Source organism: Amycolatopsis lexingtonensis (assembly GCF_014873755.1).
GTDB classification, from domain to species: domain Bacteria; phylum Actinomycetota; class Actinomycetes; order Mycobacteriales; family Pseudonocardiaceae; genus Amycolatopsis; species Amycolatopsis lexingtonensis.
Window position 1 is genome coordinate 2,671,793 of sequence record NZ_JADBEG010000001.1, and the last position, 115,343, is coordinate 2,787,135.

General features: G+C 72.8%; 73 protein-coding genes and 1 pseudogene (2 of these 74 running past the window's edge). 35 read left to right on the plus strand and 39 right to left on the minus strand.

The annotated features are described in order from the left end of the window. The 8 genes from H4696_RS12290 to H4696_RS12325 all read right to left on the minus strand — a co-directional run. On the minus strand, positions 1-165 hold the beginning of the coding sequence (locus tag H4696_RS12290; RefSeq protein WP_086857674.1) for a TIM barrel protein. 690 nt of this gene lie to the left of the window's left edge; the window shows 165 of its 855 coding nt (coding positions 1-165); its start codon is at positions 163-165; its stop codon lies off the left edge, out of view. A gap of 9 nt (positions 166-174) precedes the next feature. After that, a complete protein-coding gene (locus tag H4696_RS12295; RefSeq protein ID WP_086857673.1) occupies positions 175-1,179 on the minus strand; it encodes a sugar phosphate isomerase/epimerase family protein in 1,005 nt (334 codons plus the stop codon). Then, the gene (locus H4696_RS12300) at positions 1,176-2,324 is read right to left on the minus strand and encodes a Gfo/Idh/MocA family protein (protein WP_086857672.1); all 1,149 of its coding nucleotides are present in this window, start codon (positions 2,322-2,324) and stop codon (positions 1,176-1,178) included. Before H4696_RS12300 ends, H4696_RS12295 begins: the two co-directional genes overlap by 4 nt. 79 nt (positions 2,325-2,403) lie before the next feature. Then, positions 2,404-3,459 (minus strand): substrate-binding domain-containing protein, encoded by a 1,056-nt coding sequence (locus H4696_RS12305; RefSeq protein WP_169734889.1) that lies wholly within the window; start codon positions 3,457-3,459, stop codon positions 2,404-2,406. A 21-nt stretch (positions 3,460-3,480) separates the two neighbouring features. Next, positions 3,481-4,482 (minus strand): ABC transporter permease, encoded by a 1,002-nt coding sequence (locus H4696_RS12310; protein ID WP_086857670.1) that lies wholly within the window; start codon positions 4,480-4,482, stop codon positions 3,481-3,483. Further along, the gene (locus H4696_RS12315) at positions 4,479-5,978 is read right to left on the minus strand and encodes a sugar ABC transporter ATP-binding protein (RefSeq protein ID WP_192782265.1); all 1,500 of its coding nucleotides are present in this window, start codon (positions 5,976-5,978) and stop codon (positions 4,479-4,481) included. Before H4696_RS12315 ends, H4696_RS12310 begins: the two co-directional genes overlap by 4 nt. Next, positions 5,975-7,159: an ROK family protein gene (locus H4696_RS12320; protein ID WP_086862837.1), complete on the minus strand. Its 1,185-nt coding sequence runs from the start codon at positions 7,157-7,159 to the stop codon at positions 5,975-5,977. The genes H4696_RS12315 and H4696_RS12320 overlap by 4 nt, the downstream gene beginning before the upstream one ends. Positions 7,160-7,596: 437 nt before the next feature. Next, positions 7,597-8,769 carry an ROK family transcriptional regulator gene (locus H4696_RS12325; RefSeq protein ID WP_169735084.1) on the minus strand — a complete coding sequence of 391 codons (1,173 nt, stop codon included), beginning with the start codon at positions 8,767-8,769 and terminating at the stop codon, positions 7,597-7,599. Positions 8,770-9,081: 312 nt separating this feature from the next. Between H4696_RS12325 and H4696_RS12330 the strand changes: the two genes are divergently transcribed. Continuing rightward, the gene (locus tag H4696_RS12330; protein WP_192782266.1) at positions 9,082-9,231 is read left to right on the plus strand and encodes a hypothetical protein; all 150 of its coding nucleotides are present in this window, start codon (positions 9,082-9,084) and stop codon (positions 9,229-9,231) included. A 69-nt stretch (positions 9,232-9,300) separates the two neighbouring features. After that, entirely contained in the window at positions 9,301-11,502 is a 2,202-nt protein-coding gene (locus tag H4696_RS12335; protein WP_192782267.1) for a hypothetical protein, read from the plus strand. Positions 11,503-11,521: 19 nt separating this feature from the next. Here H4696_RS12335 and H4696_RS12340 read toward each other — a convergent pair whose 3' ends face one another. From H4696_RS12340 to H4696_RS12350, 3 genes are all read right to left on the minus strand, one after another. Then, a complete protein-coding gene (locus H4696_RS12340; protein WP_086862834.1) occupies positions 11,522-12,481 on the minus strand; it encodes a glycine betaine ABC transporter substrate-binding protein in 960 nt (319 codons plus the stop codon). A gap of 9 nt (positions 12,482-12,490) precedes the next feature. After that, positions 12,491-14,848 carry an ABC transporter permease subunit gene (locus tag H4696_RS51505; protein ID WP_420831497.1) on the minus strand — a complete coding sequence of 786 codons (2,358 nt, stop codon included), beginning with the start codon at positions 14,846-14,848 and terminating at the stop codon, positions 12,491-12,493. 169 nt (positions 14,849-15,017) lie between these two features. After that, positions 15,018-16,964, minus strand: a complete 1,947-nt coding sequence (locus tag H4696_RS12350; RefSeq protein ID WP_249027110.1) for a potassium transporter Kup — start codon at positions 16,962-16,964, stop codon at positions 15,018-15,020. Between the two features lie 206 nt (positions 16,965-17,170). Between H4696_RS12350 and H4696_RS12355 the strand changes: the two genes are divergently transcribed. From H4696_RS12355 to H4696_RS12375, 5 genes are all read left to right on the plus strand, one after another. Beyond that, positions 17,171-17,608: a hypothetical protein gene (locus H4696_RS12355; protein WP_086862831.1), complete on the plus strand. Its 438-nt coding sequence runs from the start codon at positions 17,171-17,173 to the stop codon at positions 17,606-17,608. A gap of 137 nt (positions 17,609-17,745) precedes the next feature. Then, positions 17,746-18,723 carry an esterase-like activity of phytase family protein gene (locus tag H4696_RS12360; protein ID WP_338064942.1) on the plus strand — a complete coding sequence of 326 codons (978 nt, stop codon included), beginning with the start codon at positions 17,746-17,748 and terminating at the stop codon, positions 18,721-18,723. Positions 18,724-18,782: 59 nt separating this feature from the next. After that, complete coding sequence (locus H4696_RS12365) at positions 18,783-19,376, plus strand: TetR/AcrR family transcriptional regulator (protein WP_086862829.1); 594 nt, start codon at positions 18,783-18,785, stop codon at positions 19,374-19,376. Next, a complete protein-coding gene (locus H4696_RS12370; protein WP_086862828.1) occupies positions 19,373-20,536 on the plus strand; it encodes an NADH:flavin oxidoreductase in 1,164 nt (387 codons plus the stop codon). Before H4696_RS12365 ends, H4696_RS12370 begins: the two co-directional genes overlap by 4 nt. Positions 20,537-20,635: 99 nt before the next feature. Continuing rightward, positions 20,636-24,388 carry a hypothetical protein gene (locus H4696_RS12375; RefSeq protein WP_225955661.1) on the plus strand — a complete coding sequence of 1,251 codons (3,753 nt, stop codon included), beginning with the start codon at positions 20,636-20,638 and terminating at the stop codon, positions 24,386-24,388. A gap of 12 nt (positions 24,389-24,400) precedes the next feature. On the opposite strand, the gene H4696_RS12380 is transcribed toward H4696_RS12375, so the two are convergent. Together H4696_RS12380 and H4696_RS12385 are read right to left on the minus strand one after the other, a co-directional pair. Continuing rightward, on the minus strand, positions 24,401-29,191 hold the full coding sequence (locus tag H4696_RS12380) for an RHS repeat-associated core domain-containing protein (RefSeq protein WP_420831560.1): 4,791 nt from the start codon (positions 29,189-29,191) through the stop codon (positions 24,401-24,403). A gap of 188 nt (positions 29,192-29,379) precedes the next feature. Further along, positions 29,380-29,517, minus strand: a complete 138-nt coding sequence (locus H4696_RS12385; protein ID WP_158104299.1) for a hypothetical protein — start codon at positions 29,515-29,517, stop codon at positions 29,380-29,382. Between the two features lie 341 nt (positions 29,518-29,858). Here H4696_RS12385 and H4696_RS51210 point away from each other — a divergent pair, with 341 nt between their 5' ends. Beyond that, on the plus strand, positions 29,859-31,313 hold the full coding sequence (locus H4696_RS51210; protein ID WP_086859398.1) for a PKD domain-containing protein: 1,455 nt from the start codon (positions 29,859-29,861) through the stop codon (positions 31,311-31,313). Between the two features lie 14 nt (positions 31,314-31,327). Further along, positions 31,328-32,785 carry a hypothetical protein gene (locus H4696_RS12395; RefSeq protein ID WP_086859396.1) on the plus strand — a complete coding sequence of 486 codons (1,458 nt, stop codon included), beginning with the start codon at positions 31,328-31,330 and terminating at the stop codon, positions 32,783-32,785. Position 32,786: 1 nt separating this feature from the next. Here H4696_RS12395 and H4696_RS12400 read toward each other — a convergent pair whose 3' ends face one another. Then, the gene (locus tag H4696_RS12400; RefSeq protein WP_086859393.1) at positions 32,787-34,232 is read right to left on the minus strand and encodes a carboxylesterase/lipase family protein; all 1,446 of its coding nucleotides are present in this window, start codon (positions 34,230-34,232) and stop codon (positions 32,787-32,789) included. Positions 34,233-34,299: 67 nt separating this feature from the next. Here H4696_RS12400 and H4696_RS12405 point away from each other — a divergent pair, with 67 nt between their 5' ends. After that, a complete protein-coding gene (locus H4696_RS12405) occupies positions 34,300-34,905 on the plus strand; it encodes a TetR/AcrR family transcriptional regulator (RefSeq protein WP_086859391.1) in 606 nt (201 codons plus the stop codon). Position 34,906: 1 nt separating this feature from the next. On the opposite strand, the pseudogene H4696_RS12410 reads toward H4696_RS12405, so the two are convergent. The 6 genes and pseudogenes from H4696_RS12410 to H4696_RS12435 form a co-directional block, all read right to left on the minus strand. Then, positions 34,907-35,026 (minus strand): annotated as a pseudogene (locus H4696_RS12410) (alcohol dehydrogenase); the annotation flags it as partial. Between the two features lie 43 nt (positions 35,027-35,069). Continuing rightward, positions 35,070-36,704 carry a sigma-54-dependent Fis family transcriptional regulator gene (locus tag H4696_RS12415; RefSeq protein WP_086859389.1) on the minus strand — a complete coding sequence of 545 codons (1,635 nt, stop codon included), beginning with the start codon at positions 36,702-36,704 and terminating at the stop codon, positions 35,070-35,072. 199 nt (positions 36,705-36,903) lie between these two features. After that, positions 36,904-37,380, minus strand: coding sequence for a DUF4231 domain-containing protein (locus H4696_RS12420; RefSeq protein WP_086859386.1), 477 nt, complete (start codon positions 37,378-37,380; stop codon positions 36,904-36,906). A 146-nt stretch (positions 37,381-37,526) separates the two neighbouring features. Then, positions 37,527-38,003 carry a (2Fe-2S)-binding protein gene (locus tag H4696_RS12425; RefSeq protein WP_086859384.1) on the minus strand — a complete coding sequence of 159 codons (477 nt, stop codon included), beginning with the start codon at positions 38,001-38,003 and terminating at the stop codon, positions 37,527-37,529. 10 nt (positions 38,004-38,013) lie between these two features. Continuing rightward, positions 38,014-40,350 carry a molybdopterin cofactor-binding domain-containing protein gene (locus H4696_RS12430; RefSeq protein ID WP_086859382.1) on the minus strand — a complete coding sequence of 779 codons (2,337 nt, stop codon included), beginning with the start codon at positions 40,348-40,350 and terminating at the stop codon, positions 38,014-38,016. 140 nt (positions 40,351-40,490) lie between these two features. Next, positions 40,491-42,176 (minus strand): AMP-binding protein, encoded by a 1,686-nt coding sequence (locus H4696_RS12435; RefSeq protein ID WP_086859380.1) that lies wholly within the window; start codon positions 42,174-42,176, stop codon positions 40,491-40,493. Positions 42,177-42,266: 90 nt separating this feature from the next. On the opposite strand from H4696_RS12435, the gene H4696_RS12440 reads away from it, so the two are divergent. Further along, positions 42,267-43,055 (plus strand): LuxR C-terminal-related transcriptional regulator, encoded by a 789-nt coding sequence (locus H4696_RS12440; RefSeq protein WP_249026977.1) that lies wholly within the window; start codon positions 42,267-42,269, stop codon positions 43,053-43,055. Between the two features lie 3 nt (positions 43,056-43,058). Here H4696_RS12440 and H4696_RS12445 read toward each other — a convergent pair whose 3' ends face one another. The 3 genes from H4696_RS12445 to H4696_RS12455 form a co-directional block, all read right to left on the minus strand. Further along, the gene (locus H4696_RS12445; RefSeq protein ID WP_086859378.1) at positions 43,059-44,000 is read right to left on the minus strand and encodes an amidohydrolase family protein; all 942 of its coding nucleotides are present in this window, start codon (positions 43,998-44,000) and stop codon (positions 43,059-43,061) included. Positions 44,001-44,073: 73 nt separating this feature from the next. Then, positions 44,074-45,117: an amidohydrolase family protein gene (locus H4696_RS12450; RefSeq protein WP_086859376.1), complete on the minus strand. Its 1,044-nt coding sequence runs from the start codon at positions 45,115-45,117 to the stop codon at positions 44,074-44,076. Beyond that, positions 45,114-45,806, minus strand: a complete 693-nt coding sequence (locus H4696_RS12455) for a GntR family transcriptional regulator (RefSeq protein ID WP_158104298.1) — start codon at positions 45,804-45,806, stop codon at positions 45,114-45,116. The genes H4696_RS12450 and H4696_RS12455 overlap by 4 nt, the downstream gene beginning before the upstream one ends. Before the next feature lie 101 nt (positions 45,807-45,907). Here H4696_RS12455 and H4696_RS12460 point away from each other — a divergent pair, with 101 nt between their 5' ends. From H4696_RS12460 to H4696_RS12475, 4 genes are read left to right on the plus strand one after another with little or no spacing between them, the layout of a single operon-like run. Then, positions 45,908-46,750, plus strand: a complete 843-nt coding sequence (locus tag H4696_RS12460; protein ID WP_086859371.1) for a fumarylacetoacetate hydrolase family protein — start codon at positions 45,908-45,910, stop codon at positions 46,748-46,750. Beyond that, a complete protein-coding gene (locus H4696_RS12465; protein ID WP_086859370.1) occupies positions 46,747-47,277 on the plus strand; it encodes a flavin reductase family protein in 531 nt (176 codons plus the stop codon). Before H4696_RS12460 ends, H4696_RS12465 begins: the two co-directional genes overlap by 4 nt. Before the next feature lie 25 nt (positions 47,278-47,302). After that, the gene (locus H4696_RS12470) at positions 47,303-48,499 is read left to right on the plus strand and encodes an acyl-CoA dehydrogenase family protein (protein WP_086859368.1); all 1,197 of its coding nucleotides are present in this window, start codon (positions 47,303-47,305) and stop codon (positions 48,497-48,499) included. Positions 48,500-48,515: 16 nt separating this feature from the next. Then, positions 48,516-49,436, plus strand: coding sequence for a VOC family protein (locus H4696_RS12475; protein WP_086859366.1), 921 nt, complete (start codon positions 48,516-48,518; stop codon positions 49,434-49,436). A gap of 12 nt (positions 49,437-49,448) precedes the next feature. Here H4696_RS12475 and H4696_RS12480 read toward each other — a convergent pair whose 3' ends face one another. Both H4696_RS12480 and H4696_RS12485 read right to left on the minus strand, forming a co-directional pair. Continuing rightward, positions 49,449-50,894, minus strand: a complete 1,446-nt coding sequence (locus H4696_RS12480) for an aldehyde dehydrogenase (protein ID WP_086859364.1) — start codon at positions 50,892-50,894, stop codon at positions 49,449-49,451. Positions 50,895-50,988: 94 nt separating this feature from the next. Further along, positions 50,989-51,366: a hypothetical protein gene (locus tag H4696_RS12485; protein ID WP_086859363.1), complete on the minus strand. Its 378-nt coding sequence runs from the start codon at positions 51,364-51,366 to the stop codon at positions 50,989-50,991. Positions 51,367-51,504: 138 nt separating this feature from the next. Here H4696_RS12485 and H4696_RS12490 point away from each other — a divergent pair, with 138 nt between their 5' ends. The 3 genes from H4696_RS12490 (at position 51,505) to H4696_RS12500 (ending at position 53,682) form a co-directional block, all read left to right on the plus strand. Continuing rightward, positions 51,505-51,783, plus strand: a complete 279-nt coding sequence (locus tag H4696_RS12490) for a hypothetical protein (RefSeq protein ID WP_086859361.1) — start codon at positions 51,505-51,507, stop codon at positions 51,781-51,783. Between the two features lie 72 nt (positions 51,784-51,855). Beyond that, complete coding sequence (locus H4696_RS12495; RefSeq protein ID WP_086859359.1) at positions 51,856-53,364, plus strand: phosphodiester glycosidase family protein; 1,509 nt, start codon at positions 51,856-51,858, stop codon at positions 53,362-53,364. 105 nt (positions 53,365-53,469) lie between these two features. After that, positions 53,470-53,682 (plus strand): three-helix bundle dimerization domain-containing protein, encoded by a 213-nt coding sequence (locus H4696_RS12500; RefSeq protein WP_086859357.1) that lies wholly within the window; start codon positions 53,470-53,472, stop codon positions 53,680-53,682. Positions 53,683-53,694: 12 nt separating this feature from the next. Here the strand turns inward: H4696_RS12500 and H4696_RS12505 are convergent, their stop codons facing one another. Next, positions 53,695-54,177 carry a TspO/MBR family protein gene (locus tag H4696_RS12505; RefSeq protein ID WP_086859355.1) on the minus strand — a complete coding sequence of 161 codons (483 nt, stop codon included), beginning with the start codon at positions 54,175-54,177 and terminating at the stop codon, positions 53,695-53,697. A 128-nt stretch (positions 54,178-54,305) separates the two neighbouring features. Between H4696_RS12505 and H4696_RS12510 the strand changes: the two genes are divergently transcribed. Next, positions 54,306-55,532 carry an NAD(P)/FAD-dependent oxidoreductase gene (locus tag H4696_RS12510; protein WP_086859353.1) on the plus strand — a complete coding sequence of 409 codons (1,227 nt, stop codon included), beginning with the start codon at positions 54,306-54,308 and terminating at the stop codon, positions 55,530-55,532. 3 nt (positions 55,533-55,535) lie between these two features. On the opposite strand, the gene H4696_RS12515 is transcribed toward H4696_RS12510, so the two are convergent. From H4696_RS12515 to H4696_RS12545, 7 genes are all read right to left on the minus strand, one after another. Continuing rightward, the gene (locus H4696_RS12515) at positions 55,536-56,690 is read right to left on the minus strand and encodes a toll/interleukin-1 receptor domain-containing protein (protein WP_086859351.1); all 1,155 of its coding nucleotides are present in this window, start codon (positions 56,688-56,690) and stop codon (positions 55,536-55,538) included. Positions 56,691-56,804: 114 nt separating this feature from the next. Beyond that, positions 56,805-57,002 carry an MbtH family protein gene (locus tag H4696_RS12520; protein ID WP_086859349.1) on the minus strand — a complete coding sequence of 66 codons (198 nt, stop codon included), beginning with the start codon at positions 57,000-57,002 and terminating at the stop codon, positions 56,805-56,807. Next, positions 57,002-58,309, minus strand: coding sequence for an MFS transporter (locus tag H4696_RS12525; RefSeq protein ID WP_338064912.1), 1,308 nt, complete (start codon positions 58,307-58,309; stop codon positions 57,002-57,004). The genes H4696_RS12520 and H4696_RS12525 overlap by 1 nt, the downstream gene beginning before the upstream one ends. Next, complete coding sequence (locus tag H4696_RS12530; protein ID WP_192782268.1) at positions 58,306-73,047, minus strand: non-ribosomal peptide synthetase; 14,742 nt, start codon at positions 73,045-73,047, stop codon at positions 58,306-58,308. Before H4696_RS12530 ends, H4696_RS12525 begins: the two co-directional genes overlap by 4 nt. A gap of 198 nt (positions 73,048-73,245) precedes the next feature. Further along, positions 73,246-90,852: a non-ribosomal peptide synthetase gene (locus H4696_RS12535; protein ID WP_420831561.1), complete on the minus strand. Its 17,607-nt coding sequence runs from the start codon at positions 90,850-90,852 to the stop codon at positions 73,246-73,248. Positions 90,853-90,930: 78 nt separating this feature from the next. After that, positions 90,931-92,229 (minus strand): serine hydrolase domain-containing protein, encoded by a 1,299-nt coding sequence (locus H4696_RS12540; RefSeq protein ID WP_086859917.1) that lies wholly within the window; start codon positions 92,227-92,229, stop codon positions 90,931-90,933. Between the two features lie 1,122 nt (positions 92,230-93,351). Next, the gene (locus tag H4696_RS12545) at positions 93,352-93,495 is read right to left on the minus strand and encodes a hypothetical protein (protein WP_169734977.1); all 144 of its coding nucleotides are present in this window, start codon (positions 93,493-93,495) and stop codon (positions 93,352-93,354) included. An 87-nt stretch (positions 93,496-93,582) separates the two neighbouring features. On the opposite strand from H4696_RS12545, the gene H4696_RS12550 reads away from it, so the two are divergent. After that, positions 93,583-94,236: a DUF4230 domain-containing protein gene (locus H4696_RS12550; protein WP_225955663.1), complete on the plus strand. Its 654-nt coding sequence runs from the start codon at positions 93,583-93,585 to the stop codon at positions 94,234-94,236. Positions 94,237-94,243: 7 nt separating this feature from the next. Here H4696_RS12550 and H4696_RS12555 read toward each other — a convergent pair whose 3' ends face one another. Next, positions 94,244-94,594, minus strand: coding sequence for a UBP-type zinc finger domain-containing protein (locus tag H4696_RS12555; protein WP_086859916.1), 351 nt, complete (start codon positions 94,592-94,594; stop codon positions 94,244-94,246). A 182-nt stretch (positions 94,595-94,776) separates the two neighbouring features. On the opposite strand from H4696_RS12555, the gene eno reads away from it, so the two are divergent. After that, entirely contained in the window at positions 94,777-96,060 is a 1,284-nt protein-coding gene (gene eno, locus H4696_RS12560) for a phosphopyruvate hydratase (RefSeq protein WP_086859914.1), read from the plus strand. Here eno and H4696_RS12565 read toward each other — a convergent pair. Beyond that, positions 96,044-96,352, minus strand: a complete 309-nt coding sequence (locus H4696_RS12565) for an EthD family reductase (RefSeq protein ID WP_086859912.1) — start codon at positions 96,350-96,352, stop codon at positions 96,044-96,046. The genes eno and H4696_RS12565 overlap by 17 nt on opposite strands. Positions 96,353-96,431: 79 nt before the next feature. Here H4696_RS12565 and H4696_RS12570 point away from each other — a divergent pair, with 79 nt between their 5' ends. Next, positions 96,432-98,657, plus strand: coding sequence for a molybdopterin-dependent oxidoreductase (locus H4696_RS12570; protein ID WP_086859910.1), 2,226 nt, complete (start codon positions 96,432-96,434; stop codon positions 98,655-98,657). A gap of 62 nt (positions 98,658-98,719) precedes the next feature. Continuing rightward, positions 98,720-99,349, plus strand: coding sequence for a membrane protein YczE (yczE, locus tag H4696_RS12575; RefSeq protein WP_420831562.1), 630 nt, complete (start codon positions 98,720-98,722; stop codon positions 99,347-99,349). On the opposite strand, the gene H4696_RS12580 is transcribed toward yczE, so the two are convergent. The 4 genes from H4696_RS12580 to H4696_RS12595 all read right to left on the minus strand — a co-directional run bounded on the left by H4696_RS12580 (position 99,298) and on the right by H4696_RS12595 (position 103,577). Next, positions 99,298-100,062 carry a gamma-glutamyl-gamma-aminobutyrate hydrolase family protein gene (locus H4696_RS12580; RefSeq protein WP_086859907.1) on the minus strand — a complete coding sequence of 255 codons (765 nt, stop codon included), beginning with the start codon at positions 100,060-100,062 and terminating at the stop codon, positions 99,298-99,300. The two genes, yczE and H4696_RS12580, sit on opposite strands and share 52 nt — an antisense overlap. A 118-nt stretch (positions 100,063-100,180) precedes the next feature. After that, entirely contained in the window at positions 100,181-101,518 is a 1,338-nt protein-coding gene (locus H4696_RS12585) for an O-acetylhomoserine aminocarboxypropyltransferase/cysteine synthase family protein (protein ID WP_086859904.1), read from the minus strand. Beyond that, positions 101,505-102,560, minus strand: a complete 1,056-nt coding sequence (locus tag H4696_RS12590; RefSeq protein WP_086859902.1) for a fatty acid desaturase family protein — start codon at positions 102,558-102,560, stop codon at positions 101,505-101,507. Before H4696_RS12590 ends, H4696_RS12585 begins: the two co-directional genes overlap by 14 nt. A 15-nt stretch (positions 102,561-102,575) precedes the next feature. Continuing rightward, positions 102,576-103,577, minus strand: a complete 1,002-nt coding sequence (locus tag H4696_RS12595; protein ID WP_086859900.1) for an aldo/keto reductase family protein — start codon at positions 103,575-103,577, stop codon at positions 102,576-102,578. A 185-nt stretch (positions 103,578-103,762) separates the two neighbouring features. Here H4696_RS12595 and H4696_RS12600 point away from each other — a divergent pair, with 185 nt between their 5' ends. The 12 genes in view from H4696_RS12600 to H4696_RS12655 are tightly spaced (at most 24 nt apart) and all read left to right on the plus strand, a layout consistent with a single transcriptional unit that may run on beyond the window. Continuing rightward, positions 103,763-105,028 (plus strand): glutamate-5-semialdehyde dehydrogenase, encoded by a 1,266-nt coding sequence (locus H4696_RS12600; RefSeq protein ID WP_192782269.1) that lies wholly within the window; start codon positions 103,763-103,765, stop codon positions 105,026-105,028. Continuing rightward, a complete protein-coding gene (locus H4696_RS12605) occupies positions 105,028-105,780 on the plus strand; it encodes an alpha/beta fold hydrolase (RefSeq protein ID WP_086860477.1) in 753 nt (250 codons plus the stop codon). Before H4696_RS12600 ends, H4696_RS12605 begins: the two co-directional genes overlap by 1 nt. Then, positions 105,777-106,064, plus strand: coding sequence for an acyl carrier protein (locus H4696_RS12610; protein ID WP_086860470.1), 288 nt, complete (start codon positions 105,777-105,779; stop codon positions 106,062-106,064). Before H4696_RS12605 ends, H4696_RS12610 begins: the two co-directional genes overlap by 4 nt. Continuing rightward, on the plus strand, positions 106,061-107,416 hold the full coding sequence (locus tag H4696_RS12615) for a TrpB-like pyridoxal phosphate-dependent enzyme (protein ID WP_086860468.1): 1,356 nt from the start codon (positions 106,061-106,063) through the stop codon (positions 107,414-107,416). The genes H4696_RS12610 and H4696_RS12615 overlap by 4 nt, the downstream gene beginning before the upstream one ends. Then, entirely contained in the window at positions 107,409-108,512 is a 1,104-nt protein-coding gene (locus H4696_RS12620) for an acyl carrier protein (protein WP_249027003.1), read from the plus strand. Before H4696_RS12615 ends, H4696_RS12620 begins: the two co-directional genes overlap by 8 nt. Next, positions 108,509-110,011, plus strand: a complete 1,503-nt coding sequence (locus tag H4696_RS12625; RefSeq protein ID WP_086860466.1) for a class I adenylate-forming enzyme family protein — start codon at positions 108,509-108,511, stop codon at positions 110,009-110,011. Before H4696_RS12620 ends, H4696_RS12625 begins: the two co-directional genes overlap by 4 nt. Further along, positions 109,995-111,272: a type III PLP-dependent enzyme domain-containing protein gene (locus H4696_RS12630; protein WP_086860464.1), complete on the plus strand. Its 1,278-nt coding sequence runs from the start codon at positions 109,995-109,997 to the stop codon at positions 111,270-111,272. Before H4696_RS12625 ends, H4696_RS12630 begins: the two co-directional genes overlap by 17 nt. Positions 111,273-111,276: 4 nt before the next feature. Further along, positions 111,277-111,528: a phosphopantetheine-binding protein gene (locus tag H4696_RS12635; protein ID WP_086860462.1), complete on the plus strand. Its 252-nt coding sequence runs from the start codon at positions 111,277-111,279 to the stop codon at positions 111,526-111,528. Further along, positions 111,525-112,676, plus strand: coding sequence for an acyl-CoA dehydrogenase family protein (locus tag H4696_RS12640; protein ID WP_086860460.1), 1,152 nt, complete (start codon positions 111,525-111,527; stop codon positions 112,674-112,676). Before H4696_RS12635 ends, H4696_RS12640 begins: the two co-directional genes overlap by 4 nt. Then, the gene (locus H4696_RS12645; RefSeq protein WP_225955664.1) at positions 112,669-113,763 is read left to right on the plus strand and encodes an acyl-CoA dehydrogenase family protein; all 1,095 of its coding nucleotides are present in this window, start codon (positions 112,669-112,671) and stop codon (positions 113,761-113,763) included. The genes H4696_RS12640 and H4696_RS12645 overlap by 8 nt, the downstream gene beginning before the upstream one ends. Beyond that, on the plus strand, positions 113,760-114,506 hold the full coding sequence (locus H4696_RS12650) for a 4'-phosphopantetheinyl transferase family protein (RefSeq protein ID WP_225955665.1): 747 nt from the start codon (positions 113,760-113,762) through the stop codon (positions 114,504-114,506). The genes H4696_RS12645 and H4696_RS12650 overlap by 4 nt, the downstream gene beginning before the upstream one ends. A 24-nt stretch (positions 114,507-114,530) precedes the next feature. Continuing rightward, positions 114,531-115,343, plus strand: the 5' portion of a protein-coding gene (locus H4696_RS12655) for a hypothetical protein (RefSeq protein WP_086865472.1). 132 nt of this gene lie beyond the right edge of the window; the window shows 813 of its 945 coding nt (coding positions 1-813); its start codon is at positions 114,531-114,533; its stop codon lies off the right edge, out of view.

Consider the following 115,343-nt stretch of genomic DNA (forward strand, 5'->3'; position numbering starts at 1 on the left):
GGAGTAGAGCTGGATGCTGATCTTGTCGAGCGGGATCCGCTGCCGGGCCGCCGACGCGCTCGCGGTACCGGGCAACGCGATGGCCGCCGCGCCCACCGTGAGGGCCGCTGTCGCCACGTTCAGGAACGTCCGTCGGGAGTGCTGCTCAGCTTCATGACCGCACATGGAACTCCCTCATCTCTGGTTGCTGAAAGCCGCGTCGAAAGCCGCCGACGGCTGGTCGAACAGGTGCTCGCGCAGGTACTTCACCGCCTCCGCCGCGCCACGGAGCCGGTCCATCCCGGCGTCTTCCCACTCCACCGAGATCGGGCCGGTGTAGCCGATCGAGTTCAGGGCCCGGAAGCAGTCCTCCCACGGGACGTCGCCGTGGCCGACGGACACGAAGTCCCAGCCCCGCCGCGGATCCGCCCAGGCCAGGTGCGAGCCGAGCCGCCCGTTCCGGCCGTCGAAGCGCTTGCGGGTGTCCTTGCAGTCGACGTGGTAGATCCGGTCGGCGAAGTCGAGGATGAACCCGACCGGGTCGAGGTCCTGCCAGACGAAGTGCGACGGGTCCCAGTTCAGCCCGAACGCCGGCCGGTGGTCCACGGCTTCGAGCGCGCGCTTGGTCGTCCAGTAGTCGTAGGCGATCTCCGACGGGTGGACCTCGTGCGCGAACCGGACGCCGACCTCGTCGAAGACGTCGAGGATCGGGTGCCAGCGCCGCGCGAAGTCCGCGTAACCGTCATCGATGTCATCGCGCGTGACCGGCGGAAACATCGCCACGTACTTCCAGATCTTCGACCCGGTGAAGCCGATGACGGTGTCGACGCCGAGCTTCGCCGCCGCCCGCGCGGTGTCGGCCATTTCGGCCGCCGCCCGCTGCCGGACGCCCTCCGGTTCGCCGTCGCCCCAGATGCGGGACGGGAGGATCGCGCGGTGCCGGGCGTCGATCGGGTCGTCGCAGACGGCCTGCCCGACGAGGTGGTTCGAAATCGCCCACACCTTGAGGCCGTGCTCGGCGAGCAGCGCCAGCCGCCCCGGCACGTAGTCCTCTTCGGACAGTGCGCGGTCGACCTCGAAGTGGTCGCCCGAGCAAGCGATTTCCAGGCCGTCGTAACCCCAGTCCGCGGCGAGCTTGCAGACCTCGGTGAACGGCAGATCGGCCCACTGGCCGGTGAACAACGTGACGGGTCGGCTCATTTCCCCTCCTCCACCGCGGTCCAGGTGGCCTCCGTGGCCGCGCTTTGCCAGACGGCGTGCAGGACCCGCTGGACGCGCAGGCCGTCGTCGAAGCTCGGCGCGGGGTCGGTGCCCGCGCCGATGGCGTCCAGGAAGTCGGAGACCTCGTGCGTGAACGTGTGCTCGTAGCCGAGCAGGTGCCCCGGCGGCCACCACGCGCCGACGTAAGGGTGCTCGGGCTCGGTGACGAGGATGCGGCGGAACCCGGCTTCGGTCCCGCTGCCCTCGTACCACTGCAGTTCGTTCATCGACTCGAAGTCGAACGCGAGACTCGCCTTCGAGCCGTTGATCTCCAGCCGCATCGCGTTCTTGCGGCCGAGCGCGAACCGCGTCGCCTCGAAGGTCGCCACCGCTCCCCCGGCCAGCCGCGCCAGGAACAACGCAGTGTCGTCGACCGTCACGTCGTCCGTCCCGCCGTCTTCGGACGGACGCTGCTTCACGAAGGTGTTCGTCAGCGCCGAGACGCCGGTGATCACATCGCCGGTGACGAACTGGGCGGCGTCGATGATGTGCGCGCCCAGGTCGCCGAGCGCACCCGAACCGGCGGATTCCTTGCGGAGCCGCCAGGTCATCGGCGCCTGGGGATCGGACAGCCAGTCCTGCAAGTACACCGATCGCACATGCCGGATTTCGCCGAGCGCCCCGCTCTCGACCAGTTTCCTGGCGTGCGCGAGCGCGGGCACCCGGCGGTAGTTGAACGCCACCATCGCCCGCACCCCGCGTTCACGGGCCTTCCGCGCCGCCTCCGCCATCGCTTCGGCTTCGGCGACCGAGTTGGCGAGGGGTTTCTCGCACAGCACGTGCTTCCCGGCCTCCAGCGCGGCGATCGCGATCTCCGCGTGGCTGTCCCCCGGCGTGCAGACGTCGACCAGGCCGACGTCGTCCCGGGCGACGAGCTTCCGCCAATCGGTCTCGACGTCGTCCCAGCCGAACTTCTCCGCGGCGGCCCTGGTCCGGGCCTCGTCCCGGCCGCCGAGAACGGCGAGTCGCGGCACCAGCGGCGGATCGAAGAACCGGTGGACGCTGCGCCAGGCGTGCGAATGCACCGCACCCATGAACGCGTGGCCCACCATCCCGATCCCGATCGTTTCCCGTGCCGGGCTCATACCCCTCCTTGGAAGTCCGTGAATGCCACATTGAGAGACCTAACGTCCGTGAATGTGGCATTCACGGACTTCGGCCGGCTCAGGAATCGAAGCCGACGTCGAGGTACTGGTCGACGTTCTCCTTCGTGACCACCGCCGAGTACGTCGTGATGTCGGCCGGGATGTCGTGCTCGGCCAGGTCGCCGATCCCCTTGGCCTGCGCGAGCAAGCGGGCGAGCGCCACCGCCGTCGAGGCCATCGAGGGGCTGTAGAGCACGGTCGCCTTGATCGGCGACGAGTCGGCCTTGATCAGGTTCATCATGTTCTTCGAGCCGGCCCCGCCGACCATGATGAACTCCTTGCGGCCCGCGGTGTCGATCGCCGCGTTGACCCCGATGCCCTGGTCGTCGTCGTGGTTCCACAGCGCGTCCAGCTTCGGCGCGCCCTGGAGCAGGTTCGCGGTCTGCTGCTCCCCCGACTCCGACGTGAACTGCGCCGACACCCGCGGGCCCACGCTGAACCCGGCGCGTCCCAGCGCGTCCTTGAAGCCCTTGCTGCGTTCCTGGGTCAGCGGCAGCGAGTCGATGCCGGCGACCTCGCCGATGATCGGGTTCGCGACGTTCTTCTTCTTGAGCTCCGCGGCGATGTAGTTGCCCGCGTTGACGCCCATCCGGTAGTTGTCGCCGCCGATCCACGTCCGGTACGCCAGCGGCGTGTCGAAGATGCGGTCGAGGTTGATCACCGGGATGCCGGCGTCCATCGCCTGCTGGCCGACCGAGGTCAGCGCCTTGCCGTCGAAGGGCAGGATCACCAGCACGTCGACCTTGGCGTTGATCAGCGTCTCCACCTGGGAGATCTGCTGGTTGACGTCGTTGGTGCCCTCGGTGGCGTTGAACTTCACCTCGCTGAACTTCTGCGCCTGCGCCTTGGCGTTCTTGGTGATCGCCGCGATCCAGCCGTGGTCGGCGGCCGGGGCGGAGAAGCCGATGGTGACCGGCTTGCCCGGCTGGGCGTTGTTGCCCGCGTTGGCGACCGGCGCGTTCGACTCCGAGTTCGCGGGCGTGTTCGACGTGCAGCCGGCCAGCAGCGCGCCGGCGCCGACGGCGGCCCCACCCAGCAGGAATCCCCGGCGGCCGAGGAAGGGTTGTTCGGTCATGCGGACCTCCATCGGTGGTGACTACGGACCGGTCCTGGCTTTCCTGGCCCGGAACTGCAAGAGCACGGCGAGCACGATGATCACGCCCTTGGCGATGTTCTGGATGTCGGTGTCCAGGTTGTTCAGCGTGAAGATGTTCGACAGCACCGTGAAGATCAGCACGCCGATGAGCGTGCCGATGAGGGAGCCGCGGCCGCCGGTCAGCAGCGTGCCACCGATGACCACCGCCGCGATCGCGTCGAGCTCGTAGAACATGCCGTTGGTCGACGCGCCCGCCGTGGTCCGCGCGACGACCATCAGCGCGGCGATCCCGCAGCACAGCCCGGCCACGCCGTAGACGAGCGCGAGGTGGCGCTTGACGTTGATCCCGGCCAGCCGCGACGCCTCGGCGTTGCCGCCGACCGCGTACGTCCGGCGGCCGAAGGTGGTGCGGTTGAGCACGACCCAGCCGACCGCGAAGACCAGCGCGAACAGCCAGATCAGCGTCGGGATGCCGAGAAAGCCGCCGCGGAAGAACGCGAGGAAGTCCTGGTCGGCGACGACCTGCGTGCGCCGGCCGCTGATCCGCTCGGCGAGCCCGCGTGCCGAGACGTACATCGCGAGCGTCGCGATGAACGGCACGACCTTGCCGTAGGCGACGAGCACACCGTTGATCAGCCCGCAGCCGAGGCCGACCGCGAGGCCGCAGACCACCATCACGAACGGCCCGTACGACTGTGTTGCCAGCGTCGTCAGCCAGACGCCGGCCAGGCCGACCATCGAGCCGACGGACAGGTCGATGCCGCCGCTGATGATCACGAACGTCATCCCGACGCTGACCACGCCGATCGCCGCGGCCAGCCGCAGGATCGTCGAGATGTTGCTTTCGGTGAAGAACAGTTCGGGCCGAGAGAACTGGCCCACCAGGCAGAGCACCACGAGCACGCCGGCCAGGCCGAGCAACCGCGGATCCGCCGAGAAGGCGAACTTCCGGCGCCGTGGCGCGGGAAGCGCTTCCTGTGGCGGTGCTTGGGTTTCGGTCATGCCGCGCTCCCCTCGAGAATCACGTCGAGCACTTCGGCCTCGGTCAGCCCGGAGGAGCGCCGGTCGGCGAGGACCCGGCCCTCGCGCAGCACCAGCACCCGGTCGGACAGCCCGAGCACCTCGGGGATTTCGCTGGACACCAGCACGATCGCGACGCCGGTCGCGGCCAGCTCGTCGATCAGCCGGTACAGCTCGGCGCGGGCGCCGACGTCGACGCCGCGCGTGGGTTCGTCGAGCAGCAGCACCCGGCACCCGCGGACCAGCCACCGCGCGAGCACGGCCTTCTGCTGGTTGCCGCCGGACAGCGTGCGGACGATCCGGCGTGGGTCGGCGGGCCGCAGGTCGAGCTGGCGCAGGCTCGCGCCGGCGTCGTCCAGTTCCTTGGCGCGCTCGGTGAAGCCGAGCTTCGCGTAGCGGCCGAGGCTGGCCAGGGTCACGTTGTGCACCACCGGGAGGTCCAGCAGCAGGCCCTGGCTCTTGCGTTCCTCGGGCGCGAGCCCGATCCCGGCCTTGACGGCGGCCCGGACGTTGCCGGTGCTCAGGGGTTTCCCCTGCACGGTGACGGTGCCGCGGTCGGCCTTGCGCGCGCCGAAGATCGTCTCGAGCAGCTCGCTGCGGCCGGAGCCGACCAGCCCGGCGATGCCGACGACTTCGCCCGCGTGGACGGTGAAGCTGACGTCCTCGAACTCGCCGTGCCGGGAGAGGTGCGCGACCTCGAGGGCCGTCTCCGGCCGGGCGTGGCCGTCGTGCCGCGGCCCGAAGACCGTCTCCACCTTGCGCCCGGCCATCAGCGCGACCAGGTCGGCGGTCGGCGTCGCGCGGGCGTCGAGTCCGGTGCCGACGGTCCGGCCGTCCTTGAGCACGGTCACCCGGTGCCCGATCCGGCGCAGCTCCTCGAGCCGGTGGGAGATGTAGACGACCGCGACGCCGTCCGCGGTCAGTTCGCCGACGATGCGGAAGAGATTGTCGACCTCTTCACCGGCGAGCGCGGCGGTCGGTTCGTCCATCACGAGCAGGCGGGCGTCGTGGGCCAGCGCACGGGCCATCGAGACGAGCTGCTGCCCGGCGGCGGAGAGCTTGCCGACTTCGGTCGACGGGCGGATGTCGGGGTGGCCGAGCCGGGCCATCAGGCGGGCGGCCTCGTCGCGGGCCTGCGAGATGCGCGTGAAGCCGAAGCGGGCGCGTTCGTGGCCGAGGAAGATGTTGTCCGCCACCGAAAGCCCGGGCACGAGGTCGAGTTCCTGGTACATGGTGGCGATGCCCAGGCGCAGGGCGTCGACCGGCGTGCCGAGCGTGACGGGTTCGCCCTGCCAGGTGATCTCGCCGGTGTCAGGCTGGTGCGCGCCGGCGAGGACCTTGATGAGCGTCGACTTGCCCGCGCCGTTCTGGCCGAGCAGGCAGTGCACCTCGCCCGGCTCGACGTCGAGGTCGACGCCGTCCAGCGCGCGGACGCCGGGGAAGGTCTTCACGATCCCGCGGACGGACAGCAGGGTCATACCGAGGCCTCCTCGACGAGCGTCGGGTTCTCGAACAGCCGCTCGGCGGCCAGGTGCGCGGCGCCCCGCAGCGGAGCCTTCAGGCCGAGCCGGGACGGCACGACCCGGGCGTGCCCGAGCGGCCGGGCGGCCAGCTCGACGCGGACCGGCTCGACGAGCCACTCGCCCAGCTCGGCGAAGTAGCCGCCCAGCACGACGACGTCCGGGTCGAGCACATCGACCACAGTGGACAGTGCGACGCCGAGCGCGACACCGAGTTCGTGCACCGCCGTGACCGCGCGCTGGTCGCCTCGCCGGACGCGCTCGGCGAGCAGGCCGACCCGCCCTTCGACGCCGAGCGCGGGATCGTGCAGCGGATCGCCCGGTGGCGCCGCGGCCCGCAGGACCGCGGCCAGGTTCGCCTTCGTCTCCAGGCAGCCGGTCCGGCCGCAAGCGCACCGTTCGCCGACCGGGTCGACGGCGATGTGCCCGACCTCGCCCGCGAACCCGCGCGCGCCCCGCAGGATCGCGCCGGCGGAGACGAGCCCGCCGCCGACGGTCGTCCCGCCGCTGAGGTAGAACAGGTCTTCGGCACCGTCGACGGATTCGGCGAGCGCCCCGAGGTTGGCGTCGTTGTCGACGGCGACGGCCTCGGCCGGGAGGTTCAGCCGCGCGGCCATCAGCCCGGCGATCTCGGCGTCCCGCCAGCGCAACGCCGGCGCGAGCCGCAGCACGGCGGCGGCCGAGTCGACCAGCCCCGGCACCGAAATCGCGACCCCGACCGGGGCGCCGGGCAGCACCTGACGGGCCAGGTGGGCGAGCTCGTCCATGCCTCTCAGCAGCCCGAGCGCGGCGACGTCGACGGTCTCGGCCCGCTCCGCGAGCACCCGCCCGGCCAGATCGGTGACCACGGCCGACAACCGGTCGGCTTCGATGCTCAAGGCGAGCGCGTACGCGCCTTCGCCGTGCAGCTCGACGAGCCGGCTCGGGCGCCCGTTGCCGGGAAGCACCCCGGCGGGCCGCACCAGCCCGCGCCCGGCGAGGTCGGTGAGCAGGCCAGGCACCGCCGACTTCGCGATCCCGCACCGGGCGGCCAGCTGCGTACGCGAGAGCGGCCCGCCCCGCAGCGCCCGCAGGACGGCGGCCAGGTTCGCGGTCCGCGGGCTCGCCGAATCGGCTCGCCTCGTCCCGGTGACGGCCACGGTGCCCCCAACTTGCGCTGCCTGCTGAACGGACTTTGTCGCTCAGGCAGCGAAAGTAGGGTGGCGCGCATCACTCGTCAAGGTGAGGGAGTCGCTTTATGCCCGGTTTTCACCCGGATAGACGTGCGAAACCGGACAGACTTTCGATCGCGGAGTGCAAAAGTGTGTGCGATCTTGACGTTACTACCCGGGGTTGCTCGGCGACCGACCGTGAGACTGCGAGCGTCGCGAATGACTAATTCGCGACCTCGAGGCGACACCGGCGCGCCACGCCGACTCCGCCGGACCTCCGGCTCAGCGACCGACCGCGAGCCGGACCGCTCGGCACCGGCCAGCTCGAACGTCTTGAATGAGTCATTCAAGACGCCCAGCGCCCTGAATGACTCATTCAAGACCTCGACCGCTGCGGCGACTCCGCCGGACCCGCCCAGCGCCGGTCAGCTGCTCAGCGTGAAGGCCCGGTCCGTCGCCGACCACGCGGCCCCGATGACCCCCGCCGTCTCGCCCAGCTCGGACAGCACGATCGGCAGGTTGCCCGTCGCCAGCGGCAGCGAGCGCCGGTACACCGCGCTGCGGACCTCCGCCAGCAGCTGGTGCCCGAGCTGGGCCACCCCGCCGCCGATCACGACCATGCCCGGGTTGATGAAGCAGACCAGCGAGGCGATGACCTGGCCGAGCCGGCGGCCGCCGTCGCGGATGAGGTTGACCGCGCCGAAGTCGCCCGCCGCCGCCGCGCGGCCGACGTCGCGGGCGGTGACCGCGCCGCCGTCCGCGGCCACCTCGGCCAGGTGCGCCGAGCGGCCGCTGCGGGCCAGCGCCAGGCCGTCGCGGGCCAGCGCGGCGCCGCCGAAGTAGGCCTCCAGGCAGCCGACCTCGCCGCACGCGCAGGTCGGGCCGAAGTCGTCGAGCCGGATGTGCCCGATGTCGCCCGCCGTACCCGCGACCCCGCGGTACACCTTGCCGCCGAGCACGATGCCGCAGCCGATCCCGGTGCCGATCTTGACGAACATCAGGTCGTCGGTCGAGCGCGCGACCCCCGCGTGCCGCTCGCCGAGCGCCATCGCGTTGACGTCGTTGTCCACCGCGACCGGGCAGCCCCACAGCCCGCCGAGGTGGTCCCGCACGTTGAACCGGTCCCACCCGGGCATGATCGGCGGCGCGACGGCCATGCCCTCGGCGAAGCTGACCGGCCCCGGCAACCCAATGCCGGCGGCGATGAGCCGTCCGGGCGCCTCCTCGCGCACCTTGTCCGCGAGCGCGGCGACCCGCCGCAGCACGGGGTGCGGCCCCTGCCGCACGTCGCAGTCCTCGACGGCGTGCGCGAGCACCTCGCATGAGGCGTCGGTGACCGCCACCCCGACCGACGTGGCACCGACGTCGACGGCGAGCACCCGCAGCTCACCGGACAGCCGCACCAGCGTCGAGCGCCGCCCACCCCGGCTGGCCGACGGCCCCGCGGCCTCGACGAGCCCGACCTCCGCGAGCCGGGCCACCTCGGCCCCCACCCGCGCCCGCGGCAGCTCGAGCCGCTCCCCCAGTTCGACCCGCGACATCGGGCCCTCGTCCCGCAGCAGGGTGAGCAACCGCGTCTGGTGCCGGGTTTCGACCATCGAGTGCTCCGTGCCGGATACCGCGCTCATTCGCCTCAGCGTACTGCGTCGGACCGCGAACCTCGCCACGTCCCGAGTGGACGGACGCCCCGGCCGCGGCCGTCAGGTGCTCGACCGCTTCCCGGACGCGACCCGCGTGGAGATCGACAGCCGACCTGATCGAGCTGTTCGCCGGGCAGCCCACCGCGAAGGCGTCGTTCGCCACGAAGTACGTCAACCTCAGCCCCGACGTCTACCCGGGTTGGCTCGAGGACTGGCCGAGCTGCTGACGCACGACCGCGAGCTGTGGCACCCGAAGGCCGAGCCGGTCCTGTGGCGCCCCGACTTGCAGGAGACGAAGCGCAGCGAGGGCGGTGGATCGACGTCCGTTACCGCGCGGGGCAGAAGCGGGCGCTGCTGGACGAGCTGCTCGACCTCGTCGCGGTCCACGCGCCCTACCTCCGGGTGCGCTACGCCTTCTGATCCGTCTGGCAGTTGCTGTCCAGTCTTTGACCTGTGCCGGCGTTGATCGCTGAACTAGCATGCCGACGTGTGATGGACGGGCCGCGTGGGGAAATCGACGAGCTTGACGAAATCGTCCGGTCGGCGGAGCGGTCGCTGAATCGGACGGAACACCTGCCGGACGACGGGCGAGTGTTCCTGGAGGAGATCGCCCACCGGTGCCGCGGCGACGCGGAAGTACTCGATGTCGCGTTGGCCTCGCCCCGTCTCCGATGGCCCAGCGAACCAGTGGACCGGCGAGAAGCCCTCACCGAGCTTCTGGTGAGCAGCGGTGCCTTCGCAGCCGAGAACGGGCGCTTGAGGTTCGCGAGCCCGGAGCTCAGGGACTACCTGGCCGCCTGCCGCGTGTTCCGCCGTCACCCGCGTGGCCCCCGGGTGATGGCACCGTCGACGTTGAAGTACTTCGTCCCGCGGAAGAACTGGCCTTGGCCCGATGCCGGAGTGCAGGCCTTCCTGGCCGCGCTCTGGTGGAAACCCGCGAGATCCGCGGTCGAACGACGGCTCGGGAACCTCCTGCACAAGCGGCACCGCGAGCCCAACATCCGGTTCGTCGTCGATCTGCTCCGCCGGGACCTGCTGCCGGGAAGCGATCTCCGGCAACTGACGATCGATGTTCTGCGCGAAGCGGTACACGACGACGAGCTGGACGACGAGCGCTGGACCGCGTCACTCGCGCACCTGCAATCGATCGATGCTGCCGTCGCCGCTGACGAGCTCGACGCGATGGTTTCGTTCGCCGCGCCGACCGCCAGTTCACGCCGCCGCTATCACGCCGTGGTCGCGCTGATCGGCTACGACCGGGCGCGGGGCGTGCAGGCACTGAAGATCCTCGCGAGGAACCCGACCGGCGCGGCTCAGGACCGGTTCGACACGGCGATCCTCATCGGCGAGCTGGACGCGGCCGAAGGCGAAGTGGCGTTGCTGCAGCTCACCGGCACCGACGACATGGGCGATCTGCGGGTGGACGCGGCGATCGCCCTGCGCCGCCCCGACCTGCTGAGCGACCTCGTCACGGCCGGACGTGACCTGTCCGACGACGCCTGCTCGAGAGCGATCGGCGAACTGCTGAGAGTAGCGCCGGAGACCGCGATCACGGCCGCCGAACGGCTCGCGGAGACCACAGCGAACGAGGAAACGCCGTTGCGGCTCGCCGAACTGATCCGGCCGTTCGACCGCGCGGCGGCGCTGCGGATCGCGGCCAGGTCGGCCGAGCGGGAAGACGGGCGAGCGGACAGTGAAGCGCGGTACCGGGCGGTTCTCCTGATCGGTGAAATCGACCCGGCGCAAGCCGTGCCCGCGTTGCACCGGCTCTCCGAAAGCGGGTTCGCGACCTTCCAGGTCCGGCTCCGGGCCGCTACGCGGATCGTGACCGAGCACGGCGGGCCGATCGACGCGGTGATCGCCCTGGCGAAAGCCCCGGGCGTCGTGTGGGCGGACCGCGCCGACGCGGCCGAAGCGCTCAAGGAGAGCCATCCCGAGACCAGTGCCCAGTTGCTGGTGACGATCGCGGGATCAGGACCGCCCACCGACGCGGGCCGGTTCGCCGTGCTGCAACGGGCCTACAAGATCGACCCACGGCAGGCCACCGGCGAAATAGTGGAACTGGTGAAGAACAAGCTGGTGGCGGGGCCGCTCCGGGTGCGCGCCGCGGAGTTCGTCGGCCCCTCTTTGGAGACGGCCGTCATCATCGGTCTCTACGCCGCGATCGTCGACACGGCCGACGGCGAAAGCGCGAGGAATGCCGCGCGCAAGGTCATCGCCATGCATCACCCCGAGGGCCCGCGACTGATGGGCAGGGTGGCCGACCGGACCAACGAAAAGCCCGAATTCCGGCTCAGCGCGGCCCTGGAAGCAGGCCCGCACGGGAAGGACACCTTGCTGAGCCTGGCACAGAAAGGGCGTCCCGACGCCCTGCGGCTGAAAGCGGCCAAGGCGCTGTTCGAGATCGACCGGACGAGCGGGCGGCGGGCCCTGGAAAAGCTGGTCAAGCGGGCGACGCCGGGCAAGGTCCGGATCGACGCGGCGCTCAGCCTCCCCGGACCGGCGGTGGTGGGGGCACTCGCCGTCATTGCGAGTGACCCCCACGCCGGGGAGAGCGTCCGGCTGGACGCCGCGTTCCGGGCCTTCGAGATCGATCCCAAACGCGGCCGAATCCTGCTGGAAGGATTGCTGAACGGCGCAGCGATCTCGGCCAAGGGCCGGGAAAAGATTCAGTACCTCCTGGGCAGGTGAGACGCCCGTTCACCGGAACTCAGCTGATGAAGCCCGCCGACTTCAGCCAGTCCCGCGCCACCTCCGCCGGCTTCTGACCGTCCACGCTCACCTTCTTGTTCAGCTCCGTCAACGTCGCCGTGTCCAGCTTCGCCGCGATCGGCGTGAACACCTGCTCCAGCTGCGGGTACTTCCGCGCCACCCCGGACGCGATCGAGATGGCCGGGTTGTACGTCGGGAAGAAGTGCTTGTCGTCTTCGAGCACCACGAGCTTCTGCCCCGCCACGCGGCCGTCCGTCGACGCGACCTCGCCGAAACCGCAGGTGTCGCCCTTGCCGACCGTCGGGTAGATGACCGCGTCGTTGAGCAGGTGCTCCTGCGGGGCGGGCAGGTCGAACCCGTAGGTCTTCTCCAGGCCCGGGAAGCCGTCGTCGCGGCTCTTGAACTCCGGGCCGATGCACGTCGACGCCGCCGCCGGGTCGCGCTTGGCCAGTGCCGCGTAGTCCGAGAGCGTCTTGACGCCGGTGCGGGCGATCGCCGCCGGGTTGCCGGCCAGTGCGTAGGTGTCGTTGGCCGGTGAGCGGGCCCACCAGGTCACGTTGTTGGCGGCGTCGGCCTGCTTGACCGCGTCGTACTGCGCCTGCGGGTCGGCGATCGGCTTGGTCTGCTTGAGGTAGCTGATCCAGGCGGTTCCGGTGTACTCCCAGTACAGGTCGACCGCGCCGCTGGTGAGCGCCTGGCGGACGTTGCTCGAGCCGGTGATGTTGGTCTTGTCCTGCGGGCTCGCCCCGGCCGCCTGGAGCGCGACGGCGGCGATCTGGCCCAGCAGCAGCTGTTCGTCGAACTCCTTGGAGCTGACCCGGATCTGCGCCCCGCTCAGCGCGTCGATCTTCTTGATGGATCCCTCGCCCACCTGGGCGCCGGACTGGTCCTTGCCGATCGTGCACCCGGCGGCGAGCAGCGCGACGAGTGCGGAAACGGCGGCGACCGTGCGTCGCATGGTGTCCTCCTAGGGTTGGGTTCCGCGCGGGTGCAGGACTTCCTCGGCGAGCAGGCCCAGCCAGTCGGCGAAGAGCGCCAGCGCGGCGACGACGATGCCGAAGGTCAGGCTCAGCACCGGGCGGTACAGCCCGATCCCGGCGACGAGCCCGCCGCCGAGACCACCGCCGTCGATGAACGTCGCCAGCGTCGCGCTCGCGACGGTGAGCACCAGCGCCGTCCGGATCCCGGCGAGGATCACCGGGACCGCCAACGGGAGTTCGATCCGCCACAGGATCGCCGTCTTCGTCATGCCCATGCCCCGCGCGGCGTCCACGAGCGTCGGGTCGACGCCGTCGAGGCCGACGATCGTGTTGCGCAGCACCGGCAACGTGGCGTAGACGACCAGCGCCGTCACCGCCGTCGTGGTGCCCGTGCCGATCCACAGCGCGAGCAGGACGACGAGCCCGATCGACGGGATCGCCTGGCCGAGGTTGCCCAGCCCGAGCCCGATCGGCCGGGCCCACCGGGCCCCGGCGCGGGTGAGCAGGATGCCCAGCGGGAGCGCGATCGCGATGGTGCACACCGTGGAGATCAGCGTCAGCCGCAGGTGCGCGCCGAGTTCGGCGAAGATCTCGTCCGCGTTGAGGTAGCGCTGCTCGATCGAGTCGATGTCGTGCGCGCGCACGATCAGGAACAGCGCCAGCAGCGCGAGGGCGAGCAGGACCGGGCGCACCAGCAGCCCGAGCCGGCGCCGCCGTGGCCGTTTCGACGCCGGAGAAGACGGCGCCGGCGCCGAAGCGACCGCCGGTGGTGGCGGCTCGACGGCGGGTTCGAGCGCCGCCACCAGGCGTGCGACGTCGCAGACACCCCGCGCGTGACCGTTGTCCGTCACCGAAACCGCGGTGCTGCCGGTGCGGACCATCGTGTCCAGCGCGTCCCGCAGCGTCGCCGTGGCGTCGATCGACGGCAGCCCGCCGTCCGCCGGCCCGAGTGGCACGTCCGCCACCGGGATCAGCCCCAGCCGCTTCAGGTTCCGCTGCGAGCCCACGAACGACGACACGTAGTCGTCGGCCGGCGCGGCCAGGATCGCCTGGGGCGTGTCGTACTGCGCGAGCACCGACCGCGGCCGCAGCACCGCGATCCGGTCGCCGAGCTTGAGGGCCTCGTCGAAGTCGTGCGTGACGAACACGATCGTCTTGCGCACCTGCCGCTGCAGCCGCAGCAGCTCGTCCTGCAGCCGGGCGCGCGTGATCGGGTCCGTGGAACCGAACGGCTCGTCCATCAGCAGGACCGGCGGGTCCGCCGCCATCGCCCGCGCCACGCCGACGCGCTGCTGCTGGCCGCCGGAGAGCTCACGCGGGTAGCGGAGGCCGTGCTCGCGGGTCAGCCCGACGACGTCGAGCAGCTCGCGCACGCGCCCGGCGATGCGGTGCCGCGTCCAGCCGAGCACCCGCGGCACCACGCCGATGTTGGCGTCCACCCGCAGGTGCGGGAAGAGCCCGACCTGCTGGATGACGTACCCGGTGTGGCGCCGGTGCTCGTCGAGGTCGAGCTCCGACACGTCGGTGCCGCCGAGGGTGACGACGCCCGAGGTGGGCTCGACGAGCCGGTTGATCATCCGCATGGTCGTCGTCTTGCCACAGCCCGACGGGCCGGTCAGCACGACGATCTCGCCCGCCGGGATCCGCAGCGAAAGGCCGTCGACGGCGGGCACCGCGTGGCCGGGGTAGAGCTTGCTGACTTCGCGCAGCTCGATCGTCTCGCCGCCGGTGCCGGTCGGCTCCCCCGGTGCCCCTTCGAGCCGGGTGCGCGGGCGCCGCCACGCCGTCAGCTTGCCGACGACCACGTAGGCCAGGTCGAACAGCAGGGCCAGCACCATGATCCCGACCGTCCCGGTCAGCACCTGGTTGAGGGAGTTGACCGAGCCGAACCGGCCGAGCCCGTCGAAGATCTCGTTGCCGAGACCGGGTCCCTTGACGTAGGCGCCGATGGCCGCGATCCCGATGGTGATCTGCGTCGACACCCGGATGCCGGACAGGATCACCGGCCACGCCAGCGGCAGCCGCACCCGCCACAGCACCCGCACCCGGCCGAGCCCCATCCCGTGCGCGGCGTCGACGACGGCCGGATCGACCCCGCGCAGCCCGACGATCGTGTTGCGCGTGATCGGCAGCAGCGCGTAGAGCACCAGCGCGAACAGGACGTTCGTCAGCCCGAGCCCGAACGGCCCGATCAGGATGCCGAGCAGCGCGATCGACGGGATGGTCAGGAAGGCCGCGGTGGTCGTGGTGGCGAGCGAGCCGAGCCAGCGCCGCCGGTAGGTGAGCACGCCGATCGTGGTGCCGATCAGCACCGCCAGCGCGACCGCCGCGAGGGTGAGGTCCACGTGCAGGATGGCGTCGTTGACGACGTCGATCCAGTTCTCGCGGAGGTACTCCCACCAGCTCAGGGCTTCGCTCCTCGACGTCGCGGTCGGTGATTCACCGGCCGCGTCCCCGGGCGGCCGGGGTCCAGCCCAGCACGCCGACGGGTGTCCTGTCCACCGCCCGGAACCCCTAAACGTCGATGTGCGAGCCGATGATCACCGTGCGGTCCCGGGGCAGGCCGAAGTACTCGGCGGCGTCCGCGGTGAGGTACGAAGTGGCGATGAACAGGCGTTTCCGCCACACCGCCATCGTCGGTTCCGGGCCGCGCCGCAGCTCGATCTTCGACAGGAAGTACGACGCTCCGTCGAGGTCCAGCCGTCCCTCGGTCTGCCTCGGGTCGAGCCGCGCCAGCGCGCTGGGCACGTCCGGCGTCTCCATGTAGCCGTAGCGCGCGGTCACGAAGACGATCTCGTCGTCGCGGTGCCCGAGGCCGGCGACCGTCACCCGCTCCTCGACCGGCACCCGCGGGACCGGCTCGGTCTCCAGCGACACGATCACCACGTGCTCGTGGCGCACGTGGTTGTGCTCGGCGTTCGCGCGCAGAGCCAGCGGGGCCGTCCGGCCGCCGCGGTTGAGGAACACCGCCGTGCCCGGGACGCGCCGCGTCGGGGTCTCGCGGTCGCGCAGCTGCTCGATGAACTCCGGCAGCGAGCCCTCCCGGCGTTCGCGCTCGGCGGTGACGATCTCGCGCCCGCGCTGCCAGGTGATCATCACGGTGAACGCCGTCAGGCCGATCAGCAGCGGCAGCCACGCGCCGTGCACGAGCTTGGTCAGGTTGGCGCCGACGAACAGCAGGTCGACGAGCAGCAGCAGGCTCCCGCCGGCGCCGATGACCCAGCGCGGGGTGCCCCACTTCGCGCGGGCCACGTAGCAGAACAGCAGCGTCGTGATGGTGATCGTCCCGGTCACCGCCATGCCGAACGCGAACGCCAGCGCGGCCGAGCTGCGGAACGCGAAGATCAGCGTGAGCACCGAGACCAGCAGCAGCCAGTTCACCCACGGCACGTAGATCTGCCCGCGCTCGGTCTCCGACGTGTGCGCGATCCGCAGCCGCGGCAGGTAACCGAGCTGCGCGGCCTGCGACGCCACCGAGTACGCCCCGGTGATCACCGCCTGGGACGCGATCACGGTGGCGGCCGTGGCCAGCAGCACCATCGGCAGCCGGGCCCAGCCGGGCAGGAGCAGGAAGAACGGGCTGGCGGTGTTGGCCGGATCCGCCAGGATCAGCGCGCCCTGCCCGAAGTAGCTGAGCACGCAGGCCGGGAAGACCAGCAGCAGCCAGCCGCGGGTGATCGCCTTGCGGCCGAAGTGACCCATGTCGGCGTACAGCGCTTCGGCGCCGGTGACCGCCAGGACCACGGCGGCGAGCGCGAAGAACGCGATGCCGAAATGACCGGCCATGAACCCCAGCGCGTACGTCGGCGAGAGCGCCTTGAGGATTTCCGGGTGCCCGGCGATGCCGGTGATCCCGACCGCGCCGATCACCGCGAACCAGGCGATCATCACCGGCCCGAACACCCGCCCGACCGCCGCCGTGCCGCGCCGCTGCACGAGGAACAGCACCACCACGATGACCGCGGTGATCGGCACGATCCAGCCTTCGAAGGACGGGTCGACGACCTTGAGGCCCTCGATCGCCGAGAGCACCGACATCGCCGGGGTGATCATGCTGTCGCCGAAGAACAGCGCCGCGCCGAAGATCCCCATCCCGGCCAGCACCACCGCGGCCCGCTTCCCGCGTTTCGCCATTCCCCGCCGCAGCAACGTGATGAGCGCCATGATGCCGCCCTCGCCGTCGTTGTCGGCGCGCATGGCCAGCAGGACGTAGGTGACGGTGACGATGACGGTCACCGACCAGAAGATCAGCGAGACGACGCCGTAGACGTTCTCCGTGCTGACCGGGACCGGGTGCGGGTCGGCCGGGTTGAAGACCGTCTGCAGGGTGTAGATCGGGCTGGTGCCGATGTCGCCGAACACCACGCCGAGCGCCCCGACGACGAGCCCGAGCCGTACGGTGTCGCGCACGGACGACGTCGTACCCGACGGCTCCTGCGCCGTGGTCGTTTCGTGCCGCACGTGCTCCCCCTCCAGCCGTGGTCGCGCCGGAGCGGACCCTGCCGGTCCATTGTGGCCGGACCCGGCCGCCCGCGCACGCAAGCGGCGTCGGCCCGGGCGATCTTGGGGAAATCTTGACGCCGGCCCACGGGCATCGGCCGAAAGAACGAGGCCCGCTGTCCCTTCGGCCGAGGTGGCCGCCCGCGCGCTCCCCTAGCTTGGCGGCCATGGAGTTCACCGCCAAGCGCGTCGCGGTGGCCGGGGTCGCCGCCGTCGCCGCGGCGGCCGCCATCGGGGCGACCGTGCTGGCCTCCGCCGCCGATCCCGTCGCGCCGGAGGTCTTCAGCGCGACCCCGGCCGAGGCGGGGCACGAAAACGAGGGCAAGTACACCACCGGGGACTACGTGCTGAACGTGCACGAGCTGGACGACGACGGCGAGGGAACGAGCACCGCCATCGGGCCGCGCACCACGTACTACTCGAAGACGTTGCACGGCAACGGAACCCGGGTCCCGACCGTCGTCAGGTTCTCCGTCGGCAGCGAGCGCGACGGGCCGATCGTGTTCAGCTACCCCGTTCCGGGCCCCGGCCGCGGCCTCGACTGCGTCGCGTCCGGGACCGAAGCGGCGCCGGTGGTGCGCTGCGAAACCAAGCCGGCGCGCTAGGTTCCCGGCTACGGCGAGAGCACGCCCGGACACCGACGGTTGCCGCCAGTCGATCAAGTCGGTAGAGTCCGCGGTGCCGAGGATCCCTTGGCAACGCCGCGTTGTTTCGCCCGAGCCCGATGGCCTTAGGAGCACACGTGCGCGTCTCACGCCGGTTCACGGCACCCGTAATCCTCTTCGCGGCGATGCTCGCCGCCCCGGCCGGCACCGCGCAGGCCGCGACCGCGACGTGGCCCGGAGATCCGGCCGTCGCGGTCGCCGATGCCGCCGGCGTGTTCGGCGAAAACCTCAGCGGGCTCTCCTTCGCGGGCGCCGACGTGCTGTGGGCGGTCAAGAACGGCCCCGGCACGCTGTACCGCCTCGTCCGCACCGGCAGCACGTGGAGCCCGGACGACGGCTGGTCGTCCGGGAAGGCCCTGCACTACCGCGGCGGCAATGGCGACCCGGACGCCGAAGGCGTGGTGGCCACCCCCGACGGCGTCTTCGCCGCGACCGAGCGCGACAACGATGGGGACGGCAGCCTGCTGAAGGTGCTGCGGTTCGACACGACGTCCGCCGCGAAGTCGCTCGACGCGACCGCCGAGTGGGACCTCACCGACGACCTGCCCGCGGTCGGCGACAACGGCGGTTTCGAAGGCATCACGTGGATCCCGGACGCGTTCCTGACCGCGGGCGGCTTCCTCGACGAGCGCACGAAGGCGCCGTACGACCCGGCCGCGTACGCCGGGCACGGCACCGGCCTCTACTTCGTCGGGCTCGAGGACACCGGCAAGGTCTACGCCTACGCGCTCGACCAGTCCGGCGGCGGGTTCACCAAGGTGGCGACCATTTCGTCCGGGTTCCCGAAGGTCATGGAGCTGGAGTTCGAGCCGGGCACCGGCCGCCTCTGGACGGTCTGCGACGACACGTGCTCCGGCAAGACGGCGACGCTGAAGCTCACCGGCGGCAAGTTCACCGTCTCGGCGACCTACGCGCGGCCGTCGAAGATGCCGAACTACAACAACGAAGGCTTCGCGATCGCCCCGGCGTGCTCGTCCGGTCGCAAGGCGGTCGTGTGGGCCGATGACGGCAACGACGGCGGCCACGCGCTGCGGTCCGGGACACTGGCCTGCTGATTCAATCACTGATTGAATCAGTGCTTGAAAGCTCGTCCTCCCGGTGGTCTACTCGTCGGATGGCGGGAAAGACGACCGTGGACTCGACACCGGACCGGCTGCTGGCCGCGGCGGAACGGCTGCTGCTGGCGGGCGACTACGACAGCGTGTCCGTGCGGGCGATCTGCACGGCGGCCGGACTCAACCCGGCCGCCGTGCACTACCACTTCGGCTCGAAGGAAGCGCTGGTCGCGGCGATGCTGGAGGACCGGCTGGCCCCCGTGTGGCGCGGCCTGCTCGACGACCTCGAGCAGCGGCGGAGCCAGGGCTGGGTGCCGGCCGCGGCGGACCTGGCCGACGCCGTCCTGGCGCCGCTGGCCGGGCTGGCCGCCGATCCGGTCGGGCGCCTCCGGCTGCACCTGCTCGCCCGCGTGCTGCTCTCCGGGCAGCGGATGCACTGGCAGTCCCCGTGGTTCAGCCTGGATCCGTGGGTCGGGCTGCTGCGCGCCGCCCGGCCGGACCTGACCGGCGAGCAGGCGACCACCCGCTGGGTCCTGGCCTTCCAGCTGCTGCTGCAGGTGTTCGGCCACCCGGCCGCGCCCGCGCCCCCCGAGCCGCGGCTGCCGCTCGACGCCGTGCGCTCGTTCGTCACGGCCGGGCTGGACGCGCCGTGACGCCGCCCGACGTGTTCGCCCCGGCGCGGCTCGGCCCGGTCGAGCTGCGCAACCGCGTGATCAAGGCCGCCACCTTCGAAGGCCGGACGCCGGACGCGCTGGTCACCGACGAGCTGATCGAGTACCACCGCCGTCCCGCGCGCGGCGGCGTCGGCATGACGACGCTGGCGTACTGCGCGGTGTCGCCCGAGGGCCGCACGGACCGCCACCAGATCTGGATGCGCCCCGGCGCGGTGCCCGGGCTGCGCCGGTTCACCGCCGCGATCCACGCCGAAGGCGCGGCGGCGTGCGCGCAGATCGGGCACGCCGGGCCGGTGGCGAACGCGGCGTCGAACCGGCTGCCCGCGCTGTCCCCGACCCGCCGGTTCAGCCCGCTCGGGATGCGGCCGACGCGCGCGGCCACCGCCGCGGACCTGGATCGGATCGTCGAAGCCCACGCGAGCGCGGCCCGCACGGCCGACGAAGCCGGCTTCGACGCCGTGGAAATCCACTTCGGACACAACTACCTCGTCAGCGCGTTCCTCAGCCCCCGGCTCAACCACCGCACCGACGCCTTCGGCGGCAGCCTCGCCAACCGGGCCCGCCTGGCGCGCGCGATCGCCCGCGCGGTGCGCGACGCGGTCGGCGACCGGATCGCGATCACCGCCAAGCTGAACATGGACGACGGCGTCCCCGGCGGCTTCTGGCTGGACGAAAGCATCGAAGTCGCGCGGTGGCTGGAGGCGGACGGCAGCGTCGACGCGCTGGAGCTCACCGCGGGCAGTTCGCTGCTCAACCCGATGTACCTGTTCACCGGCGACGCGCCGGTGCGGGAGTTCGCGGCAAGGTTTCCGCAGCCGGCCCGCCTCGGACTGCGCGTCGGCGGCCGGTTCTTCCTGCGTGAGTACCCGTTCCGCGAGGCCTACCTGCTCGACCGCGCCCGCCAGTTCCGCGCGGCGCTGCGCCTGCCGCTGATCCTGCTCGGCGGGATCACGACGGTGGAGACGATGAACCTCGCGATGGCGGAGGGCTTCGCCTTCGTGGCCATGGCCCGCGCCCTGCTGCGGGAACCCGGCCTGGTCGCCCGCATGCAGGCGGACGCGAGCACCCGCTCGTTGTGCATCCACTGCAACCGCTGCATGCCCACGATCTACGGCGGCACGCACTGCGTCCTGGCCTGACCGTCGGTGCCCCTTGGGCCGATCGGCGCAATTCGCGGTGTCCCGGAACCGGGGCTTCCCGGGGCGCGTCAGTATGAAGGCCGTCAAGGGAGTGTGCTGATGCCGGAGGGGAATCCGCTCGTCGCGGACTCGAAGCAGGACCCGGACGGCCCGGGCGCGTTCACCGCCGGCAACGGCGACTACGGCTGGGCCGGCGGCATCGGCATCGCCGAATCCTCCATGGACGCCTTCAACGGCATCAAAGACGGCGACTGGGTCTCCGGCGGCCTCGGCATGCTCTCCCTCGCCGGAGAAATCGCCGGCGCCGCGATCGACCCGTTCGGGTACCTGATGTCGTCGGTCGCGTCGTTCCTGATGGAACACGTGCAGCCGTTGAAGGACATGCTCGACTCCGTCGCCGGCAACCCGCCGGTCATCCAGTCCTACGCCGACACCTGGGGCAACGTCTCCAAGGCATTGGGCGAACGCAAAACCGATTTCGACAACGCGGTCAAGAACGGCACCACCGGCTGGACCGGCGCGGGCGCGGACGCCTACCGGAAGTTCGCCGCGGAGCATTCGGAGGCGCTGTCGGGGGCGGCGACGGTGGCCGGGGCGATCAGCACGGTCACGATGATCATGGGCCAGGTCGTGTCGTTCGTCCGCGAAACGGTCCGGCAGCTGATCGCCGACCTGGTCGGGAAACTGATCGCGTGGGTGATGGAGGAGGTCTTCTCCCTCGGGTTCGGCACCCCGGTGGTGGTCGCGCAGGCGTCGGCGGCGATCGCCAAGTGGGGGAAGAAGATCGGGGAGCTGCTCAAGAAGCTCACCGACACCATCCGGAAAGTGTCGCCGCTGCTGTCGAAGCTGGTCGACGTCTTCGAGAAGATCGCGAAGGTGTTCGGGAAGGTCCTGGGGAAGGTCTCCGGCCTGGACGGGCTGAAGGTCAAGGAAGGCGGCTTCGTCCACAAGATCCCCAAGGGTGAAGGTGGCGGGGTTCATGCCCGGGCCCACGGCGACTCCCCGGATGGGGAGGGGTCGCACTCCGGCGACGGGTCCTCCGGTGGGGACGAGTCCGGGCATCCGGACGGGGATTCGCCGAGTTCCGACCCGATGAACACCGAGTCCTCACCGGAGGCGGGGTCCCGCCGCGGCTCCGGCCAGGACGGTTCTTCTTCGCGCGCCGGGGACGATTCCCCGGCGGCGCACGGTGGGGAGCCGGACGGCAGCCCGTCGGCGACGCGCACGGAGGAGGGTGCGCCGGGCCGGGGCGGGGATTCGAGCCCGTCGCACGCCGGGGACAGCACACCGTCGCGGGCGGGTGAGGGCAGTTCACCGACTCGATCACCCTCCCACTCAGACGATTCCAGCCCCTCGCCCGCCCGGGGCGGCGAGCCCTCCCACTCCGGAGACAGCAGCCCCTCGCGTGCGGGGGACAACGGCCCGTCGCATGCCGCGGACAGCGCGCCGTCGCGGGCGAGCGACAGCAGCCCGTCGCCGACTCGCAGCAGCGAGCCGTCCCGTGCCGGGGACAGCAGTCCGTCGCCCACCCGGGGCAGCGAGCCGTCCCATGTCGGCGATTCGGGCCCGTCGCCTGCCCGGGGCAGCGACAGCACGCCCTCGCACGCCAGCGACAACACCCCCGCGCGGGCGAGCGACGCCAGCCCCTCGCCGACTCGCAGCAGCGAGCCTTCCCACGCCAGTGATTCGAGCCCGTCGCCCACCCGCAGCGAGCCCTCCCACGCCGGGGACAGCAGCCCGTCGCCGGCCCGCGGCGGCGACCCCAGCCCCGCCCGCTCGGCGCCGGACGGGCACACCGGCACCGATAGCCCCAGCAGCGTCGCACCTGCCCGGCCCGACGGGACCACCTCCGCCAGCGGCACCGCCCCCACCGCACCCCGCACCAGCGATCCCGTCCCCGCCCCCCGCGGCGCCGACAGCCCCGGTGTCCCGCCGCAGGGCGGCGCGCCGATGGCCGGTGGGATGCCGCCCGGCGGCGCACCCGCCGCCGGCGGCGGTGGGCTCGGCGGTGGCGGCACCCCGCGCACCAGCGGCGGGGGCTGGACCGGCACCCCCGGCAGCCCCGGCGCGCACACCCCCGACGCACCCGGACGTCCCCGCACCGGCAACGACCTCCCGCCGAGCCGTCCCCGCACCCCGGAGGCACCCGCCCCGGCCGCCCGCGGCTACCGCCCCGACACCCACACTCCCGGTGCTCGGCCCGGCGCCAACACCTCACCCACCCGGCCCGGCACCCACGCGCCCGGTGCCCGGCCCGGTGCCGACGGCCACGCACCCGGCACCCACAGCCCCGACAGCAACGGCCACGGCCCCCACGACAACAGCCCCGGCCACCACGGCGCCGACGACCCTGACACCGGTACCCCGCACCACAACGAGCCCCTCACCCCCGACGAAATCAACACCCGACACGCCGAACACACCCCCGCCGGCACCTCCTACCACGCCGGCGATCCCGACCTCGGCGACCTCCCCCACCGCGTCCAACCCGACCCCGATGGCCGCTACACCGTCGACGTCCACGTCACCCCCGACGGACACGCACGCATCGGCGACCGCCTCTACACCCCCGAACAATTCGCCGACATCCTCCGCCGCAACACCGACTACGACGGCCGCCCCATCCGCCTCATCGGCTGCGACGCCTCCTCCAACGACTTCGCCCACCGCCTCTCCCGCGAACTCGACACCGAAGTCCTCGCCCCCACCCGACCCGCCTGGACCGACTCCCACGGCCGCGTCTTCTCCTCCGACTACGAAATCGGACCCGACGGCCGCATGCGACCCCGCATCCCACCCGACGGCGAATGGAACACCCACCACCCCGACGGCACCACCCACCGCCACGGCGACGACGGGTTCGCGCCCGGCAGCCACGACGCCGACGCCGACACCGCGCGAGCCCGGGGTGACGACGCGCACAAGAAGAAGGTCCACGAAGAACTCCTCGAAAAACTCAACAAGCACGACGACGAAGCCAAGGAACTGCTCCGCAAGTACTGGCGGCAGATCGAGGGCGACGACCAGGTCATCAGCCGCCGGCGGACCAACGCCGAGCACGAAGGCGTCGAGCTGCCGGTGCTGCGCCGCAACGAAAACGGCGACTACGAGATCCACCAGCCCGCCAACGCCGGCAACAACGTCCGGTCCGAGTTCATCGACGGCAGCCGGCGGACCGGGGGTCGCGACACCGCGCCGCCCGAACTCCTGGAAGACGCCGACATCCTCGCCGCCGGGCGGCCGCACATCTGGTCCTATTTGGACGAAGCCAACCACTCGGTGCGCGGGACTCCCCTGCCGGACAGCCGGTTCGAGACGCCGCTCGACGAGTTCGACCAGGCCGGCTTCAACGACGTGCAGAGCAACCACTGGAACAACAAGCTGGGCGAGCTGGCCGCCGACCACGCCGTCGGCGACGGGCTCGGGCGGGCCGAGTTCGCCGACCGGCCGCTGCGGCCGGTGGACGTGCCCGACCGGGGCGCCCACCACTTCGACCGGGTCTACCAGGACCCCGACGGCAACTACGTGATCGTCGAGGCGAAGGGCCCGTCGGCCGGCTACAACGCCAACGGCGGCTACCAGCAGGGGCACCCCGAATACGTCCGGAACGTCATCGCCAAGATGATCGAACGCGGCGAACCCGAGGCCGCCCACGCACACCTGATGCAGAAGCAGCTCGACGAAGGCAAGCTGCGCTACTTCTACGTCAAGGCCCAGGTCGAGAAGCCCGATCTCACCGGCTACACCGACGAGCAGCTGCGCGCGATGCCCGCCGCGCAGCGGCCCGCCGACCGGTACGCCGGTTACGCCGCCTCGGAGTTCGACCTTTCCCTGACGACGCGGCGGCCGTGACCGGCAGCGGCGTCAGCTGAAGTCGCCCGTGAGGGTGTCCATCTTGGTGCCCTTCGGCGGGAACTGCGGCAGGAAGTTCTTCTCCTTGGCGAAGCCGATGTACTTCTGCACCTCCGGCGTGAGCCCCTTGTACTCCGCGTTCAGCTCCAGGTGGTCGCGGATGGACCGCTCGAACGGGTTGGGCGAGTTCGGGAACTTGACGTTCGGGCTCGCGTTGACCGAGTACTCCACGTGCAGGTTCTTGATGTCGTCGCGGACCTTGTTGTACTCGCTGGGGCTGAAGCCGGCCCGCTTGAGGTCGTTGTCCGACGGGAGCTTGGACTTCAGCTGGTCGAGGCGGGTGTTGGCGTTCTTCAGCGGGCCCTCGAACGAGCCGGACATGTTCTTGTTCGCCGTCGACGTCAGCGGCGTCATGTTGTCCGACAGGCCCGGGCCACCGAGGTTGTCGTTCTGCAGGTGGCCGCGGATCCAGCGGTTCTTGCCGTCCGGGTTGTAGCCGTTGACCTTGTTCAGCTCGTTCTGCAGCTCCGGGCTGTAGCTGGAGTGCTTGGTGTTCTCCAGGTCCTTGACGTCGGTGAGTTCGCCCGGCTGCGGCTTCGAGCCGCCGGGGCGCGGCGACCCGTCGAGGGTCTGCGTCCCGGACGTCGTGCCACCGCCCTGCGAAGTCGTGCGGCCGCTGACCGGGTCCTTGCTGCCCCACGGCTTCGAGGGACCGCTCGGCTGGTTCGACGACGTCCCGCCGGAGCCGCTGCCCTTCTTCGGCTTGGTCTTCGGGTACGGCGCCGCCGCCTGGGTGGCCGCCTTCGAGCACTTGCCCGCCGTCGTGCGGCCGGAGAACCGGCGCTGGTCACCCGGATCCGAGCCGAAGCCGCCGGAAGTCAGGCCGAGCGGGTCGGCCGCCATCAGCGGGTCGCCGACGTAGGTCAGCGGGTTCGGCGCCGGCGCGAGGCCGAGCGGGTCGGGCGAGATATAGCGGGCGTTGGCCGGGTCGTAGTAGCGGAAGACGTTGTAGTGCAACCCGGTTTCCCGGTCGAGGTACTGACCGGGGAACCGCAGCGGGGTCTCGGTCGCGCCCGCGCCGGACAGGCCCCACAGGCTCGTGCGCACGGCCCGGACCACCCCGTCCACGCCCACCAGGTCCACCGGCGTGCCGATGTCGTCGGTGACCAGCGCGGCCAGCCGCGTGCGGCCGTCCGGGGTGGTGACCGCCTGCGCCACCGGACGGCCGTCGTCGGGGTGGTGCACCCACGTCCACGTCTCGACCGGCGCGCCGCCCAGCGTGTGCCGGGCTTCGACCAGTGCGTTGCCGTCCCAGGTGAACTCGACCTGCTCGGCGACCGCGCCCGCCGCGTCGAGGCGCTGCTTCGCGATCCGGCGGTCCAGCGCGTCGTAGTGGTAGCGCCACTCGGCGCCGTCGGGGGTGCGCACCGCCGTCAGGTGGTCCTGCGCGTCCCAGGCGAACGTCCAGGTCAGGTCCCCGATGGTCCGCCGCACCAGCCGGCCCTGCGCGTCGTGGACGTAGTGCACCGCGCCGGCCGCCTCCAGCACACCGCCGGTGTAGCGGCGCGGCCCGGCTTCGGGCCCGGTCCCCGGGGACGAGGACACGAGGTGGCCGAGGACGTCGTAGGCGTAGTGCTCGGCCGTGCCGGGCCGCAGCACCGCCGTGATCCGGCCGCTCGCGTCGAACTCGTGCCGCACCGCGCCTTCCGGGTCTTCGCGCGCCACGACGCTGCCGTCCGGACGCCGGTGATAGCGCCGGGTCCCGGCGGGCGTCCGCTGCGCCGCGAGCCGGCCCGCGGCGTCGAACTCCTGCTGCACCAACGGGTTCGCCCCGAAGGCGACGGCCACCGTGCGGCCCGCCTCGTCGCGCTGCAGCACCAGGCTCGCGCCCGCGACGTCCAGCAGGTCCATGCCTTCCGTCCGTCGCCAGTGGACGTCCACTCCGGACGGAGTGCGCCGCCGGGTCGCGGTTTCGCTGTCGTAGCCGAAGGTCGTGGTGCGGCCGCCGGTGGTCTGCCGGACGACCCGGCCCTCGGCGTCGTGGGCCAGCTCGACCGCCCCGCCCGGGCCGGCGGCGTGCACGAGCCGGCCGACCGGGTCGTAGCGGTAGGTCTCGGTGCCCGCGGCGGTGACGCGCTCGGTCAGGTTGCCGAGCGGGTCGTAGCGGTACTCGACGACCTCGCCGGCGGCGTTCTCCATGCGGACCAGCTGCCCGGCGGCGTCGTAGGCGCAGCGGGTGACCCGGCCGTCGAAGTCGGATTGTGTGAGCAGCCTGCCCTCGGCGTCGTAGGTGTACTCCCAGGTCCGCCCGGCCGGGTCGGCCACGGCGAGGAGCCGCAGCTCGGTGTCGTAACGGCGGGTCGTGCGCGCGCCCGACGGGTCGGTCGTGGCGACGACCAGGTCGAACGGCCCGCGTTCGGTGACGGTGACGCGGCCGAGCGCGTCGGTGTGCGACGTCTCCCCGCCCTCGCCGTCGTAGGTCCACAGCTGCCGGGCACCGTCGGCGGCCACGACGGCCCGCAGGTCGCCCTCGACCGTCCAGGTCAGCGCGGCGCGGCCACCGCCGTCGCGCACCGTGCGCGGCCGGCCGAACAGGTCGGGCTCGGCCGGGGCACCGGGCGCCCACGGCTGCCCGGCGGTCGGCGGCTGCTCGTCGTCCTGGTCTTCGGCCACGCCCAGCGGATCGGTGTAGGGATCGGGCAGGGCCGTGGCCGGGTAGCGGCGGCGGAACACTCTCCCGGCGGCCGTGACCTCGATTTCGAGGGCCGTTTCCGTGCGCTCGATCAGCACCACTCGGGTGCCGTCCGGGCGCAGCACCGCGCGCAGGATCCCGGCGGCGTCGTGCTCGAACTCCGTGCGCCTGCCGAGCGGGTCGGTGCGGGCCAGCAGCCGGTTGTGCGGGCCCCATTCGCTGCGCGTGACGCCGCCGAGCTTGTCGGTCTCGGCCACCACGTTGCCCGCCGCGTCGAACTCGAAGACCTTCCGGTGCCCGAGCGAGTCGGTGGTCGTCGTGCGGCCTTCGGCGTAGGCGAGGGACCCGTCGAGGTAGCCCTGGTCGCCGACGGTCCGGACGCAGCGGCCGGCGTCGTCGTAGACGTACCGGTACCAGGCGCCGTTGTGGTCGGTCCAGCCGGTGAGCCTGCCCTCGGCGTCGTGGTCGTAGCGCGCGGGCCGGGGCGTGGAGTTGGTGCGCACGGCGAGGTGCCCGTGCGCGTCGTAGTCGTAGCGCGCGACCGGCACGTCCCCACCGGGCGAGACGGCCCGCACGGCCCGGACCCGGCCGCCCGCGGTCTCGAACGCGATCCGCGCGCCCGCGGAGTGGGTCAGCAGCAGGGGCGCGCCGGCGGGGTCGCGGTCGAGTTCGAGGAACTCGCCTTCCTCGGTGCGGACTTCGCGCAGCAGCAGCTCACTGTCGCCGGCGGGCGCGAAACGCCGGGCCTGCCCGCGGCCGGGATCGGTGACCACGTAGTCGTCGCCGTCGGCGTGCAGCAGGCGAAGCGGCCCGTGCTGGGAACTCGTGGTGGCGCCCGGTGCGGGCAGCGGGAAGGTCAGCACCATCGCGTCGGCCGAGTGGTAGCGCACCAGGCCGGCGTCGAGGGTCAGCCGTTCGTCGGGCAGCGCGGTCCAGGACGGGCCGAACCAGCGGCCGTCCCGGTAGGACGACACGTGGTTGCGGGTGATCAGCTCGCCGAGCGCGCCGGGCACCACCAGGTCGACCTCGGTGAACAGCACGTCGCCGGTCGCGACGTCGATCGGGTCGAACTCGCAGACCTTTTCGTCCGGTTCCTTGGTCTTCGCCGGATCCGGCCCGTCCTTGGGCTTGCCCTTCGGCGTGCCCGACGGCGTGGTGGAGTTCCCGTCGGGACCGCCACGGGTGGCGGTCGGCGGCGGTTCCGGGCTCTTGGGGGCGTCGTCGGGCCCCTTCGACGCCGGCGGCGGGTCGGATTTCGGCGGGGTGTCCGGGCCCTTGGCGCCGGAGGTGTGGGTGCCGTCGATCCCCTTGGGGTTGCCGTTGATGTCGGCGTGCTTCGGCGGGGGCGCGGCCTTGCCCGGCTTGATGTTCTTCAACGCCTTCGCCGCATCCGAGAACAGGTCCCCGGCCCGCTTCAGCAGCGGCACGAGTGCTTTGAGGGCGGTGACGAGCCGTTTGACCAGGTCAGCGATCTTCGACGCGGTTTTGGCGACGGCGTTGATGACCTGCGGCACCACCCACGTGAGGCCGATGCCGAGGGTGAACACCACCTGCAACGCCCAGCTGATCAAATGCCCGATCAGCTCCGCGATGATGTCCCGCACCAGCGCCCGCACCGCCGCCACCACCTCACCGGCGGTCTTCACCCCACTGGACGCACCTTCGCAGCCTTTCTGCGCGGTCTCCAGCAGGGTGACGGTGTCCTGCGCCCGCTGACGGTAAGTATCAGCGGCGGGACCGGTCCAGGAGACAGTGTCGGCTTTCACCATCCCGGTCAGGTCCTCGCCGATGCTGCCCAGCTCGGTCGCGACGTTCTTCCACGTCTCGGACTGGGCGGCGATCTCATCGGCGTTCCCGGTCAACCCGTTGAGGGCTTCTTTGAGCGGGCCGACGTGTTCCATCAGCCACCCCACCCCGGCGGCGAGGATCGCCCCGAACGGGTCCATCGCCATCGACAGGGCGTCGAGGGCGGTGCCGACCGCGCCCATCGCGACGGAGGCCCAGTCGCCTGATTCGATCGCGGATTTCAGGTCGTTCGCCGATTCCAGCAGCGAGATGCCCGAATACGCCTTGGTCGAGTCCTTGGTCTCAGCGACCAGCGGGTTGCTGATGGCGCCCTACCTCCCCGTGGAACAGCCTGGAATCACTCCATATAAGCACGGAACCGCGGATGGCCTTCCGGGCGCGCACGGAAGAGAGGTGCCTGGTGCCCGGACGCACCCGAAAGTGTGCCCGTGGCCACCTGGAGCGAGGGCACACCGAAGTACTCCGGGCCCGACATGGGGGTCGTCAGGGCCCGTCACCAGAGATCCTTCAGCTGGTTGATCAGGTTGACGACCTGCTCGACCAGCGTGAGGGCGATGACGAACGGACTGATGGCTGCCGCGACGCGCAACCTCGTCGTCTTCTTCTCCCGGTGGAACTTCCGATGCGCCATGGACTTCTCCGTGGTTCTGGCCCGCTCGCGCGGGCCGGCTACCCCGGGTTTCCCCGGGGCTCTCGAGCCGGTGCCCGAGAGCTGACGGGGAGAAGTCCTGTCGCCCCGCCAGCGTAGCAATGACCAGGCTTCTCCGGTCGCATTCGTCTTGAACGCGGCTGTCCGGTTTTGTCAGCCGGTGTCCGCCCGTTGCGGCATCCGGCGTAATTCACCCCCGACCCGGTCACACCGGACGGCGGACCGCCGATACGTCCGGCAGGGATCTTCGTCATGGGGGCGGGGAAGTTCACGAGGGGGAACGATTCGTGCTGTTTTCATCGCGTTCGAGAAGCCGGACGGCCGTGGTCGCCGTGCTGACCGCGGCGCTGGCCGCCGTCGGGACGGGTGTCGCGCAGGCCGCGGCGCCGCCGGGCAACGACGACTTCGACGACTCGGCCGTCGTCACCGCGCTGCCGTTCGCCGCGCAGGAGGACACCAGCGCGGCCACCGAGGCGGCCGACGACCCGGCCTGGTGCGAGGGGTCCGCCGCTTCCGGGACGGTCTGGTTCCGGTACACCGCCACCGAGGACGGCCTGCTCCGCGCCACGACGGCAGGCAGTGACCACCGGACGATCCTGTCCGCGACCACCGGGACGCGCGGGCACCTGCAGCCCGTGGCCGACGCCTGCGCTTACGGGACGGACGCCACCATCACGTTCCGGGCCACGGCGGGCACGACCTACTCCTTCCAGGTCGCCGGCATCGAAACCGCGGGTGGCGCGCTGTCGTTCTCGCTCGGCACGGTCGCGCCCGCGGCCAACGACGCCTTCGCCGCCGCCGAGACCGTGACCGCCCTGCCGTTCACGCGGCAGCCGGACCTTTCGGTCGCCTCCGCCGAAGCCGGGGAGCCGGACTCGACCTGCGTGGACGATGAGGCCCAGCCCTCGGTCTGGTACTCCGTGCCGGCCGCCGACGCGGCGCGTTCGCTCACCGTGCAGGCCCAGGGGACCTACGCCGCCGCCACCGTCTACGCCGGGAACTCGCTGACGGCGCTGACGCAGGTCGCGTGCGACCGGAGCTCCTCGAACCCGGTCGCGTTCCGGGCGGCGGCCGGCACCGGCTACGTCGTCCGCTTCACCGGGGCGCACCAGAGCTACGGCCCGTTCGAGCTGGAGCTGGCCGAGGCACCGCCGCTGGAGCCGGACGTCTACGTGTCACCGAGGTCCGCGACGGTGTTCGACAACGTCGGTTTCTCGGCCTCGACGTGGAACTCGATCGACCGGCCGCTGGGCGGGACCTGGGACTTCGGCGACGGCAAGACCGCCCCGGTCGGCACCGAGACCACCTACCACCGCTACGCGGCCGACGGCGTCTACCCGGCGGCGCTCCACGCGACGTCGCCCGACGGGCGCACCGCGACCGTCGACGTCCCGATCACCGTGACCACGCACGACGTCGGGATCGCCAAGTTCGTCGTCCCCACCTCCGCGCGGCAGGGGGATAGCAAGCCGGTCTCGGTGGACGTGACCAACACGCGGTACGCCGAGACGGTCACCGTCTTGCTGTCGAAGCGGTCCGGGGACTCCTGGACCGACGTCGGCCGGCTGACGCTGCAGGTGCCCGCGCGGGCCACCGGCAAGGTCCGGTTCCCGTTCTCCTACACCTTCGGCCCCGAGGACGCGCTGTCCGGCAAGGTCGCGTTCCGCGCGGAGGCCCAGCTGCAGTACCCGACGGAAGACGCCTACCGGGCGGACAACGTGGCGATCTCCGTCGCCACCACCGTCACCCCGCCCGCCACGCGCATCGCCGCCGTCTGACCAGGGGGAACATCATGAGACCGGCCATCCGTCCCTTCATCGCGGGCCTCGCGGCCGTCACCGCCGCGCTGCTCGCGCCCGGCGTCGCCAACGCGGCCGCGCCGTCCAACGACGACTTCGGCGCCGCCACCGCCGTCACCGCGCTGCCGTTCACGGCGTCCCAGGAGTCCGGCGAGGCAACGAAGGCGCCCGACGACCCGGAGCCGTGCGGGACCGCCATCACCTGGAGCGTCTGGTACGACTACACCGCCACCGCGGACGCGCTCGTCCGCGTGACGCCGGCTTCCGGCACCGCCGCCCGGCCGTTCGTCGCGGTCTACACCGGTGACCGCGGCGCGCTGACGCCGGTGCCAGGCGCCTGCGCGACGTGGGGCAGTCCCGGGTCGGCGACGTTCCACGCCACCGCCGGGACGACCTACCACGTCCTGCTCGCCCAGCAGTTCAACCAGGGCGACCTCACCGTGCGGTTCGGCGTGGTGCCGCCGGCGCCGAACGACGACTTCGCGGACGGCGTAACGGTCGCGGTGCCCGGGCGGTACGCCGGCGACCTGACCGTGGCCTCGGGCGAGCCCGGCGAGGTCCGGGCGAGCTGCGATCCGGCCGCCGAACGGTCCGTGTGGTTCCGGTTCACGCCGGACCGCACCCGGTCGGTCAGCGTGCAGGCGCTGGCCGAGTGGGGCCCGGGCATCACGGTGTACCGGGGCGCGTCGCCGGCCGCACTGTCCGAAGTGGACTGCGTGGCCTCCGGCGACCGCCGCCCCGCGGTGTTCGCCGGCGTCGCCGGGGAGACCTACCAGATCCGGGTCGCCGATGACGCCGACGCGGCGTCGTTGTACGACATCGAGCTCGAGGCAGCCCCGCCGCTGTCGCCGTGGATCGGCGCGTACCCCGACACCCCGACGGTGTACGACGAGGTCACCCTCACCCCGTACTCGGGCGACAGCCTCCGCCGTGACTTCGTCAGCGGCGAGGTGCGCTTCGGTGACGGCGCCTCGGCCCCGATCACCGGCGCGCCCATCACGCACCGGTACGCCGCCGACGGCGACTACCGGGTCGAGGTGACCGGCTCGACCGCCGACGGCCGCACCGGAACCGCCGCCACCACGCTGAAGGTCGAGACGCACGACGTCGCGCTGTCGGAATTCGTCGTGCCGGCCCGGGCACGGGTGGACGAGACCAAGCAGATCAAGGTGTCGGTGGCGAACACCCGCTACGACGAGACGGTCACGGTCACGCTGTACCGGCTGAGCGACCAGGGTTACTACCAGCAGGTCGGGAAGTCCGAGCGGTGGGTGCCGGCGACGGCGGACCGCAAGGTGGTGTTCCCCTTCGCCTACACCTACACCGCGGCGGACGTCGCGGCGGGCAAGACGTCGTTCAAGGTGGTGGCGACCATCGACGCCCCCTACCCCGGCGACGCCAGGCCGGCCGACAACGAGCTCCTGGGGACGACGGCGGTCCGGGCCGGCTGAGTCACGCGGGCTGGTGGCGTCGCCAGATCCGGCGGGACGCCGCCAGCACGTCGCGGTGCTGAGCGGGTGGCGTCCGCCAGGTCCGGCTGACGCGCCCGGTGCTGTCGAACCGTGGCCAGCCCGGGTCGCCGGTCGCGGCGAAGGCAGCGAAGGCGTCGCGCATCGCGGTCGAGAGGGCCGGGAAGTCCGGGGGGACTTCCCGGCCGATCAGGCCGGCAGCGAGGGGCCCGTCGGGAGTGGTGAACGTGAACGGGACGTCGAGGCCGTGGCAGGCGCGCAGCGCGCCGTCGCGCGCCGGGCTCGGCCAGGCGAACTCGTACAGGTAGGTGGTCCGCCCGGCGTCGGCGTGGGCTTCGGCGCACCACAAGGCGGGTATCCGGAACAGCGCGTCCGACAGGACCAGTGCGTGCAGGTCCTCGTCGGTGCTGCCGGGGTTCCCGGCCCGGTAGTCGCCGACCGCGCTCGCGTCCAGGCCGCAGGCGCGGGCGGTGTCGGCCGGGTCGGTGGCCGACAGGTCCGCGTCCACGGTGAACACCCGGGCCTCGTCCGTGGTGAACCCGCAGACGAGTTCCCGGCCGATGCCCGAGGCGCGCTGACCCGCGCGGCTCCACGGCGGAGCGTCGAACAGTTCGCCGTCGATGCTCAGCGAGTACGGCGCGTTCGGGTGGGTCCACCGTCCCGGCTCCCCCGCCATCACCGCGACCGGTGCCATCTGGACGGCGTGGATCGTCTCGGACGGCACCGCCGCCAGTGCGTCGGCCGTCGGGCGGACATCGAGCTGTGCGGTGATCATCGCCGACACGGCACGGGCTTCGTCGGCCGGCACGAAGATCTTGCCCGGGCTCTGCGCTATCCCACGGCGGAAGAGCCCCGGCGCGCCGTCTGCGGTGATCAGGCCGGCGATCGACGAGGCGCCGGCGGACTGGCCGATCAGGGTCACCGCGTCCGGGTCACCGCCGAAGGCCCCGATGTTGTCGCGCACCCAGCGCAGTGCGGCGATCTGGTCGAGCACACCCCGGTTGGCCGGCGCGTCCTCGACCCAGCCGAAACCTTCGTACCCCACCCGGTAGTTCAGGGTGACCAGGACGATTCCCGCGGCGGCGAAGGCCGCGCCGTCGAAGTCGGTGGTCGCGGCGGTGCCGCCGAGGCACGCGCCGCCGTGGATCCACACCAGCACCGGCAGGCCGGAGCGCGTGACGTCGGGGGTCCACACGTTGACGGTGAGGCACTCCGGGTCGTCGCCGGGGTGCCACAACACCGGCTGCGGCACCGAAGAGCCGAAGGACCGGGCGTCGCGCACGCCGTACCAGCACCGTGCCGGAGCGGGCGGCCGGAACCGGCGGGCGCCCTCCAGGGGCGCGGCGTACGGGATGCCGCGGAAGACCGAACACCCCTCTCGAGACTCGCCTCGGACCGCGCCACCTTCCGTGCGGACAACGACATCCACCAGTTCCCCCTTGGCCACCCGACCGGCCCGACGCTAATATAGGTCACTGTACCAAAAAGGAGGCGCGGTGCCCAAGATCGTCGATCGGCGGCAGCGGCGTGACGAGGTGGCGGCCGCGCTGTGGCGGCTGGCGTACCGCGAGGGGTGGGACGCGGTGAGCCTGCGCCGGGTCGCCGCGGAAGCGGGGTTGTCGCTCGGCTCGGTCCAGCACTACTTCACCGGGACGGACGACCTCCTCGACTACGCGGTCGGGGGCGTGCTCGAAGTCCTCGACGAGCGGCTCGTCGAGCAGCTCACCACGCTGGCCGACCCACGGGACGCCGAGTCGACCGTCTGCCGGGTCCTGCAGAGCATGATCCCCGGCGCCGCGCCGGTGCCCGACGACGTCTGGCGGATCCAGGTACTGGCCTGGCTGACCGTGGTCACCCGGGCGGCCCGGAGCCCGGAGCTCACGGTGCGGCTGTCGGCCGGCGGCGACCGGCTCGCCGAGGCGATCGCCGCCGCCATCCGCCTGAGCGACGCTCGCCGCTCCCCCGGCGACGCGCACCGCGACGCGCGCGGCCTGCTTTCCCTCGTCGAGGGCCTCTTGCTGCACCTGGCGCGGCGTGCGATCGACCCCGCCGAGGCGGCCGGGTCGATCGCACGCTTCGTCGCGCTCGTCTTCACCCGGTGAGTCAGCTCGCGTGGACGAGCACCCCGCGGATGTTCCGGCCCTCGCGCAGGTCGCCGTACCCCTGGTTGATGTCCTCGAGGCGGTACCGGGTGGTCACCAGCTCGTCGAGCTTGAGCTGCCCGACGTCGATCCGGCGAGGTCCCGTGCCCGGTTTCCGGACGGTTTCAGCCGGGGACGCCGAGCGCGCGCATCCGGCTGTAGAGCGTCGTGCGGCTGACGCCGAGCCGGCGGGCCGCCTGCACCTTGTTGCCGTCCGTACCGCGCAGCGCTTCGACGATCGCGGCGCGCTCGGCGCGCTCGCGGCCGCCCAGGTTCGTCGTCTTCGGCACCGCCCGGTACTGCGGCGGCAGGTCGGCGAGGACGACGTCGCCGGTCGTGCGGTGCCCGATCACCTGGCGCAGCACCGTTTCCAGCTCGCGCAGGTTCGCCGGCCACGGCTGCGCGGCCAGCGCGGCGACCGCGCTGGAGGTGAACCGCAGCCGGCAGCCTGGCCCGAGTTTCGCCGCGATTTCCTTGACCAGCGCGGGGAGTTCGGCCGCGCGCTCGCGCAGCGGGGGCAGTTCGACGGTGGCCCGGCAGGTCGACGCGAGCCCCGCGGTCTCCGGGGCCGACCGCGCGTCGGACGGTCCGGTGAGGACAGTCGGCAGGTCGCCCCGCGCGGCGAGCGTCCGGACCAGCCGCGCGCGGAGCACCGGCGGGAGCAGGTGGATCTCTTCGACCACGAGCACGTCGTCGAGCGCGGCGGCCTCGTCGAGGCGGCGCGCCCACGCGGTTTCGCCGAGCACGGGCAGGTCGGTGGCGTCCAGGACGGTGCTCGCGCGGCCGTCCGCGACCGCGTGGGCGGCCCACGTGCGCCCGGTCCCCGGCTCGCCGCCGATCAGGACCGCGCCGCCGGTGCCGCGCAGGGAACTCAGCTGCCGCAAGGGATCGAATTCGGGGACGGCCACGGCGGGGGCCGCCGCGTCGGGTTCCAGTCGCAGCAGCGTGCCGTCGCCGGTGCCGGGGATCCGCTCGGCCAGCACCCGCACGCCCGCGCCCGAGCCGAGCGCCAGCCGCCGGGTCCAGGACTCGCGGTCCGGGCCGTCGAGGGCGAGCGCCCGCAGCACGCCGTGGTCGGCGGCGTCGAGCAGGTCGGTGGCGGCCTGGTTCATCAGCACGACGTCGGCGCCGAACACCAGCACCGGGCCCGGGCGCTCGCGCATGGCGGTCTGGAAGGCGTTCAGCAGCCGGCGTTCGGACAGCCGGGCCCCTTCCAGCAGGCGGCGCTCGATGTCGCGGACCGCGCGGACGAGGAACGGCGCCAGCATCGGGTTGGCGTCCCGGGTGATGCCGGTGATGTCGAGGACACCGGCGATCCGGCGGGTCACCGGGTGGTAGATCGGGTGGCCGTAGCAGCTGAACGCCTTGAGCGCCTCGACGTAGTGCTCACCGCCGTGCACGACCACGCCGCGGCCGACCTCGACCGGGGTGCCGAGACCGTTGGTGCCCGCGGACTCTTCGGCGAAGTGCCGCCCGGGCAGCGCCCCGATGCGGTCGAGCGCGCGCCCGACGGCGGTGTCGTCGCACCAGCGGTCGACGATGTTGGCCGAGCTGTCGCCGAGGACCGTGCAGAACCGGGTGCCCCGCAGCTCGTCGGCCATCTCGTCGAGGACGGGCCGGGCGGCCACGACCAGCCGGCTGGACCGGTCGACGGCCCGGAACGCGGCGCGCTCGAGCGCGTTGTCCGGCGCGACCCCACCGAGGCGCGCGCGGCGCCAGGACAGCTCGATTTCGGCGCGAAGCGACGTCTGTTCCCGCACGTTCCCGTCGCCTCCTCGCAGCCGGCGTCCGAGGGCGACGAGACGAACCCGTCGCGCCGTCGCGACTGCGGGGACAGTAATTGCACCCGGTGGCGAAATGGAAGGCCTGGTCCGAACGGCGGCTTCAGAACACCCGATCGGGCTAATCAAGCGTGCTGGGTGGTGGCGGCTTTCGGGGTCCGGGAACCGGACACCGGCGTCAGGCCGACGGGCCCTGACCGGTGCTTTCCTGGAGCTTGCGCCGCCGCGACGCCCACCGCTGGGTCTCCGAGGCGACGATCTCGTCGACGGCGGCGAGCAACGCCCGCCGGTCCGCCTCGCCGCGGCGCTCTTCGGGCAGCAGGCGGTACTGGTGGACGACGCTCCGCAGCTCCGACCAGCGGCCGATGAACTCGACCCAGTTCTCGTGCCAGTCGAAGGAGCGCCGCAACCCGGTCACGACCAGGGTGGCCGCGGCCAGCACGGCGGTGACCCAGGCGGTCGCCCCGAGCGCGGCGGCGACCGTGGTGGCCGCGGACCCGAGCAGCAACGCGACCTCGGTGGCCCGGTTCGCCACCCGGTTCCGATCGGCGTTCCGCCGGTACCACCCCAGCTCCCGCAGCGCGACGGCCAGCGCGGGATCGGGCTCATCCCACGGATCGACAGCGCCCCCGGCGCCCGGACTACGCGAATTCATGGCGCGACAGTAGCGCCCCGAACCGGCCTCACCGGACCATCCCGGCGACCACCCTCGGCTCCCGCCGGGCCAGCGCACGGACCCGGCCGGGCTCCGCGGCCACCCGCCCCTGCCACGACGAGCCGGTCACCACGGGCCCGCGGCACCTACATCTTCGCCGCACCCGCCTTGATCGCCTCCCGGATCCGCGAATAGGTACCGCACCGGCACACGTTCCGGATCTCGTCCAGATCGCTGTCGGTGATCTCCCGCCCCTGCGCCCGGACCTGCCGCACCTTGGCCACCGCCGCCATGATCTGGCCCGGCTGGCAGTAGCCGCACTGGGCGACGTCGTGCTCCAGCCACGCCTCCTGCATCGGGTGCAGGTCCGCGCCCACCGTGCCCGGCAGGCCCTCGATCGTGGTGACCTCGTCGGTGGCCTTCACGTCCGCCACCCGGACCGAGCAGGGGTTGAACGCCTTGCCGTTGAAGTGCGACGTGCACGCCTTGCAGACGTTGATGCCGCACCCGTACTTGGGCCCGCGCACGCCGAGGACGTCGCGCAGCACCCACAGCAGGCGCACGTCGTCGTCGACGTCGACGGTCACCGGCTGCCCGTTGAGGACGAAGGTGTGCTTGCTCAAGGGATCCTCCTCAGTAGGTGTGGTCGAGGCCGTCGGTCGGCGAGGCGGGCACGGGCGGGACGAACGTCTTGACCTCGAAGCCGATGGGGGCGTCGTGGTTGATCGGGAACCGCTTCGGGACCTTCCCGGTGGCGCGGGCGTACGCGCACGCGACGGCCGCGAACGAACACGCGACGGCCGCCTCGCCCGCCCCGCCGGGCTGTTCGCCGTGCGAGGGCATGACGATGGGGGTGAAGTCCGCGGGCACGTTCCACTGGCGGGTGTAGAAGTAGTTGTCCCAGCTGGCTTCCAGGAAGTGCCCGTCCTTGAGGTGGACGCTGCTGGTGAGCGCGAGCGCCATGCCGTCGGCGAACCCGCCCATCACCTGCGCTTCGAGCCCGCGCGGGTTCACCACGAGCCCGATGTCGATCGCGACGACGGCCTTCGTGACCCGGGGGCCGCCGACGCCGTCGCGGATCTTGCGGTTCACCGTCTCCGGGCGGCAGTCGATCTCGACCAGGCACGCGCTCGCGCCCTTGTACTCCTTGTGGATCGCGATGCCCTGCGCGCAGCCCGCGGGCAGCTGCCGTCCCCAGCCGCCGACCTCGGCGACCTTGCGGAGCACGCCCTTCACGACGTCGCTCTTGAGGAATTCCAGCCGGAAGTCCAGCGGGTCCTTGCCGACCGTCTTGGCCAGCATGTCGACCACCAGCTCGGCGGCGCAGCCGACGTCCGGCGAGTAGATGTTGCGCATCGAGCCGGTGTTGAAACGCTGGTCGGTCTCGGTGAGGAGCTGGTCGACGACGCCGAAGTTGTACGGCGCCTCCTGGGTGAGCGCGAAAATGGTCTCCGCGACGCCGAGGTTGGCCAGGCCGGTCGGCAGCTTCGTCGCGACCGCGGTGAGCGCCTCGCCGAGGCCGTGCCGGAACGACGTCTCGACCGAGGTGTGGCGCTGCTCGAACGTCAGCACGTTGCCGGCCAGGATCGTCGCGCGCACCCGCGAGGTCGCCATCGGGTGCAGCCTGCCTTGGCGCGGCTCGTCGGCCCGGTGCCACATCAGCCGGACCGGCTTGCCGAACGCCTTCGACGCCCGCGCGGCCTCGACCGCGTGGTCGTTGAACAGTTTGTGCCCGAACGAGCCGCCGCCGGTGATGACGTTGACCTTCACCTTGTCCTGCGGCAGGCCGACGGCCTGCGCGACCTCGCTCTGGGCGACGATCGGCGACTTCAGCCCGGCCCAGACCTCGGCGCTGCCCGCCCGGACGTCGGCGATCGCGGCGTAGGGCTCGAGCGCGGCGCTGGAGCGGAACATGAACTCGAAGTCCGCGTCGACGGTCTTGGTCAGCAGCGGCACCTTCGGCACGGCCAGGGGCAGCTCGGCCTTGCGCAGGTTCGCCAGCACCGATTCGTCGTCCTGGCCTTCGACGCTGCCGGGGCCCCAGTCGACGCGCAGCGCGCGCACGCCGTCGATGCACTGGCCGAACGTCTCCGCGCGCACGGCGACGCCGGTGGGGATCATCGCGACGTCGGTGACGCCGGGCAGCGCCAGCACGTCGGCCTTGTTGAGGATCGCCTTCGGGTGGCCGTTGAGCGTCGGCGGCCGGCAGACCATCGTGGGCAGCGCGCCCGGGACGTCGAGGTCCATCGCGAACTGCTTGCGGCCGGTGACGATGTCGTACGCGTCGACGCGGTTGCGCGGCTTGCCGAGCACCTTGAACTCCGACGCGGCCTTCAGCAGGCTCGGGTCGAGCGTGACCTGCTTGGTCTCGCTCGCCGCGGCCTTGGTGGCGAGCTCGCCGTAGGTCGCGGTCGAGCCGTCCGGCGCGCTGATCACCCCGGCCTTGGACTGCAGCAGGGCGATGTTCGAACCGAGCAGGAGCGCCGCCGCTTCGAGGAGCTGCTGCTTCGCGATCGCCGCGGCGACGCGGATCGGCGTGAACGTCGAGATCGTCGTGTTGGACCCGCCGGTCAGCTGGTTGAACAGCAGCTCCGGGCGCGCCGGGGCGAGGGAGACGCGCACCTTCTCCACCGGCAGGTCCAGCTCTTCGGCGATGATCATCGCCGTCGACGTGGTGATGCCCTGGCCCACCTCGGCCCGCGGCAGCTCGAACGCCGCCGTGCCGTCGGGGTGCACCGTGACGGTGATGAGCTGCGACGTCGGCAGCGCGGCGTCGGTGAGCGCGTCGTTGAGGTCGTAGAGCTCGGGCGGCTGCGGCAGCGACGGCACCGAGGCGGCGGCCGGGGAGCTCTGCCCCAGGTCCGCGGCGACGACCAGGGTGCCGGCCGCGAGGACGTAACCGAAGAATCCGCGCCGGGAGACGCCCCGGGGCGCGTTGCCGGCGTTCGGAGCGTCGTGGCTGAGGGTCACGCTGCTCCCCTTTCGAGGTGGCGGGAAGGGACCCACCGGTTCGGGCGGTGGTGGGAGATCACCCTGCCCCCTGGGGAGCGCGCCGGGTGTTCAACTTCTGGACACCCGGCGCGGGCCGCCGTGCGTACCCTGCCTCGACGTCAGCCGATGAGGTCGCGCTCGGCGAACTCGCCCGGGACCGGCCCCTCCCCCGCGTGCAGCTTCTCCTCGCGTTCCCGCAGCTCGACGCGGCGGATCTTGCCCGAAATGGTCTTCGGCAGTTCGGCGAACTCGAGCCGCCGGATCCGCTTGTAGGGGGCCAGGTTCTCCCGCGCGTACCGCAGGATCGCGGCCGCGGTGCCGGCGTCCGGCTCGTGCCCGGCCGCGAGGACGACGTACGCCTTCGGCACCGCCAGCCGGACCGGGTCGGGGGACGGGACGACGGCCGCTTCGGCCACGGCTTCGTGTTCCAGCAGCACGCTTTCCAGCTCGAACGGCGAGATCCGGTAGTCCGACGCCTTGAACACGTCGTCGGCCCGGCCGACGTAGGTGAGGTAGCCGTCTTCGTCGCGGCTGCCGACGTCGCCGGTGTGGTAGAAACCGCCGCGCATGACCTCGGCGGTGCGCTCGGGGTCGTCGCGGTAGCCCGCCATCAGGCCGAGCGGGCGGTCACGCAGGTCGAGGCAGATTTCGCCCTCGTCGCCGGGCTCGCCGGTCGCCGGGTCGACGAGCACGACCGGGTACCCGGGCATCGGGCGGCCCATCGACCCGGGCTTGACGCGCTGGCCGGGCGCGTTGGCGATCTGGACGGTGGTTTCCGTCTGGCCGAAGCCGTCCCGGATGGTGACGCCCCAGGCCCGCTCGACCTGCTCGATGACCTCGGGGTTGAGCGGCTCACCGGCCCCGACGACCTTCTTCGGCGGGGTCTTCAGCGCCGTCAGGTCGGCCTGGATGAGCATCCGCCACACCGTCGGCGGCGCGCAGAAGCTCGTCACGCCGCACCGGTCCATCTGGGCCAGCAGCGCCTTCGCGTCGAACCGGTCGTAGTTGTGGATGAACACCGTCGCGCCCGCGTTCCACGGCGCGAAGACGTTGCTCCACGCGTGTTTCGCCCAGCCCGGCGAGGAGATGTTGAGGTGGACGTCGCCGGGTTCGAGCCCGATCCAGTACATCGTGGACAGGTGGCCGACCGGGTAGCTGGCGTGCGTGTGCTCGACCAGCTTCGGCAGCGCCGTCGTGCCGGAGGTGAAGTACAGCAGCAGGGTGTCCGACGCCCGGGTCGGGCCGTCCGGGGTGAAGGCGGGCTCGCTCGCGTAGGCCCCGGCGAAGTCCAGCCAGCCCTCGGCGGGCTCGCCGACGGCGATCCGGGTGTAGCCGCCGTCGGGGAACTTGGCGGTGTCGCGGTCACGGGCCACGACGTGCCGGACGCGGCCGCGGGTGACGCGGTCGGGCAGGTCGGCCGGGCCGAGCAGGGTGGACGCGGGGATCACGACGGCGCCGAGCTTCATCGCCGCGAGCAGCACCTCCCACAGCTCGACCTGGTTGCCGAGCATGAGCAGCAGCCGCTCGCCCCGGCGGACGCCCTGCGCGCGCAGCCAGTTCGCGACCCGGTTCGAGCGTTCGGCGAGCTCGGCGAACGTGTACTTCGCTTCGCTGCCGTCCTCCTCGACCAGCCAGAGGGCGGGCCGCGTGGCGGACTCCGGGTCGGCGGCCAGCGCGTCGAACCAGTCGAGCGCCCAGTTGAACTCGGTCAGCTCGGGCCACCGGAAGCCGGCGACGGCCGCGTCGTGGTCTTCGCGGTGGTCAAGCAGGAACCGGCGGGCGGACCGGAACGGCTCGTCAGTCATGGGCTCTCCTCGTCGAGTGCGGGGACGTATCATCCGGAGCACCCGACCGGGCCGGCTACCCCCGGGCGGGGGTACCGAAGGAGGTCCACCGTGGTGCTGCGGCCCGCCGACGACGACCTCTACCGGCGTGCCCTGCGGGGCATCCGGCAGCGCACGGGGGTGCCGCTGGCCTTCGCCGGCCGGTTGCGCGAGCGCCGCCTGGTGCTGTCCCACTTCCTCGGCGCGCGGACGGACGGGCTGCACGACCTGCGGGTCGAACCGGGCAAGGGCGTCGGCGGCACGGTGCTCGCCCGGCTCCGCCCGCACGGGGTGTCCGACTACCGGGCCGCGCGGTCGATCACCCACGACTACGACGACCCGGTGCTCGGCGAGGGCATCCACGCGACGATCGCCGTCCCGGTCGCCACCCGCGGCCGCGTCGACGGCGTGCTGTACGCGGCGGTCCGCGACGACCTCCCGCTGGGCGACCGCGCGACCGCCGCCCTGCTCGCCGTCGCCGACGGCGTGGCGCGCGAGCTGGCCATCCGCGACGAGGTCGACCACCGCCTGGAGCTGCTCGGCGCCGCCGCACCCGACGGACTGCGCGCCGAGCTGGCCGCCATCGCGGCCGACGCGCCCCCGGGCCCGCTGCGGGACCGCCTGCGGCGCCTGTGCGAACGCTTCGAGGGCCCCGCCCCCGCCGAGACGTCGTTGTCCGCCCGCGAACTCGACGTCCTCGGCGAAGTGGCCCTGGGCTGCACGAACGCGGAGGCCGCCGCGCGGCTCGCGCTGAAGCCCGAGACCGTCAAGGCGTACTTGCGCAGCGCGATGGCGAAGCTCGGCGTGCACCGCCGCCAGCAGGCGGTGCTCGCCGCGCGCCGGCTCGGCGTCCTCCCCTGACCGTCAGAGCCGCGGGAACAGCCGCGAGCAGTTGCGCGTCGTCAGCTCGCGCCAGGTCGTGCCCGCCGGCTGCGGTGCCGCGTCGATGCTCGCCAGCTGGGCGGCCACCGCCGCCGGCGGGGTCCAGCAGAAGTCGCTGCCGTACAGCAGGCGCTCGGTGCCGAACGCGCGCTCGAACGCCGGGACCTGGTGCGGGAACGGCGTGCCCGCGATGTCGAACCACAGCTCGCCGATCTGCCCGGGCACCGTCGGGCCGCCGGACTCCCCGGCGAACGCCGTGCGGAACAGCTCGAGGCGCTCGGCCAGCAGCGGCAGCACACCGCCGCCGTGGGTGAAGATCCACGGGATGCCCGGGTGCCGCGCCGGAACGCCCGCGAAGACGAGGTCGCTGACCGCGCGGCCGGTGTCGTAGAGGAACTCCAGCATCGGCCGCGGCCTGCCGAGCGAAATCCCCTCGGCGTGTGGAGGTGACGTCGGGTGCACGAACACCGGCGTCCGGCGGCGTTCCAGCTCCGTCCACAACGGACCGAACGCCGGGTCGCCGAGGTAGCGGCCGGCCGCGTTGGTCTCGATCGTGACGCCGTCGCTGCCCAGTTCGTCCACGGCGTAGGCGAGTTCGGCCAGCGCACCGTCCACATCGGGCAGTGGCAGCGATGCGAAGTGCCCGAACCGGTCCGGGTGCGCGCGGCGGACCGCCGCGCCGGTGTCGTTGACGTGCCGCGCGAGTTTCCGCGCCGCGGCGTCGTCGCCGAAGTGGACGCCCGGCGACGAAATCGACAGCAGGGAAACCGCGACGCCCCAGCGGTCCATCAGTTCGAGGTGCGTCGAGGCGTCCCAGTTCGGCCAGCCGGGCATGCCGTCCGGCCGGGCGTGCCCGGCCGCGATCGCGGCTTCGACGTACTCCGGGGTGAGGAAGTGCGCGTGGACGTCGACCAGTCCGCTCATGCGCGGCCCTCGCTGACGCTCGGCCCGGCCTGAGCGGCACGCGCAGTGTCTGATGATTCGCTCGCAGACTCGCTCATGCGACCACCTCGCCGGCCGCCCAGACGCGGCGGACCTTCGCCGTCGCCGTGCTGTCCCGGGTCGGGTCGCCGTCGACGAGCACCAGGTCCGCCCGCAGGCCCTCGCGTACGGCCCCGCGATCCGGCAGCCCGAAGTGGCGGGCGGGCAGCTCGGTCGCCGCGCGCAGGACGTCCACTTCGGACAGTCCGGCGCCGGCCAGCAGCCCGAGTTCCTCGTGCAGGCTTGAACCCGGGACGACCGGGAACGGCAGCATCGGCGCGGAAAACGCGTCCGTGCCGGCCAGGATCGGCACGCCGGCCGCGTGCAGCACGGCGACCGACTCACGGCTGAACTCGTAGCCCTCGGCGCCGAGCTTGGTCGTGAGCGCCGCCATCATCGTCAGCGTGGGCACGGCGACCTGGCCCCGCTCGGCCATCCGGGCGGCGGTCTCCGTGTCGAGGACGCCGTCGCGCGGCACGTGGGTGACGACGTCCGCCCCGGCCTGGACGGCGCGGTGGTAGGCGTCGACTGACGACGCGTGGGCGACGGTGCGCTTGCCGTGCGCCTTGGCTTCGGCGACCACGGCGTCGATGGTCGCTTGGCCGAGCAGGTCGCCCTCGATGACGACCTTGAGGTAGTCGGACCCTTCGGCGACGCGGCGGGCGACGAACTCCGCGGCCTGCCCGGGCGCGGTGAGGATCGCCTCGGCGGGCATGCCGGGCAGCTTCGCGTGGTTGCCGCCCGGGCCGATCGCGGGCAGGCCCGCGCTGCGGATGTCGGGGACCCGGCCGCGGAAGGAGTCGACCTGCTCGCGGGGCCAGCACGCCATGTCGAGCGCCGTCGTGATCCCGTGCGCGGCGAGCGCGGCCAGGTCGTCCGGGGTGCGCAGGTGCACGTGGGCGTCGATGAGCCCGGGCAGGAGCGTGGCGCCGGCGCAGTCGACGACCTCGGCGCCGGCCGGGTCGGTGCCGAGCACCGCGCCGTCGAGCACGACGGTCGTGGGCTCGGTCAGGCCGGCGCCGTCGAAGACGCGCACGCCGGTCAACGCGGTCTTGGTCATGAGTCCGTCCCGGGCAGGCTGAGGCTCGACTCCATCAGGATCTCCCTCGTGCGGTTGATGTGCGCCTCGAACCGGGCGACCGCCAGCTCGGCGTCGTGTGCCAAGGCCGCGTCCACCAGGCCCTGGTGCTCGCCGGCGACGTCGCGGTGCCGCTCCTCGCCGCCGGGGCCGGACCAGGCGCGGTAGAGCTCCGCCGCGTCGGACAGCCGGGTGCAGACGTCGAGCAGCACCGCGTTGCCGCACGCCTTGATCAGCGTGTGGTGGAACTCCAGGTGCGCGCGGGCCCATTCTTCGTTGCGCCGCACCGGCGGCCCCGGCAAGAGCATCGGCTGCCCGGCGAGCCGGTGGTGTGCGGCCAGCACCTCGGACTCCCAGGTGACGTCGCCGCGCTGCACGGACAGCCGCAGCGCCGAGCCTTCGTTGATCGCCCTCGCCTCGGTCAGGTCGGCGAGCGCCCGCATCGACAGCGGCGTCACCCGGAACCCGCGGTTGCGGTCGACCTGCACGAGGTCCTTGGCCGCGAGCAGGCCCAGCGCCTCGCGCACGACGCTCAAGCTGACCCCGTGCCCGGCGCTCAGGTCGGCGGCCTTCAGCCGCTCCCCCGGCGCCAGCTCGCCGTTGAGGATCGCCGACCGCAGCCGGGTGTACACCGACACGGCCAGGCTCTCGCCGCCCGCTCTCTTCGCCATGCCGAGACGGTAACACACTCTTCGCGCAAGAATCGATTCTTGTCTTGACAGTCGCATATGACGGGCAGAGTATGAGATTCCTCCACCGAAAGGCACCCCTCATGCGGATCGCCAATCTCGACGGCCGGCTCGTCCTCCTCACCGCCGGCGGCGCCGTCGACGTCGAACACGCCAGCGCGCGGCGCTTCGCCGCCGACCCCCACGCCGGCTACGCCCGCTGGGACGAGTTCACCGCCTGGGCGGCCGATTTCGAGGCCACCGAAGCGGAAGCCTTCGACGAGGCCCGCCTGCGGGCGCCTTCGCCGACACCGTCGCAGGTCTTCGGCGTCGGCTTGAACTACCGCGACCACGCCGCCGAATCCGGCCTCGGCCTGCCGGATTCCCCCGCCGTGTTCACGAAGTTCCCCAGCTGCCTGACCGGCCCGTACGGCGCGATCGCGCTCACCGGGTCCACTGTGGACTGGGAGGTCGAGCTCGTCGTCGTGATCGGCCGCGAGGCGCGGAACGTGCCCGCTGAGCGCGGCTGGGACCACGTCGCCGGGCTGACCGCGGGACAGGACCTCTCCGACCGGACCGTGCAGCTGGCCGGCCCGGCCCCGCAGTTCAGCCTCGGCAAGTCCGCGCCCGGCTTCGGGCCGACCGGGCCGTGGCTGGTCACGCCGGACGAGTTCGCCGACCGCGACAACCTGGAGCTGAGCTCCGCGGTCAACGGCGAGTCCGTGCAGAAGGGCCGCACCAGCGACCTCATCTTTTCGGTACCCGAACTGGTCGCGCGGCTGTCGGCGATCCTGCCGCTGCGCCCCGGCGACCTGATCTTCACCGGCACGCCGTCCGGCGTCGGCATGGCCCGCAGCCCGCAGCGGTTCCTGGCCGCCGGGGACGAGCTGGTCACGACGGTCGAAGGCATCGGCTCGATGCGCCACCGGTTCACGGGGCCGGCATGACCACAGTGGACGCCCACCGGTTCCGCGCGGTGATGGCCGCCGTCTGCGCGCCGGTCACGATCGTCACCACGACCGCCGCCGACGGCCCGCGCGGCGCCACCGTCAGCTCGTTCACCTCACTCTCCCTCGATCCGCCGCTGGTGAGCGTCGCGTTCGACCGGCGCTCGGCGCTGCTGGCCGAGATCCTGGGCGCGGGCCGGTTCGGCGTGAACCTGCTCGGCCAGGGCCAGGACGACCTCGCCGTCCGGTTCGCCACCCGCGGCGCCGACCGGTTCGGCGGCGACACGGCGTGGTTCACCGACGACGGCCTGCCGCGGCTGCGCGACGCCGCCGGCTGGGTGGCCTGCGACCTGGACCGGGTCGTCGAAGCCGGCGACCACCTCCTGCTGTTCGGCCTGGTCACCGCGCTCGGCCGGGCCGAGCTGCCGCCGCTCGTGTACGCCCACCGCACGTTCGGCACCCACTCGCGCTACGCCGAGCGGCCCCGCCCGCGCATCACCGACCAGATCGCCGCCTGCGCCCGCTGACCCGCACCGGAAGGACAACGCCGTCATGACCCTCGCGACCGAACAGCCCGCGCCCGCCCTCGACCGGCTCCTCGCCCGCATCGCCGACCTCCAGCCACTGCTGGAGAAGAACGCCGCCCAGGGCGAGGCAGACCGCCGCGTCGTCGAGGAGAGCATCGCCGCGCTGACCGACGCCGGAGTGTTCAAGATCGCCCAGCCCCGCCGCTACGGCGGGTACGGGCTCCCGGTCCGCGCGATGCTCGACGTCTCCGCCGCGGTCGCCGAAGCCGACGGCGGCACCGCGTGGGTGGTGGCGCTGAGCAACGTCTGCGCCTGGCTCGCCGGCCTGTTCAGTCCGCAGGCGCAGGACGACGTCTGGGGCGCGAACCCGGACGCGAAGGTGTCCGGTGTGCTCGCGCCGACCGCCGAGACGACCAAAGTGGACGGTGGCTGGCGCGTCACCGGCCGCTGGTACTACAACTCGGGCTCCTGGCACGCCGACTGGGCCGCCCTCGGCATCCCGCTGACCGACGAGCGCGGCGAGGTCGTCGACCAGGGCATGGCCCTGCTCCCCCGCACCGACCTCGGCTTCGAGGACACCTGGTTCGTCGCCGGGATGCGCTCGTCGGGGTCCAACTGCCTGATCGCCGACGACGTCTTCGTGCCCGAGCACCGGGTGATGTCGGTGCCGCCGGCGATCGGCGGGCGGTACGCGAACGGCGAACCCGAGGAGGACGTGTTCCGGGCCGCGCTCGTCCCCGTGCTGACGCTCGTGCTCGCCGGGCCGCAGCTGGGCCTGGGCCGCAAGGCGCTGCGGCTGGTGCGCGAAAAGGCGGTCCGCAAACCGGTTTCCTACACGACCTACGCCACGCAGGCCGACTCCGTCGCCTTCCAGCTCCAGCTCGCCGAAGCGGCGATGCGGATCGACACCGCCCACCTGCACGCCCACCGCGCGGCCGACGACATCGATTCGGCGTCGGCGGCGGGCGGCTACCCCGACGTCGAAACGCGGGCCCGGACCCGCGCCGACACCGGCTGGGCCGTCGAGAACATCACGCGCGCGATCGACGTCCTGCTTTCCGCGCACGGCGCCGGCAGCTTCGCCGAGGTCAACCCGCTGCAGCGGATCTGGCGTGACTCCGCCGTGGCCGCGCGGCACGCGATCGTGCTGCCCGCGGTCAACTACGAGATCTACGGCAAGGCGCTGCTCGGCCGCGACGACCAGATCACCCCGCTCGTCTGACCCGGAGGGACTCGTCATGAGCCTGCACCGCCTGACCAAGATCGCCATCGGCGTCCCGGACGTCGACGAAACGGCCAAGTACTACACCGAGTTCGGCCTGACGCCGACCGCCACGGGCTTCGCCACCACCGACGGCGGCGAGCAGCTCGAGCTGCGCCGCACCCCGCAGCGCCGGCTGCTCAGCCTAGGCATCGGCGCCGACGACCCGGACGACCTCGGCCGCATCACCGCGTCACTGGCCCGCCTCGACGTCGAGAGCCGCATCGAGGGCGACGCCCTGTACACAAAGGACCCGGTCACCGGCCTCGACGTCGTCGTGTCGGTCGCACCGCGGCTTCGGCAGGAACCGCCAGAACTGGTGGCCTACAACGGACCCGGCGCGATCCGGCGGCCGAACACGCGCGCACCCGGCATCGACCGCGAGACCCCGGTGCGGCCGCGCAAGCTCGGCCACGTCGTGTTCGGCTCGCCCGACCAGGCCGCCACCCAGCGGTTCTTCACCGAGGGCCTCGGGTTCCGGGTCAGCGACGAGGCGCCGGGCTTCGCCGCGTTCATGCGCTGCTCGACCGACCACCACAACGTCCTGGTCCAGCAGGCGCCGGTGAGCTTCCTGCACCACACGTCCTGGGAGGTCGACGACGTCGACGAGGTCGGCCGCGGCGCCACGACGATGCTGCAGGGCCACCCCGAGCGCCACACGTGGGGCCTGGGCCGCCACTACATCGGCTCGAACTTCTTCTGGTACCTGCGCGACCCGGCCGGGAACTTCTCCGAGTACTACTCCGACATCGACTGCATCCTCGAGGACCAGCTGTGGGAGCCGCGCGTCGTCGCCGGGGAGAAGAGCCTGTACGCGTGGGGCCCACCGCCACCGCCGTCGTTCCTCGCCCCGGAGGACCTGGCGGAGCTGATGACCGACGCCCACGACGGCGCCTGAGCGAACCGCACGTCAGCCGGGCAGGTGCATCGACTGCAGTGCCTGGTACGCCGTCAGTCCCTCCGGGCCCAGCTCCCGGCCCAGCCCCGAGTCCTTCACCCCACCGAAGGGCGCCGCCGGGTCGACCGTGTACGTGTTGATGCCGATCGTTCCCGTGCGGATCCGGCTCGCGACCGCCTGGCCGCGGGCCGGGTCGGTGGTCCAGACCGTGCCGCCGAGGCCGTACGGGGAGTCGTTCGCGATGGCGATCGCCTCCTCGTCGGTCTCGTACTTGATGATCGACAGGACCGGGCCGAAGATCTCCTCGCGGGCGATCGTCGAGTGGTTGTCGACGTCGGCGAACACCGTCGGCTCGACGAACCAGCCACGGGACTGCCCGGCCGGGCGGCCGCCGCCGGTGGTCAGGCGGGCGCCCTCCGCCAGGCCCTTCGCGATGTAGCCCTCGACGCGCTCGCGCTGGGCCGCCGAGGCCAGCGGGCCGATCTGGGTCGCCGGGTCGAGGGCGTCGCCCACCGCGAGGCTCGCCGCGAAGCCGGTGAACGTCTCGACGATCTCGTCGTAGCGGCTCGCCGGGGCGAGGATGCGCGTGGTGAGGTGGCAGGTCTGCCCGTTGTTGACCATCGTCGACAGGAACAGGTCCTGCGGGTTCGCCATCAGGTCGGCGTCGTCCAGCACGATCGCCGCGGACTTGCCGCCCAGCTCGAGCGTGACCGGGCGCAGCAGCCGGCCGCACGTCTCGGCGATCTGCCGTCCGGCCGCCGTCGAGCCGGTGAACGCGACCTTGTCCACGCCCGGGTGGGACACCAGGTGGGCGCCGCCTTCGCGGCCGCTCTGCACGACGTTGACCACGCCCGGCGGGAAGCCGGCCTCGTCGACCGCCTCGGCGAACAGCTGCGCGTCGAGCACCGTGCCCGGGCTCGGCTTGAGGACCAGCGTGCACCCCGCCGCCAACGCCGGGCCGAGCTTGAACGCGGCCAGCGTCATCGGCAGGTTCCACGGCACGATCGCGCCGACCACGCCGACCGGCGTCCGCCGCACGCGGACCTTGCCGCCGAGCAGCCCGTCCCGCGCCTCGTCGAGCACGGCGGTCCGGATCAGGCCCGCGTAGTAGCGCAGGATCAGCTGCGGGAACCCGCCCTCGACGGCGTTGGCGATCGAGATCGGCAGCCCGTTCTGGCTGCTGACCCGGCGCGCGGTCTCACCGGCGCGCGCGTCGAGCGCGACCGCCAGCCGCTCCATCACGGCCGCGCGCTCGGCCGGCTCCCACGAGCTCCAGCCGACGGGGTCGTCGAACGCGGCCCGCGCCGCCGCCACCGCCGCGTCGATGTCGGCCTCGGCCGCCTCCGGCACCCGACCGATGACCTCTTCCGTGCTGGCCGAGACGACCTCGATGGTCCGGGCCGAAGCCGGCGCGACCCACTTGCCACCGATGTACAGGGATTCGTAGACCAGGTCCACGGTCCGACTCCGTCCTTCGACCGGGCAGTGCCGCCAGTAAAGCAGCGCCCGGCCGCCGGGGATTATCCGTTCGTGCGGTGCTTGGGGCCCCGCCTCAGCGGTGCGCCCCCGCGGCCCGGAACGACGCGATCCTGATGCGCAGCCCCCGCAGGTGGACCAGGTCGACGGCGAACCCCGCCTCGTCGGCCCGGCACGGACCCGCCAGGTGGACGGACTCGTCCGCCGGGTCGTAGCGCGGCTCCGACCACACCGCCGCGTCGCCCGTTCCGGCGTCGCGGCGGGCGCGGGCCAGCCAGTAGACCGGGAGCTTCATCACTTCACCCAGTACCTTGTCCAAGGCGGGGAGGTCGGCCTCGGCGATCGCGAGCCCGCGGCCGTGCCACACGCGCGGGGCCGCCGAGGCGTGGGTGAACGTCGCGGTGTCGCCGGACGCGGTGATCGTCCAGTCGGCCACGGTGGTGCGGGTCGGCATCACGGCTCCCTGCGGTAGCGGCCCCAGGTCGGCACACCGTATGCGAAACCCCGCGCGGACGGCGGAATGACGCGGCACGTTCAACTGCCGTTCACCGGATGATCACCTCGCGGCCCGGTTTGTGTCAGGCTGGTACCCATGAACGACGAAGCCCCGCGATCCGTGGCCGAACTGGCCGCGGACCCGGAGTGGGAGGTCACCCGCACCGGCACGACCGGGCAGTGGCTCACCGCCGAACGCGCCCTCGAGCGGAACGGCCACCGGCGGCTCGTCGGTCTCACGCCCATCCGGCCCGGCACGGTCGCGCTCATGCTGTGGTCCGGCGGCGACGTCATCGAACACTTCCGCGGCAGCGAGGCCGAGGCCTGCGCGACCGCGCAGCGCTGGGCGGCCGAGTTCCTGGCCGGCGAACGGTAGCGAACCCGGCGTACACCGGGAATTCGGCCGGAACCCGGGAAGAAGCCAACTGCGCCCGGTACGTTCCCCCGCGTGAAGACGAAGCTGCCCGCCGCGCTGGTCCTGTCCGCGGCGCTCACCGCCGCGCTGAGCACGCCGGCCGCCGCCGGCACCGGGGTCCGGGAGCTCGCGCCGGGCGTGACGGTCCACACCACCCTCACCGGCGAGGGCACCGGCCACAACACCTGGACGATCACCACGCAGGTCCCCGGCGGTTCCAGCCCCGACCCGGACGCCCCGCCGTCCGCGCTCGGCAGCCGGGAGCACGCCGAAGCGCTGGTGACGTCGTTGCGGGCCAAGGGTTTCGCGGCCCGTGCCGAACAGGTCGACTGGCCCGCGTTCGCCGACACGCCCCGGGGCCCGCTCGGCTGGCGGGTGCGGGTCGGCGCCTTCCCCGACCGGGCGCAGGCCGCCGCCACCGCGAGTGCCATGAGCGCGAACGGGTTCACCGGCAGCGTCGAATGGACCGGCCAGGACGGCCCGGCGGCCGGGGGCCCGCAGCGTGTGCGCGTCGCCGTCGTCGACCCGAAGCGGTTCACCGGGCGGGTCGCCGCTTCGCACGGGGAGTCCGTGGCCGGGCGGCGCACGACGTCGGCGCTGTCGGCCGCCGCCGGGGCCCTGGTCGGGACCAACGGCGGCTTCTTCGTCATCGACCCGCGCGACGGCATCCCCGGTGAGCCCGCCGGGGTCGGCGTCTACCAAGGCCTGTTGCAGAGCGAAGCGACCACCGGCCGTCCCGCCCTGCTGCTGGGCGACCGCCCGTCGATCGGCGTTCCGCGCACCGCGATCACCGCCGGCGGCCACCCCGTCAACGGCGTCAACCGCAAGCCGGGCGTCATCCGCAACTGCGGCGAGCCCGGCGACGTCCCCACCGACCGGCCGTTGCACGACACGACCTGCACCCACCCGGACGAGCTGGTGCTGTTCACCCCGCAGCTCGGCACCCCGACCCCGGCGGGCGACGGCGTCGAAGCCGTGCTCGACGCCCACGACGTCGTCACCGCGCTGCGCCCCGCGGGCGGGGGCGTACCCGCGGCCGGCCACACCGTCCAGGGCACCGGTGCGGCGGCGGCCTGGCTGACCGGGCACGCGCGGCCGGGCACCCGGCTGCGCGTCGACACGCGGATCTTCGCGGACGGCCGGCCGGTCCACCCGGCGGGCGTGGTCAACGGCGGCCCGTGGCTGGTCCGCGACGGCCGCGTCTCGGTGAACGCGGCGGCGGACGGCATCGTGCACCCCGGTGACCCGTCGTTCGTCTACGGCTGGGGCGTCAAGCGCAACCCCCGAACCATGGTCGGCCTCGATCGCCGCGGCCGGCTGCTGATCGTCACCGCCGACGGACGGCAGCCCGGCTACGCCGAGGGACTGTCGCTGCTGGAGGGCGCCGAACTGCTCGAGCGCCTGGGCGCGGTCGAGGCGATCAACCTCGACGGCGGCGGCTCGACGGCGATGGCGATCGGCGGCGAACTGGTGAGCTCGCCCTCGGACGCGACCGGCGAGCGCCCGGTCGGCGACGCCGTCCTGGTGCTGCCCCGCCGGTGACCCGATCGCCCGGATCGGGTGAATTCTTTTTGTTCACCTCCGGTTCACCTTCCGGCCGTCTCATGGGGCATGTTCCCGGTACGACGCCCAACCGGAAGGTGAACGATGAGCACGTTGGACACGATGGCCTCCGAAGCGCTCGACACCCACTTCGCCCAGCTCGAGGACCGCTTGGGCCACGACTACGCGAACATCGCGCGCCCCCGGCTGCACGACCTGGTCGACCACGAACGCGCGCGCTTCGCCGGCGCCCGCATCCACGCCTTCGTGCCGATCCTGGTCGAGCGGGCCGTCCGGGCGGCACTGGCCCGGACCTGACGGCCGCCCCGGTCACGGGTTGAGGACGACGATGGCCGCGTTCAAGGCCGTCGCGAACAGCGTCCACGCCAGGTACGGCAGCTGCAGCGCGGCCGCAACCCGTGACCGGCGGCGGAACACCACCATTGTCCCGGCGACGACGACGTCGAGGACCACGATCTCCACCAGCGCGAGCGTGTACGCGCCCGCCGCGAAGAACAACGGCGTCCACGCGGCGTTGAGGACCAGGCCGGCCGCGTACCAGGTGAACTCGCGGCGCGTGCCCGCCGCTCGCCAGAACAGCCAGCCCGAGACGGCGATCAGGATGTACAGCACCGTCCACACCGGACCGAAAAGCCACGACGGCGGCGCCCACGGCGGCTGGACGAGCGCGCCGTAGACCTCTCGCGACCGCGTCGCCGCGAGGCCGCCCACGACGGCCACCAAGGCCACCGCGGCGAGGAACCCGGCCAGGACCGCCACCGGGGCCGGGCGGGAGCGGGGCAGCGTAGTCACGTCGGTTCTCCTCCTGACATCGCGATGCACGGCCGATGCGGAATACCCGCAGCCTAGAGCCGCAAACCCGCGACCGCACGGTAAAAGCCACTGATGCGCTCTAGCCCGATTCGTTGCAGTATCGATCCATGACCACCCACGAAACGGACGTCGTCGTCATCGGCGCCGGGCTCGCCGGGCTCGCCGCCGCCCGGCGGCTGCACGAGGCCGGCGTCGAATGCACCGTGCTGGAGGCGGGCGACGACGTCGGCGGGCGCGTGCGCACCGACGTCGTCGACGGCTTCCGCCTCGACCGCGGCTTCCAGGTCCTCAACCCCGCCTACCCGGCGATCAAGCGGCTCGTCGACGTCGACGCGCTGAAGCTGGGCCGGTTCTGGCGCGCGGTCCGCGTCGCCGACGACGACCGCGTCTCGCTGCTCGGGCACCCGCTCGACGCCCCGAAGGCGCTGCGTGACGTCGCTGCCCGCCGGTACCTCTCGGCGAAGGACCTGGCCGCCCTCGGCGCCCTCTCCGCCCGCGTCGCCGCCGGCCCGGCGCGCTCGATCGTGCGGGGCGACGACGGGACGACCGCCGACGAACTGCGCCGCGCCGGGCTGTCCGACCGGGCCGTGGCCACCGTCCTGCGCCCCTTCCTGTCCGGCGTCTTCCTCGAAGCCGAGCTGAGCACGTCGGCGCGGTTCTTCCAGCTGGTGTGGCGGAGTTTCCTGCGTTCCGCGCCGTCGTTGCCCGCCCTGGGCATGGGCGAACTCCCCCGGCAGCTGGCCCGCCGGCTGCCGGAAGGTTCGGTGCACACCGGCACCCCGGTCGAGCGGATCAGCCAAGGCGAGGTGCGCACCGCGGGCGGTGACGTCTGGTCCGCGCGCACCGTCGTCGTGGCGACCGACGGCACGACGGCGTCGCGGCTGGTCGAGGGCGTCGCGGAGCCGCTGTGGAACGGCGTGACGACCTGGTACTTCGCGCCGGAGGACCGTCCGTCGCGCGAACCCGTCATCATGGTCGACGCCCGCCGCGGCCCCGTCGTGAACACGGCCGTGCTGAGCGAAGTGTGCCGCTCCTACGCGCCGCCGGGAACCGCCTTGGTGAGCGCGTCGGCACTGACGCCCGTCGCGGAGACCGACGTCCGGCGGGCGCTGGGCCGGATGTACCGCACCGACGCGACCCGCTGGCCGCTCGTCGGCCGGTACGAGATCCCGCGGGCGCTCCCGGCCATGCCCGCGCCGCACCCGATCCGCCGCGAAATCCGCTGGGGCGAAGGGATCTACGTGTGCGGAGACCACCGCGACACCAGCTCGTTGCAGGGCGCGCTCGCCTCCGGCGGCCGGACCGCCCGCGCCGTGCTGGCCGACCGGACGTGAGGCTCAGCGGAGTCCGATGAGCAGCCGGTCGGCGGTGTCCCAGTGCTCGAACTTGCCGTCCTGAGCGAGCGCCTGCGGGATGACCCACTTGGCGAGCATGTCCATTTCCCCGGCCGCCATGAGCCGCTCCGGTCCGGCGTAGTAGGTCTTCCGCCAGTCCTGGACGAGACCGCAGGCCGCGTCGACGCCGACCGAGTAGTAGTCGTGCGTCACCGGGTCGATGACGTGCACGCCCGCCGTCTCGGCGACGCCGTAGACGGCCGCGGTGCTGCTGTCCATCCTGGCCGCGTCGTAGCCGACCAGTTCGGACTTCGGCAGGTCCGGGTTCTGCACCTGGCACAGCATCGAGAAGATCCGGGTGCGCATGAGCTTCCAGTACCAGCGGTACGACTCGATCGCGAACGCGAAGCGGCCCCCGGCGATGCCGCGCCTGGTCACCAGTGTGGCCAGGTTCCGCAGGAGGGCTTCTTCGTAGTTCAGGACAGCCGAGTAGCGCCGGCGGAAGTCGATCGCGAAGTCCGCGCTGTAGTACGGGTCTTCCTTCAGGTTCTCCATCCGGTCGAGCATCCGGCTCCGCAGCTTCTGGTACTCCGGCTCGTCGGGCAGCCGGAACTGGGACGCGTCGACGACGTACTCGGGACCGTGCCGGGCGACCAGCTGGGCGATGCGCTCTTCGAGCTGGACGACGTCGAGGTCGACCACGCCGGTGACGAACAGCGGGATGATCTCCCGGTTCGGCTCGAGGCCGGCCGGGAGCCCGTCGAGCTGCCGGTGCAATTGCGCGCACAGGGTTTGCAGCGACCGCAGATAACCGCCTTGTGAGAAATCCGCGTACAACCGGTTGGCGAGACTGTCGGGCAGTTCGGAATCGTCCAACCGTACCGGCAGGATGATGTCCCTTTTTTCGGCCCGCTCAATTTCGAGTGCCTGTTCGATCTCCCGCTTCACCCAGTCCGACGCCAGCATCTCGGCCGACATGGCGACGAGCACGAAGGACGACGCACCGACGCTCGCGCGGATGGTTTCGGTCAGCCGCGCCCCGACGTCGAGGCGCCATTCGTCGTACCAGACCTCGAAACCGCGCTGGGCCAGGTCCATCGCCAGGCGTTTGACGAACGACTTGTTCGACGACGAGTGCGAAATGAAGATGGCGGCCATGGTCTTTCACCTCCGGCGGCGGGTCCACCAGTTTAACCGCGCGCCGGAAAATATTTCGGTAACGAAGCCGGCCGACGCGGATTCGCGTCGGCCGGCTTCGTCATCGGCTGGGGGCTACTGGGCCGCCATGCGCTCGCGGAGGCTGCGGGGGCGCATGTCGGTCCACACCTCGTCCACGTGGTCCATGCACTCCTGGCGGGTGCCCGTCGTGCCGTCCGGGCGCCAGCCCGCCGGTACCTCCTTGTCCACGGGCCACAGCGAGTACTGCTCCTCGTCGTTGACCAGGACCTGGAAGGTGGTGTTCTCGTCCATCAGGGGTTCCTTTCCGTTACGGGATCGAGTTCGCGTGCCTGCGCCGCCGCGGGGAAGCCGCGGAGGGTGCCGCTGCACGTCGTCAGGATGGTGACCAGCGCGATGGCCGCCGCGCAGGTCAGGACCGCCGCCGGGCCGGGGAGGGCGTCCACCAGCCAGCCGCCCAGTGCCGGGCCGAGGGCCGCCGCGAGGCCGCCCGTCACGCCGAGGACCCCGCCGAGGCGGCCACGGAGGTGGTCGGGGGTGAACAGGAGCTGGTAGGTGCTGATCGTCGTGTTGGCCGCCGGCGGCAGGAACGCGATCACGGCGAACAGCACGCCCATCAGGTATCCACTGTGGACGAAGACCGCGAGCGGGGTCAGCACAGTCAGTGCCCAGAACACGCCGGCGATCAGCAGGTACGGGCTGAGCTTCCGGTGCAGGTACGGCGCCGCCAGCGCACCGAGGATCCCGCCCGCGCCGAGCATCGCCGCCATCACGCCGATTTCGCCGGACGGCACGCCGCGTTCGTTCGCCAGCACGATGATCACCAGGTAGTAGGCGGAGAAGAACAGGTTCAGGCTCACCACGCAGAAGACCGTGACGCGCAGCCGCGGCTGCTGCCACACCCACCGCAGCCCTTCGAGGATCTCCCGCCCCAGGTGCGCGGGCGCCCGCCCGGCCGGCGCGGGACGGCCCGGCAGCCGCACGAACACCAGAGACACGAACGCGAACACGTGCGCGACCACGTCGAAGGCGAACGGCACCAGCCGCCCCAACGCGAACAGGAACCCGCCGAGCGCGGTGCCCGATAGCTGCCCAGCACTGGTCCGCGCGGCGTTCATCGCGACCGCCGCGGGCACCTGCTCGTCGGCCACGAGCCGCGGGAGGCTCGCTTCCTCCGCCGGTTCGAACAGCGCGCGGCACACCCCCATCACGACGGCGACGGCGACCAGCAGCCCGACTCCGGCGGTGCCCCACCACAGGGCGAGGACGAGGCCGACGGCCGCGATCGCTTGGACCGCCTCGCAACCGAGCATGACCAGCTTGCGGGGCCAGCGGTCGACCAGCGCGCCGGCGGGCAGGCCCGCGACGAGTTGGGCGATCGCTACGGAGCCGACGACCAGGCCTGATTGCGCGGCGGAGCCGGTGAGTGCCAGGACGAGCAGGGGGAACGCGATCATCGTGGTGCTGAAGCCGGCCTCCGAGACGACCTGGCCGGTCCACAGCAGCCGGTAGTCGCGGTTCCCGCTGAGCCGGGTCGCGATGGACCGCCGCCCGCGATCGCCTGCGGCGACGCCGTCCGTCGGGTGGTCGCCGCGCGTCACGGTCGCTCCCCTCGGCAGTCCGCCGCGATCGCGCGCAGCGCATCGGCGAAGTCGTCAGCCACCGCCGTCACCGTCGCCCGCTCATGCAGGTCAGGCCGGTAGAACCACGAGAACTCCAGCCGCCCGTCGCGCACGCCGCCGACGACCTCCAGGATGTGCGGGGGCCGGTTCGCCGGGTCCTGCTCGCGGCCGATCGGCGCATGGGCACGCACGTACAGCCCGTCACCCTCCCCCGCGTGGTCGCCCTGACCGAGGTAGTTGAACGCCACCTCCGGCGTCCGCCCGCCCAGCTCCGGGTCGCGGAAGCACCGCAACGCGCCGAACCCGAAACCATTACCCGGTACCGCACGCAGCTGCCGCCGGACCGCCTTCACCAAGTCGCGCCACCCCGCGGCCGGGTCGATCGTCAGTGCCACCGGGAACAACGTCGTGAACCAGCCGACCGTCCGCGACAGGTCCGCGCCCTCGAGGATCTCTTCCCGCCCGTGCCCTTCCAGGTCGACCGACACCGCGGGCTCGCCCGTCCACCGGGACAGTGCCCGCGCCAGTGCGGCGAGCAGGACGTCGTTGATGCGCGTCCGGTACGCCCCGGGAGCCAGGTGCAGCAACGCATCGGTCTCCCGCGAGTCGACCGCGACCGTGACCACGTCCGCCACCGGTGGGGCCGACGTCCGGTCGCGTGGGACCGCGCAGCCGGGCAGGTCACGCGCCCAGTGCGCGCGCTCGCCGTCCAGGCCACCCGAGACGACGAACTCGCGCAGCCGGTGCGCCCAGTCGCGGAAGGACGTCGTCTTCGGGCCGAGGTCCGCCTTCTCCCCCGCCTGGATCTGCCGGTACGCCCGCTCCAGGTCCTCCAGCAGGATGCCCCACGACACCGCGTCGACGACCAGGTGGTGCGCGGCCAGGAACAGCAGCCGGCCGGACAGCAGCGCGCGCAGCTGGGGCGGGTGCGCGAGGTCGAAGCTCGCCTGTGCCTCGTCCGCGGCCCGCTCGAGGTCGGCCGCGGGCACCACCCGCAGCGCCGCGCCCGTCTCGGCCGGCGCGTTGTGCTGCGTCCAGCCGTCCGGGGTCCGCTCGAAGCGCAGCCGCAACGCGTCGTGGTGCGCGACGACCGCGTCGAGGGCCTGCCGCAGGGCTTCCTCGTCCACCGGTGCGGCCAGCTCGACGAGCACGGACTGGTTGAAGTGCGCCGGGTTCGCCGGTTCCGCGTCGAAGAACCACTGCTGGATCGGCGTCAGCGGGACGTCGCCGACGACCACCTCGCGCTCCTCGACGGCGTCCTCGGCCGCGTGCACGACGGTGGCCAGCTCGGCGACCGTCTGGTGGGTGAACAGGTCCTTCGACCGCAACGCCAGCCCGGCCTGCCGCGTCCGGTGCACGACCTGGATGGCGAGGATCGAGTCGCCGCCCAGCTCGAAGAAGTTGTCCGTGACGCCGACCCGGGGCAGGCCGAGCACCGCCGACCACACCCCGGCGAGCGTCGTCTCGACGTCGGTGCGCGGGGCCACGAACTCCGCGGTCCGCACCGCCGTCAGGTCGGGCTCCGGCAGCGCCGCGCGGTCGACCTTCCCGTTCGCCGTCACCGGCACGGCGTCCAGCGGCACGAACACCGACGGCACCAGGTAGTCCGGCAGCGAATCGCTCAGGTGGGCCCGCAGCTCGGCCACCTCGCCGACGACGTAGGCGACGAGCCGCTTGTGCCCGTCCAGCTCGCGGGCGACCACGACGGCTTCCCGCACGTCCGGGTGCTGCCGCAGCGCCGCCTCGATCTCGCCCAGCTCCACCCGGAACCCGCGGATCTTGACCTGCTCGTCGACGCGCCCGGCGAAGCACAGCTCACCCGCCGCCGTCCAGCGGACCACGTCGCCGGTGCGGTACATCCGGGTGCCCGGCGCGCCGAACGGGTTGGCGACGAACCGGTCCGCGGTCAGGCCCGGCCGGTCCAGGTAGCCGCGGGCCAGGCTGGGCCCGCTGACGTACAGCTCGCCGGGCGTCCCGATCGGCACCGGCCGCAGTGCCGAGTCCAGGACATGGACCTCGGTGTTCGGGATCGGCCGGCCGATCGGCGGGGTGCCGCCCGGTTCGAGCGGCCCGCTCCACGACGTGACGACCGTGGCTTCGGTCGGGCCGTAGGCGTTGATCATCCGGCGGCCGGGCGCCCACCGCGCCACCAGCTCGGCCGGGCACGCGTCCCCGCCGACGAGCAGCGTGCGGAAGTCCGGCAGGGCGACGTCGGGCACGGTCGCCAGCGCGACCGGCGGGATCAGCGCGTGCGTGATTCCGTGGCGCCCCAGCACATCCGCGAGCTGGTCGCCGAGCAGCGGTCCCTCCGGCGGCACGACCAGCGCCGCCCCGGCGGGCAGCGAGAGGCACAGCTCCAGGATCGACGCGTCGAAGCTCGGCGAGCTGAACGCGAGCACGCGGTCCCCGGTGCGCACGCCGCAGTGCTCGATCTCGGCCGCGGAGAACGACGCCAGCCCGCGGTGGGTGACGACGACGCCCTTGGGCCGCCCGGTGGAACCGGACGTATAGATCACGTACGCCGGGGTGTCCGGGTCGACGGTCCGGCCGAGGTTCGTGTCCGGGTACCCCGCCGCGGCCGGCTCGGCGTCGACCACGAACACCGGAGCGGCGTCCTCGAGCATGAACCGGATGCGCTCGGCGGGGTAGCCGGGATCGACCGGAAGGAACGCCGCACCGGTCTTCGCGACGGCGAGTTCGGTGACGACCAGCGCGACCGACCGCGGCAGCCGCACCGCGACCACCCGCTCCGGTCCCGCGCCGCGCTCGGCCAGCAGCCGGGCCAGCCGGTTCGCCCGCGCGTTCAGCTCCGCGAAGGTCAGCGCGTCGTCCTCGGACACCAGCGCGGCCGCGTCCGGCGTGCGCTCCGCCTGCGCCTCGAACAGCTCCGCCAGCGACGCCGGCGGGACGGCCCGCGCGGTGTCGTTCCAGGCGCGCAACCGGTCCGCTTCGGCGGCGGGCAACGGCGGGAGGGCCGTCATCGGGCGGTCCGGGTCGGCGGCCACCGCGGTCAGCACCGTCCGCAGGCGGGCCACCAGCCGGTCGATGGTCGCCGGCTCGAACAGGCCGGTGTTGTAGTTGATGGCGCCGTTCAGCGCGCCGCCGTCGTCCTCGAACTGCACGAGCAGGTCGAACGGCGCCGACACCGCGGGCAGCGCGACCTCGCCCGCGACGAGTGTGCCGCCGCCGGGCCGGTCGCCGGTGTTCTGCAGCACGACCATCGCCTGGAACAGCGGGGTCCGGCTCGGGTCGCGGACCGGCTGCACCGCGTCCACCACCCGCTCGAACGGGACGTCCTGGTGCGCGAACGCGTCCAGCACGGTCTCGCGCACCTCGGCCAGGAACTCCCGGAACGACCGCCGCGTGTCCACTGTGGACCGCAAGGTCAGTGTCCCGACGAAGAAGCCGATGAGCCGCTCCAGCTCGGCGCGGTCCCGCCCGGCGGTGACCGTGCCGACGGCGACGTCGTCCTGCCCGGCCCATTGGGCCAGCAGCACCTGGCACGCGGCCACCAGCGTCATGAAGAGCGTGCCGCCCTGGGCACTCGCCAGCTCGCGCAGTTTCGCGGCGACCTCGGCCGGGACGTCGAAGCCGAGCCACTCGCCGTCGGTGGTGCGCACGGGCGGGCGCGGTCGGTCGGTGGGCAGCTCCAGCGGAGCGAGCCCGGCCAGCCGGTCCCGCCAGTACTCCAGCTGCTCGGCCGGTTCGGACCGGTCGCGCTGCCAGGCCGCGAAGTCCGCGTACTGCACCGGCAACGGCGGCAGGTCCGGCTCTTCGTCCCGGACGTGGGCCGCGTAGCAGGCGTCGAGCTCGGTGGCCAGCACGCCGGCCGACCAGCCGTCGGTGACGATGTGGTGCAGCGCCAGCAGGAGCACGTGCTCCTCGGGCGCCCGCCGGAACAGCCGCGCCCGCAGCAGCGGCCCGGTGCGCAGGTCGAACGGCCGCAGGGCTTCCCGCGCGAGTGCTTCCTCGTCGAACTCCTCGACGGGCAGTTCGACCGGGTACGGCTCCCCCACGTACTGGACGCCGCGGCCGTCGACCGCGCCGAACGTGGTGCGCAGCGACTCGTGCCGCGCGACGAGCGTGTCCAGCGCCCGCCGCAACGCCTCGACGTCGAGGGCGCCGCGCAGCAGCAACGCCGTGGGCGACAAGTACTCGGTGCCGCCGGGTTCGAACTCGTCGAGGAACCACAACCGCTGCTGGGCGAAGGAAAGCGGCAGCGCGCCCTCGCGGGTGACGACCGGGATCGGGTCCGTCGGAGCCTGCCCGGCGGGCAGCGCGGCGGCGAACGCGCCCAGCGTCGGCGCGGTGAACAGCACACGCGGCGAGACCTCGACGCCGAGTTCGGCACGCACCCGCGAGGCGATCCGCATGCTGAGCAGGGAGTCACCGCCCAGCTCGAAGAAGCTGTCGGTGACGCCGACGCGCTCGACGCCGAGCACGGCGGCCCAGATCGCGGCAAGCCGCCGCTCGGTGCCGGTCCGCGGGGCCACGAACCCGGCCGCCGCCTCCCGTCCGGGTTCGGGCAGCGCGCGGCGGTCGACCTTGCCGTGGCGGGTCAGCGGCAAGGCGTCGAGGGAGACGTACGCCGTGGGCACGAGGTGGCCGGGCAGCCGGTCCCGGAGCCAGTCGCGCAGACCGTCGGTCTCGCCGACGACGTAGGCGACGAGCCGGCCGTCGCGGGCGGCCACGGTCGTGTCGGCGACCGCCGGGTGCCGGCGCAGCACGGCTTCGACTTCGCCGGGTTCGACGCGGAAGCCGCGGATCTTGACCTGGTCGTCGACGCGGCCGAGGTAGTCGAGCCGGCCGTCGTCGGTCCACCGGACGCGGTCGCCGGTGCGGTACATCCGGCTCCCGGCCGGCCCGAACGGGTTCGCGACGAACCGGTCCGCGGTCAGCCCCGGACGGCCGAGGTAGCCGCGGGCGAGCTGCGGTCCGGCGAGGAACAGCTCCCCCGGCACCCCGGCGGGCACCGGTTCGCCGCTTTCGTCGAGCACGTACGCGCTCAGGTTGGGCAGGGGCCGCCCGATCAGCGGCCGGTCACCGGTCACCGGCGTGTGCACGGCGTCGACGGTCACCTCGGTCGGGCCGTAGTAGTTCAGGCAGGTCACCCCGGACGCGGCCAGCTCGTGCCAGAGCGCTTCGCCGGTCGCCTCGCCGCCGACCATCACCGTGCCGGGCCGGTGCTCGCCGGTCAGCAGGCCGGCGTCCACGAGCTGGCGCAGGTAGGCCGGGGTGAGGTCGAGCAGGTCGATCCGGTGGCCGTGCAGGTACCGGACGGCGGCGGCCGGGTCGAGCCGGGTGTCGTCGTCGAGCACGTGCAGCTCGTGCCCGTCGACCAGCGCCAGCAGCCCCTCCCACGAGGTGTCGAAGGACAGCGACGCGGTGAGCGCGAACCGCTGCCGCGAGTGGCCGAAGAACTCTCCCCGGTGCGCGGCCAGGAGGCTGATCAGGCCGCGGTGCTCGACCACGACGCCCTTCGGCGTGCCGGTCGAGCCGGAGGTGTAGATGACGTACGCGGCCGTGTCCGAGCCCGGCCGCGCGGGTGCCGTGGGTGCCGAGGGCTCCCCGGGACGGCCGAGGACGACCGCCGGCCGCGCGTCGTCGAGGAGGAACCGCACGCGTTCCTCGGGCAGCTCCGGGTCGATCGGCAGGTACACCGCGCCCGCCTTGAAGATCGCCAGTACGGCGATGACGGCGTCGGCCGAGCGCGGCAGCGCCACCGCGACCACCCGCTCCGGCCCGGCGCCCCGGGCGACGAGTTCCTCCGCCAGGCGGGTGGCCCGCGCGTCCACCTCGGCGAAGTCGAGGACGGTGTCGCGGAAGACGAGCGCGGTCTCGTGCGGGATGCGGGCGGCGGTCGCCTCGAAGACGTCGAGGATCGTGCCCGCGGGGACTTCGCGCGGCTCGCCGCGGCCCCAGGCCAGCAGGTCACGCCGCTCGGCGGGGGTCAGCGACGACACCGCGCCGAGCCGGCAGTCCGGGTCGGCGGCGAAGGCGCGGACGAGCCCGGCGAGCTGGCCGGCCAGCCGCCGCGCCGTGGCCTCGTCGAACAACCGCGGGTCGTAGGACAGCTCCAGGCCCAGCCGGTCGTGCAGGTACGCGGTCAGGTTCAGCGGGAAGCTCGTGGTGTCGAGGGAATCGACGTCGGCCACGCGCACGCCGTCCTGCCCGCTGTCCTCGATCGGGTAGTTCTCGAACACCACGACGCTGTCGAACAACGCGGTGCCCGCCGGGGCGCCGGAGAACGCCTGCACCTGCGACAGGGCGAGGAAGTCGTGGCGGCGTGCCTCGGCCTGCGCCGCCTGCAGCTCGCGCAGCCACCCGGCCACCGGCTGTCCACTTCGGACTTCGACGCGGGTCGGCACGGTGTTGATGAACATGCCGATCATGCTTTCCACGCCCGGCAGGTTCTCCGGGCGGCCGGACACCGTGGTGCCGAACAGCACGTCGGATTCCCCGGCGTAGCGGGACAACAGGAGTGCCCAGGCACCCTGCACGACGGTGTTCACCGTCAGCGCGGCGGCCTTCGCCGCGGCATGCACGCCGGCCGACTCCTCCGGGGTCAGCTCGACGAGCACCGCGTCCGCGGACTCGGCGCGGTGGGCTTCCCGCGGCCGCCGGTCGTACGGCAGCGGCGTCGGCGTGGTGAACCCGGAAAGTGCTGCACGCCAATGGTTCTCGGCCTCGCTGCCGTCCTGCTCGGCGAGCCAGGCCAGGTAGTCGCGGAACGGACGGCGGGGCACCAGCCGCGCGGCCCGGCCCTCGGCGATCGCCGTGTACTGCTCGACGACCTCGCCGAATACCTGCGCCGTGCTCCAGCCGTCGAGCAGCACGTGGTGGGAGGTCCACAGCAGCTGGACCTCGTCGTCGGTGAGCCGGGCGATGGCCAGGCGCATCAGCGGCGCCGAGGTGAGGTCCATCCCCGCGGCCAGGTCGGCGGCCAGCAAGTCCGCCAGGTCGGCCTGCTGCTCGTCCGGGGTCCGGCCGCGCCAGTCGTGGTGCGTGATCGGTACGCGCACGTCGCGGTGGACGCGCTGGAGCGGTTCCTCGACGCCGTCCCACACGGTGCTGGTGCGCAGGATCGGCGTGCGGTCGACGACCCGCTGCCACGCCTGCGCGAGCGCCGCCGGGTCGGCGATCCCGGCGAGCCGCAGCCGGAACTGGTCGAAGTAGGCATTCGAGCCGTGGTCGACCAGGCTGTGGAACAGCATGCCCGCCTGCAGCGGGGTCAGCGGGTAGATGTCCTCGACGTCGCGGCCGTCACCGGCCAGCCGGTCGACCTCCGCCTGGCCGAGGCGGGCCAGCGGGAAGTCGGACGGCGTGCGGCCGCCGGCCTCGGCGCAGTGGGCGATGATGCCGCGCAGGGCGTCCAGCGTCTCCTCGGCGAGTGCGCGGACCGTGCTCTCCTCGTGAACTTCGGTCGAGTACTCCCAGGTCAGGTGCAGTCCGCCGCCCTCGACGACGCCGACGACGTCGAGCAGGTAGGGCCGGAGGCTGTCCGGGTCGGTGTCATGCCCGAGGCTCTCGCCCCGGCCGCGGTACCAGCCGTCGTCGGCGGTCCCGACGTCCCAGCGGCCGTGGTAGTTGAAGGAGATCCGCGGGGTGGGGTGGTCGCGGAAGCCGGCGTCGCTCAGATAGCGCAGGGCTTCGTACCCGGCGCCCTTGTCGGGCACCGCGCGCAGCTGTTCCTTGGCGCTCTTGAGGACTTCGCCCCAGTCACCGCCGGGGACGGTGAGCGCGAGCGGGTACTGGGCGGTGAACCAGCCGATCGTGCGGGACAGTTCGTGCGGCGCGGCGATTTCCTCGCGGCCGTGGCCTTCCATGGCGAGGAGGACCCGCTCGCGGCCGGTCCAGCGGGCGAGGACGCGGCCGAGCGCGCTCAGCAGGACGTCGTTGACTTCGGTCCGGTACGCCGAGGGCACTTCCTGGAGGAGCGCCGCGGTCTCGGTCCGGCCAAGTGACACCGAGACCGCGCGCCCCGATCGGGCGGTGGCGCGGCCGGAGCGGTCTACCGGGAGCTCCGTCGGCGCCTCGCGCAGAGCAGTTTCCCAGTACTCCGCCTGGTTGTCGAGGTGCCCCTGTTTCGCGTGCTCGGCCAGGGTACGGGCCCAGTGCGTGAACGACGTGCCGACCGGTTCCAGTGCTTCGCCGTGGTAGGCGCGGTCGAGGTCGGCGAGCAGGATCCGCCACGACACGCCGTCCATGACGAGGTGGTGCGCGGTCAGGAACAGCTGCGGCGGGCGGTCGGCGAAGGTGAACAGGACCGCGCGCCACACCGGCCCGGCGACGATGTCGAGCGACGTCTGCGCCCGCAGTGCTTCGGCGTGCAGGGCCGCGGGTACGTCGTCCACTTCGGACAGGTCGACCTGCCGCAGCAGGTCGGCGTCCTCGGTTTCGGCGGGCTCCTGGGTCCAGCCGCCGCCGTCGCGGGAGAACCGCATCCGCAGGGCGTCGTGGCGCTCAGCGACACGGCCCAACGCGGAGACGAGCGCGGGAACGTCCACTGAGGACAGTACGACGTGGACGGACATGGTGAGCCGCCACGGTTCTTCCAGGTGCTCGAACAGCCATGACTGGATCGGGCCGAGCGGCGCGGGTCCGCCCGGGTCCGCCGCAGCGGGCACCACCGGGGCGCCGGCGGTGACGACGCGGGCGAGTTCGGCGATGGTCTGGTGCCGGAACAGGTCTTTCGACGACACCGTCAGCCCGGCCTGGCGGGCCCGGGCGACGACCTGGATGCTGAGGATCGAGTCGCCGCCGAGGCCGAAGAAGTTGTCCTCGACGCCGACGCGGTCGACGCCGAGCACCGCCGACCACACCCCGGCGAGCGTGGTCTCGACGTCCGTGCGCGGGGCCACATAACGGGTTTCGATGCGCGCTCCCGGCTCGGGCAGCGCGCGCTGGTCGAGCTTGCCGTTGGCGTTGAGCGGCAGCTTCTCCAGCGGCACGAACACCGCCGGGACCATGTGCGCGGGCAACGAACGCGCGAGGAACTCCCGCAGCGCCGTCGTGCCGGGCACGGCGCCGGTGAGGTAGGCGACGAGCCGGCGCGCGTCGCCGGTGCCGTGGGCGAGCACCGCGGCCCCGGTGATGTCGGGGTGCGCGCTCAGCGCGGCCTCGACCTCGCCGAGCTCGATGCGGAAGCCGCGGATCTTCACCTGCTGGTCGGCGCGGCCGCGGTAGTCCAGCTCGCCGCCGGCGGTCCAGCGCAGCAGGTCGCCGGTGCGGTACATCCGCGTGCCGGGCGCGCCGAACGGGTCGGCGACGAACCGGGACGCGGTCAGTCCCGCCCGGTTCAGGTAGCCCCGGGCCAGGCCCGCGCCGGCGACGTACAGCTCGCCGGTGACGCCGGGCGGGACCGGCGCGAGCTCGGCGTCGAGGACGTACGCGCGCAGGTCCGGGATCGGCACGCCGGCGGTGGCCGGGCCGTGCTCGTCCAGCGGCCGGTAGGTGACGTGCACGGTGGTTTCGGTGATGCCGTACATGTTCACCAGCGCCGGCCCGGCCGGGTGCCGCCGTCGCCACTCGGCGAGCCGGGACGCGTCCAGCGCTTCGCCGCCGAAGATCACGTACCGCAGGCTGAGCTGCGGGGACGGCAGCGAGCCCAGCCGGTAGAACGCCGACGGCGTCTGGTTGAGCACGGTCACCCGCTGCTCGGCCAGCAGCGCGAGGAAGTCCTCGGGCGAGCGGACGGCGTCGGCGGGCACGACGACGAGCCGGCCGCCGTGCAGCAGCGCGCCCCACAGCTCCCACACCGAGAAGTCGAAGGCGTAGGAGTGGAACAACGTCCACACGTCCTGTTCGCCGAAGCCGAACCAGTGCGCGGTCGAGGAGAACAGCCGCGTGACGTTGGCGTGCGGCACGAGCACGCCCTTGGGCACGCCGGTCGAGCCCGACGTGTAGATGACGTAAGCGGTGTTGCCGGGGTCGACGCGGACGCCGGGATCGGTGTCGGGCTGCCCGTCCGCGGTCACGTCGTCGACGACGCACACCGGGTCCGCGTCGGCCAGCATCGCCTCGATCCGCGCCGCCGGGTAGGCGGGGTCGATCGGCAGGTACCCGGCGCCCGCCTTGAGCACGGCGAGCACCCCGATCACGAGGTCGGCCGAACGCGGCAGCCGCAGCGCGACCAGGCGTTCCGGCCCGGCACCTTCGGCGACGAGCCGGTGGGCGAGGCGGTTGGCGCGCCGGTCCAGCTCGCGGTAGGTCAGCTCGGTGGTCCCGCTGGTCACCGCGACGGCGTCCGGCGTGCGGGCGGCCTGCGCGGCGAACAGCTCGGGCAGCGTCGGTTCCGCGGCGGCGACCGCGGTGGGGTTCCACCGGGTCAGCACGAGGTCGCGGTCGGCGGCGGTGGTCCAGGGCAGCCGGGCGAGCGGGCGGTCCGGGGTCGCGGCGATGCCGTCGAGGAGGGTGCCCAGCCAGCCGGTGAGCCGCTCGATCGTCGCCGCGTCGAAGAGGTCGGTGTTGTAGTTGACGACGCCGTCGAGCCGCCCGGCCGTCTCCTGGAAGTGGACCATCAGGTCGAAACCCGCGGTGACGACCGGCGGCGCCAGCTCCTCGACGCCGAGCCCCGGCAGGGCGGGCCGCGTGTCGGGGGTGTTGTGCAGCACGACCATCGCCTGGCAGAGCGGGGTGCGGCTGGTGTCGCGGTCGGGCTGCAGGTCGTCGACGACGCGGTCGAAGGGGACGTCCTGGTGGGCGAACGCGTCGAGCACGGTGTCGCGGACGCCGCCGAGGAAGTCGCCGAAGCCGGCCCGCAGGTCCACTGTGGACCGCAGGACGAGGGTGTTGACGAAGAACCCGACCAGGCCCTCCAGTTCGGTGCGCTCGCGACCGGAAACGACCGTGCCGACGGCGATGTCGCGCTGGCCGGACCAGCGGGCGAACAGCAGCTGGCAGGCGGCGAGCAGCGTCATGAACAGGGTGCCGCCGTGCTGCCTCGACAGCTCCTGCAACCGCGCGGTGGTCCCGGCGGGGATGCTGAACTCGTGCAGGGCGCCGTTCTTCGTGCGGACCGCCGGGCGCGGCCGGTCGGTGGGCAGGTCCAGCACCGGGAGGCCGTCGAGGCGGTGGCGCCAGTAGCTGAGCTGCTCCTCGAGTTCGGCGCCTTCGAGCCGCCGGCGCTGCCAGACCGCGTAGTCGGCGTACTGGACCGGCAACGGCGGCAGTTCCTCGTCGCGGTAGAGCGCGGCCAGCTCGCGCAGCAGCACGCCGGCCGACCAGCCGTCGGTGACGATGTGGTGCAGCACCAGGGTGAGCACGTGGTCGTCCGGGGCGAGCCGGGTGAGCGCGACCCGCAGCAGCGGGCCGGTGTGCAGGTCCACCGGGCCGGTCGCCCCGGCCAGCGCGGACTCCAGGTCGCCGTCGGTGACGGGGACCCGGACCGCGTGCGGCGGGTGGACGACCTGGACGCCGTGGCCGTCGACCGTGGCGAACGTCGTGCGCAGGGATTCGTGCCGGGCGACCAGCGCGGTGAACGCGCGGTCGAGCGCGGCGGTGTCCAGCTCGCCGCGCAGGCGCAGGACGGTCGGTGAGACGTACTCGGTGCTGCCCGGTTCGAACTCGTCGAGGAACCAGAGCCGTTGCTGGGCGAAGGAAAGCGGCGCTTCGAGGCGGCCGCCGTCGCGCGGCAGCAGCGAAATCCGCTCGGCGGGGCTCGCCGCGTCGGGCAGCTCGGCGGCCAGCCGGGCCGGGGTCGGGGCGGTGAAGACCAGCCGGGCCGGGACGTCGGTGCCGAGCGCGTCCCGCAGCCGGGCGACCACGCGGATGCCGCGCAGGGAGTCGCCGCCGAGGTCGAAGAAGTCGTCGTCGACGCCGACGCGTTCGACGCCCAGGACTTCCGCCCAGACGTCGGCGACCAGCTGCTCACGGTCGTTTCGCGGGGCCACGTACTCGGTGGCGGCGGTGAGTTCCGGATCGGGCAGGGCGCGGCGGTCGAGCTTGCCGTGCCGGGTCAGCGGGAGCCGGTCGAGACCGACGAAGGCGGACGGCACGAGGTGGGCGGGCAGGGTTCGGCTCAGCGCGGCGCGCAGTCCGTCGGTGCTGCCGACGACGTAGGCCACCAGCCGCCCGCCGCGGGCGTCCACGGCCGCGGCGGAGACGCCGGAGTGGGCGCGCAGGGCCGCTTCGACCTCGCCGGGTTCGATGCGGAAGCCGCGGACCTTGACCTGGTCGTCGAGGCGGCCGAGGTGCTCCAGCTGCCCGCCGGTGGTCCAGCGGGCGCGGTCGCCGGTGCGGTAGAGCCGGGTGCCGGGCGCGCCGAAGGGGTCGGCGGTGAACCGGTCCGCGGTCAGTCCCGGGCGGCCGAGGTAGCCGCGGGCGAGCTGGGCGCCGGCGAGGCAGAGCTCGCCCGGGACGCCGGGCGGGACGAGCCGCAGCCGCTCGTCGAGGACGTACGCGCGGACGTTCCCGAGCGGCCGCCCGATCACCGGCCGCTCGCCGGACACCTCGGCGCGGGTCGCGTCCACAGTGGACTCGGTGGGACCGTAGTAGTTGTGGGCCCGGGTGTCCGCTGCGGCGAGTTCGCGCCAGAGGTCGCCGCCGAGGGCTTCGCCGCCGACCATGAGGAACCGCGGCTTGTGCTCGCCGGTGAGCAGGCCGGCCGGGAGCAGCTGGCGCAGGTAGGAGGGGGTGACGTCGAGGAAGTCGACGCGCTCGTCGCGCACGTACCGGGTCAGCGCGGCCGGGTCGAGGCGGGTCTCGTCGTCGATGAGGTGCAGCTCGTGCCCGTCGGCGAGCAGGAGCGGGCCTTCCCAGGAGGTGTCGAAGGACAGCGTCGCAGTCAGGGCGACGCGCAGGGGTTCGCGGCCGAAGACGGTCCGGTGGTCGGCGAGGAGGTTCATCAGTGCGGCGTGTTCGACGACGACGCCCTTGGGGGTCCCGCTCGACCCGGAAGTGTGGATGACGTAGGCGGCGTCGGAGGGGCGCGGCCCCTTCGGCCGGGTGCCTCCGGTAGCCGTGGCGTCGTCCAGGACGACGATGACCGGGTCGGTGTCGGCCAGCAGCACCTGGATCCGCTCGGGCGGCATACCGGGGTCGATGGACAGGTGCACGGCACCGGCCTTGAGCACGGCGAACAGCGCGACGATGGCGTCGGCGGAGCGGGGAAGCACGACGGCGACGACCCGGTCCGGTCCGGAGCCCCGGCCGGCGAGGTCCGCGGCGAGCGCGTCCGTGCGGGCCGCCAGTTCGGCGAAGGTGAGCCGGGTCGGGCCGCAGACGAGCGCGGTCGCGCCGGGCCGGGTGCGGGCTTGGTAGTCGAGGAGATCGACGATGGTCGTGGCGGGCGCGTCGAGGGTGCTGCTCCCCCACGCCAGCAGCCGCCGCTCCTCCGCATCGGTCAGCAGCGGCAAGTCCGCGATCGGTCGTGACGGGTCCGCCGCGATCGCCGTCAGCAGGCGCACCAGGTGGGTGGTGAGCCGGTCGATCGTGGCCGCGTCGAACAGCTCGGTGCTGTACTCCACCAGCCCGGCCAGCTTCCCGCCGGACTCCTCGAACTCCACCGTGAGGTCGAAGTTCGACGAGTCGCGCCCGACGCCCACCGCCTCCACGGCCAGTCCGGGCAGTGACATCCCGCCGCCGGTCGCGGTGTGGAGCAGCACCATGACGTCGAACAACGGGTTGCGCCCCGGATCGCGCCCGGCCTCGACCAGTTCGTCGAAGGGGACGTCGTCGTGGGCGAACGCGTCCAGGACCGTCTGCTTGGCCGTCGTCAGGTGCTCGGTGAAGGGCCGTTCGGGGTCCACTGTGGACCGCAGCACGACGGTGTTGACGAAGAACCCGACGACCCGCTGCAGCTCCGGCCGGTCGCGGCCCTGCACGACCGTGCCCAGCGCGATGTCGTCCTGCCTCGAATACCGCTGGAACAGCGCTTGGCAGGCGGCCAGCAGCACCGTGAACAGCGTGGTTTCGGTCGTCCGGGCCAGCTCGGCGAGCCGGTGGAAGACGTCGTCCGGCACGGCGAACTCGGTCACCGCACCCGCGGTCCCCTTCGTCGGTGGCCGCGGGTGGTCGGTGGGCAGGTCCAGCGGGGTGACGCCGTCGAGCTGCCGCTTCCAGTGCGCCAGCCCGGCCGGCCGCGTCGGGCGGGCGTGCTGCCAGGCCGCGAAGTCCGCGTACTGCAACGCTTGCGCGGGCAGCTCCCCGCCGCCGTAGAGCACGCCGAGGTCCGAGGTGAGCACGCCCATGGACGCGCCGTCGGTGGCGATGTGGTGGACGCTCACCAGCAGCACGTGCTCGGCCGGCCCGAGCCGGGCCAGCAGCGCGCGCAGCAGCGGCCCCCGCCCGAGGTCGAACGGCTTCGCGTACTCGGCGCGCAGCACCGCGTCCAGCTCGGCGGGCCCGACGTCGACGACGGGCAGCGCGACCTCGTACGGCGGCTCGATCCGCTGCACGGGCTCGCCGTCGACCTCCGCGAACGTCGTGCGCAGCGGTTCGTGCCGGGCGACCAGCGCGGTCAGCGCCTTTGACAGGGCGGCGACGTCCAGCGCACCGGTCAGGCGCAAGGCGAAGGCGCTGTTGTACTCCGGGTCGTCCGGGCGCAACCGGCTGAGGAACCACAGCCGCCGCTGGGCGGACGACAGCGGCAACGGGCGGGAACGATCGGCGGCCGGGATCTCCGGCGCCGCCGCGGCCGTTCCCGCCATCCGCGCACGCAGCTTTTCCCGCAGGTGGGCGGGCAGTGCCGCGATGCGGTCCTGTCTGGACGAGGTCATGGGGACGTCCTCACGCTTCGTGGTCGGAGGCGAGGCTTTCCAGCTCGCCCAAAGTGAGTTCGGGAGGCATGCCCCCAATGTGGCGTTCGGTGCGTCGAGCGCACCCAATGTGGCGTTCGGTGCGTTGGACGCACCCAACGCCACATTGGGGTGCTTTGCCCGCCGCGGGAAAGCTGCGCACGGTCATCGGGGCGCCTCTCACGAATCCTGGTCGGAGGCGAGGCTTTCCAGCTCGCCCAGAATGAGTTCCTCGACGGTTCCGGCGAGCCCGGTGACCGTGCGCGCGGTGAGCACGTCGGCCGGGGTCACGCGGACCGCGAACAGCGCGCTCGCCTTGGCCGCGATGTGCAGGCTCTTCAGCGAATCGCCGCCGAGGGCGAAGAAGCTGTCTTCGGCGCCGACGCGGTCCGTGCCGAGGACCTCGGCCCAGATCTCCGCGAGCGCCCGCTCGGTGTCGGTCTCCGGCTCGACGTGCTCGTCGGCCCCGGCGGACGAGGCGGCGGGTGCGGGCAGCGCCCGGCGGTCGACCTTCCCGTTGGCGCTCACCGGGAACCGCTCCAGCGCCACGAACGCCGACGGCACCAGGTAGTCCGGCAGCACCCCGGCCAGGAACTCGCGCAATGCCACCACATCGGCATCGGAAACCACGTACGCCACGAGCTGCTTCACGCCCGGCTGGTCCTCGCGGACGACGACCGCCGCCTGCGCCACCGCCGGGTGCCGGGCCAGCACGGCCTCGACCTCGCCGGGCTCGACGCGGAAGCCGCGCAGCTTGATCTGGTCGTCGGCGCGGCCGAGGAACTCCAGGGTCCCCGCCGCCGTCCAGCGGACGACGTCACCCGTGCGGTACATGCGTTGCCCGGGCGGTCCGGCGGGGTCGGCGACGAACCGGTCGGCGGTCAGGCCGGGCCGGCCGCGGTAGCCGCGCGCCAGCCCCGCGCCGGCGAGGTACAGCTCCCCCGGGACACCCGGCGGCACCGGACGCAGCGACCGGTCCAGGACGTGCGCGCGCATCCCGGCCAGCGGACGGCCGATCGGGATCCGGTCCGGGACCACGTCGGACATCGGGTGCGACGTCGCGAACGTCGTCGTCTCGGTCGGGCCGTAGCCGTCGACGACCCGCAGCCCCGGGCACGCGTCCAGCACCCGCCGCACCGCGGCCGCGGGCACGACGTCCCCGCCGGTCCAGACCTCCCGCAGACCCGCGAAGCAGTCCGGGGTTTCCTGCGCCAGCACGCGGAACAGGCCCGCCGTGAGCCACATCGCGGTCAGCCCGTGCTCGCGGACCAGCGCCCGCAGCGTCACCTCGTCGACCCCGTCGCCGGGCGCGGCGACGACCGTGCCACCGGTCAGCAGCGGCACCCACAGTTCGTACGTCGTCGCGTCGAACGCCAGCGGCGAGTGCAGCAGGACCCGCTCGTGCGCGCCGCCGCGGAACCGCTCGTCCGCGGCCAGCGCGGCCACGTCGCGGTGGCGCACCGCGACGCCCTTCGGCGTGCCGGTCGAGCCGGACGTGTACATGACGTACGCGACCTGCTCCGGGTCGACGTCGACCGCCGGGTCGGTGCCGGGCTCGTCGTCCACAGAGGACAGCAGGATGGTGTTCGCGTGCGGCTGGTCCGCCTCCGCGACGACGAACCGGACCCCCTCGAGCAGCAGCCGCCGGCGCTCAAGGGGCGCACGGGTGTCGAGTGGCAGGTAGGCCCCGCCCGCCTTGACGACGGCGAGTTCGGCGACCACCGCCGCGGCCCGGCCGAGCGCGAGCCCGACCGGCTCCTCCGGCCGCAGCCCGAGCCCCACCAGCCGGTTGGCCAGCCGGTTCGCTCGGCGGTTCAAGTCGCGGTAGCTGACCGCCTCGCCATCCAGGACAGCCGCGATCGCGTCCGGCCGGGCGCGGACCTGTTCGGCGAACAGGTCCGGCAGCGACCGGGACGGCGGCTCGGCGCCGGTCGCCGTCCACTCGCCCAGCAGCCGCTCCTCGGCCGGGGAGAGCATCGGGACCGCGCCCACCGGCCGGTCGCCGTCGGCGGTCAGCTCGCGCAGCAGCGTGAGCAGGTGCCCGGCGAGCCGGGTGGCCGTCGACGCGTCGAACAGCGCCGGGTCGTACCCGAAGTCGACCGCCAGCTCCCGGCCGGGCGACGCGACGACGGTGAGCGGGAAGTTGGTCGTCTCCCGCGCCGAAAGGTCGCGCACGGTCAGGCCGTGGCCGGCTTCGGCGGCGGTGATCGGGTAGTTCTCGAACACCACCAGGCTTTCGCACAGGTTCACCCCACCCGGCAGCCCGGCCCAGCCCTGGACCTTGGCCAGCGGGAGGTGGCCGTGCCGGCGGGCCTCGGCCTGCGCGGCCTGCAGCCCGGCCAGCCACCCGGCCACCCCGGCCCCGCGGTCGACGCCGACCCGGACCGGCAGCGTGTTGATGAAGATGCCGGTGATCTCGTCGACGCCGGCGATCTCGGCCGGGCGGCCGGACGCGGTCGCCCCGAACACGACGTCGTCGTGCCCGCTGTAGGCCGCCAGCAGCAGCGCCCACGCGCCCTGCAGGACGACGTTGTGGGTAAGACCGTGCCGCTTGACGAACGCGTCGAGCCGCGCGGTCTCGGGTTCGGTCAGGTGCACCGGCAGCCACTCCGACGAACAAGGGACGCCTGCCGACGCCCGGTCACCCGGGATCGGCGTGGGGCCTTCGACGCCGACGAGCGCGGCGCGCCAGAAGCGTTCGGCGTCCGCCTGGTCGTGGCGGGTCAGCCAGGCCAGGTAGTCCCGGAACGGCGGCCGGGTGGGCAGCGCCTGCCCGGCGTAGGCGGTGCAGACGTCCGAGAGCACCTGGAAGACGCTCCAGCCGTCGAGCAGCACGTGGTGGAACGTCCACAGCACCTGGACCTCGGTCGCCGACACCCGGGAGAGCGTGACCCGCATCAGCGGCGCGACGGCGAGGTCGAGCCCCTGCGCGCGGTCCTCGGCGAGCAGCTTCCGCAGCTCCCCCGCCGCGTCGAGGCCGGTCCAGTCGATGAGGCGGACCGGCAGCCGCACGTCGTTCCGCACAACCTGCAGCGGCTCCTCGACCCCGGCCCAGACGAAGGCCGTGCGCAGGACCGGGGTCCGGTCGACGACCCGCTGCCACGCCTCGGCGAGCCGCCGCGAATCCGTGACGCCGTCGAGCACGAACGTCGCTTGCTCGACGTACATGCCTTGCCCGGTCTGCGAAAGACCGTGGAAGACCATCCCGCCCTGCATCGGCGTGAGCGGGTAGATGTCCTCCACCGTCCGGCCGTCGCCCACGAGTTCGTCCACAGTGGACTGGTCGAGCGCGGCGAGCGGGAAGTCCGACGGCGTGCGGCCGCCGGCGTCCGGCGCGGCGCAGTGCTCGATGATCTCCCGCAACGCCGCCAGCATCCGGCCGGCCAGCGCCTCGACGGTGGCGCGGTCGTGCAGGCCGGTGGCGTGCGACCAGGTCAGCTCCAGCGTCCCGCCGGTGACCCGCCCGACGACGTCGAGGGCGTGGGTCCGGGGCGCGTGCGGGTCGACGTCGGCGTCGAGCGCCCCGGCCCGGAACGGCCCTTCTTCGGCGTCGTCGAAGCGGCCGAGGTAGTTGAAGCTCACCAAGGGGTCGATGTCCGGGGCGGTGCCGGTCAGGTACCGCAGTGCGCCGTACCCGATGCCCCGCCGCGGGACCGCGCGCAGCTGCTCCTTAACGGCCTTCAGCGCCTCGCCCCAGTCCTCGGGGACGTCGAGCGCGACCGGGAACATGCTGGTGAACCACCCGACCGTCCGCGACAGGTCGACGTCGTCGAACAGCTCTTCGCGGCCGTGCCCTTCGAGGTCGATCACCGGCACCTGGCCGGTCCAGTCGCGCAGCACCCGGCCCAGCGCGGCCAGGAGGACGTCGTTGACCTGCGTGCGGTAGACCTCGGGCACGTCTCGCAGCAGCGCCCGCGTTTCCTCGTCGCCGAGCCGGACGGTCACCTCGGCGGTCCCGTCGATCGTGGCCGGTCCGTCCCCGTCGGCGGGCAGCGGCGGCACCGGCGGGAGCGTCCGCCAGTGCTCGAGCTCGTCGTCGAAGCCGCCGGTCGCGGCGTGCCCGGCCAGCCGCCGCGCCCACTCGAGGTACGACGCCGTCTTCGGCGCGAGTTCCCCGCCGCGATAAGCGGTTTCGAGGTCCTCCAGGAGGATCCGCCACGACACGCCGTCGACGACGAGGTGGTGGACGGCCAGCAGCAGCCGCCGTCCGTCGAGGACCGCCGTCAGCAACGGCCCTTGTCCGGTGTCGAAGGCGACGTCCTCGGCGAGCAGTTCGGCGGCCCAGACCGGTTCGCCGTGCTGGACCCGGCCGCGCGGCGTCTGCTCGAATCGCAGGCGGAGCGCGTCGTGGTGGGCCCAGACCGCGGCCAGGGCCCGGCGCAGCGCCGGTTCGTCGACGTCTTCGGCGAACTCCAGCACCACGCGCTGGTCGAACCGGTCCGGCTGGGTGGCGAAGTACCAGCGCTGGATCGGGGTGAGCGGCGCCGTGCCGGTCACCGGGCCCTGCTCGGCACGCGGCCCGGCACCGCCGCCGGCGTGCGCGGCCAGCGCAGCCAACGTCGGGTGCCGGAAGACGTCGTGCGGCGACAGCGTCAGCCCGGCGCGGCGGGCCCGCGACACGACCTGGATGCTGAGGATCGAGTCGCCGCCGAGCGCGAAGAAGTTCGCGTCGGCGCCGAGGTCGCCGGTGCCGAGCACGTCCGCCCAGATCGCGGCCAGCGTCCGCTCGGCGTCGGTCGTGACGGCGGTGCGGGCACCAGCACCGAACTCGGGTGCGGGCAGGGCGCGCTTGTCGAGCTTCCCGTTGACCGTCAACGGGAAGCTCTCCAGCCGGACGAACGCGGCGGGCACCATGTAGTCGGGCAGCGTCCGGGCGAGGAACGCGGCGAGGTCCTCGGCGTCGCCGGTGAAGTACGCGACGAGCCGCTTGATCCCGTGGTCCTCCCGGGCCAGCACCGCGGCCTGGCCGACGCCGGGGTGCGCGGCCAGCGCGGCCTCGATCTCGCCGGGTTCGATCCGGAACCCGCGGACCTTGACCTGTTCGTCGGCGCGGCCGGTGTACTCCAGCTCGCCGTGGGCGTTCCAGCGGACGAGGTCGCCGGTCCGGTACATCCGCTCCCCCGGCGGCCCGAACGGGTCGGGCCGGAACCGGTCGGCGGTCAGGCCGGGGTCGCCGTGGTAGCCGCGAGCCAGTCCCGCGCCGGCGAGGTGCAGCTCGCCGGGCGCGCCGGGCGGCACCGGCCGCAGGTCCGCGTCGAGGACGTAGGCCCGCATGTTATCCAGTGGCTTTCCGATCGGGACGGCTTCGGGCACCACGCCCGGCATCGGGTGCGAGGTCGCGAACGTCGTCGTCTCGGTCGGGCCGTAGCCGTCGACGACGGTGGTCTCCGGGCAGGCTTCGCGCACCCGGCGGACCGCGGCGGCCGGGACGGCGTCGCCGCCGGCCCAGACCTCGCGCATGCCGCGGAAGGTGTCCGGGGCTTCCTGGGCCAGCAGCCGGAACAGGCCCGCGGTGAAGAACGCGCCGTGGACGCGGTGCTCGGTGATGAGCCGCCGGTAGGTGTCCACGTCGAGGTCGCCGGGCGGGGCGACGACGACCGTGCCACCGTTCAGCAGCGGTACCCACAGCTCGTACGTCGAGGCGTCGAAGGCCGGGGACGCGTGCAGCAGCACCCGCTCGTGCGCGGCGAACCGCCGGTCGGCGGTCAAGGCGACGACGTCGCGCTGGCGCACGGCCACGCCTTTCGGCTTGCCCGTCGAGCCCGAGGTGTACATGACGTAGGCGAGGTTGTCCGGATTCGCTTGCCGCACCGGAGCTTCGGCACGCGGGCCGCCGGGTACCACCAGCTGTCCACTGTGGACTTCGGTCACGGTCTCGGCCCGCGACTCGTCGGTGACGAGGATCGGCACGCCGGTCAGCAGCGTCTTCAGCCGCGGCGCCGGCGCGCGGGTGTCGAGCGGCAGGTACGCCGCCCCGGCCAGCACGGTGGCGAGTTCGGCGACGACCAGGTCCGGCGAGCGGTCCAGGAGCACGCCGACGACCGTCTCGGGCCCGGCGCCGAGCGAGGCCAGGTGCCGGGCCAGCCGTCCGGCCTGCTCGGCCAGCTCCGCGTAGGTCAGGCGGACGTCGTCGCCGGCGAGCGCGACGGCGTCCGGGGTCCGGGCCACCTGCGCGGCGAATAGATCGGCGAGGGTGCCCTCCGGCACCGGGTGAGCCGTGTCGTTCCAGGCGACGAGCACCTGGTGGCGGTCGGCGGCGGTGAGCAGGTCGATGCCGTCGAGCGGGCGGTGCAGGTCTTCGGCGAACGCGTCGAGGACGCCGGTGAGCTGCCGGGCGATCCGCTCGGCCGTCGCGGGCTCGAACAGGTCCGGGTCGTAGCCGACGTCGAGACTGATCCGCTCCCCCGGCGAGGCGACGACGCTGAGCGGGTAGTTGGTCGCCTCGGCGGCGTCGACGTCACGCAGCCGCAGCCCCTGTGCCGCGCCCGCGGCGGCGTCGACCGGGTAGTTCTCGAAGACGACGAGGCTGTCGAAGAGACTGCCGGTGGTCCCGCTCCACGCCTGCAGCTTCGTCAGCGGCAGGTGCCCGAACTTGCGCGCCTCGACCTGGCGGGCCTGCAGCGCGGCGAGCCAGTCCGCGACCGGCGAGCGGTCCGCGGTGACCCGCACCGGCAGGGTGTTGATGAAGATGCCGGTGATCTCGTCGGCACCGGGCAGGTCGACCGGGCGGCCGGACACGGTGGTGCCGAAGCAGACGTCGCGCTCGCCGCTCAGCCGGGACAGCAGCAGCGCCCACGCGCCCTGCAGCACGGTGTTCATCGTCAGGCCGGCGCGGCGGGCGCCGTCCTGCAACCGGGCCGAACTCTCCACCGGCACGCGCAGCCACCGCGACGAGCTGGTCGTGTGGGCGTGGGCCGGTGCCCGGTCGAAGGGCAGCCGGGCGGGTGCGGCGAGGTCGCCGAGTTCCCCGCGCCAGTACCGTTCCGCCTCGGCGTCGTCCTGGCGGCGGAGCCAGCCGACGTAGTCCCGGAACGGCGGCCGCTCGGGCAGCGCGCCGCCGGCGTAGGCGGCGAAGACGTCCGACAGCACGCCGAATACGCTCCAACCGTCGAGCAGCACGTGGTGGAACGTCCACAGCACCCGGACTTCCGTGTCCGACAGCCGCGCGAGGGTCAGCCGCAGCAGCGGGCTCGCGGTCAGGTCGAGGCCTTCGGCGCGATCGGCGGCGACGACGTCCCGCCACGCCTGGTCCTGGTCCGCGTCCCGCCAGTCGAGGTGGGTGACCGGGACGGTGACCTGCCGCTGCACGACCTGCACCGGCTCGGGAACGCCTTCCCAGACGATCCGCGTGCGCAGCACCGGCGTCCGGTCGACGACCCGCTGCCACGCCCGGGCGAGCGCCTCGGGGTCCTCGACGCCTTCGAGGACGAAGCCGACCTGCTGGAAGTAGACGCGCTCCTCGCGCTGGGCGAGGGCGTGGAAGACCATGCCGCTCTGCATCGGGGTGAGCGGGTAGATGTCCTCTACGGAACGGCCGTCCCCGGCCAGTTCGTCCACCGTAGACTGATCGAGACGCACCAGCGGGAAGTCCGACGGCGTGCGGCCGCCGGCGCCCGGGTGGCCGCAGTGCCGGACGATCTCGCCGAGCGCGGCCGCCATCCCGGCGGCGAGTCGCTCCACTGTGGACTCCCGGTGCACGCCCTCGGCGTAGTACCAGGTGAGTTCCAGTTCGCCCGCCTCGACGCGCCCGACGACGTCGAGCAGGTGCGCCCGTGCCGAGCGCGGGCTCTCGTCGGACTCCAGCCGGCCGGAACCGAACTGGCCCAGGTAGTTGAAGCTCACCTGCGGGTCGATCGCCGGGGCGGTCCCGGTCAGGTACCGCAGGGCGCCGTAGCCGATCCCCCGCCGCGGCACCGCGCGCAGCTGCTCCTTGACGGACTTGAGCGCCGTGCCCCAGTCGTCCGGGACGTCGAGTGCGACCGGGAAGACGCTGGTGAACCAGCCGACCGTCCGCGACAGGTCGACGCCGTCGAAGATGTCCTCACGGCCGTGACCTTCGAGGTCGACGACGGGCACCCCGCCGGTCCAGTCGCGCAGCACGCGGCCGAGCGCGGTCAGCAGTACGTCGTTGACCTGCGTGCGGTAGGCCGCGGGCACCTCGCGCAGCAGAGCTTCGGTCTCCTTCGCGGAGAGCCGGACGGTGACCGAGCGCATCGAAGCGACCGTGTTCGGCCCGGCGCCGTCGACCGGGACCGAGGTCTCCCCGGTCAGGGCCCGCCAGTGGCCGAGTTCGTCGTCGAAACCGCCGGCCGCCGCGTGCTCGGTGAGCCGGGTCGCCCATTCGCGGAACGACGTCGTGCGCGGCCCGAGGTCGATCGGCTCGCCCTTCAGCGCCTGGGCGTAGCCACGGTCGAAATCCTCGGCGAGCACGCGCCACGAGACGCCGTCGACGACGAGGTGGTGCACGGCGAGCCGGACTTCGTGCGCGGAAAGGTCGAGGCGCACCAACGGCGTCTCGGCGCCGACCGGGCCGTTCTCCTGGTGCTCGCCGGTGAACCGCATCCTCAAGGCGTCGTGGTGCTCCAGCAACGCGTCCACAGCCCGCCGGGCCGCGGCGAGGTCGACCTGGTCGGGTCCTAATCGGACGAACTGGTGGAAGTGCGCCGGATCGGCGGTCTGGGTCGCGAAGAACCACCGCTGGATCGGGGTGAGCGGGACCGGGCCGCTGACCGGGCCGCGGTCGACGGCCGCCTCGGCGGTGCGCGCTGCGGCCGCCAGCGCGGCCGGGGTGCGGTGGGTGAACAGGTCGCCGGGCAGCAGTTCCAGCCCGGCGCGCCGGGCCCGGGACACCACCTGGATGCTGAGAATGGAGTCACCGCCCAGCTCGAAGAAGTCGTCGGTGACCCCGACGCGCTCGGCGCCGAGCACCTCGGCCCAGATCTCGGTCAGCTCCCGCTCCCGCTCGGTGCGCGGTGCGACATGGTCGTGGCCGCCGAAGTCGGGCGCGGGCAGGGCCTGGCGGTCGAGCTTGCCGTTGACGTTGACCGGGAAGCGCTCGAGCCGGACGAACGCGGCCGGGACCATGTAGTCCGGCAGCGTCCGGCCGAGGAACTCGGCCAGGCCGTCGGTCTCGCCGACGACGTAGGCGACCAGCCGCTTCACGCCGCCGTCCGCGCGGGCCAGCACCGCGGCCTGCACGACGTCCGGGTGCTCGCCCAGCGCGGCTTCGATCTCGCTCGGCTCGACGCGGAAGCCGCGCACCTTGACCTGCTCGTCGACCCGGCCGACGAACTCGAGCGCGCCCTCGTCGTCCCAGCGCACGAGGTCGCCGGTGCGGTACATCCGCTCCCCCGGCGGCCCGAACGGGTCCGCGACGAACCGCTCGGCGGTGAGGCCGGGACGGCCGAGGTAGCCGCGGGCCAGCCCGGCCCCGGCGATGTGCAGCTCGCCGGGCGCACCCGGCGGGACCAGCCGGAGCTCGTCGTCGAGGACGTAGACGCGGGTGTTGTCCAGCGGCGCGCCGATCGGCACGACGTCGGGGATCTCGCCGGGCAGCGGGTGCACGGTCGCGAACGTCGTGGTCTCGGTCGGCCCGTAGACGTCGGCGACCAGCGTGTCCGGGCAGGCGGCCTGGACGCGGCGCAGGGCGACCGCGGGCACGGCGTCCCCGCCGGTCCAGACCTCGCGGACGCCGGCGAAGACCTCCGGCGCTTCCTGGGCGACCAGCCGGAACAGGCCGGTGGTGAGGAACGCGCCGGTCACGCCGTGGGTGGTGAGCACCCGGCCGAGCGTGTGGACGTCGAGGTCGCCGGGCGGGGCGAGGACGACGGTGCCGCCGTTGAGCAGCGGTACCCACAGTTCGTAGGTGGCGGCGTCGAAGGCCTGCTGGGAGTGCAGCAGGACGCGGTCGTGCACGGCGAACCGCCGGTCGGCGGCCAGCGCGGCGACGTCGCGGTGCCGCGCGGCCACGCCCTTCGGCGTCCCGGTCGAGCCGGAGGTGTAGATGACGTAGGCGAGCTGATCGCGGTGCGTGGTGACCTCGGGCGGGGTCGTCGGGGCGTCGTCCGCGCCGGTGACGATCACTCCACTGTGGACGTCCTCGGCGGTGGCCAGCCAGTTCCGGTCGGCCACCAGCACGTCGGCGCCGGCCTCGCGCAGCAGCAGCCGCATCCGCTCGGCCGGGGCCCGCAGGTCGAGCGGGAGGTAGGCCCCGCCGGCCTTCACGATCGCCAGCTCCGCGGCGACGAGCGCGGGCGAGCGGTCCATCAGCACCGCGACCCGGTCTTCCGGCCGCACGCCGAGGTCGAGCAACCGGTGGGCCAGGCGGTTCGACCACGCGTCCAGCTCGGCGTAGGTGACGGACTCGGCGTCGGTGACGAGCGCGACCGCTTCGGGAGCACGCCGGACGGCGGCGGCGAACAGCTCCGGCAGGGCGGCCTCGGGGATCGGGCACGCCGTCGCGTTGCGCTCCTCCAGGAGCTGCCGGGTCTCGGCGGCCGAGAGCATCGGGATCCGGGTCGCCGGCTCGTGCGGGGCGGCGGCGAACCCGCGGACCAGCGCGGCGAGGTGGTTGGCCAGCCGGCCGGCGAGCGCGGGCGCGATCACGTCCGGGTCGTGGGTCAGGATCAGCGAGAGCCGGCGGCCCGGGTAGGCGACGACGCCGAGCGGGTAGTTGGTGCGCTCGGCCGCCCGGACGTCCCGCAGCCCCGGTACCTCGGCGGCGGGGTAGTTCTCGAAGACGACGATGCTGTCGAAGAGGCTCTGCCCGGAGCTTTCGCCGAGCGCTTGCAGCCGGGTCAAGCCGAGGTGGCCGAACCGGCGGGCCTCCGCCTGGTTCGCCTGCAGGTCACGCAGCCAGTCCGCGACCCCGCGGTCACGGTCGAGCCGCACCCGCACCGGCAGCGTGTTGATGAACAGGCCGGCGATGTCGTCCGCGCCGGGCAGTTCGGCCGGGCGGCCGGACACCGTGGCGCCGAAGCACACCTCGGCCTCGCCGCTGTAGCGGGCCAAGAGCGCTGCCCAGGCCCCCTGCACGACGGTGTTGACCGTGAGGTGGTGCCGCCGCGCGAAGGCCTGGACCGCGGCCGACGCCTCGTCGTCGAGTTCGACCGGGACGCGTTCAGTCGAACTGGCCGTGTGCGCGCGGGTGGCGGCCCGGCCACCGGGCAGCGGCGTCGGTGTCACGCCTGCGAGTTCGGCCCGCCAATGCGCTTCGGCGCGCTCGTCGTCCTGGGCGGCGAGCCAGGCGGCGTAGTCGCGGAACGGCCGCCGGATGGGCGGCTCCTCACCGCGCAGCACCGCGAGGACGTCGGACAGGACACCGAAGACGCTCCAGCCGTCGAGCAGCACGTGGTGGAACGTCCACACGACCCGGACGGACGTGGCCGAGTCCTTCGCGATGACCAGCCGCATGAGCGGCGCGCGCGTCAGGTCGAGCCCGTCGGCGAGGTCGGTTTCCAGCAGCCGCGCCAGTTCCGCGTCGGCGTCCACTGTGGACCAGTCCGGGTAGGACACCGGGACTTCGGCGGTCCGCTGGACGATCTGCACCGGCTGCGGCACACCCTCCCAGGCGATCCGGCTGCGCAGCACCGGCGTCCGGTCGACGACCCGCTGCCAGGCCTCGCCGAGCCGCCGCGGGTCGGGGACGTCGTCGAGGGTGAAGGAGATCTGCTCGAAGTAGTTGCGGTCGCCGTGGCGGGCCAGGCCGTGGAAGACCATCCCGGCCTGCATCGGCGTCAGCGGGTAGGCGTCTTCGACGTCGTCGCCCAGCGCGTCCACCGCGGCCTGGCCGAGCCCGGCGAGCGGGAAGTCCGACGGCGTGCGGCCGCCCGCGCCGGGCTCGGCGCAGTGCCGGATGATCCCGCGCAGGGCGTCGAGGAAGCTCTCGGCGAGCCGGGCGACGGTGGCCTCGTCGTGCACGTTCTCGGCGTAGTGCCAGGTGAACCGCAGGGTGTCGCCGTCGGCCTGGCCGACGACGTCGAGCAGGTGCGGGCGGCGGTCGGCGAGGTCGGCGTCCAGGGACACGTCACCGGGCGGGCCCGCGTAGAAGTCGCTCGCGAGGTCGAACCGGCCGAGGTAGTTGAAGCTCACCTGCGGGTCGATCGCCGGGGCGGTGCCGGTCAGGTACCGCAGGGCGCCATAGCCGATCCCCCGCCGCGGCACCGCGCGCAGCTGCTCCTTGACGGACTTGAGCGCCGTACCCCAGTCGTCCGGGACGTCCAGCGCGGCCGGGAACAGGCTGGTGAACCAGCCCACCGTCCGGGACAGGTCGACGCCGTCGAACAGCTCCTCGCGGCCATGGCCTTCCAGGTCGATCACCGGTACCTCGCCGGTCCAGTCCCGCAGGACCCGGCCCAGCGCGGTGAGCAGGACGTCGTTGACCTGGGTGCGGTAGACGTCCGGGACCTGCCGCAGCAGCGCCCGGGTCTCCTCGGCGGAGAGCCGGACGGTGACCGTGCGCTCCTCGGCGACGGTGTTGAGCCCGGGCCCGTCGACCGGGAGCGGGGTGACGGCCGGCAACGTGCGCCAGTGACCGAGTTCGTCGTCGAAGCCGCCGGCCTCCGCGTGCGCGGACAGCCGGGCGGCCCACTCCTGGAACGAGGTCGTCCGCGGCCCGAGGTCACCGCCGCGGTAAGCGGTTTCGAGGTCCTCCAGGAGGATCCGCCAGGAGACCCCGTCGACGACGAGGTGGTGGGCGGACAGGTGCAGCACGCGGCCCGACAGCGACCAGCGCAGCAGCGAGTGCCCTTCGCCGGCAGGGGCGTTGTGCAGTCGCCACGTGCCGTCGTCGCGGGTGAACCGCGTCCGGAGGACGTCGTGGTGGTCCGCCAGCACGGCGATCGCCGCGATGAGGGCCGCTTCGTCGACGTCTTCGGTCAGCTCGACCGAAATCGCCTGGTCGAACCGGCCGGGCACCCGCACGGTGTCGAAGAACCAGCGCTGGATCGGCGTCGGCACCACGGGGCCGGACGCCGGCCCGCGGACCGGCGCCGCCCCGGCTTCGGTCACCACCGCGGCCAGAGCCGCGATCGTCTGGTGCCGGAACAGGTCGGCGGTGGTCACCGCGAGCCCGGCCCGCCGGGCGCGGGCGCTGACCTGGATACTGAGGATCGAGTCGCCGCCGAGTGCGAAGAAGTTGTCGTCGGCGCCGACGCGTTCGACGCCGAGCACCTCCGCCCAGATCCCGGCGAGCACGGCCTCCCGCGCGGTACGGGGCGCGCGGGCCCCGGCCTCGACCGCCGGTTCCGGCAGGGCCCGCCGGTCGACCTTCCCGTTGGCGCTCAACGGCAACGCGGCCAGCACGACGACGGCCGACGGCACCAGGTAATCCGGCAGCGTGCGCCCCAGCGCGCGGCGCAGCGCCTCGGTGTCCACAGTGACCCCGTCGGCCGGGACGACGTAGCCGATGAGCCGCTTGCGGCCGCCGGTGGCCCGGACCACGACCACGGCCTGCGCCACTTCCGCTTCGGCGGCCAGCGCGCGTTCCACCTCGGCCGGTTCGACCCGGAAGCCGCGGATCTTGACCTGGTCGTCGGCGCGGCCGGCGAACTCGAGGGTCCCGTCGGTCCGCCACCGGGCGCGGTCGCCGGTGCGGTACATCCGCTCGCCGGGCACCCCGAACGGGCAGGCGACGAACTGGTCGGCGGTCGCGCCGGGCCGCCCGGCGTACCCGCGTGCGAGGCCGGGCCCGGCGACGCACAGCTCGCCGAGTGCCCCGCGCGGCACCGGGCGCAGGTGCTCGTCCAGCAGGTATCCGCGCATGTCCTCCAGCGGGGCGCCGATCGGGACCACCTCGGGGACGTCGTCCGGCGCCGCCATCCGGTAGGCGGCCGCGAACGTCGTGGTCTCGGTCGGGCCGTAGCCGTCGACGACGGCCAGGCCCGGGCAGGCGGCCAGGACGCGGCGCACGGCGCCGGGCGGGACGACGTCGCCACCGGTCCAGACCTCCCGCAGCCCGGCGAAACACTCGGGGTCTTCCTCGGCGAACAGGCGGAACAACCCCGCCGTCAGCCACATCGCGGTGACCCCGTGGGCCGTGGTGAGCGCCCGGACCGCGTCGGCGTCCAGGTCGCCCGGCGGAGCGACGACGACGGTGCCGCCGGTCAGCAGCGGCACCCACAGCTCGTAGGTGGAAGCGTCGAACGCCAACGGCGAGTGCACCAGCACGCGCTCGTGCGCACCACCGGCAAACCGCGGGTCGGCGGCGAGCGCGACGACGTCGGCGTGGCGGACCGCGACTCCCTTGGGCAAGCCGGTCGAACCGGAGGTGTATTCGATGTAGGCCAAGTTTTCCGGGTCGAGCGTGACTTCGGGTGCTCCCGCGGCCTCGTCCACATCGGACACGACCAGCGTCTGTCCGTCGTGGACGGTCGTGGCGGTGCCGTGCCACCGGTGGTCGGTGAGCAGGAGGTCCGTGCCGTCGAGCAGCAGCCGCAGCCGGTCGGCGGGGGCGCGGAGGTCGAGCGGGAGGTAGGCGCCGCCGGCCTTGAGGATCGCCAGCAGGGCCACGACGAGGTCGGCCGAGCGGTCCATCAGCACGCCGACGCGGTCCTCTGGCCGGACACCCAGCCGGACGAGCCGCCGGGCGAGCCGGTCGGCCCGGGCGCGCAGCTCGCCGTAGTCCCAACGGACGTCGCCGAAGACCACGGCGGACGCGTCCGGGTGCTCCGCCGCGACGCGGTCGAACAGCTCGGTGACGGTGTCCCGCGGGGCGGCGTCGGCCGCGGCCGGGAGCAGGAACCGGCGGTCGTCCGGGGTGAGCAGCGGCAGCGCGCCCACCGGGCGGGCGGGGTCGGCGGCGATGCCGTCCAGGAGCACTTCGAGGCTCGCGGTCAGCCGGGCGATCGTGGCGGCGTCGAAGAGCGCGGTGGCGTACTCCACGGTGACCCGCAGGCCGTCGTCACGCGGCCAGAACTCGATGACCAGGTCGAACCGGGCGGACGGCCGCGGCAGGTCGTGCTCGCGCACCCGCAGCCCCGCCACCTCGCGGGGCCGCACCAGCGGCGTCTGCAGCACGACGACGGCCTGCACCAGCGGGGTCCGGGACGGATCCCGGTCCGGCTGGACCTCCTCGACGACGCGGTCGAAGGAGACGTCGCCGTGCGCGAACGCGTCCAGCACGGTTTCCCGGAACGCACCGAGGAACTCCGCGAACGGCCGCTCGCCGTCCACTTCGGACCGCAGGACGAGCGTGTTGACGAAGAACCCGGTCAGCGGTTCGAGTTCGGCCCGGTCGCGCCCGGCGACGGCGGTGCCGACGGCGATGTCGCGCTGCCCGCCGTAGGCCGCGAGGAGCAGCTGCACGGCCGCGGTCAGCGTCATGAACGGCGTCGCGCCGAACGGCCGCCCGGCTTCGGTGACCCGGCGGACGAGACCGGCGGGCAGGTCGTGGTGGTGGACGGCGCCCGCGGTGTCGCGCTGCGCGGGACGCGGCCGGTCGGTCGGCACGCCGAGCGGTTCGACGCCGTCGAGCCGCTCGCGCCAGTACGCGGCCTGACTGTCCACTTCGGACTTTTGCTGCCAGCGCGTGTAGTCGCGGTAGCCCAGCGGGAGCGGCGGCAGGGTGGCGCCGGCGTACAAGTCCAGCAGCTCGCCGGTCAGGATGCCGATCGAGCGGCCGTCGGTGACGATGTGGTGCTGGCACAGCACGAGCAGGTGCTCACCGGGGCCCTGCGGGTAGAGCACGGCCCGCGTCAGCGGCCCCGTGCGCAGGTCGAACGGGGTGCCCAGCTCGGCCGCGAGGACGTCGTCGTCCGCGGGCGTTTCGGCGATCCGCAACGGAATTTCCCCGGCGGGAGCGATCCGCTGCACGCCTTCGCCGTCCATCGACTCGAACGTCGTCCGCAGCGATTCGTGGCGGGCGCAGAGCTTCGCCAGGGCACCGCGCAGCGCTTCGACGTCGAGCGGGCCGGACAGCGTGAGGCCGACGCCGGTGTTGTACTCGGCGCTGCCGCCCGCCAGTTCGTCGAGGAACCACAGCCGCCGCTGGGCCGGGGACAGCGGGAGCACGTCGGCGGGCGGGGTCACCGGGATCGCGGCCTCGTCGGCGCGCGGCGCGTCCTCGATCAGCCGGGCCAGCGCGGCGACGCTCGGCGCGTCGAAGATCGCCCGGGCCTCGAGGCGCACGCCGAACTTCCGGCGCAGCCGTGACAACGCCTGCACCGCGAGGATCGAGTCGCCACCGGTCGCGAAGAAGTCGTCGTCGGCGCCGAGGCGGGGAACGCCCAGCACGTCGGCCAGTACTCGGGCCGCTTCGCGTTCGGTGTCCGTCCGCGGCTCGGTGCCGCGCTCCCCCGGGTCCACGGGCGGCGCGGGCAGCGCCCGGCGGTCGACTTTTCCGTTGCCGCTCAACGGAAGCGCGTCGAGGACGACGAACGCGGACGGCACCATGTAGTCCGGCAGGGTCGCGGCGGCGACCTCCGCCAGGTCGCCGGGCTCGGCGTCCGGCTCCGCGACAACGTAGGCGACCAGCCGCTTGGCACCAGGCCGGTCCTCCCGGGCCACGACCACGACCTCAGTCACCCCGGGCGCGGCGGCGAGCACCGTCTCGATCTCGCCCAGCTCGACGCGGAAGCCGCGGACCTTGACCTGGTCGTCGGCGCGGCCGAGGAACTCGAACTCGCCTTCGGCGTTCTGGCGCACCAGGTCGCCGGTGCGGTACATCCGGTCGCCGGGCGCCCCGGCCGGGTCGGCCACGAACCGGTCCGCGGTCGCACCCGGCCGCGCCCAGTACCCGCGGGCCAGGCCGGCCCCGGCCAGGTGCAGCTCACCGGGTTCACCGGGGGCGACCGGGTTCAGGGCGCCGTCCAGCACGCGCACGCCGACGTCGTCGAGCGGGCGCCCGATCGGGACCGCGTCGGGTACCCGCTCCGCCGACGGCATCCGGTGGCTGGTCGCGAAGGTGGTGGTTTCGGTGGGCCCGTAGCCGTCGACCACGGTCAGGCCGGGGCAGGCGCGCAGCACCCGCCGCACGGCGCCGGCCGGGACGACGTCCCCGCCGGTCCAGACCTCGTGCACGCCGCGGAAGCAGTCCGGGGCTTCCTGCGCCACGATCCGGAACAGGCCGGCCGTCAGCCAGAGCGCCGTGACGGCGTGCCGGTCGAGGAGCCCGCGCAGGGTCTCGACGTCCAGGTCTCCGGGCGGGGCGACCACGACCGTGCCACCGGAAAGCAGCGGTACCCACAGTTCGTACGTCGTCGCGTCGAACGCGGCGGGCGAGTGGAGCAGCACCCGGCGGTGCGCGGCACCGGCGAACCGGCTGTCCGCGGCGAGCGCCGCGACGTCGCGGTGCCGGACCGCCACCCCTTTCGGCGCGCCGGTCGAGCCCGAGGTGTGCATGAGGTAGGCGAGCCGGTCACCGTCCACATCGGGCAGTGCGCGATCCCGTTCCGACAGCGGCTGCCCGGCTTCGACCACAGGTCCACTGTGGACCCGGGCGGCGTGCTCGGGTTCGTCGGTCACCAGCACCGAAACCCCGGCGGTGGCGAGCACCAGCCGGAGCCGGTCATCGGGGGCCCGCAGGTCGAGCGGTACGTAGGCACCGCCGGCCAGCACGACCGCCAGCTCGGCGACGACCAGCTCGGCCGAGCGCCGCAGCAGCAGGCCGACCCGGTCCTCCGGGGACAGTCCCAGCCGGAGCAGGTGCGCGGCGAGCCGCTCGGCGCGGTCGGCCAGCTCGGCGTAGGTGAGCCGGTCTTCGCCGTCGACCGCGACCGCGTCCGGGGTTTCGCGGACCCGCGCGGCGAACAGCTCGGTCAGGGCCCCGGTTCTCGCCGGGGAGTCTTGCACGGTCATCGTCGGTGGCACCTTCCGGGCGCAGGCTGAGGAGCCCGCCGGCAGGGCGGGCACGGGGAGGGAGGGGTTCGTTCAGCAGCGTCGCGCGAGGCGGCCGCCGATTTCGACCGCGGCCGACGCACCGCGGTCACCGCGGAAGCGGCCGCACGGCGTGGCCCGGCCGGTCGCCGGGTCGCGGACGGTGAAGCTGCCGTCGTCGTGCAGGACGAGCTCCGGGTAGACCTCGCCGTCGACGACGAGCGCGGCGCCCGTACCGTCGGGGCGGACGGTGTAGTCGATGGCGCCGTTGCGGTAGGTGCCGAAATCTCCGTCCGGGACCGGTACGGGCCGGGCGCCGGGCACGCCGAAGCGCTGCTCGGGCAGGTCGAAGCCCAGCTCGCGCAGCTCGGCGGCGACGTCGTGCCACAGGTCCGTGCCCGCGGCGCCGTTCGCGGTGAAGGCGACCACGCAGGCGCCGGCCTGGTCGATGCGCAGGTGGCAGGCCGTGCCGTCGGCGGTGCCGTCGTGGCCGAGCCAGGCGTCGTCGCCGGAGCCGAAATGGGCGATCCCGAGGCCCCAGCCGTCGGCGAGCCCGAACGGATCGGCTTCCGGCACGGGCCGGTGCATGTCGGCGGCCGTCACGACGTCGAGCAGTCCCGGCTTGCCCAGGTGGATCCGGCCGAGCTCGACCAGGTCCCGCGCGCTGAACGCCAGCGCCCCGGCCGGGTCGAGCATCGGCGGCAGCACCTGCTCGACCGGCCGCGCCCCGGCCGGCCCGGTGGCCCGCCCGTGCCCGGAGACGCCACGCGTGCTCTCGGCGTAGACCGGCTCGATCTTCGACGGCCGCAGGACGATCGCCTCGACAGCCTCCCGCCAGGTCATCCCGGTGACCGCTTCGATCACGGCGCCGACCAGCGCGTACCCGAGGTTCGAGTAGGAGAACGCGGTGCCCGCCGGGCAGACGGGGATCGCTTCGCGCACCTCGCGCAGGCAGCCCGCGGTCGGATCGGCGGGGTCGGACGGCAGCCCGCTGGTGTGGCTGAGCAGCCGGCGCGGAGTCAGGCCGCGGTCGAGGCCGGCCACGCCCAGGACGTCACCGACGGGTTGATCGAGCTCCAGGTCGTCGTCGGCGACGAGGGCCATCGCGACCGTCGCCGTGGCCACCTTGGTGACCGACCCGGACGGCACCGCGGACTCCTCGGTCATCGGCGTGCCACGGTCCTGGTCTTCGACACCGGTCTGGACCACCAACCGCTCACCGTCCCGCAGGACGGCGAGCTGCGCTCCCGGCACCCGGTGCCGGCGAGCCGCGCGGTCCAGCACCGCGTCCAGCCGTTCCGCCGTGACCCGTTGCCTGTCCGAGGCGAGGTGACCGTCTCGTACGGATTGCATGACCCGACCCTCCGATATCGCACGAAAAACCCAGCACTGCGAATGCCCCACGACTGCAACCGCCCTGAACAATCCCCACCAGCACCGCACATCGGGGCGGCTGGAATTAATACGCTGCCCGTTCGCCGATGATCGTCAGTACCGCCAATCGTGGGATCCCAACATACGACGACCCCGGTTCGGGGTTACCCAACGTAGCAACGACAACGGCACCATTCCACGACTTGAGCAGCCATTTACCCGGCGGTTTCCCACGCCGGTGGACACGTCGAACAACGGCGAGCACCGGCAAATCGCCGTACCACCTCGCCGACTGGTTCACGCGGCCACTCCACGACCGCTGGAGGCTGTTACCCGGTGGCACAACGGGTTAAACAGGCGATCTCACGCCACTTTCCAGCCCTGGGTTCTCGACGTCTTGGCAAGCCCGTCAGCTGCGGAAACGCGATTCTTGATCTTTGTTCCGCAAATTACCGGCGAGTCAAGCAGCACATCCGGACGCACGTGCACCGTATCGTGCACCCGATCGCCGGTTTTATTTCGCATAATTAGCCGTTCGTCCCATCGCCTGGGAAACAGGACAAGAACCGGACCACCCGATTGGACCGTAACGAAATAGGCGATGGAATTCGGAGGGTCACCGGCCGTTTTCCGGTCTCCGACCGTTCACTGCGGTGACGACGTTCGTTCGCCGGAAACCTCCCCGAATGCGTCTTCACGGGGCACGTCGACAGCGGCTTCGTGCGGCCCTGGACCGGGCATCGCGGGCTCGGTGGCGCGGGGACGTGATGAAGGGGCCGTTCATGTCGCCTGGCGAGATGAACGACCCCTTCATGACGTGCGGGGGCCGGGTCGGCGGTCGGTCAGCGCTTCCGCGAGCGCGGGCCATGCGGCAGCTCGACGCACCGCCGCTGGAGATCAGGCACTCGCCGGCGCGGCAGACCGCGGGCCTGCGACTCCGCCAATTGCCGCAGCCGCTCGGCCGCACGTCCGGCACCGCTTCTCAGGTGAGCCCCGACCTCGGCGGCATTCCGCAGCAGCCCGCGAATCTCGTCGTCGTGGCAGCCCGGCGGGGGCCGGCGGCTCCCCCGCGGTCCAGATCGGCCGCTCAGCCGCGCGGGGTCATCCCCGTGGGCTGGACCAAACCGCCACCGGCACGGACGCGGGCGCGCCGATCTTGGTGCCCTTCCGGTAACCACCGAAGATCAGGCCGAGGATCAGGATGACGAGCGCGATCACCAGCACCCACAGCCACCACTTGCGCACGGCCTCTCCCCTCTCCGGCGGGCTCGACCCCGCGAACGTACCCACCGAGCCGGTTCGCCAAGCGTGCGCTTGGGTATTCCTCCCGGCATGGGTGCATGGGGCAAGCGGCTCATCGGGATCGGTGTGGCAGTGGTGGTCTTGGCGGCCGCGGCGCTCGTCGGATCGGCGGTACACCTGTTGCCCCAGTTGCGCAATCCGTTCGCCCAGCAGACCGAAGAGCACTCCGGCCCGGTGCTGCTGCAGTCGATCGTCGAGCTGTCGCGCTACGAGGCCGCCAGTGGCTCGTTCCAGGTGGTCGTCGACATCACGACCAGCTCGGTGCTGCCCAGCTTCCTCGTCGGCAGCGACACGATGTTCATCGGCGTCGGCACGGACAACTCCTACGTGGACTTCTCCCGGCTGAAGGGCGACGCCGTCCAGGTTTCCGACGACCGCCTGTCGGCCACGATCACGCTGCCGCACGCCCAGCTGGAGCCGGCGACGCTGGACGTGCACGAGTCCCACGTCTACGCGCAGCAGCAGGGCCTGTTCACCCGCATCAACGACTTCCTGAACGGCAACCCGAACTCGCAGCAGGCCCTCTACGAGCTCGCTCAGAAGCAGATCCAGGCCGCGGCCGCGAAGAGCACGCTGGTGGCCGACGCGGAGCGGAACACCAAGGTGATGCTGACCGGCTTGCTGCAGTCGCTCGGCTTCAAGAACATCACAGTGAACTACGCGGACAACCCGACCGGGGGCTGACCTCGGCTCACCGGTGCAGGCGCTGGGGCCAGTCCTCCGGCAGCCGCTCCGCCGGGCCGGGCGCGGCCTGGGTGAGCGGGCGGTGCTCCGGGGCGGCCAGCGTGGGACCGGACTCGTACATCTGTTCCGTCTCGTAGTCCCAGAACCACTCTTCGCCCGGCTCGAAGCTGCGGACGATCCGGTGTCCCGTCGCCGCGGCGTGGGCGCTGGCGTGCTGGCCGGGTGAGGAGTCGCAGCAGCCGATGTGGCCGCAGCCGGCGCAGCGCCGGAGGTGGAACCACCAGCCCTGCGGGTCCGCGGCGTCGCAGTCCGCGCAGCCCGGGCCGCTCGGCGGCACCGACGGGTCGACTCCTTGCATGCGAACTCCTCTGCTCAAGACCAAGGCTGATCCGACTCTAATCCGAACCGCGGCGGGCGCCGAATCGGGCGGTGGTCGGCGGGAAAAAGTTCGGGATCGATTCAGAAATTTCTGCTAGCCTCGCCCCTGTCTCGCGGCTCACCGGCGCGCCGCCCCGTTAGGCGAACTCACCGAGGAGCGCAATGACTGCCATCGTCCGGGTCAAGGGCCGCGAAGTTCTCGACAGCCGCGGCAACCCGACCGTCGAGGTCGACGTCGAGCTGGCGGACGGCTCGTTCGGGCGGGCCGCGGTGCCCTCGGGCGCTTCCACCGGCACCCGGGAAGCGGTCGAGCTGCGCGACGGGGACAAGGCCCGATTCCACGGCAAGGGCGTGCGCAAGGCCGTCGACGCCGTCAACACCGAGATCGCCGAGGCCGTCGTGGGCCTGGACGCCGAAGCGCAGGCGGAGGTCGACCGGGCGCTGATCGCGCTGGACGGCACCGCGAACAAGGCCCGCCTCGGCGCGAACGCGACGCTGGGCGTCTCGCTCGCCGTGGTCAAGGCGGCCGCGGCCGCCAGCTCGCTGCCGCTGTACCGCTACGCCGGCGGCGTGTTCGCCCACCTGCTGCCGATGCCGATGATGAACATCATCAACGGCGGCGCGCACGCGGACAACCCGATCGACTTCCAGGAGTTCATGATCGGCCCGGTCGGCGCGCCGACGTTCGCCGAAGCCGTGCGGATGGGCTCCGAGGTCTTCCACACGCTGCGCAAGTCGCTGCACGACGCCGGGCACAGCACCAACGTCGGCGACGAAGGCGGGTTCGCCCCCAACCTCAGCTCTGCCGACGAAGCCCTCGAGTTCGTGCTGCGCGCGATCGAGCAGTCGGGCTACACCCCCGGCGAGGACATCGCCCTGCTGCTCGACCCGGCCGCGTCCGAGTTCTACACCGGCGAGGTCTACGACTACACCGGCGAGGGCCGCAAGCGCAGCGTCGAGGAGCACGTCGCCTACCTCGCCGACCTGACCGCCCGCTACCCCATCGTGTCCATCGAGGACGGTCTCGCGCAGGACGACTACGCCGGCTGGAAGCAGCTCACCGACACCATCGGCGACCGCGTCCAGCTCGTCGGCGACGACGTCTTCTGCACCAACGTGAACCTGCTGAACGACGGCATCGAGCGCGGCATCGGGAACTCGATCCTGGTCAAGGTCAACCAGATCGGCACCCTCACCGAAACCCTGACCACGGTGGAAACCGCGCACAAGGCGGGCTACTCCGTGGTCATGTCCCACCGCTCCGGCGAGACCGAGGACACCACGATCGCCGACCTCGCCGTCGCCACCAACTGCGGCCAGATCAAGACCGGCTCGCTGTCCCGCGCCGACCGCACGGCCAAGTACAACCAGCTCATCCGCATCGAGGAAGAGCTGGGTGCCGAGGCGCGCTACGCCGGCGCGAGCACGATCAGTGGTCGCCGCTGAGCGGGTAGTGGATCATCTCCACCCCGCCGGACGCGTAGTTCGGCACGTCGGCGGCCACGGCCTTGCCCGCTTCTGACCCGAGCGCGGCGGCCATGGCCTCGGCCGACTCGAAGTCGGCGTGGAAGACGGCGAAGTACTTGCGCTCCCCGGCGAGCGAGGCCACGTCGAAGGAGTACTGCGAGCGCACGAGGCCGGGCAGCTTCGCCGCCAGCGGCAGGTGGGTGCCCTCGTAGTACTCCCGGAAGTGGGCTTCGTCGGCGGGCGGCGGGTACAGGACGGTGAGCCGGTGCATCGGTCCCCTTTCGGCGGCGGTCCCCTCCACCCTGGCACACCTCGGCGGTGACCGCGCCCGGCGCGGTTACCGTCGAAGCATGAAGCCGAGCACATCGCACTGGGGAGCCTTCTCGGCCGAGGTCGGCCCCGACGGCAGGCTGCGCGTCGAACCACACCCCGCCGACCCGGCACCGTCGCCCCTGCTGGGCAACCTGGCCGCCGCGCTGGACCACCCCACCCGGGTGGCCCGGCCGGCGGTCCGCCGCGGCTGGCTCGAAGGCGGGCCGGCGCCGGACGAGCGCCGGGGCCGCGACGAGTTCGTCGAGCTGCCGTGGGACGAGGTGCTCGACCTGCTGGCCGCCGAACTGGACCGCGTCCGGACCGAGCACGGCAACCAGGCGATCTTCGGCGGCTCCTACGGCTGGGCCAGCGCCGGCCGGTTCCACCACGCGCAGAGTCAGCTGCACCGCTTCCTGAACACCATCGGCGGCTTCACGTCGGCGCGGAACACCTACAGCAACGGCACGTCGTCGGTGCTCCTGCCGCACGTCGTCGGCGACGCGCACGCGGTGCTGCGCCAGGCGTCGACCTGGCCGACGATCGCCGCGCACACCGAGCTGATCGTCGCGTTCGGCGGCGTGCCGGAGAAGAACGTCTTCGTCACACCCGGCGGGGTCACGGTCCACGGCACCCCCGGCCACCTCGCGCGGTTCGGTGGCCGCGTCGCGCTCGTCAGCCCGTTGCGCGACGACGTGCCGTCCACAATAGACACGCGCTGGTACCCGATCCGGCCCGCGACCGACACCGCGCTGATGCTCGCGCTCGCGCACACGCTCGTCGTCGAAGGCCTGCACGACAAGGACTTCCTGGACCGCTACTGCGTCGGCTACGCGGAGTTCGAGCGCTACCTGCTCGACAAGGACCCGGACTGGGCGGCCGGGATCACCGGCATCCCGGCCGCCGACATCGTCGCGCTGGCCAGGGAAATGGCCGCGCACCGGACGCTGATCACCGTCACGTGGTCGCTGCAGCGCACCGAGCACGGCGAGCAGCCGGTGTGGGCGGGCATCGCGCTGGCCGCGCTGCTCGGCCAGATCGGCCTGCCCGGCGGCGGGTTCGGCCACGGCTACGGCTCGATGGGCGACGTCGGCGACACCGGTCCCGAGCTGCGGATACCCGCGCTGCCCCAGGGCGTCAACCCGGTCGGCGAGTACATCCCGGTCGCGCGGATCGCCGACCTGCTGCTGCACCCGGGCGAGACCTACGACTACAACGGCGAAACCCGGCGCTACCCGGACATCCGGCTCGTGCACTGGGCGGGCGGCAACCCGTTCCACCACCACCAGGACCTCAACCGCCTGCGCCGCGCCTTCACCCGCCCGGACACCGTCGTCGTGAACGATCCTCATTGGACAGCCACCGCGCGGCACGCCGACATCGTGCTGCCCGCCACGACGGCGCTGGAACGCGAGGACATCGGCTCCGGCCGCCGCGACACGCACGTGATCGCCATGCACCGGATCGCCGACCCCGCCGGGGAAGCGCGGGACGACTACGAGATCTTCGCCGGATTGGCTCTTCGGCTCGGCGTCGCCGAGGCGTTCACCGAAGGCCGGTCCGCCCGGCAGTGGCTGCAGCACCTTTACCGCGGCTGGCGCGATTCCCCTTCGTTCGAGGAGTTCTGGGCCGCGGGCGAGCTGCGGCTCCCGCCCGGCCCCGAGCACCACACCCTGTTCGCGGACTTCCGCGCGGACCCGGACGCCCACCCCCTGCACACCCCGAGCGGCCGCATCGAGATCACGTCGGCGACCGTCGCGGGGTTCGGTTACCCGGACTGCCCCGGCCACCCGGTCTGGCTGTCGCCGAGCGAAACCGGTCCGCTGTGGCTGATCGCGAACCAGCCGCACACCCGGCTGCACAGCCAGCTCGACGCCGGCGCCACGAGCCTGGCCGGCAAGGTGGCCGGCCGCGAGGCGATCCGCCTCAACCCCACCGACGCGGCCGCGCGCGGCATCGAAGCGGGCGACGTGGTCCGGGTGTTCAACGACCGCGGCGCCTGCCTGGCGGGCGCGGTCCTGGACGACGCGTTGCGGCCCGGCGTCGTCCAGCTCCCGACCGGTGCGTGGTTCGACCCTGTCGAGGATCACGTGGGCGGACCGCTGTGCACGCACGGAAATCCGAACGTCCTCACCGCGGACATCCCGTCGTCGCGGCTGTCCCAAGGGTGCGCGGGTCAGCACGCGGCTGTCGACGTCGAGCGCTTCGAGGGCCCGGTTCCGGAGGTGCAGGTCCTGCGTGCACCGGTCTTGAGACGACGTCGATGACGCCTTGCCGTTACCCTGGCAGGGCGGAGTGCCGGTGAAACGGAGGGGGAGCACGCGTGCGGGTGGCCGAACTGGTGCAGTCGCCACTCGTACCGCCCGGCCGGCCGGTCCGCCGGGTGTCCCAGCTGCTCATCGGCCTCGTGCTCTACGGCGTCAGCGACGCCATGGTGGTCGCCGCCGGGCTCGGGGTCGAACCCTGGGACGCGCTCGCGCAGGGGCTGACCCGCACGGCCGGGCTCAGCATCGGGGTCTGGACCAACCTGATCGGCGCCGCCGTGCTGCTGCTGTGGATTCCGCTGCGGCAGAAGCCCGGGCTCGGCACGCTGTGCAACGTCCTGCTCGTCGGCACCTCGATGGACCTCGCGCTGGCGCTGCTGCCGCCGTTCGGGCACCTCTGGGTGCGCTGGGTCGTGCTCATCGCGGGCATCGTGCTCAACGGGTTCGCCACCGGCTGCTACATCGGCGCGCAGGCCGGCCCCGGGCCGCGGGACGGGCTGATGACCGGGCTTGCCCAGCGCGGGTACCCGATCTGGGCGGTGCGCTGGGGCATCGAGATCGCCGTGCTGGTCATCGGGTTCCTGCTCGGCGCCACCGTCGGGATCGGGACCGTGCTCTACGCCTGCGCGATCGGGCCGCTCGCTCAGCTGTTCATCCCGATGCTGGACATGGGCCGCCGCGAGGGAAAGCCCTGACGCACGGCCGCCAGCCGGGCCGCGACGCCGAATTCATGGAAGATCGCCGTGGAGACCGGGTCCGTCTCGGCGTACCACTCGGGGTGCCATTGCACCGCGAGGCAGAACCCGTCGCCCGCCGACGCGGCCTCGACCACGCCGTCGGCGGCCACCGCCTCCACCCGCAGGTCCGGCGCGATCCGGTCAATGGCCTGGTGGTGCAAGGAATTGACCGACACGCGCGCGTAGCCCAGCAGCTGCCGCAGCATGCCGCCCGCGGGGAGGTCGACCTCGTGCGCGGGCCGGTACTGCCGGTCCCGCGGCTGGGAAAGGTCCTCTCGATGACTGTCGCCGGGCAGGTCGCGCAGGGTGCCGCCCAGTGCGACGTTGAGCTCCTGCAGCCCGCGGCAGATCCCCAGCACCGGAATGCCCGCCCGCAGCGCCGCGGGCAGCACCCGCAGCGCGAGTTCGTCGCGGTCCGGGTCCACCGGGGCCGGCCGGGGACGGCCGCCGTAGCGGGCCGGGTCCACGTCGATCTGGTGCCCACCGAACACGACGCCGTCGAAGCGGTCCAGCACCTCCACCAAGTGCGGCGCGGGGCCGCCGACGACAGCCACCGCGCAGCCGGAAACCCGTTCCAGCGCCCGGGCGTAGACCTCGCGCACCGCGACGTGCGGGACCTCGTCGACCGGTTCGGCCGACGCCGCGAGCGCGACCAGCGGCCGGGCGCTCATCGGACCCGCTCCCACGGCCCCGGCAAAGTCGCGTCGCCGCGATCCGCCAACGTCTTGAATGAGTCATTCAGGTCTTCGGAGGTCCTGAATGACTCATTCAAGACGTCTCGCGAGGCGGTCACCGGGCCCGCTCCAGGGCGCGGGCGAGGTCTTCGAGCAGGTCGTCGGGGTGCTCCAGGCCCAGCGAAAGCCGGATCGAACCCGGGGTCACGCCGGCCGCGAGCTGGTCGGCCTCGGGCAGCTGGGCGTGCGTGGTGGACGCCGGGTGCGTGGCCATCGACCGGACGTCGCCGATGTTGGTGACGTGCGCGAACAGGCGGAGCGCTTCGATGAACCGGCTGCCCGCCTCCTGCCCGCCGTCGAGCTCGAACTGCACCAGCGGGCCGCCGTTGCCGCCGAGGTAGCGCCGCAGCAGCTCCCGCTGCTCGCCGCCGGCCAGGGTCGGGTGCCTGACCGAGGACACCGCCGGGTGCGCGTCGAGGAACTTCGCGACCGCGGCCGCGTTTTCGCCGTGCGCGCGCATCCGCAGCGGCAGCGTCTCGATGCCCTGGATGAGCAGGAACGCGTTGAACGGGCTCAGGCACGCCCCGAGGTCGCGCAGCAGCGTTTCCCGCGCTTTGAGCAGGTAGGGGCTGCGGCCCAGCGCGCTGTCGAGCCCGGCGCCGGTCTCGGTCCACACCGCGCCGCCGTGCGCGGGGTCGGGCTCGGTCAGCAGCGGGTGGCGCTCGGCGTGGCGCGGCCAGTCGAAGGTGCCGCCGTCCACGATGAGCCCGCCCAGTGCGCTGCCGTGGCCGCCGATGTACTTCGTGGCCGAATAGACCAGGATGTTCGCGCCGAAGTCCAGCGGGTTGCAGACCATCGGGAGCAGCGTGTTGTCCAGTACCAGCGGCACTTCCGCCTGTTCGGCGAGCCCGGCGACGTCTTCGATCGGGAAGATGCGCAGCTTCGGGTTGGGCAGCGTTTCGCCGAAGTAGGCGCGGGTGCGCTCGTCCGTGGCGGCGGCGAAGTTCTTCGGGTCTTCCGGGCTGACGAACCGGGTTTCGACGCCGAAGCGGGCGAAGGTGTTGGCCAGCAGGTTCCACGTGCCGCCGTAGAGCTCGTCGGAGCTGACGATGTTGTCCCCGGCCTGGCACAGGTTGAGCAGGGCGACGGTGGTCGCGGCCTGGCCGGTGGAGACGGCCAGCGCGGCCGGCGCGCCGTCGACGGCGGCGATCCGCGCTTCGAGCACGTCGCAGGTCGGGTTGTTGAGGCGGGTGTAGGCGTGCCCGTCCTCGCTCAGGTCGAAGATGCCGGCGGCGGCCCCGGTGCCGGGCAGCTCGTAGGCCGCGGTCTGGAAGATCGGCGTGATCACCGGCGCGGTCGGGCCGGCGCGCAGCTCGGCACCCGCGTGCATCACGGCGGATTCGGGCCGCCGGAAGTCCTTCGGCGCGGCGGCGGGGCGGTCAGTGACCGGCATGGGACAGCTCCCTCGGTTCGGACATGGACGTGACGATCGCGCTGACGGCGCTGGGCTGGCCCTGCGGTCCCCGGGTGAACAGCCCGCCCAGCACGGCGTCGACCGCGGCGTAATCCGGATCGGCCAGCCGCACCCGCCTCGCCTTGCCGAGGTTCCAGAACGGCGTGCGCGGATCGAGGTGGTGTTCCAGGTGGTAGTTGTCGTTGTGGATGCCGGTCAGGAACTTCTCCCAGCCGCGGCTCTTGCGGTTGCGCGTCATGTGCAGGTCGACGCGGGCATCGCGGACGAGCGGCGTGTGCTCGGAGAGTTCGATGTACCAGCCCAGGATCTGGAAGCTGGTCAGGTAGGGCACGAACCAGAACAGCAGCAGCTCGGTCGTCCAGCCCTGTGCCCAGCACACCCCGGCGACGGCGGCCCAGAAGCCCCAGAACCCGGCGCGGTCGAGCAGCCGCCTGCCGCGCCGGACCTGGGACGCTTCCTGGGCGCGGCCTTCGCGCAGCACCCGATAGCGGTTGCGGACCAGGTAGCGCAGGTAGGCCCAGGTCTGCGTGCCGAACAACGGCATCAGCACCACGCGGCGCACGTAGGTCCGCGGCGAGGCGGCCCGGTAGGCGCCCTGCTCGATGAAGAACCGCAGGTCCGGGTCGCGGTCCGGGTCGCCCAGCCGCGGGTGGTGGGTGAACACGTGCGAAACCTTGTACGCGTAGTGCTGCTGGAAGATCGGGTACGCGGTGAGCACGGTGCCGAGCAGCATCCGCACCCGGTGGTCGGCCGCGCCGACGCCGTGGGCGCAGTCGTGCAGGATCGTGGACAGCCCCCGCTGCCGGGCCCCGATGATCAGCACGGCGAGCGGGTAGCACCACCACGAAACGGCCACGCAGAGCCAAACGCAGGCCGCGATCCAGGCGGCGTCCTCGAGCCAGGCCAGTGCGGCGTGCCAGTTGTCGCTGCGGTTGAGGGGTTTCATCCGGGCCCGCACGTCGGCGGGGAAGCGGTGCATCCGGTAGCGCTTCCCGTCGTAGGCCCACTCGGTCTCGGACACGCGTGCTCCCTGGAGTCAGACGAGGGCGGTCAGCGGCACGCCGATGAACGTCGGGTCGAAGCGGCTGACGCCGTCGAGCAGCTCGTCGATCTTCTGCATCACCGCGGGGTCGAGCACGACGTCCACGGCCTTGAGGTTGTCCGTGAGCTGTTCGGGGCGCGAGGCACCGGTGATCGCGGTGGCGACGTTGGGGTTCTGCAGCACCCAGGCCAGCGCCAGCTGCGCCATGGTCAGGCCGAGCTGCTCGGCGACCGGCCGCAGTTCCTGCACGCGGCGCAGCACGTCGTCCTGCAGCCAGCGCACCATGTAACCGCTTCCCTCGCCGTCGGTGGCGCGGGAGCCGGCCGGGGGCTGCTTGCCCGGCAGGTACTTCCCGGTCAGCACGCCCTGTGCCATCGGCGACCAGACGAGCTGGCCCATGCCCTCGCGCTCGCAGGCCGGGATGACCTGCGCCTCGATGACCCGCCACAGCATCGAATACTGCGTCTGGCTGGAGATCAGCGGTACGCGCAGCTCGCGGGCCAGCGCGGCGGCGCGGGTGATCTGCTCGGCGGTCCACTCCGAGACGCCGACGTAGAGGATCTTGCCCTGGCGCACCAGGTCGGCGAAGGCCAGCATGGTCTCCTCCAGCTCGACCGTCGGGTCGAACTGGTGGGCCTGGTAGAGGTCGAGGTAGTCGGTCTGGAGCCGGCGCAGGGAGCCGTGCGCGGACTCCATGATGTGCTTGCGTCCCAGTCCCTGGTCGTTGGGGCCGCCGGGGCCGGTCGGCCAGTAGACCTTGGTGCAGATCTCCAGGCTCTCCCGGCGGAGACCCGACAGCGCCCGCCCCAGCACCTCTTCGGCGCGGGTGTTGGCGTACATGTCGGCGGTGTCGAACGTGGTGATCCCGGCGTCCAGCGCCGCTTCCACGCATTTCCTGGCTTGTTCCTCGGCCACTTGCGACCCGTGGGTGATCCAGTTGCCGTAGGAAATCCTGCTCACTGAGAGGCCGCTGCGGCCAAGTCGACGATGTTCCATGCCTTACGACCCTCCAAGCAAATTTCTGTGTAGTCAACGTTTGAAACGCGAGATCAAGGGGCCGCGAATGGGGTCATCAAAACTATTGATGAGCCGATCAACCGGTCCATGATCACATTTGCCCAGATCATTTTCCGCTGAGAGCGTGAGGTATCTGCCAGGGGGAAATCGAGATCGGGAGAACAATGGTCGACAAGATCATCGGTGCCGCACGTGCGGCGACCACCGCGGCCCCGCCGCTGGGCAACGAGGCGTACGGGCGGTTCTGCACCGCACTGGCGCACCGGCTCACCGCCGCGTGGCCACGGATCTGCGAAGCCAACGACACCGACGTGGGACGAGCGCGGGACCAGGGCCTGCCCGACGTGCTCGTCGACCGGCTCCGGCTGACCGAAGACCACCTCGACGGCCTGGTCACCATGACTTCTACGGTCGCCGGCGAGCTGGACGAGCTGACCAGCCGCCCGCCCGGGACGCCGATCGGCGACTGGGGCCTGCGGCACCGCGTGCCGCGGCCGCTGGGCGTGGTGCTGATGATCTTCGAGGCCCGCCCCACGGTCACCGTCGAAGGCGCGCTGCTCAACGTCGCCGCCGGCAACGCGGTGATCCTGCGTGGTGGCAAGGAGATCGCGCGGACCAACGTCGAGCTCGGCGCCGCCATCACCGCCGCGCTGGACGAGGCGGGGCTGCCGGCGAGCCTGGTCACCGTGCTGGACGACCCCAGCCGCGCGGTGCTGCGGGACCTGCTGCGCCGGCCCGACGCCATCGACGTACTCATCCCCCGCGGCAGCCCGTCGCTCATCGACTACTGCCACCGCGCAAGCACCATCCCGGTGCTGGCCAGCGGCGGCGGCGTCAACCACCTCTACGTGCACTCGAGCGCCGACCTGGCCGAGGCGGTCGCGATCGCGCTGGACAGCAAGCTGCCCGCCCCGGCCGGGTGCACGTCCCTCGAGGTCGCGCTGGTCGACCGGCCGGTGGCCGACGACTTCGTGGCGGCGCTGCTCGACGGCGCCCGCCGCGACGGCCGACCGCTGACCATCCGGGTCGGCGAAGGCCTCCGGCGGCCGGAAACCACCGGCGACTGGCAGGTGACCGAGCTGGGCGAGCACGACCTCGGCCGCGAATTCCTCGACAGCACGGTCGGCGTGGTGGCCGTGGACTCCCCCGGCGAGGCCGTGGAGTTCATCCAGCGCCACGGTTCCGGCCACAGCGAGGCGATCGCCGCCACCGACCCGGCGGTCACCGCCGAGTTCACCGACCGGGTGGACGCGGCCACCATCGTCGTCAACGGTTCCCTGCGGCTCAACGACGGCCCGACGCTGGAGCTGGGCTCGGAAATCGCGATCAGCACCAGCAGGCTGCACGCCCGCGGGCCGATCACCCTGGCCGCGCTGGTGAACTACTGCTGGGTGGTCGAGGCCAACGGCCGGCTGCGCGAGGCGAGCTGATGCCCGCCCAGGCGCAGCTCGCGGCCGCTCCCGCACCGCCACTGCTGCTTCCGCTCAGCCAACGCCCGCGGGCGTCGCAGGCGGTCCTCGTGCACCCCGGTGGCGGCGGCCTGAGCCCGTACACGCCGCTGGCCGTGCGGCTGGCCCGCCGGCACGCGGTGAGCGGGATCCGCGCCGACGGCCTGTTCGCCGGCGAGCGGCCCGACGACGACGTCGAGACGATGGCCGAGCGGTACCTGCCGCTGCTGGCCGGCCTGCCCCGCCGCCCGGAACTCCTGGTGGGCTGGTCGATGGGCGGGGTACTCGCCTGGGAACTGGGCGCCCGCCTGTCCGCGACCGGGCCCGCCCCCGCGGTGGTGATGATCGACAGCTTCACCCGCCGCGACGAGTTCGGCACGGCCCACCGGGCCGCGGTCGTCGAGCGGATCATGCGGTCGGTGCACGCCCGGGTCGCGCCCCGCGACCGGCGATGGGCCGAAGCGACCGCCCACGCGCACATCACCGCCTCGGGACGGCACCGGGTGACCCGCACCCACCCCGGCCCCGCGCTGCTGATGGCCTGCGCGAGCCCGCACCGCCGGACCCAGGTCGAGAACTGGACGCGGCTGTCCACACGGCTGCGGGTCCGCGAACTGGCGTGCGGTCATTTCGACGTTTTCGACAGGAAAGCGCTTCCCGCCGTAATCGGCCACCTCGACGAATTCCTCAGTGAAACACCCACCCGATCCCCGGAAACAGGAGGAAAAGGATGACGAACGGACCAGATCGCGAAACCGTATCCGACTCGGTGAAACGCGTCGTGATCGCCGAATCGCGGCTTTCGCTCGCGCCGGAGGAGATCAAGGACGACGAGCCGCTCAACGGCGACCTGCTGCACCTCAACTCGCTCGGGTTCGTCGGCATGCTGGTGCACCTGGAGGACGCGCTCGACGTGACGCTGCCCGACGACCTGTTCGTCGGCCGCACGTTCAAGACGGTCGACGACCTCGTCGACGTCGTCGCCGAAGGCGCGAGCGGGACGGAGGCGCTGCGATGAACACGGTCTCCCTCCCCACCAGCTGGCGCAGCGTACTGCCCCACCTGGACGAGCCGCTGCCCCCGGACCAGAGCCCGGAGTCGCCCGCCGGCGGCGGCCCGGACGGCGGTGTCTCGGTGAACCTGCCGTTCGCGCTGGTGCGCCAGTCCTCCCAGAACCGCGAGTTCTGGGACATCCCCGCCGAAGTGCTCGACGCCTACCGCAGCTTCCGGCCCACCCCGCTGTGGCGGGCCCGCCGGTTCGAGGACGCCGTCGGCGCGCGGGTACCGATCTACGTCAAGTACGAGGGCGGCAACATCTCCGGCAGCCACAAGCTGAACACCGCGCTCGCCCAGGCCCACTACTACGCCAAGGCCGGCGTCAAGGAGCTGGTCACGGGCACCGGGGCCGGGCAGTGGGGCACCGCGCTCGCCGCCGCCTGCTCGATGTTCGGGCTGCGCTGCCGCGTGTTCATGGTCGGCACGAGCCTGCAGAAGAAGCCGTACCGGGGCACGCTGATGCGGGCCCTCGGCGCCACCGTGCACGCCAGCCCGAGCGACCTGACCGACGTCGCCGCCCGCATCGGCGGCGGGGTGAACAGCCTCGCGCTGGCGATCGGCGAAGCCGTCGAGTACGCCGGGCGCACCGAAGGGGCCGCGTTCTGCATCGGCAGCGGCGAGACCTACAGCATCCTGCACCAGTCCGTGATCGGGCTGGAGGCCATCGAGCAGCTCGCCGAGCTGGAGGCCACCGTGGACTCGGTCGTCGGCTGCGTCGGCGCCGGCTCGAACTTCGGCGGGATCGCACTCCCCTTCTTCGCCGACGCCGCCACGACCGGCGCGGAATGCCCGCAGCTGGTGGCTGCCGAGTCGAGCACCACTCCGAAGCTGACGCGCGGTGTGTACGCCTACGACAAGACCGACGCCACCGGGGTCAGCCCGATGGAAGCGATGTACACGATCGGCAGCAGCTACCCGATCCCCGACTCGCACTCGGCGGGCCTGCGCTTCCACGGCGCCGCGAAGGTCATTTCCGCGATGCGGCACCGCGACCAGGTCACCGCCCAAGCCGTCGGGCAGGTCGAAGCGCTGCAAGCGGGCCAGACCTTCACGCGGTCGGAGATGGTGCTCCCGGCACCGGAGTCGGGGCACGCCCTGGCCGTCGCCGCGCGCCTGGCCACCGACGGCGGATCGTCGCGCGGCGTGGTCGCCTGCGTCAGCGGGCACGGCTACCTGGACCTGTCCGCCTACCAGCAGCTGCTCGACGGGGAGCTCACCACCGAGCCGCCCGAGGAGCAGGCACTGGTGTCGGCGATGGACCGGTTGCGGCCGGTGTCCGGCCTCGCGGTCGTGGGGGGTGGCCGTGGTGTCTGAGCCGATGGACCACCGCCTCTTCGACTGCGTCCAGGTCAACCTGGCCGAGCTGGCCGACCGCTGCCACGGCGAGGGCACGCACCTCGCGCTGGGCCGGGTCCTGCGCTTCTGGCCGCGTCCGGGCGCGGACGGGCTGCCCACCGTCGAGCCGCGGGTCGACGACCACGTGACCGAATCCGCCGACTTGCTCGGCTTGCGCGTCACCCGGCGCCGGCAGATCGCCTCCGCCGACGCGCTCGAACCCGGCCCCGGCTGCTACGTCGTGGCGGACGCCTTCCACCTGCCCTGGGTCCCGTACCACCGGAAGAAGCACTTGGAGCACAGCTTCCTGGTCGAGCCGGCCGACGACGGCGTCAAGGTCGTCGACGGCTACCACAACGACACCGAGTGGGGCGCGGCCCGGCCGGGCGAGTGGAGGCTCGGCCACGCGGGGCTCGCCGAAGCGCTGCCCGAGGGTGCGCTGGTGTTCGACCTGGTCGCCGGGGAGCCCGTCACCGAGCGCACGCCGCTGGTGGAGCTGACCGACGCCGGCACGTTCGTGGCGACCTACGCCGACCACCCCGACCGCGTGCGGGCGTTGCGGGGACTGACCCTGCAGACCTGGCTGCTGACCCGCAGCCGCCGCCTGCACGCCGCCGCGATGGGCCTGGACCCGAACGCGGTGCGGGCGCACCTGGACGAGTGGGACGCGATCGCGAAGCAGGTCTACCTGGCGAGCCGCCGGGTCGCCGCGGGCCGGGAGGAGCCGCGTGCGCTGTTCCCCCGCCTCGCCGAGTGCCTCGCCACCGACCACACGGCGTTCGGCGGCCCCACCGAGACCGCGACGCCGTCCACAGTGGACACCATCGAGGTGCCGCTGACGGTCCGCGAGTCCGTCACCGCGGTGATCGGGACCGTGCTGGGCACCGAGCCCCCCGCGGACGCCCGCACGCTCGGCGACATCCCGGGCTTCAGCTCGTTCCGCATGATGGAGATCGTCGAGCGGCTCGAAAGCGACCTCGGCGTCGAGTTCGCCGCCGAGGACCTGGTCCCGGAAAAACTCACCCACGTCGACGGCCTCTGCCGGGCCGTCGTGGCCGCTGGAGGAAGCCGATGACCTACGCACCGCGAGTGCTCCACGAGCTGCTCGACCACGCCGCCCGGCTGTGGCCCAACCGGACCGCGCTGACCTGCCGCGGCAGCTCCGTGACCTACGACGAACTTTCCGCCGCCGCGAAGCGGGTCGCCGCGGCGCTCGCCGACCGCGGTACCCACCGCGGGGACCGGCTGCTGATCAACGCACCGGCGAGCGCGCTGCTGCCCGCCGTGGTCTTCGGCGCCGCCCGCGCCGGCGTCGCGTTTTCCCTGCTGCACGAACAGGTCCGCGGCGCCAGCCTCGACCACGTGCTCGCGGACTCCGAGCCGGTGCTGGTGGTGACCGGCGACGAAGACGTGCGGCGGTCGGCCGAAACGGCCGGCGTCCCGGCGGTCTCGGTGGAGGAGCTGGCCGCCGGTCCCGGGCGGGACGTCGACCTACCCGCTCCCCCGCTGCCGGTCGACCCGGTGTGCCTGATCTACACCTCGGGCACCACGTCCCTGCCCAAGGCCGTGGTCAGCACCCACCAGCAGCTGCTGTTCGCCACCGGGGCGATCGCCTCGGTGCTGGAGTACCGCACCGACGACGTGGTCTACAGCCCGCTGCCGCTGTCCTTCGACTACGGGCTGTACCAGGTGTTCCTGTCCGTCACGGCCGGGTCGAACCTGGTGCTGGGCGCGCCCACCGAGGTCGGGCCGTCGCTGGTCCGCAACCTGGTGGACTCCGGTGCGACCGTGCTGCCCGCCGTCCCGGCCGTCGCCGAAGCGCTCAGCGCGTTGCTGCGGCGCCGCCCGAAGCCCGCGCCGGCACTGCGGCTGCTCACCAACACCGGCGCGGCGATGCCCACCGGCACACTGGAATCCTTGCGCCAGGCCATTCCGAGCCTGCGGGTGCAGCTGATGTTCGGGCTGACCGAGTGCAAGCGGGCCACCATCATGCCGGTGGACGGCGACCTGGAGCGGCCCGGGTCCAGCGGCCGGGCCCTGCCCGGCACCGAGGTCTTCGTGATCGGCGAGAACGGCGAGCGGCTGCCCGCCGGCGAGGTCGGCGAGATCGTCGTGCGCGGCCCGAACGTGATGGCCGGGTACTGGCGGCGCCCGGAGCTCACCGCCGAGAAGTTCCCGCGGGTGGACGGGCTGTTCCCCGAGCTGCGCACCGGCGACTACGGCCGGCTCGACGAGGAGGGCTACCTCTACTTCGACGGCCGCCGCGACGACATCTACAAGGAACGCGGGTTCCGCGTCAGCGCGACCGAGGTCGAGACCGCGGCGCGGGGAGTGCCCGGCGTCCGGGAAGCCGCCGTGCTGGTCCCGAAGGACACCCGCCCGGCCTGGCTGTTCGTCACCGGCGAGCTGGCCCCCGAGGGCGTGCTCGACGGCATGCGCACGCGGATCGAGGAGTTCAAGATCCCGGCGAGCTGCCTGCGCGTGGAGACGCTTCCCTTGACCGGCAACGGGAAGGTCGATCGCAAGGCACTGGCCTCGATCGCCGAGGAGGTGTCCAGTGGAGCTGCTCGCTGAACGCAACGCGGGGCTCGCGGACCTGCCCGGCGAACTCACCGGCCTGCCCACCCCCGCTTACGTCTACGACCTCGCCGAGGTCCGGCGCAACCACCGGCGGCTCGACGGCGCCCTGCCCCGCGGCACCGGCCTGCTGTACTCGCTCAAGGCCAACCCGCACCCGGACGTGCTCACCGTGTTGCGCGAAGCCGGTGCGCGCCCGGAGGTCTGCTCCTCCGGCGAACTGCGCGCCGCGCTCGACGCCGGCTGGCCGGGTTCGCAGGTGCTCTACACCGGTCCCGCCAAGCGGGACGCCGAGATCGCGGCGGCCCTGCGCGCCGGGGTGCGGGAGTTCTCCGTGGACTCCCCGCACGCCATCACCCAGCTCGACCGGCTCGCCGGTGCGGCCGGCGTCCGCGCCCGGTACCTGCTGCGCGTCAACGACGACCAGCCAGTGCCCGGCCAGGGCCTGGCGATGACCGGGGTGCCGTCGCAGTTCGGCGCCGACACCGGCTGGATCCTCGCCGAGCCCGCCCGCTTCGCCGGGGGCGAGCACGCCGAGGCGTCCGGGCTGCACCTGTACATGGGCACCAACCTCACCGAGGTGGCCGACCTGACCGGGCAGTTCCGCCGGGCGCTGGACACCGCCGCGAAACTGCGGGAAGCCCTGGCGCCGCACGGGGTCCGCTTCCGGACCCTCGACCTCGGCGGCGGGTTCGGCGCGCCGTTCGCGAAGGACGGGACGGCGGTCGAACTGCCGGGCCTGCGCGAAGAGCTCGAAGCGCTGCTCGGCGAACAGCTGCCGGGCTGGCGCGAGCAGGGCCCGGAAGTCGTGTTCGAATCCGGCCGTTACCTGGTCGGCACGGCGGGCACGCTCGTCACGGCGGTGCTGGACGTCAAGCGCTCGCACGGCAAGGACATCGTCGTGCTGGAGTCGGGCATCAACCACCTCGGCGGCATGTCGGGGATGCGGCGGCTGCCCCCGCTCGCGCCCCGCCTGCTCGGCCCGGCCGGGCCGGACGCGCTGGACGCGCTCGTGGCCGGCCCGCTGTGCACCCCGCTGGACACCTGGTCCCGCGGCGCGCGGCTGCCCGAGCTGAGCCCCGGCGACCTGGTCGCGGTGCCGAACGTCGGCGCCTACGGGCTCTACGCGAGCCTCGTGGCCTTCCTGGGCCACCCCCTGCCGGCGGAGGTCGTCGTCGACGGCGACCGCCCCGGCACCCCCGCGCGGACCTCCCGCGTGGAACTGGTCAGGACCACTGACCCCGAAGATGAGGAGTGAACCGATGGACCCCCGCATGGCCGAACTGCTCACCCCGTACCTCAAGTTCCTCAACGGCCGCGAACTCGGCCCGGACGACTCCCTGCGGGAGTGCGGGCTGGACTCGATGCAGTCGATCAACGTGCTGTTCGAGATCGAGGACGTCTTCGGCGTCTCCCTGCCGGACGAGGACATCACCGACGCCACCTTCGCCACCGGCGGCACGCTGTGGACCGCGGTGCAGGCCCAGCTCGAGCGCCAGGAGGTGTCGTCGTGACCACCGCCCCGCTGGCGGAACTCGTCGGGCGCGTGACCAAGGTCGCCGAGGAGCACGTCCGCCGGACCGACGACGAAGCGACGTTCCCGGTCGAGGCGCTCGAAGAGCTGCGCGCCACCGGCCTGCTCGGGCTGCAGGTGCCCGCCGAGGACGGCGGGCTCGGCGGGTCGCTGGCCGACGTGCTCGAGACGAGCACCGAGCTGGGCCGGGTGGACATGTCGCTGGCGATGATCTTCGCGATGCACTGCCAGCAGGTCGCCGCCGTGCTCGCGCACGCCGACGGCAAGCTGCGCGCCGAACTGGTGCCCGAGATCGCCGCGGGCCGGCTCTACCTCGGCTCGGTCACCACCGAGGCGGGCAAGGGCGGGCACCTGCTGACCGCCGAGTCCGCCGCGGCCTGGCGCGACGGGGAGCTGCTCGTCGACCGCTTCGCCCCGATCGTCACCGGGGGCAGGCAGGCCGACGGGTTCCTGATCACCATGCGCTCCCCGGATTCCGAGGCGGACAACCAGGTTTCGCTGGTCTACGCGTCCCGAGCGCAGGTGGAGATCGAGCCGGCCGGCGGCTGGAACCCGCTGGGCATGCGGGCCAGCGACAGCGGCGCCATGAAGCTGCGCGGCCGGCTGCCCGCGCACCAGGTGATCGGGCGGCACGGCGACTTCCACACCATCGTGACGACCGTGTTCGGGCCGATGGCCCACCTCGGCTGGGCGTCCTGCTGGCTCGGCACGGCGGCCGGGGCGCTGTCGCGGGTGATCGCGTCCCTGCGCGGCAGCCGCGGCAAGACGGACCTGAGCTCGGAACTGCTGATGACGCGGCTGTCGCGGGCGCGCCAGCGGCTGGACACCGTGCACGCACTGATCTCGCACGCCCGTGAAGTCGTCGAGACGACCGCGGACCTCAGCGTGCCGAAGGTGCAGCTGCTGATCAACGCCGTGAAGATCACCGCCGCCGAGGAGTGCTACCGGGCGATCGACGAGCTGGTCGACGCGGTCGGGATGCGCCACGGCTACCTGCGCGACTCCCCCACACGGCTCGAGCAGTCGCTGCGGGACCTGCGTTCGGCGGTGCTGAACTACAGCAACGACCGGCTGCACCTCGCCGACGGCCGGCTCACCCTGCTCGACCAGGAGGTGCGTTTTGCCTGACACCGCCATCCTGGACGGCGACGTGCTGTCCACTGTGGATCCGGACGCCGGCGGCGCCCAGGTGTGGCAGCGGCTCGGCTCGGCCGGCGTGCTGCGGGACCAGTACCGGCAGCGCACGCCGACCGGCCTGGTCGCCGATCCCGGGCGGCTCGCCGCCACGCTGCGCGCGGTCGACGCCCGCGGCGACAACGGGATCACGTTGAGCGTGCTGGTGCAGTCGGCCAGCGCGTTGCCGATCCTGGCCGCCGGAACCGGTCCGGAGTTCGACCGGGTCGCCGACGGCGACTGCGAGGTCGCGCTGGCCGCCACGGACGCCGCGGCGGCCGGCTCCGACCTCACCGGGCTGGGCACCGAGGTCGAGATCGACGGGGACACCGTCCGGCTGGACGGCGGGAAGCGGTGGGTGACCACGGCGACCCGCGCCGCGTACTTCCTGGTGCTGGCCCGCCACCGGCCTGGCCGGCACTTCACCGCCTTCACCTGGGTCCTGGTCCCGGCGGACGCGGCGGGCGTCCGGGTCACCCCCGCGACGACCACGCTGCTCGCGGGCGCGGGCATCGGCCACGTCGAGTTCTCCGGCGTCCGGCTGCCCGCGTCGGCGGTGCTCGGCCGTCAAGGACGTGGCCTGGCCTTGTTCGCCCGGCACATGGGCACCGAACGCCTCGCCGGCGCGCAGTGGGCCGCAGCGCTCACGAGCCGGGTGCTGGCCGAGACCAGGGACGCGCTGACCCGCCGGAAGATCGACGGCCGCGCGCTGTGGGACCACGATTCGGTCCGCCAGGAGTTCGCGGCCTGCCTGGTGCGGGTGCGCTCGTTGCGCGCGCTGCATGAAGCACTGGGCGAGCGGGTGGTGGCGGAACACGACGCGACGAGCGCGGCGCTGCTGAAGGCGTCGATCGGGCTGACCGCGGACGAGGTGCTGTCCCGCTGCGCCCGCTGGCGCGGCGCCGACGGCTTCGCCGACGACGGCCTCCAGCTGCTCCGCGCCGAGGCCGCGGTCTTCGGCATCGGCGGCGGCGTGACGGAGCTGATGCTCGGCGCGATCGCCGACGGCGCCGGCCCCCTGCTCGAGGAACTGCGCTCATGACCCCCGCCGATCCGGCACTTTCACGTGAAAGTGCCGACCAGGGAGCCGCACTTTCACGTGAAAGTGCCGCCCCCGGGGCCGCGCTCTCCCGGGCGAACGCCGCACTCCCGGAAGTGACCGTCGAGGGCGCCGAGGTCGCACCCGGTGTCTGGGTCGCCTCCGCCGATCGCGCCGACCTCGGCGATCAGCCCGCGCACCCGGACGACCTCGCCGAAGCCCGTACCCGGCCGGCCTGGCACCGCCCGGAGTTCCTCGCCGGCCGGCGTCTGCTGCGGCGGCTGCTCCGGCGGGTCCGGCCCGAGCTGGCCGCGCTGCCCGTCCGCGCCGACCCGGCCGGCAAGCCCCGGCTGGCCGGCGCACCGGATGCCGCGCTGCCCGGGATCACGGTCTCCCACGACGGGGACCGGGTCGCCGCGGCCGTCTGCGCGCACGGGGAGGTGGGCGTCGACGTCCAGCTGCCCCCGGACCGGCTGACCGACTCCGCCGTACGCCGGTGCCTCGGTGCGCACGCACCGGCGGTCGCCGCCCTGCCGCGGGCCCGGCGGGCGAAGGAGTTCGCCTGGGTGTGGACGGTGCAGGAGGCGTGCGTCAAGGCCGCCGGCACCGGGCTGGGCGGGCGGCCCTGGTCGATCGACGTCCCGCCCGGCGCGCTGTCCGGGCGCTGGGGCGGCTTCACCTGGCTCAGCCTGCGCACCCGGTCGCCGGTGCCGCTGAGCTGCGCCTTCCACCCACCACCCTGGTGACCCACCACGACAACGGAGGTCGACGTGCACCTCATCAACGCCCCGGACGTAGTCCCGGAACTCAGCTGCTACACCACCAACCTGGTGGCCTACCTCGAAACCGACGACCCCGGCGTCAAGACCCGCCTGGCGCACGCCGTCCGCCTGGCGGTCCGGTGCGACGGCGGTCCCGGGGAGCTGGCCTTCTCCCAGCACACCCGCGTCGACGACGGCACCGCGCGTGACCCGCTCGGCTACCGCGGCGCCGCGGACTGGGCGCAGGCCGCCGAAGGCCTCCACGCCGAGCTCGCGGGTTCGGGGCGGGTGCTGGCCGTCGCCGACACCTTCCACCTGCCCTGGTCGCCCGCGCACGGGATCGCGCATTCGCCGCACTGGCTGCTGCTGCTCGGCCGGCGCGACGGGCGCTGGCTGGTGGGCGACCACTTCTGCGCGCTGACCCCGCTCGGCGGGCAGGAACCCTTCCTCGGCTGGCTGGACGACGTCGCGCTGGAACGCGCGCTGGCCCCGCACGCCCCCTGGCCGGCGGAGATCGCCAACCGCGACCGCCTGGCGCTGGGCGCCGCCGTGGAGCCGGTGCACGCGAACCGGTTCCGCTGGCTCGCCCGCACCACCGGCGAAACCGCCCCCGCCGAACCGGACGACTGGACGTGCGGCCTGCCCGCGGTCCTCGGGCGCATCAGCGACGTGCTGGCCGAGGACGAGACCGCCGCGGCCCGCTACGGCGACGACCTCTGGGCGGCGAGCCGTCACTACACCTACCGCCTCGAGGTGCTCGCCGCGAACGGCGAGATCGGCGCGGAGGACGCCGCCGCGGCCGCGGTGAGCTGGGGCGAGCTG

Coding starts and splice junctions, on each gene's coding strand:
- H4696_RS12315 (WP_192782265.1), bottom strand. CDS start 5,978: ATGACCCTGCTGTCCGTCCGCGGGATCGTGAAGACCTTCCCCGGCGTC.
- H4696_RS12375 (WP_225955661.1), top strand. CDS start 20,636: ATGCCGGAGGGGAATCCGCTCGTCGCGGACTCGAAGCAGGACCCGGAC.
- H4696_RS12565 (WP_086859912.1), bottom strand. CDS start 96,352: ATGCACCGGCTCACCGTCCTGTACCCGCCGCCCGCCGACGAAGCCCAC.
- H4696_RS12340 (WP_086862834.1), bottom strand. CDS start 12,481: ATGCGACGCACGGTCGCCGCCGTTTCCGCACTCGTCGCGCTGCTCGCC.
- H4696_RS12635 (WP_086860462.1), top strand. CDS start 111,277: ATGGACCCCCGCATGGCCGAACTGCTCACCCCGTACCTCAAGTTCCTC.
- eno (WP_086859914.1), top strand. CDS start 94,777: ATGACTGCCATCGTCCGGGTCAAGGGCCGCGAAGTTCTCGACAGCCGC.
- H4696_RS12445 (WP_086859378.1), bottom strand. CDS start 44,000: ATGAGCGGACTGGTCGACGTCCACGCGCACTTCCTCACCCCGGAGTAC.
- H4696_RS12555 (WP_086859916.1), bottom strand. CDS start 94,594: ATGCAAGGAGTCGACCCGTCGGTGCCGCCGAGCGGCCCGGGCTGCGCG.
- H4696_RS12395 (WP_086859396.1), top strand. CDS start 31,328: ATGAGACCGGCCATCCGTCCCTTCATCGCGGGCCTCGCGGCCGTCACC.
- H4696_RS12580 (WP_086859907.1), bottom strand. CDS start 100,062: ATGAGCGCCCGGCCGCTGGTCGCGCTCGCGGCGTCGGCCGAACCGGTC.
- H4696_RS12460 (WP_086859371.1), top strand. CDS start 45,908: ATGCGGATCGCCAATCTCGACGGCCGGCTCGTCCTCCTCACCGCCGGC.
- H4696_RS12420 (WP_086859386.1), bottom strand. CDS start 37,380: ATGAATTCGCGTAGTCCGGGCGCCGGGGGCGCTGTCGATCCGTGGGAT.
- H4696_RS12310 (WP_086857670.1), bottom strand. CDS start 4,482: ATGACCGAAACCCAAGCACCGCCACAGGAAGCGCTTCCCGCGCCACGG.
- H4696_RS12615 (WP_086860468.1), top strand. CDS start 106,061: ATGAACACGGTCTCCCTCCCCACCAGCTGGCGCAGCGTACTGCCCCAC.
- H4696_RS12585 (WP_086859904.1), bottom strand. CDS start 101,518: ATGCCGGTCACTGACCGCCCCGCCGCCGCGCCGAAGGACTTCCGGCGG.
- H4696_RS12550 (WP_225955663.1), top strand. CDS start 93,583: ATGGGTGCATGGGGCAAGCGGCTCATCGGGATCGGTGTGGCAGTGGTG.
- H4696_RS12465 (WP_086859370.1), top strand. CDS start 46,747: ATGACCACAGTGGACGCCCACCGGTTCCGCGCGGTGATGGCCGCCGTC.
- H4696_RS12595 (WP_086859900.1), bottom strand. CDS start 103,577: ATGGAACATCGTCGACTTGGCCGCAGCGGCCTCTCAGTGAGCAGGATT.
- H4696_RS12570 (WP_086859910.1), top strand. CDS start 96,432: ATGAAGCCGAGCACATCGCACTGGGGAGCCTTCTCGGCCGAGGTCGGC.
- H4696_RS12510 (WP_086859353.1), top strand. CDS start 54,306: ATGACCACCCACGAAACGGACGTCGTCGTCATCGGCGCCGGGCTCGCC.
- H4696_RS12455 (WP_158104298.1), bottom strand. CDS start 45,806: ATGGCGAAGAGAGCGGGCGGCGAGAGCCTGGCCGTGTCGGTGTACACC.
- H4696_RS12490 (WP_086859361.1), top strand. CDS start 51,505: ATGAACGACGAAGCCCCGCGATCCGTGGCCGAACTGGCCGCGGACCCG.
- H4696_RS12355 (WP_086862831.1), top strand. CDS start 17,171: ATGGAGTTCACCGCCAAGCGCGTCGCGGTGGCCGGGGTCGCCGCCGTC.
- H4696_RS12500 (WP_086859357.1), top strand. CDS start 53,470: ATGAGCACGTTGGACACGATGGCCTCCGAAGCGCTCGACACCCACTTC.
- H4696_RS12625 (WP_086860466.1), top strand. CDS start 108,509: ATGACCTACGCACCGCGAGTGCTCCACGAGCTGCTCGACCACGCCGCC.
- H4696_RS12605 (WP_086860477.1), top strand. CDS start 105,028: ATGCCCGCCCAGGCGCAGCTCGCGGCCGCTCCCGCACCGCCACTGCTG.
- H4696_RS12515 (WP_086859351.1), bottom strand. CDS start 56,690: ATGGCCGCCATCTTCATTTCGCACTCGTCGTCGAACAAGTCGTTCGTC.
- H4696_RS12530 (WP_192782268.1), bottom strand. CDS start 73,047: ATGACCTCGTCCAGACAGGACCGCATCGCGGCACTGCCCGCCCACCTG.
- H4696_RS12385 (WP_158104299.1), bottom strand. CDS start 29,517: ATGGCGCATCGGAAGTTCCACCGGGAGAAGAAGACGACGAGGTTGCGC.
- H4696_RS12650 (WP_225955665.1), top strand. CDS start 113,760: ATGACCCCCGCCGATCCGGCACTTTCACGTGAAAGTGCCGACCAGGGA.
- H4696_RS12470 (WP_086859368.1), top strand. CDS start 47,303: ATGACCCTCGCGACCGAACAGCCCGCGCCCGCCCTCGACCGGCTCCTC.
- H4696_RS12600 (WP_192782269.1), top strand. CDS start 103,763: ATGGTCGACAAGATCATCGGTGCCGCACGTGCGGCGACCACCGCGGCC.
- H4696_RS12520 (WP_086859349.1), bottom strand. CDS start 57,002: ATGGACGAGAACACCACCTTCCAGGTCCTGGTCAACGACGAGGAGCAG.
- H4696_RS12365 (WP_086862829.1), top strand. CDS start 18,783: ATGGCGGGAAAGACGACCGTGGACTCGACACCGGACCGGCTGCTGGCC.
- H4696_RS12540 (WP_086859917.1), bottom strand. CDS start 92,229: ATGCAATCCGTACGAGACGGTCACCTCGCCTCGGACAGGCAACGGGTC.
- H4696_RS12610 (WP_086860470.1), top strand. CDS start 105,777: ATGACGAACGGACCAGATCGCGAAACCGTATCCGACTCGGTGAAACGC.
- H4696_RS12450 (WP_086859376.1), bottom strand. CDS start 45,117: ATGACCAAGACCGCGTTGACCGGCGTGCGCGTCTTCGACGGCGCCGGC.
- H4696_RS12325 (WP_169735084.1), bottom strand. CDS start 8,769: ATGGTCGAAACCCGGCACCAGACGCGGTTGCTCACCCTGCTGCGGGAC.
- H4696_RS12435 (WP_086859380.1), bottom strand. CDS start 42,176: ATGACTGACGAGCCGTTCCGGTCCGCCCGCCGGTTCCTGCTTGACCAC.
- H4696_RS12485 (WP_086859363.1), bottom strand. CDS start 51,366: ATGCCGACCCGCACCACCGTGGCCGACTGGACGATCACCGCGTCCGGC.
- H4696_RS12305 (WP_169734889.1), bottom strand. CDS start 3,459: ATGACCGAACAACCCTTCCTCGGCCGCCGGGGATTCCTGCTGGGTGGG.
- H4696_RS12295 (WP_086857673.1), bottom strand. CDS start 1,179: ATGAGCCGACCCGTCACGTTGTTCACCGGCCAGTGGGCCGATCTGCCG.
- H4696_RS12300 (WP_086857672.1), bottom strand. CDS start 2,324: ATGAGCCCGGCACGGGAAACGATCGGGATCGGGATGGTGGGCCACGCG.
- H4696_RS12475 (WP_086859366.1), top strand. CDS start 48,516: ATGAGCCTGCACCGCCTGACCAAGATCGCCATCGGCGTCCCGGACGTC.